The sequence below is a fragment of the Metabacillus schmidteae genome, assembly GCF_903166545.1.
Taxonomy (GTDB): Bacteria; Bacillota; Bacilli; order Bacillales; family Bacillaceae; genus Metabacillus; species Metabacillus schmidteae.
The window spans coordinates 3481763-3597105 of the sequence record NZ_CAESCH010000001.1 but is presented as its reverse complement, the minus strand read 5'-3'; the positions used below and the strand labels follow the sequence as shown (position 1 = coordinate 3597105).

Genomic DNA, 115343 nt, shown 5'->3' with positions numbered 1-115343 from the left:
GCATTAGTATTAGGGGAAGCAGCTGTTTCTGCTGGAATTGTTTCCAGTGCAATGGTGATTGTAGTAGCGGCAACAGCCATTGCAAGTTTTACAATTCCTCATTATTCAATGACAGATGCTGTTCGTTTGCTGCGTTTTATTATGATGCTTTTGGCCAGTACGTTTGGACTTTACGGTATTGGTCTAGGAGTCATTTTATTGGTTAGTCATACAGTAAGCATACGATCATTCGGTATACCATATTTAGCTCCCTTTGCTCCCTTTATTGTTGCGGACCAAAAAGATGCGATTTTGCGGCTACCAAAACCATTTATGAAAAAACGTCCCCGTCTTATTAGTCAGAAGAAATCAAATAGATTAAATACAAAAAAAGATGGACCATTTGGAGAAGGAACTGAATGATTATGAAAACTTTATTCCTACAGAAGTCATATAAGATATTTCTTTGTATTTTATCTATTCTCTTCATATCAGGATGTTGGGACAGTAATGAATTACAAGATTTTAGTATTATATCAGGCATAGGGATTGATAAGGGAGGAGATGATCCTGAAAACCGATTTCGATTAACGGTTCAAATTATTAATCCTAGTATCGTCTCAGGTGGACAACAAGGTGGTAATGTACAATCTTCACCAGTTACCACTTATTCAGAAACTGGCAGTACATTAAAGGAAGCGTTAAGGAAAATTTCAAATGAGGCACCAGCAGAACTTTTTTTTCCGCATATTCAAATCATGCTAATAGGCGAGGAACTGGCCAAAGAGGGAATTGATGAGCTATTTGATGTGATTGAACGTGATCCGAAATTCCGGGTACTCTTTCCAGTTTTAATTGTAAAAGGTCATACAGCGGAAGATGCTTTAAAAATCTCAACTTCATTAAGACCTATACCTTCAGCAAAAATTGAAGGGAGCTTACAATCTTCTAAAGAAATATGGGGAGAGTATCCAAGTACTCGTGCTGATCAGGCGATTATGAAATTAGGAGAAGGAAGTGCAGCCATTACAGGGATCGAGATTAATGGAAATGTAGAAAAGGGGAATCAAACAGCAAATATGCAGGAAATTTCCCAGAGTACGAAGTTAGAAATAAAAGGACTTGCGATTATCAGAGAAGGTAAACTGGAAAAATGGTTGGAAGGAAACCCTGCCCGTGGTGTGGTGTGGGTCAATAATGAAATGGAAGAGACAGTGATGAACCTAGATTGCCCTGATAAAAAAGATGCTGTTGCAATTGATATTGGACGTGCAGAAACTATTATAAAGGCTAAAGTCAAAAAAAATAAACCAGTAATGACTATTAAAATAAATGCAGAAGGGGCTGTGTCGGAAACGCATTGTTCATTGGAGCTTGATAAGGATGAAACTATTAAAGAGTTAGAAAAGCAGTTGAGAAATGAAATTAAAGAAGAGGTTCAATTGGCAATAAAAACTCTACAAGAGGAAAAAAGTGATGTCTTCGGATTTGGGGAATATGTCAACATTGAGAAAAAAAACTATTGGAAAAAAATAAAAGATAAATGGGAAGAAGAAATATTTCCGCAATCAATAGTTAACGTAGAAGTTAATGCAACAATCCGACGGACTGGAATGAAAGTCAAATCGTATATAAAATAAGACAATTGATGAGAAAGGAATTGCTGGAGATGGAAAAAGCCAAGGTTAGCGGAATTCAATTATTTGCCATGATGTTTATGTTTAATCTAGGGACAGCAGTGGTCGTAAGTTATGGTATAGTTGCAAAAAAAGATGCTTGGCTTGCCATCCTTTTAGGAATGTCTTTAGGAGTCGGCTTATTTTTTATTTACTATCGGTTATTTTGTTACTATCCGAAGCTACCTATTACTGGCTATGCAAGGGAAATACTAGGAAAATATTTAGGGTGGATAATCGGTTTATTTTATGTTCTCTATTTTTTGCAAATTGCAACTCGACAGGTTCGTGACTTTAGTGAATTGCTTGTTTCATCCACTATGACTGAAACACCGCTCTTAACAATTCAAATCTCATTCGTCCTCGTCATTTGTTATGTTCTCTACCAGGGAATTGAAGTGTTAGCAAGAACAGCGGAGGTTTTTATTATCATATTGTTTTTGTTAGGAGTTGCCGGGAATTTTTTTATCCTTGTTTCTGGAAATTTTGAGTTGCATAATTTGAGGCCCTTTCTAGAGAATGGGTGGAAGCCGATCTTATCAACTGCTGTTTTAGAATCAGCTCATTTTCCATTTGGGGAAATGGTTGTTTTTACCATGCTACTTCCTTATCTAAATAAGTCTGGTTCAGTAAAAAAAGTTTGGATGTCTGCCTTATTGTTAAGTGGACTTGTATTAAGCTGGACAGCTAGTTTAAATATCGCGGTTCTAGGCGTTGATGTCATGGAACGAACCACCTTTCCTACACTAGCGACAATCGGAAAGGTCAATCTGCTGGAATTTATTCAAAGACTCGATGCAATTGTTGTGTTTACGATGTTAATTACTGTATTCTTCAAAGGATCGCTTTTTATATATGGAGCTGTCATTGGAATAGTCGACTTATTTAAGTTGAAAAATCATCAGCAGATTTTGTTACCGGTCGGAGGAATTATTATCTTTTCGGCTATGACAGTAGCGACTAACTTTTCCGGATATATGGCAGAAGGGAAAGAGGGGTTACGACCGCTTGTTTTTCCAGTTTTTTTGTATTTCCCAGTACTATTGTTAATTGTATCAATGATTCGTAATCATTTAAAACAAAAAAAGAATTAAGCTTTTTGTTGATTTTTATTTTTCAGATACTGGTAGATTTGATTGCCAATAATAATGAAGACTAGAAATGTTAACATGACATATTCCCCGGCTCCAATAATATTAAATGTTTTTTGTAGAGTAGTTAATGCTTCGAACAGTGTATCACCACCAATAAGGTCAATGGTAACATTTGTCAATGTTGTTAAGAACAAAATGAAGAATGCTACAAAAAAAACTCTCAAGTTTATTCCTCCTTTTTTAACTTGTATTGATAGTATTTGTTTTAATGTTATCTTTATCCACTTAAGGGATAGCCCCCCTCTTGGTTACTTGGAAGGAAGAATATAAAGAATTTTTAAATTGTGTTATAAATGAGCAATCGCCTGAGTTATTCCAAAAAAATAACATAATGGGAGGATTTGAAACGGATTTAATTATAGCTAAAATTGAAATTTTACGATTAGGAATTTTGATTATACTTTTCAATATTATATCTAATTTGATCTAAAAATTTACTTGCTGCATTTGAGAACACTTGATGTTTTTTCCAAATAATATTTAATCCTGCTTGTAATTTAGGGTTCAGAGGTTTAAAGCAAAGTTTGCTATCTCCTGATGTGTTAATAAGTTTATCTAAACACAAGGCATATCCAAGATTTTTTTCTACCATTCGTGCAGCGTTATAAAGTAAGTTATACGTTCCAGTAATATTTAAATCTTTAACATTCTGTCCAAACCATCCGGATAGCTCGTTATCGACAGTTGTTTGACGAGAGATTATTAAAGGCTTATCTAGTAAATCCGCTGGTTGTATCGATGGTTTATTTGCCAATGAACTATCTTTACGCATTAATACTCCCCAAACATCTTTAGCTGGTAATTGTATATATTCGTATTTTTGCTTATCTGTTGGTTCGATGACGATACCAAAGTCTAACAATCCACTGTCTAACTTATCCATAATATCGTCTGCATTTCCGCTGTATAAATGAAATTGAATTGCTGGATGATCCTTCAGTAAGTCCTTTAAGGTTTCGGCAATAAAATGCATTGCTTCTGTTTCACCGCCACCGATGTATATTTCTCCGCTGATAATTTCTTCAAGTTGGTTAAAATTAGCTTCTGTTTTATCGACTAATCCCACAATTTCTTTCGCTTTTATTAGTAAGAATACCCCTTCTTCTGTTAAGGTAATTTTTCGATTCCCTCTGATGAATAAAGAGGTGCCTAATTCGGCTTCCAAGTCACTTAATTGTCTCGATAATGTGGGTTGTGATATATGTAAATATTTTGCTGCTGCAGAAATACTTTGTTGATTTGCGACAGCAATAAAGTAACGTAATATTCGAATTTCCATAACGAAACCTCCTATGCCTTTTGTGTATATTGAGCTATTTAATATAGGTATTTGTTATTTGAATTCTATCAATTTAAGATGTTCTTGAAAAGATAAAACAAATAGTGGGAGGTTTAAAATGAACAAAAAATTATTAGCAACATCTAGAATAACTGCTCTGGTCTTAATTGCCTTTGATGCTTCCTATAATGGAGAAAGTGGTTGGGAACCATGTAATATCGCCTTTCCAGAAGCAATTGTAGAAGATTTCAGTACGGCAGTAGACTTTTTAGGAACGCATGATTTGATGGTTTTTATGCAACGGTAAAAAAGTAACGTAATAATCTAACTTCCATAACAAACCTACTATGCCTTTTATGTTACCGTCTGGAGATGCATCTGAACCAAATATTCCACAAGGTCTCGATTCATAAGGTGGAAAAGTTTTAGAATAAATCTTGATGGCTCGATTCCAAGTGAAAACCCATTCCTGATTCTTATGAATATAGTTATGGACACCGAAATTCCCAAATAATTACTTGGTCGTCTGCCGGTACACGATAATACTTCCTCGTACAGTAAATATAGGGAATGATATGGAAGCAAAACAATATCTTAAGGAGTCATATATCGATAAGGAGAATGTCAATGGAAATTCGTGAATTTTTAGCACACTTGAACCGTGGTGAGACGGTTGAGGGGGGATCAGAAATACATCAAATGATGCATACAATATCACAGGAAGCCCTGAAAATGATTGCACAGATCAACGGAAGCTATCATCCCCCGGAAGAAATTCGTAAATTATTTTCTGACTTAATAGGCAGTCCAGTGGATGAGACATTTGCTTTGTTTCCCCCTTTTTATACAGACTGTGGTAAAAATATCAAAATGGGAAAGAATGTCTTTATCAATTCAGGATGTCGTTTTCAAGATCAGGGTGGCATTACAATTGGCGATGGGGCGCTCATCGGACACAATGTTGTTTTGGCTACCCTTAATCACGACATTAATCCCAACAAACGCAGTACGATGCATCCTGCGCCCATAGTGATAGGTAATAATGTATGGATTGGAGCAAACGCGACAGTTGTTCCTGGTGTGACCATTGGTGATGGTGCTATAGTCGCCGCTGGTGCTGTTGTCACCAAGGATGTACCGCCTAACGTTATTGTTGGCGGTGTACCTGCAAAAATTCTTAAAAAAATCGAAAACAGTACGTAGTAATCCTGCTGTTTTCGTGTTATCTGCAGATTACGAGGTGATTTGTATTGAATTAAAAGTACTTAATTAATTTTATAAAGAAAGGAATATCTGTAATGAAAAAAGTGCTTTTAATACTATGTATGTTTATTATCAGCTTTGGTCTGACTGCTTGTTCTACTACTGAAACAAATGAAAGAGAAGATATGAATGTAGAGGAAATGCCCAGTAGTGAAACTAACCAAGAAAGTGAAGAGACGAATGTAGAAGAAGGGCCAAGCAGTGAAACTATCCAAGGAAGGGATGAGGATGAAATGTCACCCCCACTAACTAGTGAGCTAAACATTACAATAGGCGACGAAGTATTCTTAGCAAGGCTTTATGATAACCAAACAACACATGCACTCATTGAAAAACTCCCCTTAAGCATAGATATGGAGGATCTTCATAGAAATGAAAAGTTCTATTACTTTTCAGATAAACTCCCGACAGAATCTGAGATACCCGGAAATATTAATGCGGGAGATATTATGCTTTATGGGGACAATTGCTTGGTATTATTCTATGAAAGCATCTCAAGTTCTTTTAGCTACACTCGTCTCGGTTATATCGAGGACGTGGAAAGATTTGCTCAAGCAGTCGGTGACGGTGATATACGCGTTAGTTTTGATTTAGTTGAAGATTGATATGTGGTTTTTGTATGAAGCTCAAACTGAGTATATTTCTCGATATTAAAAAATGTAGGATTTCTGTGCAGAACATAATATTGTTTCCTACAATTGAAGTGATTTCGGCCAATCAAATTGACGAAGCATACGAACGAGTATTAGCTTCAGATGTGAATTATCAATTGTTATTGATATTAGCACGATGTGAGTTGTGTAAAACATGAAGGATGTCGTGAAAGCCTAGCTTTAGGACATCCTTTCTTATTTCTCCTTTTTAGAATAGGGAAAAAGAGAAAACACAAATAGATTCTTACCCAAGGAGTTAGGGTTTCTGCATTCCTTTGCCTTTTTTCGGAACAAGAACATAGGGTTTAACTATTGATAGGTTCTCGTAATAAAATAAAAATAAGATTAAAAATCTTGAAAAGGTTTTTAATCTTATTTTTATTTCATTTATAGATAAGAAGGTATTTAGTCTTTTTAATCGAAGAGATATGAAAGAGTTGCAGATAAAAGGGGGATATCATATTAATACCCATACGAAAGAATCGTGGTAAATGTAGAGGTACCCGTATTCTTACTGATGACAACAGTCAAATACGTCGCCATGTAATAGCATGACTGAATAGAGTTTTTATTAGTGTTAAAGGGAAAGTTTACGTTTACGTTGGAAGAGAAAACTATATTTCATGAAAATAACCTCCTTCTTATTTAATAGAAATCTCTAAACCTACAAGCTTTAAATAAAATACTTAAACACTTGGTAATTATTCATTTTAATAAAATGTGGATGTTTAAAGACTATTTAAAATTATAAAACAAATGCTAAAATAATAGAAACCATTATAATTTTACCTTCAAAGATAGGAGCATATATCGATGAGACTCAAAAGTTATGAAGAATTGTTTGATGTAATTAATACTAGAACTGACATCGAAGAACATATATTGCAGACTCTTGATAATTTCCAAAAAAATAACAAACTACCACTTGCAATTCCTAATAATAAGGTAGAGGGTAAAGACAGGAAAATTATTATGGAAAATGACAAAAATGGAATTGTTACTTCTTATCCTAATAATGAGGTAAGAATAAATAAGGTTGCCATAAGGAGAAAACTAAAATATATACCTATTTTTGAACACAAACATGAATATATTGAAATCGTATATGTTTTACAAGGTAGTTTTATTCAGGAGATAAAAGGAAGGCAAATCCAAATGAATAAAGGGGACTTATGTATTTTGGACAAAAATGTCGTGCATAGTTCTTTACCTTTAGGTGAATCAGATTTGGTTGTCAATATTATCTTGACACCTGAATTTTTCGATGGTATTTTTATGTATTTATTGTCTGATGATAATAATATTTCGAATTTTATCATCAATAGTCTTTACTCTAAGAGTAAGTCACAAAATTTCTTAAAACATCATGTAAAAGAAGGTACAATGATACAGAAAATTTTAGAGAATCTCCTGCTAGAATATTATTCACCAGAACTTAAATCTTCGACAGCTATTAACGGTTATTTCCTCATTCTATTTACAGAATTATCAAGAGAAATAAGTGATAGATCTGGAGAACATATTAATGTTGAACAACATAAGGTAAAGGAAAAGATTTTAAAGTACATTAGAGAACAATATAAAGATACTACTCTTAATGAAATGGCAAATTACTTTAATTTTCATCCAAGTTACCTAAGCAGCCTTATTAAAAAAGAGTTTGGTAAAAATTTGAAAGATATACTACTTGAGGTTCGAATGACAGAAGCAAGTAAATTGCTTAAAAATACAGATATGACAGTTGAAAATATCGTTCATGAAGTTGGTTATACAAATTATAGTCATTTTTATAAAGTGTTCAAGAAGACCTATGGAATGACTCCAAACCAATATAAAACAAATGTAATAAAAAAGGAGGTTTAAAGTCTGAATGAACTAAGCTATTAAAAATTACATCCTAACTTATTATATTTTGATATATTTTTATGTGACTAAAAACCCGCAAGAATGGCGGGTTTTTTCCTGTACACAAAATTATTGGGTAATTTAATTTTATAAGATAAACCTAAAAAAACATATACTCTCCTAAATAAATAACATTACTTAAAAATTATTAAGCTTGTAAAATCATTTATTGTAAGCGTTTTAACGAAAGAGGTAAGGAGATGAAAAAACATCGTCATTTAAAGATGCTATTACAATAATGAAAAGGGGAGAGAGTGTTGTCAATATTATCAACTAATTTTAAAAAGTCCGCACTGTTTATGGTTGTTTTATTGTTTCTAGGTTCACTAGTTATACCAAGTGTGAGTGCAGACCAAGGTGGAAAGAACAATAAGAAAGTTGGAGTAGTCAATACAGGTAGAATTGTAGAAAATATTGATGAGGATTGGACATTCTACAAGGGTGTTCAAAGTGCAGATGAAAATTTTAGTGCAACAAATTTTAACGATAGTAGTTGGCAACAAATAAGCCTTCCTCATACATGGAACGCAGAGGATGGTATTGACATTGGTGAATATTATCAAGGAGATGGATGGTACAGAAAAGAATTGACTATTCCTAATAGTTATAAAGATAAAGAATTATTCTTACAATTTGAAGCTGCAAATAAAGAGGCAGAAGTTTTTGTTAATGGCAAGTCAGTGCATACTAATATAGGTGGCTATCTTGCATTTACAGTTGATATTTCAGACCATGTAAAATATGGACAAAAAAATATTGTAGCAGTAAGAGTAAACAATGAAGTAAAAGATTCAGCTCCACTATCAGGAGACTTCACCTTTTTTGGTGGTATTTACAGAAGTATAAATCTAATCGTTACGGATAAAACCCATATTGAAGTTGAAGATGATAGTTCAAGAGGTGTATACGTAACCATTCCTAACAATAAATCCATTGAGAAAAAGGCAGAAGTAAACCTTACAGTGCCAGTTAAAGTAAGCAGTGATGATGCAAATAGCAAATCTAACTCTATAGAAGTTAGAGCTGAAATAAAATCTGCAGAGGGAAAAGTTAGATCAAGAACTGAATTAAAGATTGATGGGAAAAAGTTAAAATCTGCAGAGGTGTCAGGAGATAGTGCTGAATTTACAGGGAAAATGAAAGTAAATAATCCACACCTTTGGAATGGTACAAAGGATCCTTACCAATATACTGTTGAAGTTACTGTAACAAGAAAAGGCAAAGTAATTGACCAAGTAAATGAAAAAGTAGGGTTCCGTTATTTCTCTGTGGATCCTGATAAAGGATTCATATTAAATGGTGCAAGTTACCCACTGCATGGTGTTAACATCCACCAAGATAGAAAAGGTTATGGGAATGCAGTACCAGATGAAGTCAGGGCAGAGGATTTTGAACTGATTAAGGAAATTGGTGCTAACACACTGAGGGTCGCTCATTACCCACACTCACAGTATGTTTACGATAAGGCTGATGAAATGGGATTAGTGGTTTGGGCTGAGATTCCATTAGTAAACTTTATGACACTAACAGAAGAATTTTCAAACAATGCTGAGAAGCAATTAACTGAGATGATTAAACAAAACTATAATCATCCTTCAATAGTAACATGGGGCCTTCAAAACGAATTTGGAGGAAGAGGTTATTATACTCCTGATAATAGTGTAAGTCGTGAAGAGCAGTATGCTGCGGCAACTGAATTGATTAAGCGTTTGGCTACTACTGCAGAAGAATTAGATCCTAACAGACCGACTACTCACGCTATTCAGGGTAATTCATCCCGTGATCCACAATATAAGGATATTTTGGATAGACATATAGCTTGGAATGAAAATGCAGGTATAGATATTGCCTCTTTTAATACCTATTTTGGTTGGTATTATAATAAAGCTGGAGATTTAGCTCAATATCTTGATACATTACATGAAGAAAACCCAAATGTTCCATTAGGTATATCCGAGTATGGTGGAGGAGCAAACCCATATCAGCATGATGTGATTGATGAAGACTTTATCAACAAATGGAATACCGTAAACGAGTTTTCTTCTCGTGGTCCATTCCAACCAGAAGAATATCAAAATTATCTTCATGAAAGTGCATGGAGCATCATCAGTGAGCGTCCTTGGTTATGGGCAACACATGTATGGAATATGTTTGACTTTGGAGTTTCCGGGAAAAATGAGGCCTCAACACCAGGTATTAATACTAAAGGGCTTGTATCACATGATCGCCAGACTAAGAAAGATGCATTCTATTTTTATAAGGCACAATGGAATAAAGAAGACCAATTTGTCCATATCACAAGCAAAAGATTTTCTGAAAGAGAAGATAGTACTACACCTGTAAAAGTTTATTCGAATCTAGAAGAAGTGACATTAACTGTAAACGGTATAGATTACGGTAAGGGTACAGTGCAGCAACCAGGTGTATTTGTTTGGGATAGTGTAGAACTTAATGAAAGTGGCAATGAAGTAATTGCAACAGCTGAAAAAGAAGACGGAACGAATGTTACAGATACAGTTACTACTTGGGAAATAAGTGAATAACAAAATCATTTTTTGTTTTTCATTTCCTAATCAGCTATAACTCACCATCAAATTTAAGTGGTTTAGTTAGATAAACAAAGAAATGTAAGCGATCTACAAGATGTACATTCATTCTATAGAACAAGTCGATTTTCCAAAAGAAAATTAGCTTGTTCTTTTTTTGTGGAAATTTAAAGACACTGTAAAACGATAAAACAAATGTTAATATAAGAGAAACCATTATAATCTAACCTTCAAAGATGGGAGGATATATCAATGAGACTCAAAGGTTATGACGAATTGTTTCAGAGAATTAATTCTAGAACTGACATTGAAGAAAATATATTGCAGACTCTTGATCATTTCCCAAAAGACATAAATCAAATACTTGAAATTCTTAAGAATAAGTATAATGATGGAAAAATAATTATGGAAAGAGACGAGAATGGAATTGTTACTTCTTATCCCAACGATGTGGATAAATTACATAATTTTACAATCAGGAGAAAAACAAAATTTATACCTATTTTAGAACACAAACATGAATACATTGAAATTGTGTATGTTTTACAAGGTACTTTTATTCAGGAGATAAAAGGAAGACAAATTCAAATGAATAAAGGGGACTTATGTATCCTAGATAGAAATGTTTTGCATAGCTCTTTACCTTTAGGTGAATCTGATGTGGTTGTTAATATTACCTTGACTCCTAAATTTTTCGATGGAATATTTATGTATTTATTATCCGATAAAAACTATATTTCGAATTTTGTCATCAATAGTCTTTACTCTAAGAGTAAGTCACAAAATTTTTTGAACCACCATGTAAAAGAAGGTACTTTAATTCAGAAAATTTTAGAGAACCTCCTGCTAGAATACTATTCAACAGAAGAAAGATCTACAGCAGCTATTAACGGTTATTTCCTCATATTTTTTACAGAATTATCAAGAGAAATTACGACTAGGACTGGTGAAGGTATTAAGGATGAACAACATAAGGTAAAGGGAAAGATTTTAAAGTATATTAGAGATCGATATAAAGATATTAAACTTAATGAAATGGCAGAATACTTTAATTTTCATCCAAGTTACCTAAGTAGCCTTATTAAAAAAGAATTTGGTAAAACTTTAAAAGAGTTACTAATTGAGGTTCGAATGACAGAAGCAAGTAAATTACTTAAAAATACAGATATGACAATTGATAATATCGTTCTTGAAGTCGGCTATACAAATTCTAGTCATTTTTATCATGTGTTTAAGAAAACCTATGGAATGACTCCAAATCAATATAAAACAAATGTTATAAAAAAGGATATTTAAAGTCATTTATTTGACTAAGAACCCGCTAGAATGGCGGGTTTTTTCCTGTTCACAAATAAAATAGAAGGAAAGATCTAAAAAATAAACCTAAAGAAAACATATAATCTCCTAAAGTTACAACATTACTAAATGCTATTTAGTCCTGTAAATTATAAATGTAAGCGTTATTAATTCAGTGTGAGGGAGTGAGGAAACATCGTCATGTAATCATTACATTATTGGAAATGAAACATTAGTTTGTTTGGTGAACTAATAAATGTTATAGGGGGAATTATGGTGAAAAAGAAAAAGTTATCTTTGATATCAATGTCATTGTTATTAGCGGGAAGTGTCTTAGCTGCATGTGGAAATTCCGAATCTACTTCGAATGAAGAAAGTGGAGGAAATGAAGGTAATAAAGAACCAATCGTACTAAAATTAGCGGAGAATCAACCAGATGATTATCCAACAACAATTGGTGATAAAGAATTTGCGAAATTAGTAGAGGAAAAAACAGATGGTCGTTATAAGGTTGAGGTGTACTCAGGTGGTCAACTTGGTGATGAAAAAAGTGTCATAGAACAAATGCAACTTGGAACAATGGATTTAGCGAGAACGAATGCTGTACCTCTTGCTGAGTTCTCAAAAGAGATTGGTGTGCTACAAATGCCATACATCTTTAAAGATGAAGACCACAAATGGAACGTACTTAATGGTGAAGTAGGAGAAGAAATTTTAGGAACACTAGAATCAGCTAATATTGTGGGCTTAACGTATTATGATTCTGGTAACAGAAGTTTCTATAATTCAAAACAACCTGTTGAATCACCAGAAGATATGAAAGGACTTAAAATTCGTGTTCAGCAGTCAGCTTTATTTGTAGATTTAGTCGAGGCTTTAGGGGCATCAGCAACACCGATGGCTTATGATGAAGTGTATTCAGCATTACAAACAGGTGTTATTGATGGAGCTGAGAATAACTATCCTAGTTATTATTCTTCTAACCATTACGAGGTGGCAAAGTATTTCACATTAGATAATCACTCTGGAGTACCTGAAGTATTAATGGCTTCAAAATCACTATGGGATAAATTAAGTGACGAAGATAAAGAAGCTTTTAAAGAAGCAGCAATTGAGTCCCAGACTGCACAACGTGAAGCATGGGACAAATTAACAGAGGAATCAAAGAAAGCAATTGAAGAAGCTGGTAATGAAGTTGTTGTAATTGAAGATACAACTCCATGGAGAGAAGCTGTTCAGTCTGTTTATGATAAGCACGGTGGAGATTATAGTGAGTGGATCGAAAAAATCGAAAATGAGTAATCTATTAAATTAAAAAAATAGTTCATGTTCATTAGTAGGAGTATATCTCCTATTAGTGAACATGGCAAAATATCCCTTTTAAATAGGTTAATTAGAATTACAAAAAAATCAACGTTCAAATAATAAAGCTTATGCTACAAACAACATAACCATAATTCTTTAACATAAGGCATTCATGAATAGCAAGTTTAAATAACCTCCTATTCATGAATGTCTTATAAAAGGATTGCAGGTGTTAGAGCATGAAAAGTTAGGAGGCCCTTGCATATGAAAGCTTACAAAAAAGTTAAAAATGGGTTTGACCAAGGGGTAGACACAATTGCGATGACCTTTATTGCTATCATGGCAATCATTGTTTCAGCGACAGTATTTTCTCGATATTTTTTTAGTTACACACCTCGTTGGTCTGCAGAAGTTTCCTTGCTCTTGCTAATTTGGGTGAGTTTTATTGGAATAGCTGTAGGATTTCGAGAAAAACTTCATATCGGTGTAGGAGTCTTTGTTGGAATGCTCCCAAAGAAAGCGCAAGCATTCTTGGATATCATAACAAAGATCATCGTCATTACAGTAGGAATTGTGTTCACATATTTTGGAGTGAAATTCACCATATTGATGGGAAACTCCACGATGTCAGGAACAGGATTACCTCAGAGTGTCTTATATGGCGCAATTCCTGCATCAGGTATTTTAATGGTTATATATGGGGTTGAATTGCTTTTTAAAAAAGGTATGCATCAAGAATGGGAAGAAAATACAGAGGAGTGATGAACAATGGGTGTTTTCGTTTTAATGGGGAGCTTTTTTATACTTTTACTTTTACGGGTTCCTGTTGCCCTATGTTTAGTCGTATCATCATTTCTAACCGGAATGTACTTAGATATAGACTTAGCAGCTTTAGTTCAACGAATGGTTGGTGGATTAAATTCCTTTTCTCTCTTAGCTATTCCTTTCTTTATCTTAGCAGGTGAGATCATGAATGAAGGTGGTATTTCCCGACGACTTATCAATTTATCTAATGTCATAATCGGTAAAGTACGTGGTGGGCTAGCTATGGTAAACGTGTTAGCAAGTACTTTTTTTGGAGGAATTTCAGGGTCAGCTGTTGCAGATGTTTCTTCAATAGGTTCTGTATTAATACCGATGATGAAAAAGAAAGGCTATGATTCTGATTATGCTGTTAACGTAACGATATCCAGTGCAGCCCAAGGGGTTATGATTCCACCTAGCCACAACATGATTATCTATTCAACAGCAGCTGGTGGTGTTTCAGTTGGCTCACTTTTTATGGGTGGTTTAGTACCGGGTTTGTTATTAGGTTTGGTGTTGATGATCATCACGTATATGATTGCCGTAAAGAGAAAGTATCCAAAGGGAGAACCGATTAAACGAGAAGAAGTTCCAAAGATCATTCGTGAGGGACTATTGGGCTTGTTAACTGCTGTCATTATTATTGGAGGAATAATAAGTGGTATCTTTACAGCCACTGAATCAGCTGCAATCGGAGTCCTGTATGCATTTATTATCACTTTCTTTGTTTATAGAGATATTCCTATTGCGAGAATGGGAGTTATTTTAAAAAGAACTTTCAATACGTTAGCGATGGTTATGTTTTTAATTGCTGCTTCATCAGCATTTGGGTGGCTTTTGGCTTTATTAAAAGTTCCAGCTATGGTGACAGAGGGATTAATTTCAATCTCGCCAAATGATGTTGTGACATTACTATTAATCCTTCTTATTTTATTAATACTAGGAATGTTCATGGATATGGCACCACTCATTCTTATCGCAACACCTATCTTACTACCAGTAGCAACAAGCGTCGGAATGGATCCTGTACAATTTGGAGTAGTTCTTATCTTGAGCTTAGCAATTGGTTTAGTTACTCCTCCTGTAGGAACCTGTATGTTTGTTGGATGTGCAATAGGTAAAATCCCTATCGAAAAATCAGCCAAAAATATGCTTCCATTTTATGGAGCAATGATTATCGTTTTATTACTAGTTACATTCATACCACAACTATCACTTTACTTACCGGAAATACTACTAAAATAGATTAGAAGACTGTTATGCCTAAGTAATCTTTAGGCATAACAGATCTTGGAGGATAAAACTAGTTACATTTAATCATCAACTAGAATTCTATCATTTACTCCCTATAAATATCTTGCGTGTATTAGTTTGCTAAACCAATACAATGGATAAGTTTCTTAAACTACTAAAGCTTACCACTAAACTGAAGGGGGTGGTTTAGTTTGGATTAGGAAAATGTAAGCGTGTACAAGAAGAGGGCGCTACTAGTAAGGTTGTTTTAGTAGTTTACATTTTTTAGTTTTTAGTTTTAGCCTACTATGAAAACACTTAAATAAGAGGAGGAAGAACATGGCTTCAGTATCGAAAAAAATAAATAAAATTTCAAAGTTAAGAAAAAGAGTATTGGCTAGTACACTTGCCCTATCAATAGTCGCTCCTGTATTGGGGCCACAAGCATCTCTAGCTGCAGATAGTGGCAACCTTGGACAGTTCGAAAATTCAGGACCAAGTGAATATACAGGTGTTGGTGCAATCCCAACATACAAAATACCTGCAGCAAAAAATCAGCCAGAAATTGAAGTTGGCTCTCCTGAGTTAGCTATTAAAAAGGGTGCCAAGTATTTTAGAGATGCGAACAGAAATGGAAAACTAGAAACGTATGAGGATTGGAGAAAACCAGTCAAACAACGTGTTAAAGATTTAGTAGAGCGTATGAGTCTACATCAAAAAGCAGGTTTAATGCAAATTAATGTGAATTTCGGGATCAATAATAACCCAGGGGAAGATGGAAATTTATTAACTGAGGGGGGCATTAATCAACTTTCTGAACAAGATATGCGTTATGTCATTTTCCGCTCAACACCAAATTTAGGGACTATAGCAAACTTTAACAACCAGGTTCAAAGATATGCAGAAGGCCTTGACTTAGGGATTCCAGTTACAATTATATCAAACCCTCGTAACCATGCTTCAACGGACTACACAAATATTGGTGAGGCTGAAGGACAACATACATTCTGGCCTGGAGCATTAGGATTTGCTGCAGGTGGGGATGCAGAAGCAGTGCACGAGTTTGCTGACATTGCCAGAAAAGAATGGGAAGCTGTTGGTATTCGAAAAATTTACGGTTACACAGCAGATGTCGGAACAGACCCACTTTGGGCAAGAATTGAAGACACATTTGGTGAAAATCCAGAAGTTGCCGGTGAAATGATTTATAATGCAATAAAAGGTTTTCAAGGTGATAAGCTCGGAAAAGACAGTGTTGCCATTACAGTTAAGCACTTCCCTGGTGGTGGAGCACGTGATGACGGATTAGACCCCCACTTCGAAGATGGAAAATTCAATCCATACCCTACAACTGGAAGTCTATTAAACTATCATATCCCTCCATTCGAAAAAGCAATTGAGGCAGGTGTATCTTCTGTCATGCCTTATTATGCTTACCCAAGTAACACAAGTTCAGACCAGGGGTTGGAGTGGTATAATCAAACTGAGCAATTTGAAGAAGTAGGTTTTGCTCTTAACAAAGGTATCTTAGGATTTTTGCGTGATGAACTAGGCTTCAAAGGATACGTGAACTCTGATACTGGTGCTGTAGATGATAATGCATGGGGTGCTGAAAATTTACCACTACATGAAAAGTACGCAAAAGCAATCAATGCTGGAACGGATATTGTTTCGGGATCTTCTGGTCCAGACGCTTTAATTAAAGCGGTTGAGGAAGGTTTAGTAACAGAAGAAACGATTAATGAGTCGGTTACATTATTGTTAACTGAAAAGATGAATTTAGGACTTTTTGATGATCCATATGTAGATCCACAAAAGGCTCTTGATCTGGTGGATCGTGATAAAAACCCAGAAGTATTTGCTGCTGCTGAATTAGCCCACCGTAAATCTGTTGTTCTAATGCGTAATGATGAAACTGATGGTGAAAATCTATTACCGTTAACAGAAGAAAAATTAGAAAATGTTAAATTGTATGTTGAAGGTTTTGTTGGAGCAGTCGCTGGAAGAGGAGTGACAGATCCAGCTGCAGACATTCGAAAGAAAGCTCCATTACAATCTGCTGCATTTACAGCAAGTTTAAAAGCAACTCTTGAAGAGAAGTTCCCTAACATTACACTTGTAGATCATGTTGAGGAAGCAACTCATGCTTATGTATTTGTTCAACCAATGCAATCTAACTGGGATAATAATCCACGTATTACAGTTGGGCCTGAAACGGCAATTTTCAATACAGACAAAATTGTTGAAATTCAACAAAAAGTTCCAACCATTACGGCAATCAACTTTACGAATCAGTGGCTAATTAATGAACTTGAACCAAATGCTGCAGCATTAATCGCTACTTTTGGTACTTCACAAGATGCAGTATTTGATGTTGTCACTGGAAAATTCAATCCTGTTGGAAAACTTCCATTTGGTATTCCAGCTAGTGAGGATGCAGTGGAAAGAGAAGTTGGCGATGTTCCTAGTTTTGCTGAAGAGGAAATTGAAGATTTTGTTTATGTAAATGCTGCTGGCGACAAATATGCATATAACTTTGGTCTTTCCTATAATGATGAAAACGAAGGAAAAGGCCCTGATTTGAAAAAAAATAAGAAAATTAAATAAGAGTTGTTCTGAATTTATATTAAACAAGAGAAATCATGCAGGTGAAACAAATAGAAAACCATCCAATGACGGATGGTTTTTCCATTAGTCGTGCCCCACAAAGTTATTCTAATCTGGCACGGCGAACCCTCTTTTATGTAAAGTTAATGTACGAAGAAAATAGTAAGTTTACGGGTGGGGAAATTTTATGACTAATTTTATTAACTTCTTATTTGACACATGGCGTGTAGTCCTTTTCCCATCAAGTTCCGCAGCTTCTAACGTACACCTCTATTTCTTTATGGGGTTCTTTCTCATTTTTTCAACAGAGGCACTAAATTTAAATCCAGTATTTGTTGGGTTTATCATGACAGTGATGAGATTATTGGATGGTATAACAGATCCTGTCGTAGGATCAATGATAGATAGAACACAAACAAGAATCGGTAAATTTACACCATTTTTGCTAGTAGGATCCTTCCTTCTAGCAATTAGCTTGGCTATGATAATAGTTGTTCCATTTTATATCCATCAACATTATCACTATATTTGGGTTATTAGTTGGTATGCTATTTGGATGATAGGATATACATGTATGACAACAGTTAATAAATCTGCCCTTTCGATCATAACAAGGAATCCTAAACACAGACCAATTTCGGGGATTACAGGGGGGCTATTTTCGGTTGGTATTCAATTAATCATTTTTAGTGCCATTGTTCCGATTTTACAAAACAGTGGTGGAATGAGCTCTCAAGAAGGATGGATGAAAGTCCTGTTGCTTATTTTAGGACTTCACTTGTTATTATTTATTCTCGGTCTTTTTTCTATTGTAGGCGTGGATAAACCACAATTCTATATGGATATAAAAGCATCGACGAAAATGAAGCTGAAAGATTATTTTGGAGTGATTAAAGAAAATAGAGCCTTACAAATGCTTTTGATTGCAGCATCAACTGATAAACTAGCCAGTACTGTTAATAGTGCATCAACAGTTTATTTTTACATGTATGCTGTGAAAAATTTAGATTTACTTCCTTTCGTAAAAGCAGTTTCCACTCCAGTAGCATTCTTTGGAGCATTTATTGCCGGAGGAATAGCCATTCGTTTTGGAGTGAAAAAAACATTTGTTTTAGGAGCTTGGGGGAGTGTTGTAGTAACTACCATTTTGATCATCTTCAGACCTTTTGCAAATGAAACTTCCGTGATGAACGTGTTTATTGTGTTAATGGCCTTGAATTTGTTGTTTAGGCGTTTAAATGATCAAAATGTGAATCCTATGATCGCTGATATTATTGATTATCATACCTATAAAACTGGAAGATTTATGCCTGGTACAGTTGGTGCTACTTTTACCTTTGTTGAGAAAATGATTAGTTCATTTGGAAGTACAATTGTTGGATTAGCAATGGGAGCGGCGGGTTATGCAGCTGGTGCTGAACCAACAACCGCCCTCTTTTGGACAGTAATTGGTCTTTACTTAGTTTTACCGCTGTTGAGTGACATAGCCAGCATACTTGCAATGAAATTTTATCCAATCGATAATGAAATGTATAAAAAGATGTATTCTGAACAAACAGTTAGTAAGCAGAGGTGAACTTTTATGAACTATCCTTACGAAAGTGTTGTCGTAAACGAAGAAGTGCCTGTATTTTCACTAATGACAACAGTAAAATACGTTGTGATGCATTGGCACGACCGTATTGAATTCTTGTCGGTGTTAAAAGGTAAGGTTCACGTCTATGTTGGAAGGGAGGATTATATCTTACATGAAAACGACCTTCTTCTTATTAATAGTAACGAAGTTCACGGAGTTGAATCTGACGAAGGCAATACAATTTTACTCGTACAAATCCCCATTTCTTTTATCAAAAAGTGCTACAAAAATATTGAACAAGAACGATTTCAATGCCTATCTTTTCTCCATGATAACCAGCAGCAATTTAATAAAATTCGGACACTACTGACACAGTTATGTCTAACAGTAAAAGAAAAAAAGAAAAGCTATGATTTAAAGGTTCATTCCCTTCTTTTGGACACCATCTATCATCTTGTGACCAACTTCAAAGTGAAAAATCATCATGAATTAAAACAAACTAGCAAAAAGAATATCGAAAGAATGAACAGAATTACTGACTACATAGAGAAACAGTACATGCATCCTCTTACTCTAGAAGAACTTGCAGAAACTGAACAATTAACTCCCACATACTTATCCAGATATTTTCAACAGCAAATGGGACAATCCTTTCTTAAATATTTAAATGGGATTCGCCTTAAACATGCTCTTTATTACTTATTAGAAACAGATTTACCCATCATCCAGATCGCAATGGAGTGTGGCTTTACTAACTTAAAAGCATTCCATAAATTATTCAAAGATACCTTTCATACAACCCCACATCAATATCGAAAGAATCAAACAAAATCTTTTACAACTCCTAGAAGGAAAAAGGAGGGGACTGAAGGCTATGAATTTGTAGAAGAAAATGACATTGGTTATTTATATAAATATTTAGAAAAAGATAAAAGTCATTATGATATTTCATAAAAAGAAAATGAATCAAAAGAAGTTACTAAATCGCTTGAAAGTGGTTATAGCGAGGTTGGAGAGGGAAGCGTGGAAATTAGAACAACATGTGAAACGTTCGAAGATATTAATAAATCTATAACGTAAATGGTTGATACAATTAAGGGAGCAACATCAACTTTCATCAATAGCCCAGAAAAAAGCCACAAATAAGTGATACAGTGGAAGTAATAGCATCTATCTCGGAGGAGTCTGCTGCAGGAATAGAAGATAAATCGGCAAATACACAACAATCAAGTAGTTCTATGGATGAAGAGCAAATAATTGTGAAGTCCTGTCGATGTTGGCTTATGGTTTAAATCAAACAATTATAAACTTGTCTAATTTTTTGTAAAAATGAATATAAAGGAGATTAAAAATCACTCGTTGATTTTTAATCTCTTTTTTGTATTTTAAAATATTAAAACAATTCGAATAAAGAATCAAAACAATTTGGTTAAGAAGTAGAAAGAAGTAAATATGAGAAAAGATTAAAATTTTACTAGAAGAGTTGCTCCACAAGAGTAAATAGATAAAATGTAGTGAATGTAACAAAGCAGGAAGGGGTTTTTAAATGATGCAACTTGGAATCATCGCAATACCAACTAAAGAAAGTTTTCAGAATGCAAAACAAAAGGGATTAGACTTTTTAGAGTTATGTATAAATGAAGGTCAAGATGTAGAAGAGTTTTATCAAAATAGAAAAAACATAATGAGATGGATAAATGAGTATGGAATTAAGGTTGGATCGATAGGTAGATGGAAATCGATTCGTATTGATAATCAAGGAAGTGTAATAGAAGAAGAATTAGAAAAATGTTTTAGGTTAATTGACGTAGCAAGTGAATTAGAATGTTCTAATTTTGTAAGTGGGTGTAATTATGTAGATGAACTTTCCTATTATGAAAACTGTTCTGCGGCTATTCGCTTTTTTTCACTTCTTATTGATTATGCAAAGCCAAAAGGTGTAAACATCTCCTCTTATAATTGTAGAAAAGTAAATTTCGTTCATAATCCAGAAGCATGGAAAATCATCCATGGTCATGTCAAAGAGTTAGGAATCAAATTTGACCCATCACATAGTCGTTATTTTGGAGGAGATTATTTACAAGAAACGTTAGATTGGGGAGACCGATTTAATCATGTTCACTTAAAAGGTTCCTTAATCGTTAACGGACAAAGAGTGGATGATCCTCCGGCAGGACTTGATCAAACAGATTGGAAAACGTTTTTTTCAATATTAAGAGTTAAAGGTTATACAGGTGGACTAAGTATTGAGCCTCATTCCCCCGTGTGGACTGGTGAATTGGGAGAAAAGGGTATTGATTTTACGATTGACTACATGAAGAAATTATTATTTTAAAAGACAAAGGAGGACAAGAAGATGACTAAAAGAAAACTTAGATACGGATTGATTGGTGCTGGTAGTAATGCAGTAAAAAAACACCTAAGTAACTACTCAAGCCTTTCTAATATTGAATTAGTTGCTGTCTGTGATGTGAACATTGAAAATGCAAGGAAAGCTGCTGAAACATACAAAATTCCAAATATGTACAAAAATTATCAGGATATGATTAATAAAGAGGATTTAGATATTGTCAGTGTATGTACACCAAATTCGCTTCACACGGATATTACGATTTATGCCCTACAAAATGGAGTGAATGTTCACTGTGAAAAGCCACTAGCTGTTAATGGGAAAGAGGCCCAAAGAATTGTCGAAGCGAAGAATAGATCTGGTAAAAACGTAATGATTGGGTTAAATAACCGATTTACTAACGAAGCGGTATATTTAAAGAAATGTATTGATGAAGGTTACCTAGGCGATATATATAAGGCAAAAGCTGGTTGGATTAGACGAAGTGGTATACCTGGGAGAGGGACTTGGTTTACCAATAAAGAAGTTGCTGGCGGTGGGGTAATGATTGATCTAGGTGTTCATTATCTTGATTTAGCATTATTCCTTATGGGAATGCCTGAGCCAACTTATGTGACGGGCGCTACTTATCAAAATTTTGCTCATACGGATAAAAGAAATCGAAATGGATATAAAGGCAATCCAAATGGCATCTTCAACGTGGAGGATAGTGCAAATGGATTTATTGGTCTTCAAGATGGAGCTACGGTGAATTTTGAATTCAGTTGGGCTTCAAATATTGATAAGGATCAAACATTCATTGAAATACTAGGAACAAAAGGTGGAGCGAGTATTATTAATGGAGAATTAAAAATTCATTCGGAAATTTTAGATTCCTGTGTTGATATCTCACCAATTCTTAATCCAAATATTAAGTTAAAGAATGAATTTGAACACTTTACAAACAGTATTCTTTCTTCAGAAGAGTTATTAGCACCTGCTGAACATGGTGTTTATATGATGAATATTATTGATCATTTTTATTTATCGGCTGAAAAGCAGGAACCAGTATTTTTTGAAAAAAATAACAATAGTTATAAACGATTATCATCAATTTGTTAATTTTATTTTACGAAGGGCTCTTTGGCTAATTGTCAAAGAGCCCTTCGGCTTTAAAAGACTTTTTTAGCTATGAGGTTAAAAATAACATTGTAAATTTTAACCTACAAGAATAAATCGTAATCGAAAGAAAAAATAGGACGAAAATTTATATTTTGGATGACAATTAATGAAAGGGAAAGTTGATGAATAAAAGGTAAGATAGGAATGTAAGCGAAATCAAAAATAATTATAAGAAATCATATTAGTAATGTTTTTAGAAGTAGAAGGAGTGTGAATCGATGAAACTGGGTTTTAACAGTGCCATTTTAGATGGATGTACATTTGAAGAAGTTATTGATTATGCATCTGAAAATGGTTTCAAATGTGTAGAAGTATGTGCATGGCCGAAAGGAAAGGCTGTTAGAAAGTATGCGGGTGTTACTCATATTGATGTAGAACAATTAGATGTCAATTATGTAAAAAATTATACAGAAGAAAAAGGGGTTAAAATTTCTGCCATTGCTTATTACCCAAATGCTTTAGATCCAGATGCAGATAAAAGTCATTATTATGTGGAGCATATTAAAAAATGTATCGAAGCTGCAAAAGCATTGAATGTAAATATGGTTACTACTTTTATTGGTAGAGATCAAAATAAAACAATTGATGAAAATTTGCAAATAATGACGGATGTATGGAAACCAATTGTTGATTTTGCAGAAGGATTAGGTGTAAAAATAGCAATTGAAAACTGTCCAATGTTATTTACAAATGATGAATGGCCAGGTGGTCAGAATTTAATGACAACACCAGCTATTTTCCGCAAGGTGTTTGAATTAATTCCTAATAAAAATTTCGGTTTAAATTACGATCCATCACACTTTGTTTGGCAACAGATTGATTATATTAAACCGATTTATGAATTTAAAGAAAGAATTTTCCATATTCATTTTAAAGATATTAAAGTATACAAAGATCGTTTGGATGATGTTGGAATGATGGCAACTCCACTTCAGTACATTTCGCCTAAATTGCCAGGTCTTGGTGATGTGGATTGGGGTAAATATGTGTCTGCATTAACCGATATCCGTTATTTCGGTTATTCAGTAATTGAAGTGGAAGATAAAGCTTTTGAAGAATCATTAAAATCTCGAAAGGATTCTATAATAATCAGTAAAAACTATTTAAGTCAATATTTAGTCTAATAGTTTTAAAAAAATAATCTAATATAAAAATAGGAGTGAATTAATATGTCTAAATTAAGAATTGCTATTATCGGTTGTGGTGGAATTGCAAATAATAAACATTTCCCAGCATTAGCACAATTCAAAGATGAGTGTGAAATGGTAGCTTTTTGTGACGTTATAGAAGAAAGAGCCTTAAAAGCAGCAAAAGAATTCGGATCAGAAGATGCGAAAGTATACACTGATTATAATGAATTATTAAAAGATAAAACCATTGATATCGTACATGTATGTACACCAAACGTATCGCATAGCCCAATTACAGTTGCTGCTTTTGAAGCTGGCAAACACGTTTTATGTGAGAAACCAATGGCACACAATACAGAAGCAGCACAAAAGATGATGGATGCTTGGAAAAAATCAGGAAAGAAATTCACTGTTGGTTACCAAAACCGCTTCAGGGAAGAAGTCCAAGCATTACACCAATCTTGTGAAAGAGAAGAATTAGGAGAAATCTACTTCGCAAAAGCACATGCAGTACGTCGTCGTGCCGTGCCAACTTGGGGAGTGTTTCCAGATAAATCACAACAAGGTGGAGGTCCACTAATCGATATCGGTACACATGCCCTTGATATTACATTATGGATGATGGATAACTATAAGCCAGTATCCGTATCGGGATCAGTATTCCATAAATTAGGCAGATTACCAGAAGGACCAGAAGGAAATCTATTTGGACCATGGGATCCGGAAACGTTTGAAGTAGAAGATTCAGCATTTGGATATATCAAAATGGAAGATGGCTCAACCATTTTCCTGGAATCTTCATGGGCATTAAACACATTAGATGCGAAAGAAGCAGCAACAACGCTTTGCGGAACAAAAGGTGGAGCACAAATTATCTCCGGAATGGGACAAAAAGAAAAAGAATTAATATTCAACAGAGCGCACAACAATATGTTAGTTGAACAGAAAAAATCTCCAGTAGGAAATATTGCATATTTTGAAGGTGGAGCAAATTCACCAGAAGTATTAGAAGCAAAACAATGGTTAGCGGCAGTAAAAGAAGATAAAGAACCATTAGTACAGCCGGAACAAGCCTTTGTAGTAACAAAAATTTTAGATGCAATCTATCAATCTGCAGAAACTGGTAAGGAAGTTGCATTTGAAAAAGAATTAGACGTAGTAAACGCATAATATTTTAGACTCAGCATATGGGGACTGTCCTATAAGCCGTTTTTCTTGGGAATAACGTTGACAAAGAAAAGGAGAAAAGCTGTTAAATCAACCTTTCTCCTTTTCGATTTTATATAAAACCTTCAATTAACATATCTTATTGGTACAGCCCCTAATTGATATCTTTCAATACTTAATGTGAAATTTTAAAGATAATAATTATATCGTTGTCATTTATCTGAAAGAATCTATTAATTGGAATTAAAAATTGTTTAATGATGGACAGGGTGTTACTATTTGTATAGTGAAAATTAATTGCTTACATTTATTTCTGATTATTAGAATGGGGAAATATAGTAATTGGGAATATTGAGGTGATAAGATATCTTTTTATATTAAAATGTAAGTGTTTGTAATTTGAATATTCGGTGGAGGAAATAGAATGCTACATACACAAACAATTCAGCCTTCAATAGATTCCAAATTAGTAACTATTTCAGTCATGAATGGTAAAAATGTCTTAGATCATGCACATAATGATATCGAATTAATTTATATGATTGAAGGAAATTTAGAAGTAAAGATAAAGAATAATTTATTTACATTAAATAAATCAGATTTTGTCATCGTAAATTCGAATGAACTACATTCTTTTCATTCAGAAGAAAATAATTTATTTGTTATAATCCATTTTAACTATTTTCAAATACGGTCAATTCTCCAACAGGAGAATCTATATTTTCAATGTAATTCTCTAGAAAATACGGTTTCATCTAATCAACAGATGAAAGATGTAATTGAGGAAGTACTTTTAGTATATTTAAAGGAGTCAGATATTTCGTTAGCGGGATTCTGGGAAAAGGTATTAAAATTAATTTCTTTTATTCAATTAAATTACCTGAGAGATAGAAAGCATCAAGAAATAAAACCACTTCTTTCGGAGGAAATGGCGAATGAAAGGTTAATGGAAATACTTGAATATGTTGAAAATAATTTCCGGGAAGCATTAACATTGGAGGAAGTAGCAAGAACTCAATATATAACAGTACCTTATTTATCTAAATTTTTTAAAAAACAAACTGGGAAAACATTCTCACAATATTTAAATAAAGTACGTCTCGCACATGCTGTAAATGAACTAATTAACACGAAAAAACCAATTACTCGGATTGCGCTTGATAATGGTTTCCCAAATCTAGTAGCATTTAATAGGGTATTCAATGATAAATTTAAGGTGAAGCCTGTTGATTATAGAAAAAGTAAAGTAGAAAAAATTGAAAATAATGAAAAAACAGTAAGTAATGATAAAGTGGAAAATGAAGAAGCATTATTAGAATTGCGTAATTACCTTGAATGTGTTTCACCAGTACACCCTAAAAATGAACCCATATTAATTGAAACGGATATTGTGAAAATATCGAAATTTGAAGCTTATACGAAATATTGGAACAAGGTAATTAATGTTGGATACGCAACGGACTTATTAAATTCAGATATGCAAGAGCAGTTATCTCTTATGCAATCAGATATAGGATTTACATATGCGAGGTTTTGGGGATTATTCTGTGATGAAATGCATGTTGAAGATAAATCGGATGACCAAGTAGCTTACAATTTTTCAACTATTAATAAATTACTAGATTTCTTAATAAAAAATAGATTAAAACCATTTATTGAGCTAGGACCGAAACCAAAGCTCGTTTTAAAATCCTTTGGACAAACCCTCATTTATCAGACAAATAATGAAAAATCACTTGATGAATGGAAGAAGTTACTAAGGGCTTTCTTACTGCATTGCGTCGAACGTTATGGGATTGAGGAAGTAGTAACATGGTATTTTGAAATTTGGGGTAATAATATAGACCCTATCATAGATATTGGTAATGATGAGAAGTTAAATAAGAGTAACAGACATGACCCTGCTCAATTTGAGGAATACTTCAAGGTATTTTCTTTTCTAAAGCAAATTTTGAATGATATTGTTCCAGAGGCAAAAGTGGGTGGTTGCGGATTAGCAACAGATTTAGAAACTGAAAAGCTAGATTTATTCTTGAAACAATGGAATACGCACGAAATACAACCGGATTTTCTTTCATTTTATGTCTACCCAATAGAAACGGAAAGTGATAGAAATACTAAAAAGAATGTGACCTCGACGAACCGTGACTATGTTAAAAATAAAATAAAACAGGTAAAAGAATCCATGGAGAGATCTGGATTTAATCACGTAGAATTAAATGTTACAGAGTGGAATATTTCCATTTCAAGTCGCGACTATTTAAATGATAGTTGTTTTAAAGCGTCCTATATAGCTAAAAATATTGTAGATAATTTAAATCAGCATGTGAATATGTTAGGTTATTGGATGTGTTCTGATATATTTGGTGACTTCAAGGATTCTAAGAATTTACTACATGGTGGTGTAGGGTTAATCACAAAAAGTGGTATAAAAAAACCAAGTTATCATTCATTTTCATTATTAAAACAATTAGGTGAAATATTAGTTTCAAAAGGCGAAAATTATATCATTACAAAAAAATCAGGGGAACGATATCAGATTATTTGTTTCAATTATAAACATTTTGATTATTCTTATTATCTTCAGCCAGAGGGTAGTATTGAGATAAGTGAACATTATGGAATATTTGAAAATACTGATTCATTGGACATTTCATTCAAAATCCAAGGGATATCTAATGGTAGATATCGTATTAAAGAACAAAGAATTAATCGTGAACACGGTAGTGTTTTAGATGAATGGCTAAATTTTGGTTCGGTTTATGATATGAAACCGGATGAAGTAGAATATCTAAAACAAAAATGTGTTCCTTATATGAAGGTAGACCATACTTTTGTGGATGAAAATAAAATAATAATTGAGGGTAAACTTCAACCTCATGAAGTAAGATTATATGAACTCAATTTATTATTCAGTGAGTCATAATATTTAAAAGAAGAGATGAAAAAATCGCCTCAGGTTTTTTTCATCTCTTTTTTGTATGTTTAGATTTTTGGATATGTTAATAGTGTTATTGAGATTAAATATAACAAATTGTTTTTTAATCTGCTATTAAAATATCGAAAAAATTTTTAGAGAAATTAGCCTAAAATTCAATGTACAAAAGATAATAAATAAAAGGGAAAGTATGGAGATAAAAGTTAAAATAATTTTGAAAGCGAAAACAATTTAAAGGAGAGTATTCAAATGAGTAAATTAAGAATAGCTATCATCGGTTGTGGTGGTATTGCAAATAACAAACATTTCCCAGCATTGGCACAATTCAAAGAAGAGTGTGAAATGGTAGCATTTTGTGACGTTATAGAAGAAAGAGCCTTAAAAGCAGCAAAAGAATTCGGATCAGAAGATGCGAAAGTATACACTGATTATAATGAATTATTAAAAGATAAAACCATTGATATCGTACATGTATGTACACCAAACGTATCGCATAGCCCAATTACAGTTGCTGCTTTTGAAGCTGGCAAACACGTTTTATGTGAGAAACCAATGGCACACAATACAGAAGCAGCACAAAAGATGATGGATGCTTGGAAAAAATCAGGAAAGAAATTCACTGTTGGTTACCAAAACCGCTTCAGAGAAGAAGTCCAAGCATTACACCAATCTTGTGAAAGAGAAGAATTAGGAGAAATCTACTTCGCAAAAGCACATGCAGTACGTCGTCGTGCCGTGCCAACTTGGGGAGTGTTTCCAGATAAATCACAACAAGGTGGAGGTCCACTAATCGATATCGGTACGCATGCCCTTGATATTACATTATGGATGATGGATAACTATAAGCCAGTATCCGTATCGGGATCAGTATTCCATAAATTAGGCAGATTACCAGAAGGACCAGAAGGAAATCTATTTGGACCATGGGATCCGGAAACGTTTGAAGTAGAAGATTCAGCATTTGGATATATCAAAATGGAAGATGGCTCAACCATTTTCCTGGAATCTTCATGGGCATTAAACACATTAGATGCGAAAGAAGCAGCAACAACGCTTTGCGGAACAAAGGGTGGAGCACAAATTATTTCTGGAATGGGACAAAAAGAAAAAGAATTAATTTTCAACAGAGCGCACAACAATATGTTAGTTGAACAGAAAAAATCTCCAGTAGGAAATATTGCATATTTTGAAGGTGGAGCAAATTCACCAGAAGTATTAGAAGCAAAACAATGGTTAGCGGCAGTAAAAGAAGATAAAGAGCCATTAGTACAGCCAGAACAAGCCTTTGTAGTAACAAAAATTTTAGATGCAATCTATCAATCTGCAGAAACTGGTAAGGAAGTTGTATTTGGAAAATAAAGTGAAAAAATAGTCAAAAGTAGGAGGAGAGAGAAAAAATGACATTTGTAATGAAATTACCTTTTGTTGATACAGTAGTTGACGATAGTCTTGCGAATACATTTGTAAATGGAAAGAAGTTAGGTTATGAGTTCCAAATTAGATTAAGTTATTATCGCGGACATTATTTATCTTGTATTGAAGATTTAACAATTATGGTAGATGGTGAAAAAGTAGAAGCGAATGATATCAATTTCTGCTTGAATGGTAAAGAATTTACTATAGGACAAATCCCATATCTTATTTCAGAGTTCTGGAATTGTAATGAAGCAGCGACAATTAAAGTTTATTTACCAGGTGGTTTAGAAGAGGGCAAACACCATATTGATGTAACACTATTATTACGTAACGCATATATGTTCATTCCAGGAAATACAGAGAAACATAATTATGCAGTTCTAGATTCATGTGGAAGTAAAACATTAACTTTAAGATAGTAAGAGAGGGGATAGAATTCATGAGTAATATAAAACTAGGAGTTTCGTTATTTAGTTTTTCAACAGATTATGTAAAAGGGATTCTTTCATTAGAGGATTGTATTCGTTCTGCCTCTGAAATTGGTGGTGAAGGATTTGAACTTGTTGGAGCATCAATGTTATCTACATATCCTTATGCTACTGAAAAAGTAGTTAATAATTTTAAGTCAATGAGTGATCATTATGGAATTAAGTTTGTATCGTACGGTGCAAGTGCGGATAGAGGGGTTACTGCGGACCGAGATTTAACAGATGACGAGCTCGTTCAGTCTGCAATTCTTGATATCAAAACTGCAAATAAATTAGGGTGTGAAATGATGAGAGTACAATATCATTTATCGCCAGCAGCTATTGAGAAATTAGTTCCTTATGCTGAAAACTACGGAGTTAAATTAGGAGTGGAAATTCATAATCCGGATAATCCCTCGTCTCCCAAAATCCAAAAATATGTGGAATTATTTGAAAAGTTAGGAACGGATTATGCTGGTTTTGTACAAGATTTCGGATGTTTTGCTACGAAACCTAACAAAGTATATTGGGATGAAGCACTTGAGAACGGAGCACCTCTGGAGTTATTAGAATTGGCTGCAAACTGCCGTTACGATAATGTACCGAAAGAAGAGGCTATGAAGAAATTACTAGAAGCAGGAGCAAATGGAGCTGTTATTGGTGCATTACAAGGTATGTACGGTTTTGTTCAATTTAGTCATAATCCAGATTTAGAGGGATTTAAACAAATTGTACCACATATTAAATACTGTCATGGTAAATTTCATTACATGCATGAACACCTTGAAGAAGCTAGTATTCCATATACTGACATTTTGAAAGTTCTTCATGAGGCTAACTTTAATGGATACATTATGTCTGAATACGAAGCATCACCTGACGCGGTAGAAATGACTAGAAGACATATACAAATGGAACGTAATATCCTTAATAGTTTAAAATAATGGTGCAATATATGTTGGTAATAAAAAAGATGGGATCTGTATGCACAGGTCTCATCTTTTTATTATGGGAGTTTTCAGATACTTTGTTGTTTTCAAATGCAGTTATCCATAAAATATGGTTCATTTCATTGCGCTCCAGATACATCATTCGCATGTGGAGTTTAAAGCGTCCTCAACTTCCCGCAGAATTCGATAATATCCTCTCCATTCCACTAGTGGTTTTAAATATAAGTCAAAAGCAACAAGCATTACGGCCTTTATTAACAACGTAATTGATAAGATGATGATTAAATTCATAGATTGTGAATCTTCAATAATACATAATGATTAATTGTTAGGGAGTCTATAACCTTTATATATTAAAGAATAGTAATGAAAATTAATCATTTAATTACTACAACAGAAAACAGATTAAATATCTATATCATTCAGAGTAAAAAAATAATATCAAATGTAAGTGGTTACATTTAAAATTTAAATCAGAAAGCGCTTAATAAATTTAAAAGTAAGGTACCGCTTTTAATTTATTCTTTCAATTTCAATAAAGGGGGAAAATTCATGAGTAATACAAGTGTTATTACTGAGAATATAGAAACTGAAGTTGTTGAAAAGAATGAAAAGCTGTCTACGGTAACAAAAGTTAGTTATGGATTAGGAGATTTCGCAAGTCAATTATTTTGGAGTTTCAGCGGTTCATATTTAACTATTTATTATACAGATGTTGTTGGAATTGCACCTGCAGTTATTGCAATGATTATGTTATTTTCAAGAATTTGGGATGGGATTAACGATCCAATCCTTGGTGCTATTGCAGACCGTACAAATTCAAAACACGGTAGATTTAGACCTTATATACTATATGGTACACCTTTCTTAGCTCTATTTAGTGTATTAGCATTTACTTCTCCAAGCTTTCTTGGATCTATGGATGCGAAAATCGCATGGGCCGTATTTACATATGTCGGACTAAGTATGCTATATACTGTGGTTAATATTCCGTATGGTTCATTATCCTCTGTTATGTCATCTAAACAAAGTGAAAGAACTGCACTAATGTCTTTCAGAATGACATTTACTAATTTAGGAAGTGTAGCTCTCAGTATTGCTTCTATGCCATTAATTATTTTCTTTAGTGGTGGAAATGAAGGTTCTTTAACGGGAAATGGATATACGATGACGGCTGTAGTACTAGCAGTAATTGCAATTCCTCTTTTCTATATACTTTTCTTCAATACAAAAGAAGTTGTACAACCTATTAATAAAGCAAAAATATCTTTCAAAACATCATTTGCAAGTGTTTTAACAAGTAAGTCTCTGATTTTAATTTTCTTTATGTTACTGACTTCATTAACAGCGTTCTTTGGTAGAATGGGTGTTCAAATCTACTATTATATTTACGTAATCAAAAGAATGGATTTAATAGCTATCTTTATGCCATTACCTGCGATTGGAGCGGTACTTGGAATCTTATTATTTACTCGTTTTGGAACCAAAATTGGTAAAAAGAATTTGTTATATATTTCTTACTTCTTCTCAGCTGTATTCCTATTAATCCTTTACTTTATCGATTACAGCAATATTACAATGTTATTAGTTGTAACATTCTTATACGGATTAGCTCAATTTGGAACACCTATTGTTATGGCTATGATTCCTGATGCTATCGATGAATTAGAGTATAAAAAAGGTGTGCGTGTAGATGGTACCGCTTTTGCAGCAACAAGTTTAGCGACTAAATTTGCGAGTGCACTTGGTGGTGCTGTAACAGTAGCATTATTAGGTTCTTTTGGATATGTGGCGAACGCTGAACAAACACCAGAAGCAATTGCTGGTATTAATTTGGTAGTAAACGTATTACCTGGTATTTGTTTCTTACTAGCTATGATTCCTGTGTTTCTATATAAATTAGATGATAATAAATCTAGTGAAATTAGAGAAAAATTAAATGCACAACGTTTGGTTTAATAATTAATATGTTAAAAATAGATGCACATAGCCGTTTCAATGGTTGTGTGCATTATTAAATCATGGCTCTTTTCGTAAGTATTATAGCTTTTGAATACTATTTAAAACAAATAGTGGAATGTAGCGTAAGTCAAACGACTCATGCGGAAATAGAGGAAGCTCTTAGACCCGCAGGCGAAGTAGGAGGATCAGCTTCCTCCACGGCGAAGGGTGTGACTATAGCGCAATGAAACGAATTAGATTCTTAAAGATAACTACATTGGAAAACTAGAAAGGAAGCGAAAAAGCCTTAAATTATTAATGAAAAAATTAAAGATTAAAAATAACATATGAATTATTAATCTATACGACAAAAGTTCACTGAATAGTGTGGTTAAAAAATTAAAGCAAATTGTAAAAAGATGAGAAAGCTCTTTCTTAAGTGAGAAGTTAAAATGAATTAGGGATTAATATTGACTCAATATTCAACTTAAGGAGAGAGAAGAGAATGGAAAAAGAGATCCAACAAACGAAATACAATAAAAACTTATTATTGGCATTAATTCTATTGACACTTTTTGTTGCTGTATTAAATCAAACTTTTTTAATAACAGCACTTCCTCAAATTATGATAGATTTCCAAGTTGATGCTAATAAAGCACAGTGGGTAACGACTATTTTTATGCTAACAAGTGGAATAATTGTCCCAATATCAGCATTTTTAATTGCTAGATTTTCAACAAGACAATTATTCTTAACTGCTGTGATTACTTTATTAATAGGAACAATGTTAGCCGGCATTGCATCTAGTTTTACAATTCTCTTAATAGGTCGCTTAATACAGGCAATCGGTGCAGGATTAATAATGCCGCTTGTATCAAATATAATTCTACAAATTACAACAAATGAAAATCGTGGTAGTGCAATGGGATTACTAATCCTAGTTATTTGTTTTGGCCCTGCAATTGGTCCTGCACTTGCTGGTGGAATCATTGATTATTTTTCATGGAGATACTTATTTTTTGGAACATTTCCAGTTGTTTTATGTATATTTATTGCTTCCTATTTGATTTTAAAGAATGTTACCGAAACGAATAAAAACATAAAAATTGATGTATTATCAGTAGTCTTATCTACAGTGGCCTTTACTGGAATTCTTTATGGATTAAGTCTAATAGGAACATTAGGATGGGGAGATATTACAACAATTAGTTGGATTGCAATTGGAGCTATATCATTGTATTTCTTAGTGAGAAGACAATTGAAACTTTCTGAACCGATGATTGAATTTAGAGTTTTTAAATATAAGATATTTTCAGTGTCAGCTATATTAGTTAGTATTGCCTTTGCAACGATGTTTGGCGTGGAAACAATTGTTCCTCTCTATACTCAGAATGTACAAGGAACTTCAGCGTTGGTATCTGGTTTAATTTTATTACCAGGGGCAGCATTAATGGGGGCAATGTCTCCATTTGTAGGAAAATTAACAGATAAAATGGGGATTAAAGTACTGATTTTAATCGGTTTTTCCATTGTTACACTTTCAACAATTCCTCTTGCGATAATTGGATTTGAAAAAACTATTTGGATGATTGTTATTTTTTATTCGTTACGTATGATTGGGACAGGATTTCTAATGACACCAGTACAAACGGGAGCAATGAATGCTATTCCAAAGCATTTATACAGACATGGTGTAGCTGTATATAGTACTTTAACAAATATTGCAGGTTCAATCGGTATCTCAATTATTGTAGGTTTATATACAGCTTTAGCAAAGAATACAAGTTTAAGTGGTTTAGATTCAGAAAAATATGCAATAACTATCACTTTCTTATTTGTAACAATTATTAGTGGGGTAGGGCTTTTGCTAGCCCTTAAATTAAAAGATAAATCAGTAGAAGTAACAGATAGTTCATTACAAGAAGAAGTAACACATACAGAAAAATTGAGCTCTTTTAATAAGTAGTTAAAAATGGAGGGAACAGCATGTTTGAAAAATATCTTATTTCTGAAAAAACGTTCTGCAATGTAGAAAAAAGAGGAGAAATAGTAGGATACAAAGTGGGATTAAGAATACCGTATTATCGCGGAATTACCTTATCATGTATAAATGAAATAAACTTAATAATAAATGGGAAGAGTATTTCTCATGATGATATGACTGTTGAGGTTGAAACAGGTTCATTCCCATACAGTGAAATTTCAACTGTTATTAATAATAGATGGGAAATGACCGAGGAGGCTGTTATTTTTGTACGTGCCCCTGGCGGATTGGAAGATAAGGAACATACGATTGAAGCATTTGTTAGTCTTCGAATTTCATATCAACCTCACCCAAATACAGGTGCAGACAAAAAAATATTAAAACTTGGAACGATTAGAAAAGAAGATGAGGAGGTTATGAGTTATGAAAGAAACTATTAAAACAGGTGTATCTTTATACAGTTATCAAGAAGAATTCTATACAGGTAAATTAGATTTAGAAGGTTGTATACAAGAGGTAGCTAAGTCAGGTGCAAAAGGGGTTGAAATTTTACCCGAACAAATGATTAAAGGATTCCCGCGAATTCCTGAATCTTTTTATGAAACTTGGCATGGATGGATGGAAAAGTATGATTTAACTCCAATTGCATATGATGCATTTCTAGAACTTAAATTATTCCCAAATCGTATTACAACACGTGATGAATCAGTAGAAATGATGAAAAGAGATATCGATATTGCAAATAAATTAGGTTGTAAAGTATTAAGAACTCTTGTTGCAACACCGATTGATGTAATCGATGCTTCGTTAGAATATGCAGAAGGAAAAGACGTAAAAATAGCTTTAGAAGTACATGCCCCATTTACTTTCGGTACTCCTTGGTTTGAAGAGAGGATGGAATTCATCCAGAAAACTGGAACAAAATGGTTTGGTATTATGCCTGATTTAGGTGTGTTTGTAAAACGCATGCCAAGTGTGATGGAGGATTGGCATGTTAGACATGGTGCGGATCCAAAAATTGTTGAATTTATAAGCGATAATTATGCCAATAGAGTAGATATGAAAGTAATTGAGAAAGAAGTGCAAAATATGGCTTATGCAAATGATTATGATAAATTGTTTGCTAGATTAGGTACTCATATGGTTTACACAGATCCAAATCTTTTAAAAGAGTATATTCCTTATATTATGCATGTGCATGGGAAATTTTACGAAATTAATGATCTAATGGAAGAGCCAAGTATTCCATATCAAGATATTATTACTGTGTTGAAAGATAGTGGTTATACAGGTTATGTGAATAGTGAATATGAAGGAAATCGTCATATTCAAGATTATAAAGAAGTAGATAGTATCGAACAAGTTCAAAGACATCAAAAATTATTAAACAAAATCATTCATGGTTAATATAATATTAATTCTGAGGATGAAGCGTTGGATGAAGGACTTAGATTGAACAAGCAATATTTACTAATGCAACATAAAATTTTAGGTAAATAGTTTAGAAAAATAGTACAGGAAATTTTCTGTACTATTTGTTACTTTCGATGTTAAATTCTTATAAAATGTAATTAGATAACCTGTTTTATAAAAAATGATGGACTATTAAAATATTGTTTTGGAATTTGGGGGATAATATGAAAAAACTAATTGGAATTGATTTAGGTGGTACAACGGTAAAGTTTGCAATTTTAACAGAGGAAGGAGAAATTGAACATAAATGGAGTATTCAGACCGACATTACCCATGATGGAATGAAAATTGTTCCGGATATCATTGAGTCGATTAATCACCGTCTTGACTTGTACGGGTTAACAGTTGATCACTTTTTGGGGATCGGAATGGGTTCTCCTGGATCTGTAAATATCAAAAAAGGTACAGTGATTGGTGCTTATAATCTGAATTGGAGAACATTACAGCCTGTGAAAGAACAAGTAGAGAAAGGAGTAGGAATTCCTTTTTATATTGATAATGATGCGAATGTTGCTGCTTTAGGAGAACAGTGGAAAGGTGCTGGTGAAGGAAGTGGCAATGTCGTGTTTGTTACACTAGGCACTGGTGTTGGTGGAGGAATCGTTGCTGAAGGTCGTTTAATTCATGGAGTTGGAGCGGCAGGAGAGATTGGACATATGACTGTTGACCCTACAGGTTACGAATGTACGTGTGGAAACATTGGTTGTTTAGAGACTGTAGCAAGTGCAACGGGTGTGGTTCGATTAGCAAGAGACCTTTCAGAAGGATTTACTGGAGATTCCCATTTAAAGTGGTTAATTGATGATGGACAAGAAGTAACAGCTAAAACAGTATTTGACAAGGCGAAGATTGAGGATCCACTAGCAGAAATTGTAGTGGATAAATTTTATTTTTATTTGGGGTTGGCTTGTAGTAATATCGCTAATGTTTTACATCCTGAAACAATTGTTATCGGCGGTGGAGTTTCGGCGGCTGGTGAGATGCTGGTCACAGGTGTTAATAAATACTTTAATAAGTATGCATTTCCACCGATAAAAAATAGCTCAAAGTTAAAATTGGCTCAGTTAGGAAATGATGCTGGAGTGATTGGTGCAGCGTCTTTGGTGAAAAATCAATAGGACCTACCTAAAATAATATGTAGATTAATGATCCCCAAAAGGTGTGTGAACAATCATTTGGGGTATTTTTTATATGAAGAAAATGGACTAATAGCAGAGAAACGCGGTTATCAAATACTATGTTACAACTATAAACACTTTAATTTTGCCTGTAATTTATATCCTGAGGGGAGTACCAATATTCAAGAGCAAAATGAAAGTTTTGAAGGTACTGTTATTTAAGGTAGTACCTACGAGTTACAGGTTGTAAAAAAATGAAAAATACAAGTCTTGATCACTTCTTATATATCTAATTAATAGGTAAATAGAAGATTTGCCAATGGAATGATGCTGTTGTTACAATTAATTAAATTAAAAACAACAAATTATGCAAAAATAAGAATCAATAATTATTTTGTGGGAGGAGATCATGAACTACCCATACGAAAGCGTAGTCGTAAACGAAGAAGTGCCTGTATTTTTACTAATGACAACAGTCAAATACGTCGCCATGCACTGGCACGATCGAATAGAATTTTTACTTGTGTTAAAGGGAAAAGTACAAGTCTATGTAGGAAGAGAAGATTATACCTTACATGAAAAGGATCTCCTCCTGATAAATAGTAACGAAGTTCACGGAGTTGAGTCAGATGAAGAGAATACGATTTTGATTGTTCAAATACCCGTTTCATTTATAAAGAAATGCTACAAACATATTGAACAGGAACGGTTTCAATGCCAATCTTTTCTTCATGAAAATCAGCAGAAATTTGATGAAATTCGAACTCTCCTTACACAGCTATGTTTAACAGTAAAAGAAAAAAAGGAAAGCTATGACTTAAAGGTTCATTCCTTGCTATTGGATACCATCTATCATCTTGTTACAAACTTCAAGGTAAAAAACGAACACGAATTAAAACAAACGAGCAAAAAAAATATTGAACGTATGAATAGAATTACAGATTACATAGAAAAAAATTATATGCATCCTCTTACACTTGAAGAAGTTGCAGAAACAGAAAAGCTAACACCTCCATACTTATCTAGATATTTCCAACAGCATATGGGACAAACATTTCTTAAATATGTAAATGGGGTTCGTCTTGAGCATGCCCTTTATTACTTATTGGAGACAGATTTGCCAATCATTCAGATCACGATGGAGTGCGGTTTTACCAATTTAAACACATTCCATAAATTATTTAAAGACACCTTTCACACAACACCACATCAATATCGAAAGAAGCAATTCAGGTCTTTTACAACCCCTCGAAGGAAAAAGGAGGGGACAGAAGGGTATGAGTTTGTAGAAGAAACGGACATTCGATATTTATACAAATATTTAGAAAAAGATAAAAATCGGTATGATTTTCGATAAAAAAGTAAACGTTTTCAATAATATCCTTCCTTATAATTAAGTTAAATACACAGTTTTAATAAGGCTGTACTAAAAAAACGATTATTTGGAGGGATTATTTTATGTACAAAAATCCACATTATTTCTCACATCTTGCTCATGTTGAATTAATCAGCCCAAAATTAGAAGAATCAGCAGATTTCTTTAAAAATATTATCGGTTTAGAGGAGTCAGGTCGAAAAGGTAATTCTGTTTATTTTCGCGCATGGGGTGAACATTATCACCACAGTTTAAAAATTACAGAAGGAGATGAACCTGGCCTTGGCCATATTGGTTGGCGTGCTGATAGTCCGGCTGCCCTGGAGGAAGCTGCAGCACAGATTGAAAAGCTGGGTCAAGGAATTGGTTGGATTGAAGGAGACCTAGGTCATGGTCGTGCGTATCAATTTCAATCACCTGATGGTCATTTAGAGGAAATTTTCTGGGACGTAGAAATTTATGAAGCGCCAGTAGCACTTCAAAGTAAATGGAAAAACCGTCCGCAAAAAAATCCAGGGCGCGGGATCTCTCCACGTCGTCTTGATCACATTACCCTACATAGTAATGATGTGACAAAAGATCGTGAATTCTATCAAAATATTGGATTCCGTTATAATGAAGGAATCTTTTTAGACGCAAATGAACCTGGAAGTCCGGAAATTGGTGCATGGCTTTCTGTGACAAATCTATCTCATGATATTGCTTTCTTAAAATCTCACACTGGTAAGCCAGGAGGATTCAACCACGTTTGCTATGCGGTTGAAAGTAGAGAAGAGGTCTTATTAGCAGCTGATCACATTATCGAAAGCGGTTACGAGTTAGCGATGGGAGGACCAACTCGTCATGCTCTTGCAGAAGGCTTTTTCTTCTATGTTGATGAGCCAGGCGGAAATCGTTTTGAGTTGTATGCAGGAGCACATTTAGTGTTTGCACCTGATTTTGGTCCATACAGATGGAGTCTTGAAGAAAATCCAAATGATGCTTGGGGCAGAGAAATGCCATGGGATAAATCCGGGAAAATTATTAAGTAAGTAACTAGATTAAATAACTCAGGGAGTCTAAAAAGCTTTGTGCTGAATGGGTTCCCGGAGTACCAGAGAGTTCTGCAGATTATGATTGATAGAAAGGATGTTATATAGATGTGGCACTTTTTTCCTGAAAACTACATGTGGTCTTATCAAATCGTAAGAATGATTAGCCAATCGTATTTTGGAGGCGGTGAAGTAAATGAGATTTTAGATGCTGCCAGTCGAATGAAGCTTGGTGATTTTGATAGTTTTCATAATGAATGGATGAACGCTGGTCATAAGTCATTATCAACAGCAAATGATGCAATGGACAAAGGTCATAAGGAGACTGCTCGAGCAGGTTATTTGCGTGCAGCAAACTACTTCCGTACGGCTGAATTTTTTCTACAACCAGATGATGAACGAAAACTACCAACTTACTTAAAATCTGTTGATTCCTTTAGAAAAGGCGGAGAATTGCTAGACAGTCCACCAAAGGCTGTTAATGTTCCTTTTGAACATGCATCTCTTCCAGGATATTTCTTTGAAGCACCTGGTCAAAAAAGAGGACCTTTAATGGTGATGTTCGGTGGCTTAGATTCAACAGCAGAAGAATTATACTATGGACCTGCACAGTTCTTAAATCAAAGAGGTATTTCTCTTTTAGCTCTTGATGGACCTGGTCAGGGTGGGGCATTGCGACTTCACAAAATTCATTCAAGACATGATTATAATACTGCAGGAACAGCTGCATATGAATGGGCAGTTGACAATCTTGATGTCGATCCTGAACGTATCGGTATTATGGCCGTTTCAATGGGAGGCTATATGGCAGCAAGATGTGCAGCCTTTGAACCAAGATTTAAAGCATGTGCGATCTGGGGCGCTGTTTATGATTATAACGATGTTTGGAGAAAACGTCCTGACAATCATCCTTTAGCCAAGATTTTACAACATATTTTCGGTGTGGAAGACATGCCAGCTGCAAGAGCGAAATTGGAGCATTATAACCTTCGTGGAGTGGCCGAAAAAATTCAAATGCCTACTTATATTATCCATGGTGAAGATGATCGCCAAAATACAGTAGATAATGCATACAACGTATATAATGATTTAACTTGCCCAAGATGGTTGAAAATTGTTCCGAAAAGCAGTCCAGGTTCTTCTCATTGCCAAGTGGATAATATTACAGAAACGAATGAAATGTATGATTGGCTCAAGGAACAGTTAACGAGCTAACACAGGAGGCTTGAGTATATGAAGTTTGTGACATTTTACGATTCGAAAGGAAACATGCGTGCAGGATGTCTTGAAAATAATAGAGTGATAGATCTGAACCTTGCATCTGAAGGGAACTTAACTGATTCAATTATGGAACTTATAAGAAATCAAGATAAATATCTATCTATTGTACAATCGCTAGTTAGTGAAAAAGATGTTCCTTCCTATTCATTGGAAGAGGTACGTCTTGCTCCACCTTTACCAAATCCAACTAGTTTTCGAGACTTTGTTGCTTTTGAAACACATGTTAAAAACGCAACCAAACGAAACGGTGACACAGTTGCACCTGAATGGTATGAAATGCCGATTTTCTACTTCTCCAACCCTCATTCAATGAAGGGACCAGAAGAAGAGGTAAAGCGACCTGATAAGTGTTCAAGGCTTGATTATGAACTTGAATTGGCATGTGTGATAGGAAAAGAAGGAAAAAACATAAAAGCTAGTGAAGCTGAAGATTATATTTTCGGTTATACCATCTTAAATGATTGGTCCGCACGTGATCTCCAAATGAAAGAGATGAAAGTGCTTCTAGGACCAGCAAAAGGAAAGGATTTCGCTACGTCTATTGGGCCTTATATTCTAACAAAAGATGAACTAGATTCACATAAAGTTGGGAATGTATTCGACTTGGAGATGACAGCATCAGTAAATGGTGAGGTTCTTTCTAGAGGGAATTTTAAAGATGTTTTCTATAGCTTTGGCGAAATGATTGAAAGAGCTTCTGAAGAAGTGACCTTATATCCAGGCGATATCATTGGATCAGGTACAGTTGGTTTCGGTTGCCTAATGGAGCTTGGAACAGAAGTGCATCCTTGGTTAGAGCCTGGAGATGAAGTGGAATTGACGATTACTAGTCTCGGCTCTCTTAAAAATAAAATTATCTAAATAGAAGGGATTAGACTAGCATGAAAATTGTGGACCTTAGTGTATCAATTGAAGAGGATTTAAAAGATCCTCTTCCTTTTTCTATCCGCTATGAAACACATGAAGAAGGAGCGGAATTTGGAGCAAAGCTTGTCGGAGTGACTCCTGATGACTTTCCAGAGAGAAAAGGGCTGGCTGGTGAATTCCTAACTTTAACTAGTCATGCTGGAACTCATGTTGATGCCCCTTGGCATTATTGGCCAACAGCAGAAGGAAAGCCTGCTCGTACGATTGATGAAATGCCGCTCGAATGGTTTTTTAATGATGGTGTTGTGCTCGATTTTACTGACAGACCAGCAGGATATGCGATCACAGTTCAAGATGTGAAAGAAAAACTAGAGAGCATCAATTACAAATTAAAGGCATTTGATATCGTCATGATCCGATGTGATGCAGATAAAAAGAGATATGAATCTAATTATAGTGAAATACATGTAGGTGTCTCAGCTGAAGCTACACTTTGGTTAATTGACCAAGGAATCAGAGTGATGGGAACGGACGGTTGGGGTTGGGATACACCACTCGCCATCCAAGCTGCTGATTACAAGCAAAATCCACGTGAAGGTGTTCTTTGGGCAGCTCATTACGCAGGAAAAGAAAAGGAATATTGCCAAATTGAAAAACTAGCAAACTTAGATCAATTGCCACCCTATGGCTTTAAAGTATCTGTGCTTCCAGTGAAAATAAAGGGAGCGAGTGCAGGTTGGACCAGAGCAGTTGCAATCATTGATTAAAATATGAAATCTAGTATTAGCGTTTTGCAAGCACTTCAAAAAATAGGAGGAGGTACTAGCATGACAAATCAATATGTAAAAAAAGTACTGGTTATTGGTGGAGGAATTAGCGGCTTATCAGCAGCGATTGCTTTAAATAAAATTGGGATTGAAGTTGAAATAGCTGAAAAAGAATTAGACTGGAACGTGTATGGGGTTGGGATTATTCAGCCACCTAATGCTTTAAGAGCACTTAATGAAATTGGCTTAGCAGACGCTTGTATGGAACAAGGCACGTCATATGCAGGTTTTGATTATTATACAGGTCAAGGCCATTTCTTGTTTCATACAGCATCACCAACAATTGAAGGCTACCCAGGTGTAAACGGAATCTCGAGAAGAAAGCTGCACAATATCTTGTTTGATGCCGTTAAATTAATTGGAACTAAGATCTATATGGGAACAACCGTTAATACCATTGAAGATCAAGGAAATGGCGTAAAAGTCGAATTGAATAATGGAATAACTTGCACTTACGATTTAGTGATAGGTTCAGATGGTGCTAACTCAAAGGTTAGAACATTACTGTTTGGTGAAATCGAACAACGTTATAGCGGTCAGGGAGTTTGGAGATATAATCTACCACGACCAAAAGAAATTGAAAATGGTCTTTTTTACTATGGAAAAGATGCAAAAGCAGGATTAGTTCCAATGTCTGACGATTTAATGTACTTACTTGTTACAACAAATGAACCTGGAAATCCAAGGTTTCCTAATGATCAATTACATGTTTTATTAAAGGAAAGAATGACAGAATTTGGAGGGATTATTGCTGATATGGCTAAGCAAATCGATGATCCTTCTGAAGTCGTTTACCGCCCAATATTTACGCATCTTATGCCAAGCCCATGGTATAAAGGAAATGTTTTACTAGTAGGTGATGCGGCACATGGTACAGCTCCACATCTAGGTCAAGGTGCTTCAATTGCGATTGAAGATGTTGTTGTTTTAGCTGATATTTTAAAACATAACCTTACTGTTCAAGAAACAATGGAATCATTTATGGAAAAACGTTTTGAACGCTGCAAAATGATTGTAGAGAATTCCGACCAATTAGTGGAATGGGAATTATTAACCGCTGCTGGAAAAATGACAGAAAAAGTAAACGTTGGAGAGTTCGTGAAAACGACCCTTGAAAAAATGAATGAGCCTTTCTTAACTGAGTTAAACGTCTAACAAAATAATAGTTTTTGTATACGCCTTCAGTAAAAATATTAAAAAAGGGGTAAGGGGGCATTTGAATGAATGGATTAAGCAAGAGTAAACGTTATGAGAATTTCCTTGTCATCATTATGTTTTTCGTTGTTGGGCTTGTGTTTTTAGATCGATTAAGTTTAGGGTTTGTTTTTCCAATTATGGGGCCGGATTTAAATCTTTCAAATACACAGCTTGGTTTAACAGTTGGGATTACAAGTTTATTCTTCGGAATCTCTACTCTAATTTTCGCTAGTCTTTCTGATTTTATAGGGAAAAAGAAGGTCATGCTCGTTATCTTTGTTTTTGTTTTTTCAATTGCTACCTTACTAACCGGACTTGTCGGTTCATTTATTGCTTTAATCATGACGAGAATCATAATGGGATTAGCTGAAGGGCCAGTAATGCCGTTAGTTCAATCTATTGTCATGGCAGAATCCTCGGAGAAAAGAAGAGGATTTAATATGGGGGTTATTCAAAGCGCTTCCTCCTTGATTGGAGGAACAATGGCGCCTGTTTTGACTGTTTCTCTAGCAGTTGCTTTAGGCTGGAGATCAGCGTTTTATATCATCGCCATTCCAGGGATCATAGTAGGTCTTATCTTATGGAAGTATTTAAAAGAACCTAAAGTTGTTGAAGAACATGACGAAAAACAACAAAGGGTAAAACCAACGAAGGCAGATTATCTTAAAGTATTTAAAACAAGAAACGTATGGCTATGCACAATTATCGGAACCTGTAATATGGTCTTCATCTTGACTCTTACTGCCTTTCTTCCAACGATGTTAGCGAACTCAACAAATTACAAAGAAGCTCAGATTGGTATGCTTCTTGGAGCCATGGGGCTTATGATGTTTGTTGGGCAAATGGGTGCACCTGCATTATCTGACCGTATAGGAAGACTACCTATTCTTAAAATCTTTTCATTTATTGCCATTTTCCTTCCAATCATGATCGCATTATATTATCAAAACTTTATTGTTTTACTTATCTCGATGCTTATCCTCTCAATTGGTAATGGATATCAACCACTTGTCATGAATATCGTGCCTGCTGAATCTGTATCTCGAAAGTTTACTGCAACTGCCATAAGTGTCGTTATTTTAACAGGGGAAATTATTGGAGGATTTGCTGGTCCGATGATGGCTGGTGTATTAGCTGATAAATATAGCCTAACTGCACCATTATGGATTACAGCAATTGCTGCTTTTATCGCGTTTATATGTACTTTTGGAATTAAGGAAACAGCACCTATTAAAGTAGAGCAGTCTAAAGATATAGATTTGACGATGTAATATTTTCTCGATATTTCACTGAGAAATAAGGTTAATTAATATTTAATAATCCCTTAAAAAAGTGGGGTAGATCTAAACAATGAAAAAAAATTATTTAGTTATAATCAGTTTCATATTGGTGTTTGCCTATGGTTGTAGTAATGCTTCAACATCTGGAAGTGAGGGAGAATCTGCAAATCAAGGGAAAGTACAACAAGAAGAAAATAAAAATAAAACGGAAAGTAGTAACGATATAGAAAATATCTCCGAGGAGAAAGTAAAGAGTGTTTTTGAAAAAGTTCCAGAAGGCTTTCGTGTCATGACTGTAGGATCAGGCAGTCCAAAATTTGATATTCATCGTGGTGGAAGTAGTACATTAATTCAGTATAAAGAAAAGTATTTCTTAGTTGATAGTGGACCAAAGACAACGTATACATTATTAGAGAATGGTTTGTCTACAGAAAAAATCACAAATATGTTATTTACGCATCAACATGTAGATCATAATGGTGACTTTTGGAATTTCTTTATAGGTGGATGGGGATCGGCAACTGGAAGACGTAGCTTAAATTTAATTGGACCAGGCGTGCAAGAACTTTATGATGTAACGGTTGATTTCTTTAGAACAGATATAGAGTATCGATCTAGTATAGGGTTTCCAACAGATGGAATTTTATCAAATGTTCATATTAAGAACTTTACGGAAGATGAGTATAGTTTCGAACTTGATGGCGTGAAAATTAAAGCAATTCCTGTACCACATTCCATTGAGACATATGCATATCGCTTTGAAGCTGATGGGAAAAGTATAGTTGTTTCTGGAGATTTAACTTATACCGATGTTATGGGTCCTTTTGCGAAAGATGCAGATATACTTGTTATTGATGCTATGTTAATAAGTGATTTCTCAGATTTACCTGAAGTAGCTAGAGAGGGTATGAAAAATAGCCTTATGAAATCCCACATATCTAGTGAAGAAATAGCTCAAGTTGCTGCAGATTCAGGTGTAAAAAAGCTTGTCCTAACCCATCTTGGTGGGGGTGAAGTAGATATGGAAAATATAAAAAGCCAATATGCAAAAGAAGGGTTTAAGGGGGAAATAATACTTGCTGAAGATGGACTTATCATTAATCCATAACAAAATATTGTCACAGGACATTTTTTTTCAAGTAGATTAAAAAAATCACCATGTTGTTCCACATATAAGAAAGTGGTGTTTTATACGGTGTGCTTTTATACTATGCTAAACATACAGAAAATAAATAAACATAAAATTGAGGAGGGAAATGGAAGCGGTTACTATAACGCTGGTATTGGTGATCGGTTCTATTTAGTGGTCTATTAAAAAATTAATTCGAATGAAACAAAGGAGCTTTTGATATGAAAACGAAAGTAGGGATTATCGGAGCCGGTCCAGCCGGTTTAATGTTATCACATCTCTTGCACCTTGCAGGTATTGAATCAGTGATCCTAGAAAAACGCTCCCGAGAGGATATTGAGGAAACGATTCGTGCAGGTGTTTTAGAACAGGGGACAGTCGATCTTCTAAATGCTTCTGGTGTAGGCGAAAGAATGACGCGGGAAGGACATACCCATCACGGAATTGAGCTTCAATTTAATGGAGTCCGACATAGAGTCAACATGCATGAGTTTACGGAAGGGAAAAGTATTATGGTTTATCCCCAACATGAGGTCATAAAAGACCTTGTAGCTGCTCGATTAAAGGCAGGTGGAGAGATCCTCTTTAATGTAAGCGATGTTAGTTTGCATGATGTCGACAAACAATCACCAAAAATTAGATTTCAATATAATGAAAGTGATCATGAGCTTAGCTGTGATTTTATTATCGGCTGTGATGGCTTTCACGGTCCAAGTCGAAAAGAAATACCTGATACAATTCGAAAGGAAAAACAACAAAATTATCCTTTTGGCTGGTTAGGTATATTAGCAGAAACACCTATTGCAAACCCAGAACTTATTTATTCTAACCATGATAGAGGATTTGCGCTAATTAGTACACGGACACCTGAAATTCAACGACATTACATTCAAGTGGATCCAAATGATGATATCAACAATTGGTCAGACGATCGAATTTGGACAGAACTAAAAGCAAGAGTTGAAACAAGCGATGGATGGACACTTCCAGATGGTCCAATCCTTCAAAAAAACATTGTGTCGATGCGAAGTTTTGTTTGTGAGCCAATGCAATACGGACGTCTTTTTATCGCAGGTGATGCAGCCCATATTGTTCCTCCAACTGGGGCAAAAGGAATGAATTTAGCGATGACAGATGTTCAGGTTTTACAGCGTGGAATTGAGTGTTTCTATCAGACAGGTAGTGAAGATCTGTTAGAGCGTTATTCGGAAATCGCTCTACGTAGAGTGTGGAAAGCACAGCGTTTTTCAAATTATATGACAACAATGTTACACCGTAATTTTAATCATAGTCCATTTGAGCGAGGTATACAACTTAGTGAGTTAGATTATGTTACGTCATCTCGTGCAGCTTTAACTAGCTTATCAGAAAATTATATTGGCTTACCATTAGTGTGGGAAGTTGAAAGAACGGTATTTTCCTAATAATAAAAAGAGGCTGACGACAGAGGGACGTCCCCAGGGATCGGGGTATCTCTCAAGTCAGCCTATTTTATTAACAGATAACTAGATAAATGGCAGTAAAGATTCCGTCCCTTTAGCCAGTTGCTTTGCTGGGGGCCTTTCGCAAAGGTCAAATGGAAAATCGGAACCTGGCACAATTCTTTCTTCACCAACTGTATTAGCTAAGTATTCAAGCGAGGTTGAATTCCATAAGACGCTATCATACCAAAAGTCTTTTAAGTACTCGATTGGCTCTTTCTGTAAATTTTTTGAAACAAGTGGCCACATTTCATAGCCTTTGTTCAAACGGCCGATTTGATAAGGAAGGAATCCACCACCATGTGCCAAGAGAATTTTTACATCGTTATATGTATCTAATAGGCCACTTAGTAAGAAATCTGTGGCTGTAATGGTCGTTTCCCATGGGACACCAATTAAATTTGGCATCATGCGCTGGTTTAATCGTTGATCTTCACATAATAAAGGATGGATGAAAATGATGGATTTCTGCTTATTCGCTTCTTCCCAAAATGGAGTGAAAAAAAGGTCTGATAATAATTTGCCATTTAATCCTGGCCCAATAATGGCACCTTTTAATCCCATATTCATAGCATCTCTTAAATCTTGTGCAGCAGTTTCAGGGTGATTAAGAGATACGGTGGCAAGTGCTGATATTTGTTGTGAGTGGTTTTGTGACCATTTTGCAAGAGATGTGTTGTATACAGATACTAATTCTCTCGTAATCTCTGAAGGAAAATCATATAAAAATAGCTGAGGAATGGGGGAAACAACTGAATGATCCACACCTATGTTTTGTTGTTCTTTTAGATAAAGAGATTTATTAGTAAACTCTTGTTTTAGTTCAAATGCCCATTTATTGTCAATGGATAAAAAATCCTCTTTGTCTTTATTTTTTTTCTCCCAGCTGGCATTGATGATGCTTCTTTGATCTTTTATCCAATCAATGACTTCTTCCGGAATAAAATGAGTATGAAAATCATACATGAACATTCAGCTCCTTTTACGTATTAATAATGATTAAATCGATAACCTAATCGCCTGGAAATTTCTTTACCTGCTTCTACAACTCTTTTAATATGTGTTGGGATTGTTTGATCGTTTACTCGTTGAATAGGTCCAACGATATTGACAGCGGCAATGACTTGTCCTGTGTAGTCCTTGACTGGAGCTGCAATTGAGACAACACCTTCAGATATTTCTTCCGTACTTACGGCATAACCTTGTTCGCGAATATCTGTAAGGGTTTCCATTAATATGTTCTGATCTGTAATGGTATGTTGTGTAAATGGTTCTAATCCGTTTTCAATTGTTTTTTCTACTCTTTTTTCATTGTTAAATGCTAAAAGGACCTTTCCAGAGCTTGTTGCATAGGCGGGATTTCTTTTACCGATATGAGTGAAAGCTCGTACATGGTGCTTACTTTCTACCTTGTGTAAATAAATAACATCTAGCTCATCAAGGATTGCTAGATGGGATGTTTCACCTGTTTTTTCAACAAGTTCATGTAAGACAGGCATAGCTTCCTTATGTATCTCAAAAGTTGATGTACAAACAGTTGCGAGAGAAAGGATAGATAATCCTAATCGATAACGCTGTGTTTCTGGATCTTTTTCAACAAAGCCTTCACTTGCTAATGTTGACATCAGCCTGCTCACTGTACTTTTACCAAGGTCTAACTCCCGAGCAAGCTCAGTAATTTTTAATTCAGGTTGATCCATTGTAAATTTCCGTAAGATGCGAAGTGCATTTTTTACAGATGAAAGTGTGTAATCTTTTTTAGCCGTTTGCGTCATGGTTACTCTCCTTTATGTTGTTTATAGAGGAACGCTATTCTTTTATGAGGTTTATTTTCACTATATCACATAGAGTGAAAAAAAAGAATAATCTAAATATTTTTTAAAAAAATTTCCTTTTGTTCCATATATAAGAACTATGATGTTTTATAAGGGACGAATTTGTACTATTCTAACCATACAAAGAAATTAAAACAAGTAATGGAGGAATGGTTATGGAAGCGATTACTACAGCAACTGGAATTGATTGTAGACATTTTATTAATGGGCAATACATGGATTCGATGAATAACAAAACATTTATGAATACGAATCCAGCAAATGAAGAGATATTAGGATCTGTAGCTGAAGGTGGGGAAGAGGAAATTAACTTAGCAGTTTCAGCCGCTAGAAGAGCACTAAACGGTCGTTGGAAAACAATGCCTTTAACAGAACGTTCTAAAGTATTGCGTAAAATTGGAGATTTAATTTTAGAAAGAAAAGAAGAGTTAGCGCGATTAGAATCTCTTGATACAGGAAAGCCAATTTGGTTATCAAGTACGATAGATATCCCGAGAGCAGCCTATAACTTCCATTTCTTCGCTGACTATATGACAACAATGGGAACTGAGGCTTATCAGCATGATGATGTGGCAATCAACTATTCAGTACGTAAGCCAGTAGGTGTTGTAGGGTTAATCAATCCTTGGAACCTCCCATTACTTCTATTAACATGGAAACTCGCTCCATGTTTAGCTGCAGGAAATACAGCTGTATTGAAACCAGCAGAATGGACACCAATGACGGCAACAGTTTTAGCGGAAATTTGTAAAGAAGCTGGAGTACCAGATGGAGTTGTGAACGTTGTACATGGATTTGGACCTGACTCTGCAGGATCAGCTTTAACCGAACATCCTGATGTAGATGCTATTACATTCACAGGTGAAACATCCACTGGTACGGCAATCATGAAGGCAGCTGCCAATTCACTAAAAAAACTTTCATATGAACTAGGCGGGAAAAACCCAAATATCATCTTTGCAGATTCTGATCTTGATGAAGTACTAGAAACGACTATTAAATCTAGCTTTATCAATCAAGGTGAAGTTTGTTTATGTGGATCAAGAATTTATGTTGAACGTCCAGTTTATGAAGAATTTATTGAAAAGTTTGTAGCTAAAACAAAAGAGCTTGTTGTTGGCGATCCATTTGATGAAAAAACAAAAATTGGGGCAATGATTGGAAAAGAACATTATGAGCGCGTTTTAGGATATATTGAGCTTGCAAAGGAAGAAGGAGGAACTATCCGTATTGGTGGAGGTCGTCCTGAAGGTATAGGAAAAGGGTACTTTATTGAACCAACGATCATTACAGACTTAGATCGAAATGCGAGATGTGTTCGTGAAGAAATCTTTGGACCTGTTGTCACTGTGATTCCATTTGATTTAGAGGATGAGGTGATTGCTCAAGTAAATGATTCTCATTATGGACTAAGTGCTTCCATTTGGACGAATGATCTTCGTAGAGCTCATAGAGTGGCAAATGAAGTAGAAGCTGGGATCATTTGGGTAAATACTTGGTTTTTAAGAGATTTACGTACTCCGTTTGGTGGGATGAAGCAAAGTGGAATCGGCCGTGAAGGCGGTATGCACAGCTTTGAGTTTTATAGCGAGTTGAAAAACATTTGTATCAAACTTTAAAAAAGGAGGTCAATCATGATGGAATCAACCATGTTATTTGCAAATCAATTATTACAAGCAGAAAAAGAAAGAGTCGGAATTCCGGCTTTAACTGAACAAAACACAACTTTTACAACTCAAGATGCTTATGCTGTCCAATTAGAAATTATTAAACACAAACTTGCACAAGGTCAAACAATTGTTGGGAAGAAAATTGGCTTAACATCTCTTGCGATGCAACAATTACTTGGTGTGGATGAACCTGACTATGGCCACTTACTAGATGAAATGGTTGTTGAAAATGGAACTGAGCTATCATTTGAACGTGTAATGCAACCTAAAGTAGAGGCAGAGATTGCGTTTGTTCTTAAAAAGGATTTAAGAGGGCCAAATGTAACGGCACTGGATGTACTTCAAGCAACAGATTATCTTTTACCTTCAATAGAGATTGTTGATAGTCGTGTGAAGGATTGGAAAATCAAACTACAAGATACAATAGCAGATAATGCTTCAAGCAGTCATTATGTTTTAGGTGGAAAACCTGTTCGAGTGGAGTTTGTAGACCTTGAACAAATTGGCATGGTTTTATCAAAAAATGGTGAGATCGTTAATACGGGAGTTGGAGCAGCCGTAATGGGGCATCCGGCAAATTGTGTAGCATGGCTTGCCAATAAATTAAGTGAATTTGATATAGCTTTAAAAGCTGGAGAAGTGATTCTCTCTGGTGCACTTTCTGCAGCTGTAGAAGCAAAACCAGGAGATATTTTTTCAGCAAGAATTGCTCATTTAGGAGAAGTTTCAGTCCGTTTTTCTTCATAATCACTCAAGGGAAAGGAGATTCATATGGGAAAAATAAAAGTAGCAATCATAGGTACTGGGAACATCGGAACAGATTTAATGCTGAAGCTAGAAAGATCAGAGACACTCGAGTTAACGTCATTGATCGGAATTGATCCTCAATCTGATGGAGTGTTTAGGGCAAGAGATCGAGGTTATCAAACTTATACGAATGGATTAGAGGAATTTTTAGAAACAAATAGTGATGATGCAGATATTTTTTTTGATGCAACATCGGCAAAAGCACATATTCGACATGCGAAACTTTTAAAAGAAGCTGGAAAACAAGTCCTTGACTTAACTCCAGCGGCAAGAGGACCTTTTGTTGTCCCTCCAGTAAATCTGGGGGAAAACTTAAACGTTCCTAACATCAATTTAATTACTTGTGGAGGTCAGGCGACGATTCCAATTGTTCATGCCGTAAATCGGATATGCCCTGTTGATTATGCCGAAATTGTTGCAACCATTTCAAGTAAAAGTGCAGGTCCTGGAACAAGAGCGAATATAGATGAATTTACCCAAACGACGAAACGTGGGATAGAGGAGGTTGGTGGAGCTAAGAACGGAAAAGCCATTATTATTCTTAATCCAGCAGAACCCCCTATATTAATGAGAGATACTGTTTATGCTGTTGTCGAGCCAGGGCAAATCGATGAAGAAAGCATTACTTCTTCTATTAAAGAGATGGTCAAACAAGTTCAAGCTTATGTACCAGGTTATCGACTCCGAACAGAACCAATCTATGATGGAAACCGTGTAACGATATTCATCGAAGTGGAAGGAGCAGGGGATTACTTACCGAAATACTCTGGAAATCTAGATATCATGACAGCCTCAGCAGTAAAAGTAGCAGAAGAACTGGCTAAAAATAAACTGAATTCTGTCGTTTCTTAAACAAGAAGTTCTAACGGAAAGGAATGGTTTGGAATGAACGATAACCGAGATGTTCTCATTACTGAAGTAGCTTTACGAGACGGTAGTCATGCGATCGGTCATCAATATACAGTTGACCAAGTTCGAGATATAGCGCGTGGATTAAATGATGCCGGAGTGCCTTATATGGAAGTAGCTCATGGAGATGGGTTGGGGGGGTCTTCCCAACAATATGGTCTTTCTTTAACAGACGAAATGAAACTAATTGAAGCAGCTGTATCGGTTTGTGACAGAGCAAAGGTTGCTGTTTTATTAATACCTGGAATCGGAACGATGAATGAACTGAAGCAAGCAGCTAGTATTGGAGCAAAAATGGCTCGAATTGCTACTCATGTAACAGAAGCAGATGTTGCCCCTCAACACATTACTCTAGCAAAAGAACTTGGTATGGAGACGGTAGGTTTCTTAATGATGTCTCATATGGCACCAGTTGATAAGTTAGTAGAACAAGCAAAACTAATGGAAAGTTATGGAGCAGATAATGTTTATGTCGTCGATTCAGCAGGCGCTATGCTTCCAAATGAAGTTCGTGAAAAAATTCGATCCCTTCGTCAAAGCCTCACTATTAATATTGGTTTTCATGCTCATAATAATCTATCGCTTGCAATGGCTAATACACTTGTTGCTATTGAGGAAGGTGCAACAAGAATAGATGGCAGTGTTCGCTGCTTAGGAGCTGGCGCTGGGAATACGCAGACAGAAGTTTTAGTGGCTGTATTAGAAAGACTAGGATTAAACAGTGGAGTCGATTTATATAAGATGATGGATTTAGCTGAAAATATTATAGCTCATATATTAAAACAACCTCAAGAGATAACAAGAGATAGTCTTGTGATGGGATATGCGGGTGTGTATTCTAGCTTTTTGTTACATGCACAGCGTGCAGCTAAACAATTTAAGATTGATCCTCGTGATATTTTAATAGAATTGGGGAAACGTAAGGTTGTCGGTGGTCAAGAAGATATGATTATTGATGTGGCTGCTGAAATAGCTAATAAAAAACAATGTAGTCTTAGAGTTTGATAGGAGGAATTACAATGAATATGTCAAATAAAGAAATAGCTAAATATTTATTAGAAGCTGAATCAAATCGAACGGATATAAAAAGAATCACATTGGATAAATCTCCTAACTTAACTGTAGAAGAAGCCTATCTTATTCAAGAAGAACTTGTCAACATGAAGCTGGAACAAGGGCACTCCATTATTGGGCCAAAAATGGGACTTACAAGTCGTGCAAAAATGGTTCAAATGAATGTAGAAGAACCGATCTATGGGTATATTTTTAACAATATGGTGATCCAAGATGGAGCAGAAATTTCATTATCTGACTATATTCATCCAAAAGTAGAAGCGGAAATTGCGTTTATTTTAGGTAAGGATATTGAAGGTCCTGGTATAACAGGAGCTCAAGTTTTAGCGGCAACAGATTATGTCTGCGGAGCACTTGAGATTATTGATAGCCGTTATGAAAACTTTAATTTTACGTTGCCAGACGTTATTGCAGATAACGCTTCATCTTCAAGGGTTATTTTGGGAAATAGAATTCGAAAACCAGAAGAATTAGAGTTAGATTTAGTTGGTACTGTTTTAAAGATTAATGGAGTAGTGAAGGACCTTGGTGCAGGAGCGGCTGTTTTAGGACACCCGGCGAATTCCGTTGCCATGCTTGCGAACATGCTGCATCGAAAAGGAGAAATGTTAAAGACTGGTCAAGTCATTTTGACAGGCGGAATTACTGGAGCTGTCCAACTTTCGTATGGTGATCATGTAACAGCTAAGCTAGATGGACTAGGGGAAGTCAGCTTTTCTGTAGGGGAATAAAACGTCAATGCAGTCAGAAAAAGATTAGAAAGGAGATTCTATCATGCCGATTATAAACGTTAACATCATGGAGGGACGCCCTAAGGAGAAAATTGAAAGAGTGATCGCTGATATTACGAAAACAATCACAACTACATTAGAGGTTCCAAAAGAGAATGTTAGAGTGATAGTAACCGAAATCCCTAAAAGTCATTGGGGAATTGCTGGCGAATCAGTTGAAAAACGGGATGCATCAAATTAAGTTTATTAAAGCTATGGAGGTCTAAAATGACAATTGAATTGGGTGTTTTAGCTGCACATGTTCCAAGTATTTGTCATCGGGAAAATGTACCTGACTATCAACAAGATATTGTAGTGAAGATGGATGCTATTTCCGAGAAAATCGAAATAATAAAACCAGATGCTGTGATTCTTGTTTCATGTCATTGGCAATCAACATTTCATCATTATGTAGATGTATCACCAACTCATAAAGGGACGTTAACTGCATTCGAATGTCCTGACATTATTTCTGATGTGAAATATGAGTATCCTGGAGCCCATTGTTTAGGAGAAAAATTAGTGATGGCTGGTAAACGAGCGAAAATTCCTGTTATTGCTGTAAATGACCCAACATACGTATGGGATTATGGTACCGTTGTTCCTCTTCGCTATCTTGTACCAAATGAAGACATTCCAGTTGTCAATTTATCTATTACTCTTGCAGCAGGATTAGACGAAACATTTAAATGGGGTCAAGAAATTGGCAATGTGCTAAATGGAGACGACAAAAGGTACGTTTTTATATTTAGTGGTGCCCTTGCTCACAATTTAGTAAGAGGACGTCACCATATGCCGACGGTTTCAGAACAAGCTTTAGATATGCAGTTTATTGAATTTTTAATGAAGAAGAAGTGGGGTCTTGCTAAAGATATGCTACCACAATATGCTAAAGTTGCAGGCGTAGAAGGAGGAGGGCGACATCTCGCTATGATGCTTGGTGTGTTAGCAGATAGTTTCAAGCCTGCATTCCACACCTATGCTCAATCATCCGGAAGCGGCAATGCAATTATGACGTTTGAGATTGAAAAGGCATTACAAGGTAGTAATTAATTTAGATTGCTTTTAAAAAGTAGAGTGTAAAATTGTATCTGAGTGAAGCTTCAGTTCCTTGGTATGTGAGGATTGGAGCTTTTTTGTTTTGTATCGTTTAATTTCTTCAGTATTATATTTTATTTTGACATGAAACCTCTGTGAAGTAGACAAATAACTCTTTCTTTTACCTAATAAGTTTTAGAGTAGAAATTTATAGTCGTCTATTAATCTCATTACAGGTAAGTTACTTAAAAGATAATTTGTTTTGTCTAGATATACGAATGGAAAACTGCAAGTTGTTCCCATATGAAACTTTGATCTTCGATCTTTTTGGTAAAATAAGGAGAAAATTTATTGTGTGAATTTTTTTAGATACCTACAAAAACTTTGCTTACTATATAATATTTACTCAATTTTGAGGAGTCTTCCCCCAATTATTCACTATATTGAGGAAAGAGTAAGTTTAAATTTATAGATTTTAAAGGAGTTTAAATATAAATACAGAATAAGATTTTAAATGGTTAGAAATAATTTGATCTTAGAAATATAAACAGTTAGAGTGATTAGTTACTTGTTGACTTAAATGAAAAAGGAGAAGATATGATGAGTCAAACTATTTTAACAAACCCTATTTTTTGGTCAGATGTTCCGGACATAGATGTTATAAGAGTTGAAGAAACATACTATATGATTAGTACAAGTATGCATACCATGCCTGGCTGTCCTATCATGAAGTCTGAAAATTTAGTGGATTGGGAGATTGTTGGATATGTTTTTGAGACATTAGAAGACAATGAAAGTCATAACTTGTTAAACGGAAAGGGAATTTATGGTCAAGGATCATGGGCGGCTAGTTTGCGCTATCATAATGGACTATTTTATGTTTGTTTTTCAAGTAATGATATGAATCGCTTTTACATATATCAAACAGAGAATATTGAAAGAGGTAAATGGAAGCGCTCTACTATCGAGGGAATATATCATGATCCTGCTTTGCTATTTGATGACAACAGGGTGTTTGTTATCTATGGGTGTGCAGATATTTATATTACAGAATTAACAGAGGATACTGCAGCACTAAAGAAAGGTGGAGTTAATAAATTACTATTGGAAACTGAAAAAGAGGGAATTGGATTACGATGTGAAGGGTGCCATGCATATAAGATAAATGGACACTATTATTTACTATTTATTGAATGGCCGAAGGTTGGGAACAAACGGAGAAGACAAATATGTTATCGTTCTAATGAACTTTTAGGAAAGTATGAGCGCAAAGTGATTTTTGATGATGATATGAGTTATCATAATAAAGGGATTGCTCAAGGTGCTATTTTCGATACTCAAGAAAATGAATGGTATGCCATGTTGTTTCAAGACCATGATGCTGTTGGTAGAATTCCTTATGTGTTGCCGGTTAACTGGACAGATGGTTGGCCAATTATTGGGATTGATGGCAGGGCACCAAAAGAATTAGAACTGAACTTACCAAATTCATCCCACCAACCTTTGGTTATCAGCGATGAATTTGATTATACAGAAAATATACTAGAGCTTAATTGGCAATGGAATCATAATCCGGACAATAGTCTTTGGTCTTTTGTGAAAAGGCCAGGATATTTGCGTTTGGAAACTGGATATTTAACAAATAGTGTATTATATGCTCGTAATACGTTAACACAAAGAACTGAAGGACCAACCTGTACGGGAATTACCTTAATGGATATCACGCAGATGAAGCCGGGAGATCATGCAGGATTAATAGCTTTGCAAAATAGCTTTGGGACTATTGGTATTCAACTGGAAGAGAATGGTGATCGATACATAACTATGACGAAAAATCGTGGCGATGGTCACGAAATAACAGTGGAAAAAATACCATTTCAAGAGAACCTTATATATGTAAAGATAGATTTCAATTTTGAAGATAGCTGTGACTTAGCAAAGTTCTATTACTCGACTGATGGGGAGAACTGGTTTGAAGTTGGGGAGGTATTGGAAATGAAATATACGTTAGATCATTTCATGGGCTATCGTATTGGTTTATTTAATTATGCAAAAACACAAATCGGTGGTCATGTTGATTTTGCTTACTTTAAGTATATGAAAGATAATAAGGTTGTTAAAAAAACAGAAATGTAGTATTAAAGAATCGTTAGTTTCATCATCAATATATCTTTGAAAAACTGGCACATCTAAAATGGGGTGTGCTTTTTCACTATCAATAAGTATATTAGTAAAACCAGAATAGAAACTTATAATCCTTACTTTAAAATAGTATAGCAACTAAATACGTTTTAACTAGAGCAATAATTTTTCAGTAGTTGTTATGAATTCAATGAAAACGTATACTTTTAATGTGAATCCTGTCAGGTTACTTAAGGACAAATTTCAAAATGATAGGATACGTATAAAATATGGGACTTATACATATAGCATTTTCTTAAAGGAGGATAACAAAATGGAACATAGAAAAGTTGTAGTGATAACAGGTGCAACAAGAGGAATTGGTCGAAATATGGCTCTGTTTTTTGCTGAAAAAGGATATATAGTCATTGGAACTGGAAGAGATTCTGAAAGGTTAAACGCAGTAAAAGCTGAACTAGATACATATTCTTCTGAACATTCAATGATATCAATGGATATAACACAACCTAAAGAAATTAAAAATGTAGTCGAATCTATCATGAAACAGTATGGGAAGATTGACGTTTGGATTAATAATGCCGGTGTATTCAAAGCAATAGGTCCTACTTGGGAGGTGAAAAGTTCGGATTGGATAAATGATGTCACCACGAATTTATTTGGTACTTTTCATTGTGTTCAAGCTATTGTTCCAGTAATGATTAGCCAAGGTTTTGGAAGTATGATAAATATTGTCGGAGGTGGTACTGTAGGAGCATTTAAATATGGCAACGGATATGGAACATCCAAAACAGCTGTTGCTAGATTAACAGAGAATCTATCTGAGGAGCTAGATGATACACCTATTAAAGTATTTGCATTAGATCCAGGCTTAAATGATACAGATATGACACGTTATCAAAGAAACACAGAAGTTGGTCAACGTTATTTAAGTGATATAGAGGATTTATTTGAACAGGAAATAGATGTCTCCCCATTTCAAGCACCACAATTCGCATACTATATGGCAAATGGAGAGCTGGATCTCTATAAGGGAAGAGTGGTTTCTGTATATGATCAGGTAGAGGTTTTGAAAGAGAATGCTAACTCCATGGATCAAGACTTTTATAAACTTCGCTTAAAAAAGTAGGCTGTTTTTGAAAAGGTTATGGCTTTTAAAACACTATTTTAACTCTTCAGCGGAATGGAACGGACTTATTTTCAACCTTCTTTTCGATGTGAAATTAATCTTGAGAAATGATCAACAGGTATCGGATCTGATAAATTCATATTTTGGATGTGGAAAATTAATACTAATAATGGAATGATCTATGATTTAATAAATAAATGTATCATCCTTCGACTAACAGGGCCAATAATTAATTAGGTTCTTTTAGTCGAAGGGTTTTTTATTCCAACAAAATGCAAGTATGTGAAATATAATGTGAATCAAGATGTAAAAAATATGTAGAAAAATCCAATAAATTGACAATGAAATATATGTTAAGAATTCAAATAAACGGGAAAAACATAAAAAACAGAAAATTATCACTAGTTACTACAGAAATTAGTGTAAAATCACTTTTTTACCAAACAATTATCGATTGGAGGACTTGGAAATGAGAATTAATAAACCTGAATGGCTTTTGCTTAGCAAGGAAATAAAGGTGAAACTTATTCGCTTAGCAGTTTTGGAAAACGAAATGAAGTCCTCTAAAAAGATTATAAACTCAGGGGGATAGGCATTTAAAGTTGAATTTCCCACTTCTTTATGGACTTATTAAACAGGATAGCAAAATGAATAATTGCAGTCTATTATAAAAAAAGTGAACTTTTCCCTAAGAAGTAAAAAAGATGATTAGCCTACTATTATTGGCTTACAATGCAGTTAACCCTATAGTGGCTTTTTAATGAAATTTAGTAATTAGAAAACTAATTGATGATAAATATAAGAGAGTATTTCTATACTTCTAATTAGGAATTTAAAAGTATTGTTTTAATTTCTTTTAAAATACCACCGTCAAGTAATCCCCTGTCAAGTGTTTAGTTACATCGTCTTCGTTAACGCTGTAGAGGTGATATATCGCATATTTGGATATATCGTAACTGTACTTCTTTTATTAATCGTGCAATTTCCCCGCCACCTATAAACATCAACACTTATTGTTTTTCCATGGAATGAAATACTGCTTCTAATCTATCAACCATTTCAACGATTGCTTCTGCTCACTTTCGAAAAAGCATTCCATTATCTGAGAGTATGATATTGTGACTACTATGAATAAATAATTTTTTCCGTAACTGTTGTTCTAGGTCTTTTCATTGTCTTGATAAGGTCTGCTGTGCAAAAAAATTAGCTGTACCTGTAATGCTTCCTTCTTTGCAACGGTAAGAAAATATCGCAACACTCTTAATACCAAACCCTCTTTTATATTGTTTTAGTATAAATGCAGAAATGCTCATTAAGCATAACTTGATATGTAATATAGGTATTTGTTATATAGAAAAGGCACAGGTAGAATAGATAACAAAGTTTGAAAACAGCAGTATAAAGGGGATGTTATATTTCATGTCTACTATTCAAGATAAAGTAGTTATTATTATGGGGGCATCAAGTGGAATTGGAGAAGCAACCACCAAGAAATTGGCACAAGAAGGGGCAAAATTAGTCATTGCAGCCCGTCGTAAAGAACGCTTGAAAGAACTTGTTGAATTCTTACCGAAAGCTGATATTTCATATGCTGTTGCAGATGTAACAAATAAAGATGACGTCCAAGCTGTTGTTGATTTGGCAGTCGAAAAATATGGACGTGTGGATGTACTTTTCAATAACGCTGGAATCATGCCTCAGGCGCTACTTTCTGACTTGCGCATGAATGAATGGCGTGAAATGTTAGATATCAACGTTATGGGTGTTTTAAATGGAATTGCTTCGGTGCTGCCTATCATGCAAAAACAACAATCAGGTCAAATTGTTACAACTGCTTCGGAAGCTGGACATGTCGTTTTTCAACAAGGTGCTGTTTATAGTGGTACGAAGTTTGCTGTTCGTGCAATTATGGAAACATTGCGTCAAGAGGAAAGTAAAAATAATATTCGCAGCACGCTGATCTCTCCTGGAACAGTAGATACGGAGCTTCATACAACGATTACAGACCCTGAAAGACGTAATTGGATAGAGGAACTTCAGCATAAAATTGGCTTAAAATCAAGTGATGTAGCAGACGCTGTAGCTTATGCTATTGGTACACCTGATACGGTGAATGTAAGTGAAATTCTTTTGGTACCATCAAAGCAAGTTGAATAATGAGTAATCAAACTAAGGTATTTTCTTCTTAACATACCCTCATAATTCCTTGGAGTAATTTATTTAATTGTACAAAATTGAAGATAGGAGTTGTGATTGTTGGCTAAACGAAATAATTTACTTATATTTATTTTAACCATAGGAGTTTTCGGTATCTTAAATACCGAAATGGGGGTTATTGGGTTAATGCCTTCCATTGCTGATCAATTTAATGTCAGCATATCAACAGCAGGGTTAACGGTGAGTCTTTTTGCAATTGCAATTGCTATATCTGGTCCAACGATGCCGTTATTGTTTTCCAGGATAAATCGTAAGAAGGTAATGTTACTTGTATTAGGAATTTTCATTCTAGGGAACATCGTATCCATATTTATAACTAACTTTACCGTTCTATTAATTGTTCGTATCATTCTAGGCTTTTTTCATCCAATTTATTGTTCTATGGCATTTACAGTTGCTGCTTCCTCAGTAAGTAAAGAAGAAGCTCCAAAAGCTGTTTCTAAAGTATTTATAGGAGTATCTGCAGGTATGGTAGCTGGAGTGCCGATCGCAAGTTTTATTGATAGTGCCGTTTCATATGAATTGGCGATGGCATTCTTTGCAATTGTTAATGCTTTTATGTTTATTGCAACATTGATTTTTATACCATCTATGCCTGTTGAAGAAAAACAATCTTATGGTGAACAACTATCCATAATTAAAAAACCTATTTTATGGCTTTCCATTGTAGCTGTTATTTTATTAAATTCATCGGTATTTGGAGTTTATAGTTATCTTGCAGGATACTTGGAAACTGTTACGAATATGTCTCCGAATTTCATTAGTTTAACATTATTCATCTTCGGAGGAGCCAACATAATTGGAAACATTGTCTCTGGGAAGTTACTTACTCAGAGTCCCGTTAAATCTATACTATCTTTCCCGATGATAATGAGTGCGGTTTACATTATTTTATTCTTCACAGGACAATTTGCTGTACCAATGATAATTTTAACGATTATTTGGGGAATCGTGGCTGGAGGAATAATGGCAAATATTAATCAATATTTGATTGCTTCTGCAGCTCCTGAAGCGCCTGATTTTGCCAATGGTTTATTTATATCAGCATGTAACGTAGGAACCACGGTGGGTGCTGCTGTAGGCGGGTTATTTATATCAAAAATGGGTACACAATATGTTGTATTAGTAGGAATCCTCTCATTAATTCTGAGCTTAATAGCAATTTCACTAAGAAACTATGTGTTTAGTCCAACAAAACACATTTCTAAATCTGCTATAGCACATGATTAAATTAACATAAATAATGGAGAATTCAGAGATCAGTAAAAGTAATTCCTGGCCTCTGATCCATTTTTAAATCATCTAAAAAATAAGTTATTAAATTTTCAGATGAGGAGTGAAAAAATGAATAAAGTATCAATTGCAGGCAGGGAAGTTTTTCCTATAGGCTTAGGTACTTGGAATATGGGAGACGAAGCAGATAAATTCGAACAAGAAGCAGAAGCAATAAGAGCTGGTCTTGATTATGGTGTTCAAGTTATAGATACAGCTGAAATGTATGGAGATGGAAAAACAGAGAGATTAGTTGCACATGCTATAAAACCTTATAACCGTGAAAATTTATTTCTCATTTCAAAAGTTCTTCCTTCAAATGCCTCAAAAAAGCAAATACCGATTTGTTTAGATAATAGTTTAAAAAGATTAAATACCGATTATTTAGATCTATACTTACTCCATTGGAAAGGGAATATTCCGATTGAAGAAACGATTGAAGCCTTAGAGAAGGCGAAAAGTCATGGGAAAATCAAGTCATGGGGTGTTTCTAATTTAGATGTTGATGATATAGAAAAAATAATAAAATTGCCTAATGGAATAAAATGTACATCAAATCAAGTACGTTATAATTTGGGAGATCGAGGGATTGAATTCGATTTAGTACCTTTGATGAACAAACTTGAAATGCCATTAATCGCCTATGCTCCAGTTGCACGAGGTGATAGCCTGGGTACTAATCTAACGAAACAAAAAGTTTTAAAGAAAATTGCTGAAAAATATCATGCCAATATTTTTCAAATTTTATTGGCATGGTGTATTCGAAATGGGCAAACTATTGCTATACCTCAATCTAGTAAAACTGCTCATGTAATAGATAATGTGAAAGCAGCTAGGATTCAATTAGCACATCAGGATTTGAAACAAATAGACTCAGTCTATCCGAAGCCTAAGATAAAACAGCCACTTGCTTTATGGTAGGAAGAGAATGTTGTGTATGAATGTACTTAAAGTAAGGAAATTAAACGATTTACGGAAAATATATTTTTAAAAGAGAATCGTCTTCATATGATTCTCTTTTTGCGTGGTAAATTTATTTTGTTCTAATTAAAGATTATAAAAAGTAGATTTGACCTAGAGTTCACTCTAAGTAGTATTGTACTGTATGTGGGCTATCCGAAACATTGAAAGCATTAAATCTCATCAATGAATTATACCTAAAAGATAAGAATTGGAGGAATTATTAATGGCAATACATGAAGATGTAAAAAATGGCGTTATTTTTCCAGTGGGTGAAAAAAATGAAGCGTTTGCCCAATATTTTGTGGGACAAAGCTATCTTAAATCATTAGTTTCTGACCCTAACGTGAATGTTGGTGTTGGGAATGTAACCTTTGAACGAGGGTTCAGATATAATTGGCATATTCACCATAATGGGTTCCAAATTTTATTAGTAACTGGTGGCGAAGGTTGGTATCAAGAGGAAGGAAAACCTGCTCAATTTTTAAAAGTTGGGGATGTTATTGTGACCCATGATGGCGTAAAACACTGGCATGGTGCTGCTAAAGACAGCTGGTCTGAACACATTGCCATCACTGCAGGTACTCCGGAATGGTTGGAACCTGTCGATGATGAAACTTATAACGAATTATTAAAGGGCTTTGCATTTCTAAAATAGCCTTTGATAATTGAATATAGCCTACAAACGCGTATTAGCTTCCGTTGTTAAATATAGTTTTTAATCGACTCCAGCACAATACAAGATGGGTAATGATAAGATTTAACTTTTTTCAATGTTAGTACCAAAAGCAGCGAAAAATGCTTAACCTAATCCCCTAAAATGGGAGAAACAGAGAGTTTAAACGGCACAGAAAATTGCTCTTGGATACATCAGTTAGAGAATTTCGCCTGAATTGCTTTTAAAAACATATCAGTAGCTGAGGAAAAAACCTGATGCTTTTTCCAAACAATGTTTAAGCTGGATTCAAGTCTAGGCTCTAGCGGCCTAAAACATAGGGTACTATCACTGGAGGTATTTACTATTTTATCAAGGGTTATTGCATAACCAAGACCTTCTTCAACCATGATTGCAGCATTATATGCAAGATTATATGTAGTCACGACGTTTAATTTATCGAAATCTTCACCAAACCAATCCGCAAATTCATTCTTATTCAATGTTTGTTTCATAGCCTGTCGAGAACAGATTAATGGTACGTTTAATAGATCCACTGCTTGAATAGTATCATTAAAAGCGAGAGGACTGTCTTTCCTCATAATAACTCCCCAAACATCTTTTGCCGGGATATTGACATAATTGTACTTTGATAAATCCGCTGGTTGAATTAAGATTCCAAAATCAAGCAAGCCCTTGTCAAGTCGTTCAGTAACATCGTCTGAGTTCCCACTGTACAGGTGATAACGTATATTTGGATAATTTATCTGTAATTCTTTTGCTACACTTGCAATCTGTCTCATAGCGTCCGTTTCCCCACCGCCTATGTAAATTTCGCCACTTATCGTTTCCTCCTTGGAACTAAATTCTGCTTCCAACTTTCCGACCATATCAACGATTTCTTCTGCTCTCTTTCTTAGTAGCATACCTTCATCTGTGAGAATGACACTGTGACTACTGCGAATAAATAATTTTTTCCCTAACTCTTGTTCCAGGTCTTTTAATTGTCTAGACAAAGTGGGCTGTGTCACATGTAAGATATTTGCTGCACCAGTGATACTTCCTTCCCTTGCAACAGTAAGAAAGTATCGCAAAACTCTAAGTTCCATTTAACATTCCTCCTTATATATGTTTTAGTGTACAACTCTAAGAAATGTCTTTCAAGCATATCTCGATATAAGATATGAGTATTAGTTATATAACTTAAACACGCTAAAATAAAAAAGGAGGTAATGTGTTGACTTAGAGAGTAATAATATAGAAGTCTTGAAGGGAATGCCGCAGTTCAACCGGTCATAGATCTCTAGTTAGTATAAAGGCTGAAGGTAGCAACGAAGTAAAGGAACTAACATATATCGAAAGTTATTTAAGAGAGAACAAAATGATAAAGTAGTTCTAATGGAATTCTAATCTTCCTTTTAATCGAATTTTAATCTTTGTGACTTACTGTAAAGATAGTAAACCGTATAGATGAAGGATAGGAGGAAATAGACTTGAAAAAAGTTTTACAAATAGGAGCATTGGTTTTATTAAGTGGCATTCTCGCTCAAAATCCTGGTTATGTTCAGAAGGAAAATCAATCTATGAGTCAGATTGAAAAGACTGTAACAAGCGATCAGAAACTGGAGCGAACAGAAAACGGTAAAAAGCGGGTGGTATTCATTGATGATAAAAAAATCTAGTATCTTTATAGTTGTAGCTCTTTTACTTGTAGGATGCTCTCAAAATGAACAGAATTCAATTGATAGCGATCAAAATGATTCGGATGTACAGGAGAATGAAGTACATGAAGTTATCGCGGAAAATCTCGAGTCACCTTGGTCAATAGTAAAATATGAAAATACATTTTATGTTACGGAAAGGGAAGGAGCTATTGTAAGAATTGAAAAAGGAGAATTAGAGAGACAAAAGGTAGAACTTAAGGAAGAACTTTCGACTGCCTCGGAAGCAGGATTATTAGGGTTTGTTCTTGCTCCTGACTTTAATGAAACTAACATGGCATCTGCTTACTATACGTATGAAGACAGCTCAGGACAATTTAACCGTATTGTAACACTGCGATTGGAAAATAACGTTTGGATAGAAGAAACATTGCTACTTGATCAAATTCCTAGCGGCTCTTATCACCATGGAGGTAGAATCAAAATAGGCCCGGATGGAACACTTTATGCAACGGTTGGTGATGCTAGTGAAGCATTAATAGCTCAAGATCCAAATTCATTAGGTGGGAAAATACTTAGAATGAATCTTGATGGGTCAATTCCCAGTGATAATCCTTTCTAAAATTCTTATATCTATAGTTACGGTCATCGAAATCCCCAAGGAATTACCTGGACGTCTGAAGGTAATTTAATTGCCAGTGAACACGGAAACGATGCAAATGATGAGATTAATAGGATAGAAATTGGTCAAAATTATGGTTGGCCAATTATTGAGGGTCATGAAGAACAGGAAGGAATGGTTTCACCCTTATTCACTTCCGGTGAAGATGCAACCTGGGCACCGTCCGGCATGGATGTTTATAACAATAAAAGTGTATGTTGCAGCATTACGAGGAACTGCAATACTGGAATTTGATTTAGAAACAAATGAATACCATGAAGTCATAACAGGACTCGGCAGGATGCGTGATGTGCTTATTGAAGAAGATTTCCTTTATTTCATTGGTAATAATACGGATGGACGTGGTGCCCCGCAGGGCAAGGATGATAAATTTTACCGAATTGCGCTTTCGGAAATAGATTAAATGAATGTGTTATATAAACTGCTTTTCTTCTAAACTACTTATGAATTGAATTAGAGAGATTCTTAAAAGGATGGTAGCGCCGTAGCTCCATTCTTTTTTTGTGCGTACATTAGGAGTTAGTGAATCAGGAATATTTCTGTTAACTCCTTTGTTTAGTAAACTTAATATACTTTTTACTCAAAAAGTATGTTTTTTTCTAATTTATTAATGTTTATTTATGAAACAGCTAAAAAATATTGTATGTATGCGTTATATTTAGTAAACTAATGATAGTAAAAATAAAAGTTTACTAGTAAAACTATGAAAACGTTTTACTGTAATTAGAGAATGAGGGAGATCAACATGTTAAAAAATCTTAGTAAGAATTATTGGCTGTTTGGAGTATTCTTTTTTCTTTATTTCTTTATCTGGGCTGCAAGTACGATGTTTCTATCTTTATGGTTAGCGGAAGTTGGCGGTTTAAGTGCAACGAAAACTGGAATCATTTTCTCAGCCATTAGTATCGCTGCTATCTGTTACCAGCCATTTTTTGGTATTCTTGCAGATAAGTTAGGGTTAAAAAAGAATTTGCTTTGGGTGTTTATCTTTTTATTAATGTTTATTGGACCGTTTTTTGTTTATGTATTTCCACCGTTGTTACATTCGAATATTATCCTTGCAGCTATTATTGGTGGCGCTTACCTCGGTGCGATTTTTAACGGCGGGGTAGGAGTAATTGAAGCGTATATTGAGAAAGTCAGTCATGCTGATCATTTTGAGTATGGACGTGTTAGGGTGTTTGGGAATATTGGTGCTGCAACAAGTACGTTTGTTACAGGGCATTTATTTAATACAGATCCCAATTTAATCTACTGGATTTGTACTATTGCCGCTATTTTATTAGCCGTTGCTTTTAGCTTTGCAAAGATGGAGCATTCAGATGTTCATATAACAAAAGCTGAATCAGTCGTACCGAAAGGATCCACTCTAGCTCTTTTCAAAAACAGCAAGTTTTGGTTTTTTACCTTATATGTTGTAGGTGTTGGTTGTGTCTATGACGTATTCGATCAACAATTTCCTGTATATTTTACACAATTCTTTACTACACCAGAAGAAGGCACAGCTGTATTTGGGAACTTAGTTACCTTACAAATTTTCCTCGAAGCAATTGTAATGATTTCTGCACCATTTATTATTAGAAAAGTCGGTGCGAAAAATGCTCTTATCTATGCAGGGTTTATCATGTCATTTAGAATTCTGGGATCCAGCTTTGCAGAAGGAGCTGTCGTTATTAGTCTATTAAAACTACTGCATGCTGCAGAAGTACCGATTTTGTTAGTAGCGGTATTTAAATACATTTCAGCAAATTTTGATATGAGATTATCAGCTACTATCTATTTAATTGGATTCCAGTTTTCAAAGCAAGTCGGCTCGATTTTTTTATCAACGATTGCAGGTAATATGTATGATACAGTTGGGTTTGATAAAGCTTATTTATTACTAGGTGCTGTAGCATTAATCTTTACGATTATCTCAATATTTACACTTAGTGAAAAAAATAAAAGTAGTAAATTAAATGTAAACGCTATTAATGTAGCTTAATTTAGTTTAATAAACAATATTGAAAATAATATTGATTTAATATATCGAGTTTGAATTAAATTTACTGATCGAGCTAATAAAATAAAGCTTATAAAAGATAGATTGATCGCTTTTGTTTAGTAAATATAAATAAGTGTTTAAACTAATATTTACTACCTTTATTTAGTGTGGTAAATAATAAAAAATCCAATTCTCCTTATGGAAAATTGGATTTTTTTGTTTTCCTGTACTCTGTATTTAATAAAGGAACCTTATATAATAGGGCATTTTATGATGAAAACCAGTGTAAAGGAAATTACTAAAAATAGTAATTGTAATAATTTTTTTAGAAATAGCACTTGAATGTAAGCGTTTATCTTGTTATATTTATATTACTATTTAAGTAAAATTTACTAAAAAAGGAGGGTGATGAGATGGCGACGATAAAGGATGTTGCTCAATTAGCTAAAGTCTCAACAGCTACTGTATCGAGATTATTAAATAGTGACCCAACACTGTCTGTTTCTGATAATACTCGCAAAAGAGTAATGGAGATAGTTGGTGAATTAAACTATAAATCATCAAGAAAAAATCGAGAAAAGTCTGATAGAAAAAGAGAGATTCATAATATTGGTCTGATTCTCACTAATACAGAAGAAGACGAAGTGAACGATCCATATTTCATGTCACTGAGAATGGGGATTGAGAGAGCTTGTGAACAATATGGAATGAGAATAACTTCTATTCAAACAATTGGAAATAATGTTCTTGTAGGAAAAGTATTAAGATCCTTAGATGGCCTAATCGTAGTAGGGACAGTTGATGTGAAAGAACTAAGAGGTATTTACTATGAAAATAACAATATCGTTTTTGTTGATTATGAGCCGGAAGACAAAAACGTAGATATTGTGATTTCAAATTTAGAAACAGCGACAAATCAAATCTTGGAACATCTCTTTTATCATGGTCATGAACAAATTGTTTATTTGGGTGGGAGGACTGTTGTAAAAGGGATACACAACAAAGAAACAGGTGAAAAAGAAGATGTACGAAAAACAGTTTTTGAGAAAGTGATGAGAGAAAATAATCTCTATAAAAATGATTGTGTGTTAGTTGGGGAATGGGGCCCAAATGGCGGTTATAAATTAATGCAGGAATTAATCAGAAGAGGACAATTGCCAAGTGCTATTGTTGTTGCAAGTGATCCGATGGCATTAGGTGCTTTTCGTGCATTGCATCAGGCTGGTATTAAAGTCCCGGAAGATATATCGGTGTTTAGCTTTGATGATATCGACTCAGCTGCTTATCTTACTCCGGCTCTATCATCCGTAAAAATCCATTCATTTGAAATGGGGAAAACAGCTGTGAAGCTTATGTATGATCGATTGAAAGGCAGAGAGCTTCCTTTAAAAATTGTTCTTCCTACCGAGCTTGTATATAGGGAGAGTGTTACTAGTAAAAAGGAGTAGTACTTAAAATTTAAGGAGGCGGATCGTTTTACAGAGAATATGAAATCGGTACGACTTTTTAATAAATAAATAATTTTATATAAACGAAACGGGGGAATTCAAATGAAAAAAACATTGTCATTACTAGCGGTAGGTGCTTTATCCATTTCGCTCCTTGCAGGTTGCGGCGGCGGAGAGGGAAGTTCAGGTGGAGACCAAGTGAAAATTGAGTTTTTCCATCATAAGCGTGAAGGAATGCAAACAATTGATAAGTTAATTGCAAAATTTGAAAAAGAAAATCCAAACATTGATGTTGAACAGGCAAGTCCACCTGAACCATCAACTGTATTGCGTACAAGAGTATCAAAAAGTGATATACCGGATATCATCGGTGTTGGCGGTGATGTAACGTATAGTGATTTAGCAAACGCTGGAGTCTTTACAGATGTTACGGAAGATAAATTTCTTGAAAACATTCAGCCTGCATATGTACAAATGCTGAAAGATGTATCAGGAATTGAAGAAGTTTTCGCCGTTCCGTATGTGGCAAACGCTGTTGGTGTTATATACAATAAAGCCATTTTTGCCGAACTAGGACTGGAAGTTCCAAAAACATGGGATGAATTTATTTCAGTTGCTGAGAAAGTAAAAGAAGCGGGTAAGACACCGTTCTTCCATACGTATAAGGACGCTTGGACTACACTTCCGGCTTTTAATGCCCTTGCAGCTAATACGCAAGGAGATGATTTCTACAGTGAATTAAATAAAGGAAATATTCTTGCTGAGGAACGTTACAAAGAAGCTGCAGAAAAACTATTACAATTATCTGAATATGGTCATAAAAATCAACAAGGTGTAGGCTACAATGACGGAAATACTGCATTTGCCAATGGAGAGTCAGCTATGTATCTTCAAGGAATTTGGGCACTTCCGGAAATCAAGAAAGCAAATCCCGATATTGAATTAGGGGTATTTCCATTCCCTGCTACAAACAACACGGATGAAACCAAAGTCATATCGGGTGTTGATTTAATTCTTGGTGTGGCAGCGTCTTCAAAACATCCTGAAGAGGCGAAGAAATTTGTTGAATTCCTACTGAAAGAGGAAAATGCAAAACAATATATAGATGAACAAAATGCATTCTCGGCTATTCAAGGAATTACTCAAGACGATCCAACAGTTGATGACCTTAAAGCAAGTTTTGAAAAAGGTTCATTGACAGACTTTCCAGATCATTATATTCCAACAGGGGTTATGCCGGAAAAAACACTACAGTCATTGGTAATTAATAAAGACGTTGATGAGTTCCTAACAAAATTACAAGCTGATTGGGAAAAAGTACAAGATAGAAAATAACCTATTAAGGGAGAAATTGGGCTCATCCCAATTTCTCTACCTAAATAAGGACGTGAAAACATGAAAAAAGATAATGTTGCTGTTAATAATCCGCATATTTCTTCTACTAAATCGGAAGTGAAAACAAAAAGGAAAATAAGTTCAAGAACAATTGCCTTCTATATGATGGTTCTTCCGGCTTTTCTTCTTTTTGCTACTTTTCATACTTTTCCAGCTCTTCAAGGAATCTACTATTCTTTTACCAATTGGAATGGAATTAGTTTAGATTATGACTTTGTAGGATTTAAAAACTATATCAATCTTTTTAAAGATACAGTTGTAAAAGATTCTTATATTTTTACATTTAAATTTGCAGTGTTTGCCTCGATTCTTGTTAATATCTTTAGCCTTTTAATTGCAGTTGGATTAAATGCAAAAATTAAAGGAAGGAATTTTTTTCGGGCAATTTACTTTCTGCCAAATGTTTTAAGTGTTTTAATAGTGGGCTTTATTTTTAATTTCTTTTTTACAAATATTCTTCCGGATATCGGTGAAAAATACAATATTGAATTTCTAACATCGAATATACTTGGAAATGCTGATCTTGCCTGGATTGGAATTTTGCTGGTTTTTATTTGGCAAGCGTGTGCGTTCAATATCATTTTATATTTATCAGGTCTTCAAACTGTTCCAACAGAATTGTATGAAGCATCAAGCCTTGATGGGGCTAATACATGGCAACAATTCTGGAAAATTACCTTCCCGATCATTGCACCGTTCTTCACCATTAACATGGTGTTATCAATGAAAAACTCACTTATGGTATTTGATCACATTGTTGCCATGACAGGAGGAGGTCCGGGATATGAGACAACCTCTATCTCTCTATTAATTTATAATGGAGGATTTAGCGGAGGAGAATTTGCTTATCAATCTGCTAATGCCGTGATCTACTTTATCCTAATCTTTGTTATTTCTGTATTCCAGTTAAAAATACTTCAAAAAAGGGAGATGGATATGTAATGAAACAAGGAACAAACTTGCCAGTCACAATCTTAATATCCTTGGGAGCACTTCTTATCCTCATCCCTTTGTATATGGCTGTTTCTATTGCGTTAAAAACACCGCAGGAACTTGCTCAATCAGCACTTTCCTTCCCGGTTGGATTTCATTGGGAAAACTTTACGAGAGCTATTGAAGCGACGAATTTCTTTAATGCACTCAAAAACAGCGCGATCATTACAATTTTCACGCTTCTGTTTACGATTCTATCAAACTCTATGGTTGCTTATGCGATTGCAAGAAATATGCACCGGAAATTTTTTAAAGGCTTGTACTTCTATTTCGTCAGTGCGTTGTTTATTCCGTTTCCGATTATAATGCTTCCTATTGTAAAGCAGACTTCCGCACTAGGGCTAAATAATCCTGCTGGTCTTATCTTGCTGTATGTCGTATATGGAATGGCTATGAATATCTTTATCTATGTTGGATACATTCGTTCCATACCGAAAGAACTTGAAGAAGCGGCGATTGTAGATGGATGTAGTACGTGGGGTGTGTTTTGGAAGGTTATTTTCCCATTGTTAACACCTATTAATGCAACAGTCGGAATCTTAACTTGTCTGTGGGCATGGAATGATTTCTTACTGCCATTAGTCATTTTAAGTGATTCAGAACATGCAACATTACCACTTGTACAATATGTGTTCCAAACGGAATTTGGAGCAGATTATAACCTTGCATTTGCTTCATATTTATTAGCCCTTGCCCCGATGGTCATCGTTTATCTATTTGCACAAAGATGGATTATTGGTGGAGTTGTGAAAGGAGCAATTAAATAAAGAAAGGCAGAATTTAAGGGCAGTTTAGTAAACTGCCTGTAAAACTTCGATCAACACTACGCTTTGAGGAGTTGTTTAAAATTGGGAATTCATTATCAAGAGGAAAATAAAGTCTTTCATATAAAAGCCAAAGATACAAGTTATGTCATGCAAATCGTTCGGGATGGTTATTTACTCCATCTATATTGGGGGAAAAAGGTAAACGAATATCGCCATTCAAATCATATCCAGCAGGTCGATCGTGGATTTTCCGGTAATCCATACGAACAGAGGCATGATCGGACATTTTCTTTAGACACATTGCCTCAGGAGTATCCGCAATATGGGAATACCGATTTTCGAAAGCCGGCTTATCAAGTACAGTTGGAAAATGGTTCAACCGTGACAGATCTACGATATGATTCACATACTATTTATAAAGGAAAACGTGCTCTTGAAGGGCTGCCGTCAACATATGTTGAAAACGATCAGGAGTCAGAAACACTTGAAATAACGATGAAGGATTCATTAACAGGCTTAATGGTTGTGTTAAGTTATACAGCTTATGAAAACTTCAATGTTATTACAAGGTCTGCACGCTTAATCAATCAAGGTTCAGAATCATTAAAAGTACTGTCTGCACATAGTCTTTCTGTTGATTTTAGAGATGCGGACTTTGATTTTCTGCATTTGCATGGAGCACATGTAAAAGAACGGTTTATTGAAAAACAACCTCTTCGCCATGGAATTCAGTCCATTGAAAGCACACGCGGTGCAAGTTCTCACCAGCATAATCCGTTTATTGCTTTGTTAAGAAAAGGGACTACTGAGGAGACAGGCGAAGTATATGCCTTTAACTTTGTCTATAGCGGAAACTTTCTTGCCCAGGCTGAAGTTGATCAATTTAAAACAACACGGGTGACAATGGGAATTAATCCATTTGACTTTAGTTGGAAACTAGAACAAGGTGAAGAATTTCAAACACCAGAGGCAGTAATGGTCTACTCTTCCTTGGGACTTGGTGGTATGTCAAGAACCTACCATGAGTTATATAGAACACGACTTGTAAGGGGAACTTATCGGGATAAAGAACGTCCGGTCTTAGTAAATAACTGGGAAGCAACGTACTTTGATTTTAACGCAGAGAAAATCATGGATATTGCTAGAGAAGGAAAAGAAGTAGGAATTGAATTGTTTGTCCTGGACGATGGCTGGTTTGGAAAAAGGAATGATGATACCACGTCATTAGGTGATTGGTTTGTAGACAATGAAAAGCTTCCTAAAGGACTGGATCAACTGGCAAAGCAAATTAATGAAATAGATATGCAATTCGGATTGTGGTTTGAACCGGAGATGATTTCTGTTGAAAGTGACCTTTATCGCGAACATCCAGATTGGTGTTTACATGTTCCTGGGCGAGAGCGATCTGAAAGTAGAAGACAATTGATTCTTGATTTCTCAAGAGAAGATGTATGTAAAGAGATAACGAAAAGAGTAAGTGATATTTTATCGAGTGTACCAATCTCCTATGTAAAATGGGATATGAACCGTCATATGACAGAAATCGGCTCTGCAATTCTTCCGGCCGACCGACAAAGAGAAACAGCACACCGTTATATGCTTGGATTGTATAAGGTGATGGAAGATATCACAACATCATTCCCGGATATTTTATTTGAGAGCTGTTCAGGCGGTGGTGGAAGATTTGATCCAGGTATGCTTTATTATATGCCGCAGACATGGACAAGTGATAATACAGACGCCGTTTCCCGATTGAAAATTCAATATGGAACAAGTCTGGTTTATCCAATTATTTCAATGGGTTCACATGTATCTGCTGTACCAAATCATCAAGTTAACCGGATTACTTCAATGAAAATGCGCGGCGATGTCGCTATGTCCGGGAACTTAGGATATGAGTTAGACTTAACAAAACTAAAAGATGAAGAAAAAGAAGCTGTAAAAACACAAGTAGAGAAATATAAGGAAATTAGAAAGTTAATTCAATTTGGTGATTTCTATCGTCTGCAAAGTCCGTTTGAAGGCAATGAAACATCATGGTTATTTGTAAATAAAGACAAAACAGAAGCCTATGTATTTTATTTTTCCATTTTAGCTGAACCTGCAGCACCATTAAAATATGTGAAAGTAACAGGTATTGATCCAGACAAAACATATCAGGTAGCAGGAACTGATCAGGTGTATGGCGGTGATGAACTAAGCTATGTCGGTTTAAGTATCCCTGCGGAAATACGCGGTGATTTCCAAAGTTATGTTTGGCATTTGAAGGAAATATAAAAACTAAGATAAACAAGTTTACGATGAAAAATTAGTTTGGGGGTTTTCCGAAATGTTAACACATTCTCCACATCCTAATTTTCCATCGTTTTCTTTTGTCTTATTTTTGAGAGGAGAAAATTATGACAGATCATCGAACACGACTTGAGCAAGCTCAAAAAGCAGTAGAAAAGGCAAGTGAAAAGGTAAAAGACACCCCTTATCGGTTAGGCTTTCATATCATGGCTCCTGCACACTGGATTAATGATCCGAACGGATTAATTCAGTGGAATGGTGAGTACCATGTTTTCTATCAGCACCACCCATTCAGTCCAAAAGGTGGTCCGATTCACTGGGGCCATATGAAAAGTAAGGATTTAGTGTGTTGGGAACATCTCCCTATCGCCCTTGCACCTGGAGAGGATTATGACAAAAGCGGCTGCTTCTCAGGAAGTGCAGTAGATCATAATGGAAAGTTGACGCTTATTTATACTGGGCATGTTAATACAGATAGTGAAAAAGATGAGTTTATTGAGTACCAATGTATTGCAGAAAGCACGGATGGTATTCACTTTGAAAAACATCCAAACAATCCTGTCATATCAGAGCCTCCTGAAAATGGATCCCCGCATTTTCGTGACCCAAAGGTATGGCGGCATGATGGAAAATGGTATATGGTATTAGGCAATCGGGTCGATCAATTAGGAAATGTTATTCTTTATGAATCTACCAATCTAGTTGACTGGGAATATAAAGGGGATATTGCTAGAAGTACCGGAAAAATGGGTTATATGTTTGAATGCCCGGATTTCTTTGAGCTGGATGGAAAACACATTCTTTTATTTTCACCACAAGGAATTGAGCCGGAAGGAGATCTCTATCAAAATCTCTACCAAAACGGATATTATGTTGGTGAATTTAGTTATGATACAAAAAAATTCGAATATGGCGATTTTATTGAGTTAGATAAGGGCTTTGACTTTTATGCAGGTCAATCTTTTCTCGATGATAAAGGAAGACGAATTGTCCTAGGCTGGATGAGCATGTGGGAATCTCAAATGCCTGAGCAAGAGCATGGCTGGGCTGGTGCTATGACAATTCCCCGTGAAATTAAGCTAAATGAACACAACAAACTTGTGATGACTCCTATCGAAGAATTAAAAAAACTAAGAGGTGAACACCAATCATTGAACAGAATGGTGATTTCTGAAATTCATCGATTAGCAACTATTAAAGGACAATGTTTGGAGATTATTGCTGAGTTCTCATTAAAAGGATGTTCCGCTAAAAGGTTTGGTATGAATATTCGCACGTCTGAAGACCGTCAAGAAAAAACAACCATTTACTATGATCAAGATTCACAAAAAGTAACAGTAGACCGTAATCACTCTGGAAAGGGAGAATGCGGTATTAGAAGATGTCTGCTTGATCTAAAGGAACGGGAAACGATTATATTTCATATTTTTATAGATCGTTCTTCAGTAGAAGTATTTATCAATGATGGCGAAACCGTGATGACTGCCCGAATCTATCCAGATCCATCAAGTGTTTTTGTGGTATTATTCTCAGAAGAAGGAGAGGTTCAATTATTGAACCTTGATGCCTGGGAGTTAGCAGATATCTGGGGATAATGAGAAAAAAACAATTCAGAACTAAGAAAAAAAGGGGAACCAAATAAATATTTGGATCTTCGTTTTTTTGGAATTTATAAAGTTCTTTAATTGGGTGTCTTCAGGAATTCTTATTGTTTTATTATTTTTCCTAATATGGAATACTTCGAGAGTAATTTTTTGTTCTTTTCAACCATGTTAGCGAGTGAAGAAGCTACATATTTTCGTAGCAGGTTCCTGAGGTTTAATATTGAAGAGTTCAAGAATGATGTCGACATTACGAAAGGGAAAGATTTGGTCAAAATGAAGATGTAATTGTCCAATTCGTTGCAAATGCGTATGTTGGAGTTGTTGAATGGTGGCAGAGAAGGTAGAGGATTTATTAGAGAGGATTGTATAGATTTATAATATGAATAATCTCTCCTCTGCCTATAATTATATAGAATTAGAGCTAACTGTAGGATCCATTTTATCGATAATCAGAAGACGTGCTCTTTACCGTATTAGGTCTAGGACTGCTCAGAAGCCAGATGCTCCTTTTGTTAAACCAGTAGTAAACTTAAAGCAGTGGTTGCAAATCATTGAGCAGCCTTCACCAGAGGAGCTTGAGTATTATAACTAATGGAATATTGTGAATATCAACAATAACAAATAAAGTTTCATTTGAATCAATCTAATAGATCGTCATATATGTAATTTTCTAGATTATAGAAACAAGCCGACCTCCTATAATAAAAGGTAGTCGGCTTGTTTCTAAATTTTATGATACATTAAGAATAAAAAAATAAGAAAAATTGAATACAATTGACATTTATCCAGACTAAGTTTAACTTGTTTCAGATGAAAGAGTATTAGATTTTCGAGGGGGTAGCTTGTTTGTTTTCAAGGTAGTTTTTACAAAAAAGGTGAACATGAGTAATGAAAACAAAACTGACAAGGCACTAACAGTGAACAGCATTTGATAACTCGAGTATTGGGAAACCCAACCTAATATGATCGCACCTAGACCAATGCCAAGGTCAGCTCCTGTGGAGAAAGACGCATTGGCTACACCTGTACGTTCTGGGTTAACAAGACGGAGTGTTGCTGCTTGAAGTGCAGGTTGTGCAGAGCCAAATCCAATACCGTATAAACAAGCCGAAATGATTACTCCAAGTAAATTGACTGAGTAACTTAAAACAATTAGGGAAGTAATGGTAATAACCATTCCCGGAATGATGACAAACGCCTCACTATATCTGTCGGAAAGCTTTCCGGCAAGGGGACGGATAAGGACGAGAGTGGCTGCATATACCAAAAAGAATGTCCCCGAGTTGACCTTTATCGAGTCAGTAAACAGTGGTATAAAGCTAGTTATGCCACCATATGCGATAAACAGCAAAAAGACAGATATTGTAATGGGTAGGACTGATTTTTCGAACAGTTCTATTTTGTTCACTTCTGTTGGACGTGTAAACGTTGTTTTTGCACAGAATGATAAAACTAGTGCTAAGACGGAAATAATGACTGCAATAAGAAATAGAGAATGGTAGGATAAATTTTGAGTGATCCAAAGTCCGAACATGGGACCAATTGCCATAGCTAATGTCATAGCCATGCCAGACCATCCCATCCCCTCTCCGCGCCGACCGGACGGAATTAAATCTGTAACAGCGGTGATGATGGAGGTCGTGGAAACTGCCCAGGTCATTCCGTGCAAGATTCTTAGAATCATTAAAATCATAATTCCGCCCATCCAATTGTACATGTACATAGCTGCTGCAAAGGAAAGGACTCCCCAAATAATAAAGGGACGTCTACCAAATCTATCTAACAATGCGCCTACAAAAGGTCGAAAGATAACGGAAGACAACATAAAGGCACCCATGGCTAGGCCTACCTGTGATTCACTTCCACCTCTTTCGTTTATGTAGAGTGGCAGTGTTGGATACAGCATATAAAACGCAGTAAATAAGAAAAACATCCCTAAAACCATAAAGATAAATGACTTCGACCATAGGCGTTCCAAATCGCATGCCTCCTTTAGTATGATTAAGTCTTTTTGACAAAACCCAATCTACCTATCAAGTAAATTGGGTTTGCTTCTAAACATATTCAAATTAACTATGTCCTACTATTCTATGAGGGACATATGGCTCTTCAAGAAACTCAATTTCTTCAGGTATAAGCTTTACTTGTAAAGCACCTACAGCATCTTCAAGATGCGATACTTTTGTCGCCCCAATAATTGGCGCTGTTATTGTTTCTTTTTGTAATAACCAAGCAAGTGCAATATGTGTTAGAGGAACACCGTGTTTTTTTGCAATAAATGCTACTCGTTCAACTACTAGTCTGTCAGCATCAGCAGTCGCATCGTATTTTGATTTTTGGATTTGATCTGTCTCAGAACGATGTGTGGTAACAGACCAGTCCCGTGTTAATCTCCCTGAAGCAAGAGGGCTATATGGAGTGACACCAATTTTCTCTTCCTTACAAAAAGGCAGCATTTCTCTTTCTTCTTCACGGTAGATTAGGTTGAGGTGGTTCTGCATGGAAACGAACTTCGTCCAGCCATTTTTTTCAGCCACGTATAATGCTTTTTGAAACTGCCAAGCGTACATGGCAGATGCACCTATGTATCTTGCTTTTCCTGACTTCACTATATCATGCAATGCTTCCATTGTTTCTTCAATAGGAGTAGTGTAATCCCAGCGATGGATGATATAAAGATCTACATAATCAGTTTCCAATCTCTTAAGACTTTTATCAATTTCACTCATAATTGCTTTTCTAGAGAGACCAGAACCATTTGGACCTTTATGCATTTGTCCATGTACTTTAGTTGCTATCACAACTTCATCACGATTTGAATAATCTTTCAAAGCTCGACCAAGATACTCCTCACTGGTACCAAGTGAGTACACGTTTGCTGTATCAAAAAAATTAACCCCTAACTCTAGGGCTTTTTTTATGACAGTACGAGATTCTTCTTCATTAATTACCCATTGATGAAGCCATTTGTCAGCGTCCCCAAAACCCATACATCCAAGACAAAATCGAGATACATCTAAGCCTGTATTACCAAGTTTCACATACTCCATTTGATCGTTCCTCTCTTTGTATACTTGTCACATTTATCATAATTACCTACAATTCATTATGTCATAAATAATAATGAAACCGTTATTATATTCCTATCAAGTTTTTGCCTAATCCTCTCAATCATTCTTCCTCATTCAATAAATATCAGATATAATAACCCAAGTTGAAGAAAAGGAGAATATAAGATATGTCTGAAAAAACCCACAAACAAAATAATGAACTTGTTAACCTTATTATGCGCAATTCAAAACAGGATGGTGTCCATTCTACAACAGTACCCTCTTTATTTCTTATCCGCGAATCCATGATTACTGAACCCATTTCTAGAGTTAACGAGCCGTCTTTTTGTATAATCCTCCAAGGAGAGAAGGAGGTCTTATTGGGAAAGGAACGCTTTTTGTACGGTTCCGGTCACTATATTGTGGCATCCGTTGACTTGCCGGTTACAGGACAAGTGGTTAAAGCCTCAAAAGAATCACCCTATCTAGCTCTCAAACTTGAATTTACACCAGGCCAAATTTTGAACGTACTAAATGAAACAAATATTAAATTTATACAGGAAAAGAACACTAAAAGAGCTATGTTTGTTAGCGAAGTAGAACCGTTTTTGATAGATGCAGTTCTAAGATTAGCTCGTTTAATAGACAATCCAAAGCATATTCCTGTCCTTGCTCCATTAATAAAAAAAGAAATTATCTATTGGATCTTACAAGGTCCACATAGTGGATCTCTTGAGCAAATAGCAGTAGAAGGTAGCAATGCGTCTAGAATAAGAGAAGTTATAGACTATCTTATAAAAAATGTAGAAAAGTCTCTTCGAATTGAGGAGCTTGCCGAAATTGCCAATATGAGTGTTTCATCGTTACACAGACATTTTAAAGATGTAACCGCATTGAGTCCCATTCAGTTTCAAAAACAATTGAGATTGCAGGAAGCTAGGCGTTTGTTATTGGATGATCCAACAGATGTAGCAAACGTTGCATTTAAGGTGGGGTACGAGAGTCAATCGCAATTCAGTCGAGAATACTCCCGGATGTTCGGATTGCCACCTAGAGAAGATATAAAACGAATGAGAGATAATTACATTTAATGGAAAAAGACTACGTGTGGGAAGGTTGACTTAATGTCTTTAATAACGATCTTCAGTAATAGAAACGCGATTGCTACTGTTTAAGATTCTATATCATGTGAAATAAAAAGAATTATTAAATTAATTAAGTTTTATTAGATATATTAAAATTATATTCCCATCAAATTTTAACAGGGCAGGGGTATGATATAAAGTCTAAAGTCAACTAACCTCTCAAGTCGGAGAGGTTTTTATTTTTGGATAAATTTAGCTTCTTTGGAAAAAGTAAAGTAAGTAAATACATTTTGATGATATTACTGCTTGAAGAATAATGAGGTGAAGTGACTTTGGCCTATATCTTATCGGTAGGAAAATCTATTCCTCAATATGAATTGACTCAAGATTCAACTATAGAATTTGCAAAAGAAATATTTGAGGATTCATTTAAAGATTTTGATCGCCTTTTACCCGTTTTTAAAAATGGTGAAATAGAAAAACGGCAATTTGCACAGCCTGTTGAATGGTACAAAAAGCCCCGATCGTTTGAAGAGAAAAATAATCTTTATATTAAAACAGCAGTGAAACATGGTATTGAAGCGGTGGAAAATTGCCTTTCTAATAAAGCGTTATTACATAGCAATATCAAGTATGAAGAGGTTGATGCACTCTTTTTTGTAAGCACAACTGGATTATCAACTCCAAGTATAGAGGCAAAAATAATGAATGCCTTGCCTTTTAAAGAAACGACAAAGCGAATTCCAATCTGGGGATTGGGATGTGCTGGAGGGGCTTCAGGCTTGTCTCGTGCTTATGAATATTGTAAGGCCTATCCAGACTCGACGGTTCTTGTTATTTCAGTGGAATTATGCAGCTTAACTTTTCAACATGATGATAGGTCAAAAAGTAATTTAATTGGTACATCCCTTTTTGCAGATGGTGTTGCATGTACTTGTGTGGCGGGAAAAAATGTTGATTGGAAATCAAAATCCAAATTACATTCTGTCCCTAAAATACTTGATACAAGATCAACAATGATGCGCAATTCCGAGGATGTAATGGGGTGGGAAATTAAAAATAATGGGCTGTATGTTATTTTTTCACGAGATATTCCTTCGATTATTAAAAAGTGGCTTCGACCACAAGTTATTGATTTCTTGGAAGAAAATAAAATGAAATTAGACGATATAAACCACTTCATTGCCCATCCGGGAGGAAAAAAAGTAATCGATGCTTATAAAGAAGGTCTTGGTTTTTCAGAAGAACAATTACAAATTTCAAAAGAAGTATTAATAAACCATGGAAATATGTCATCTGTAACGGTTATGTATGTTTTAGAATTATATCTCCAAAGGGAACTAGGTAAAGCGAAAGAGTATGGTTTAATTGGTGCTCTCGGACCTGGATTTAGCTCTGAAATGTTACTTGTTCAATGGGAGGAATGATAAGGTATGTTTTACATTGTCTTTTTCTTTTTAATCGCACAAAGAATAACTGAGCTGTTTATTGCAAGAAAAAATGAAAAGTGGATGAAGAATAGAGGTGGAATTGAGCATGGAAGTGACCATTATCCTTATATTGTGTCCTTACATCTGCTCTTTTTAATCTCCTTTTTTATAGAAGTGCAAGTTTTTCAAAGAGGGTTAACAGACATATGGATTGTTATGTTTCCAATCCTGTTTTTGACACAGGTTTTACGGTATTGGGCAGTATTTTCACTAGGGAATTATTGGAACACGAAAATAATGATTGTTCCAGGTGATGTGGTCATTTCACGGGGACCGTACAAATTTGTAAAACATCCGAATTATATTGTTGTAGCGGTTGAAATTTTATTACTACCTTTATTATTTCATGCGTATATAACTGCAATTCTGTTTACGATCATGAATGTAGTGATGATGACGATAAGAATTCCTGCTGAAGAATCCGCTCTTCAAACATATACGAATTATCATGAAGTCTTTCCGGTTAAGTCCAGATTTTCACCGAAAAGGTAACTAAGAAAGATTTTTCTAAAAATATCAAAAGTTCCATTGAAAATGATTATCATTGATGATAGAATATGATTGTGTTGAAAATCATTCTCATAAATATGGAGGTCTGCTGCGAATATGACGATGTTATTTGTCGGTTGTACCGTTGTTACGTATAGTCTGTTAATTGGCTACATACTAAAAAATATTGATACCCAAAAAGCATAATAATTTTGAACATTTTATATAGTAGTTTTTAGGCTCACAGCTTGTTGTTGTGAGCCTTTATTCTTTTTTCTACAAAACGATAATAGCAAATTTGCATATAATTCTGTAAAATGTAGTTATCAAATTGAAAGTGCCATTAGTGAAGGGGATAAACATGACAACTGTTGTAAAATCAAAACATTTGATGCAAACCATTATTAATCTTCATGAAATGATCGATGAAAAAGATCATGAAAATGCGATTAAATTAGTCGAAATGGCTCATAAGCTTGAACAAGAAAAATTGTATATTGCTTTTGCCGGCCATTTTTCGGCAGGAAAGTCATCTATGATAAACAAACTTTTAGATGAGCAAATTTTACCGACAAGTCCAATTCCTACAAGTGCTAACCTTGTTATGTTGGAAAATGGGATAGAGCAGGTAACTTTATATTCTGCAGCAAAAGAAAGTATTGAATTATCAGGTGACTACTCAATAGAACAAATCAAGGAATATTGTAAACAAGGGGACGATATTGAGAGGATCCGTATTAAGAAACCTTATGACAACTTAGCAGAAGATGTTGTCATTATGGATTCACCTGGGATTGATTCCACAGATGCAGCACATAAATTGTCAACAGAATCAATGCTTCATTTAGCTGATATTATTTTTTATGTAACCGACTACAATCATGTTCAATCAGAAGAGAATCTTTCATTTATCCAAGAAATGAAGAGTCGAAATAAAATGATTTTCTTGATTGTCAATCAAATTGATAAACATGAGGAAAAAGAAATTCGTTTCCAAGACTTTAGACAGAACATTGAGGGATCATTTGCAGAAGTAGGACTACATCCGCAAGACGTGTTCTTTACTACCTTAAGAAACGATCAACATCCTTATAATGATTTAGAAAAAGTGAAAGAGTTAATTAGAGTTGTCATTCAGGATAAAAATAGATTTCTGGATCAAAATATTTCTCAATCAATTACACAAGTTGTGTCGGAACATATTGACAAATATGAGGAACAGCTTGATCTAACAGAGCAAAACGAGGATGAGATTCGAGAGAGATTAGAGGATTATACAAACAAATTGAATCGTTTACTTGCGCAGATACAGCAGAAAGAAGAGAAGATGGAAAAGCTTGTCTTAGATACAGAAGAAAAAGTATCAGCAATATTAAAAAGTGCTAACTTAATTCCATTTGAAACAAGGGATAAGGCTTCAGCGTTTATTGAGGCTGCAGATCCTTCTTTTAAGGTTGGTTTACTTTTTTCGAAGTCTAAAACCGAACAAGAACGTGAAAAAAGAAAAAAAGAATTATATGACAGTCTGATGAAAAATACAGAAACGCAAATTTCATGGCACTTTATAACATTACTTAAAGAATTTATTCAAACATATGAAATTCATGATCCAAAGCGTATTCAAGAAGCTCAATCGTTTTCCATCAACGTTCCAGAGCAACTAGTATCTGATGCAATAAAAACAGGTGCTTCGTTTAATAATCAGTATATTTTAACGTATTCCTCCGATGTTAGTGAATTAATCAAAAAGCAAAGTAAGCATCAAGTTATGGACTTATTTAAAAAGATGATGGATGGTATAAATAAAGAAATTCAAGAGCAAATCGATGAAATAAATGTAAGTGTAAAGAGCGAAAAAGAAAGAATTGGCCATTATAAAGAGATTTTATTCAAGTTCGAGACACTTGAGCAATATCGACATTCACTGCAGGAAATAAATAATGGAATATTTGATTCAACTCATAATGAAGAAAAATGGTTAAATGAGCATCAGACATATAAGAAAGTAACAAAAGACATCCGATTACAAGAAAAGGTAGTGGCTGCTGAAGAATCAAGAGAGGATCAATTATCAAAGCCTCAATACAATACTCGTTACAGTAAGAGGGATGAGTTTATAAAGAGTGCAGAGCAGGCTGTCAAACGTCTTGACAATATCCAAGGGTTTAAGCAATTTACAGAGTCACTTGAAGGGAAGATTAACAGTTTTAAAAACCGCTCCTTTACTGTTGCATTATTCGGTGCCTTCAGTGCAGGAAAATCTTCCTTTGCTAACGCACTTATAGGAGAAAGACTGTTACCTTCATCTCCTAATCCGACGACAGCGACGATAAATAAAATAGCTCCGCCAACACCTGAAAAGGCACATGGGTTAGTTGAAGTGAAATTGAAATCAAAAGAGATGTTAATGAAGGAAATAATGATTAGTATCCCTTCTTTGAATAATAAGAACTTTACGATTGAGAGCTTGGCAGAAATTCTTCAGAACTATCAAGGCCAAAATAAAAACGAAACTGAACAGATAGCAAAGTATCATAAAGCGATAGTGGATTATCAAACGTTAACAAGTGTAGGACTTACCGTACAATCGGATACGAATTCATTTAAGGACTTTGTTGCTAAGGAAGAAAAGGCATGTTTAGTGGAAGAGGTCATTGTTTATTTTGACTGCTCGATTACAAGGGCAGGTATAACATTGGTGGATACGCCAGGAGCAGATTCTTTGCATAAAAGACATACAGATGTAGCGTTTCAATATATTAAAAAGGCAGATGCTATTCTTTATGTCACTTATTACAACCACCCATTCTCAAAAGGTGATCGGGAATTTTTAAGACAATTAGGAAGGGTTAAGGATTCTTTTACACTAGATAAAATGTTCTTCATTATCAACGCAGTCGATTTAGCTAAAGATGAAGAAGAAGTGAATGTTGTTAAGTCTTATATTAAAGATCAGTTTTTAAAACATGAGATAAGAAATGTACGTCTATTTGGAGTATCTAGTTTAAATGTTTTATCAGGCCAAGTAGATGAAGAAAAAGACTATTTTGAATTTCAAAAACAGTTCAATACATTTATTAAAGAGGAATTAACGAATACAACTCTTTTATCAATTAAGGAAGATTTAAATCGTTGCAAGGAAAGGATTCAATCTCTTATTCATGCTGCCGAGTTGAGTGGCAAGGAAAAAGAGGAGAGAAGAGAAAGCCTTCTGCAAGAGCAAATGAATGTCAACGATGAAATAGCAAATTTATCTCATGACCATATTGTTACATCTATTTCTAAAGAAATAGAAGAGCTGATTTTTTACGTGAAGCAGCGTCTATTTTTCCGATTTAATGACTTTTTTAAGGAGAGCTTCCATCCGAGCATATTTAACCAAAATGCTGACATTCAACAAGCGTTAAAAATTTGTTTAGAAGAGCTTGTCAGAACGGTAGAATTTGAATTAATTCAAGAACTGCAAGCTACATCATTAAGAATAGAAAAAGTTATTAACAAAACCTTAGATGGTGAGTTCAGCCGGATTGTACAGCTCATAAAGAAAAAGTCTAAAAATGTTACACTTGCTACAATTGAGTTTCCCGAAATTCAAACACCAACAATTGCTGTTGAATTTTCATCAAGTATGCTGGCAACTATTCAGCCGGCTTTGAAGTTATTTAAGAATACAAAATCTTTCTTTGAGCGCAATGAGAAAAAGATCATGTCTGATGACTTATCTACAAAAATGGATACACCTATTTCAAGTATATTAAATGAATATATTGAAAAATTTTCAAAATATTATAGTGATGCAATTGGATCATCTCATCACCTCCTAATACAAGAGGTAAAAAAACAAACTGAGGAAGGCTTTTCAGCTTTGTTGGATATCCGTCATGAAGACACAGATCACTTAAAAACAGAGTTAGCTGTCATTACAGAAAGTGTTCAATTAATAGAAGAGAATAATCTTCAACATCATTAATTTTATGATACAATTTACTGATAAAACTCATTTAATGTGCAGGGGGAAAAAGGTTGGATTCAAAAGCGTATCAAGTTTGTGCAACGTGTATACATTTTAAGGCGATTCGAAAAGATAAAAAAATGATCTATTATTGTAGTCGTTTAAAATACGAAACGAAGCCAACTTATTCGTTTAATTGCTGGAACCCTAAAGAACACGTTAAAAGGTTAATGGAAAAACGAGGTGGAACGACATGAGTAACGTACATGAAGCAATAAGTCAGCACAGTAATAATCAGCATCAACACATTCAATCTTTCTTAAAATTAGAAGCGAAAAGAGAAGCATTAATAGAAGAAGCTATTTTTCGCTGTGTAAATTCGAAACCATTTGAAGTTGAACCTATTAATCAGGTAACGTCTGAGATGAACAGGCTAGCATCAGAAGGGATTGTGCCGATGCGTAAAAAAGTTACAAAGGAAATGGTACAGGAATTTGTGGAAAGAAAATATGGTAAATAATTATTCTTAAATGAATAGTGATTGTTAGACATTACCATGGCCATCTTCGATTCAAAAAAGCTCTCCTGAGAAAAACTATAAATGTTTTTCTTAACTTAAGTGAAAGGTGAGGATCTTATGGGCCGAACAAAATTAGGTAATGCAAATGCACAACGAAACAATAATAAGAAAAAGAAAAATGATTTTAATACCGAATTTGCTTCATATGCACAAAATGAAGCACTTAAATTAAGCAGTAAAAATAAAGAGTAAACAATTTCTTAAAAACCTGTCGAGACTACATCTCAACAGGTTTTTTCTATATATTGAATTGACTTGAAGTACCAAGTACAAGCCCTCATCATTTATGTTATACTAATCCTTGGTTAAAAGAATGCAGGTTCGGAAAGTATCGTACCGATTGTGAGGGATATAAAATGGAAAAAGATCAACACTTATTAATAGTTGATGGAATGGCATTGCTTTTTCGTTCATTCTTTTCAACATCAGTTTATGGTCAATTTATGATCAATAGCAAAGGAATTCCGACGAATGCAGTAACAGGATTAGTAAAGCATTTATTTGCTGTTATAGAATATACAAAGCCAACGCATATTGTTTGCTGCTGGGATATGGGAAGTAAAACTTATCGAAATGATCTATTTACTGATTACAAAGCCAATAGACCTGAAGCACCGATTGAATTACAGCCTCAATTCGATTTGGCTAAAGAAGTGGTAGAAGCACTTAATATTACGAATATTGGTATTGAAGGCTTTGAAGCTGACGATTGCATTGGAACTTTAACGAAGAAGTTTGAAAATGAAATGAAAATTTCCATCATAACAGGGGATAAGGATATACTCCAATTATTAAATGATAGTGTAGATGTATTAATTTTACAAAAAGGCATAGGAAATTATAAACATTATACAAAAGAATCATATGTTGAAGAATTTTTAATTGAACCCCGTATGCTCATTGATGTAAAGGCATTAATGGGAGATTCAAGTGATAACTATCCGGGAGTAAAGGGAATTGGAGAAAAAACAGCATTTAAATTGATTTCTCAATATAAATCGATAGACCAACTACTTCTTTGTCTTTCAGAACTTACAAAGGGGCAAAAAACGAAAATTGAAAATGATATAGAGATGCTTCACCTTTCAAGAAAATTAGCTGAAATTAATTGTGAAGCCCCATTAGAATGTTTATTAAACGAGTCAGTTCTCCTTATAGAAGAAGAAAAAGCACTTTCTATTATTAAGGAACATGAATTAAGAGGGATCCAGTCTCTGCTTAAAAATATTATGTTTACTCAAGAAGAAGCAATCTAATGCATAACTAGGCTAAATTATATAGCATGCATGGACGAAGTATGGGATAACGTCAACATGCATGCTATATATACTATTTTGTGTTTTTTTTCTTAGCTGCATTTTCTAGTTTACTTTTAGGTTCCATAGAGAATTCAACATCAGCTGCATGTCCCTGTGGATTAACACTAGGTGCTTTTCTTCCTCGATTATTTCCTCTTTTTTCACTACTCATATGATATCCACCTCCATTTGTATTATCACCTATTGCTTAAAAAATACGTAATAATTTATAGAGAAAAAAGTCGGATAGATTGGTAATGAATTGAAAAAAATGATGGAATTTGTCGACATTTTTAGATAAGATCAAAATAGACCAACAGGTAAAAGGATGAATCTAAATATGTTTGGAACGGTTAGTGATTATGTTGATTATTTAATAAGTAAGGGGTTTGTATTAGGAGATGACGCAAATGGATTTATAGAATTTGGTCAACACTACACGGATACTCAAGATGAAGTTGTCATTATTGCGATAGAATTAACCTTAAAAATTCAAAAGGAATTTGATGGTTCATTTTTTATTTCTCTATTAGAGAATTTTAAATCAGAGGAGATAACCAATCGTAAAGAAGCACTTCTTTTCATGGAATCATTACACTTAATTTGAAGTTTAAGGTTTAATAAGGGATGGAAAATTTTAATTTTATCATCTCATCCCATTTATAATCGCACGTTTATATATTTGTTTGCTTTATTTCTCGTTTTAACGGAAACAGCTTTGGTATTTCTGTCGTTATCATTGCTGTAAAAATGAAAAAGCACCCAATTAATCCGTAAATTGACAGGCGTTCATTAATAACCATAAATGCTGTTAGTGCAGCAAAAACAGGTTCCATTGCAAAAATAATGGCAACTCTTGCTGCACTTGTGAATTGTTGGAATTTTGTTTGGACATAAAAGGCGATAGCCGTTGCAAAAATTGATGTTATGAGTAATGCAAAGATAACGTCTTGATGTAAAATCTGCTCAAGTGAAACTGTTTGGTTCTCAAATAGATAAGAGCTAAGAAAGCTTAGTAAAGACACGGTTACTAATTGGATAATCGTTAAAGGAAGCGCAGGGTGTTGCTCAGAGTATTTACTTGTAAACACAATGTGAAATGCGAAGCCGATTGCACAAATAAAGACCAGGAAATCACCAAAGCTAATCTTTGATATACCAGCTAATGTTAAAAAGTAAAGACCAACAGTTCCAATTCCAGCACTTATGAAAACAATAAGTTTTGGTTTCTCTTTTAAAAAGAATACAGCAAGAATGGGAACAATCATTACGCTTAAACCTGTAATAAATCCAGCTTTTGAAGATGTTGTGTAAATAAGACCCACAGTCTGAAACGCGTATCCTATAAATAAAAAGAAACCTAAAAAAGTACCTGCTTTAATTATTTTCATTGAAATGATTTGCTTTCCTTTTCTTTGTACAAACAATGATAAGATGATAGCAGCTAAAAGAAATCGTATTCCATTAAATAAATGTGGTGGTAAAAATTGAATAGCATTTTGTACTACAACAAAAGTAGCTCCCCATATAAAAGCAACAAATAATAAACTTCCATCTGCAAATAATTTTTTCATTCATTTCACTCTTTCAACTACTTTAATTTATTTCATCACGATTGGTTATGAATAGCATTTCTTGCAAGTTGATCAGCCACGTTGTTTTCCTTACTTGGAATCCATTTAATGAAAAATAAGTCAAATTGCTTTGATAGTTCTAAAATTTTTTCTAAGAGTGGTGAATATTGGTTGTTTTTCACGAATTGCTTTTCAATTGCACGATCTACCAATTGCGAATCTGTACGAAAGGAAACAACTCTGTATTCCTTTTGAATGCAAATTTCCATACCTTTAATGACCGCATGATATTCTGCTTCATGATTTGTCATTAAGCCAAGTGGAATAGAGAATTCTTCCGCTTTTCCATGACCCTTAATAAAAACTCCCGCACCAGATCGACCAGGATCACCAGCACTGGCTCCATCAACATAAACTTCTATCAATATTTTTCCTCCTTATGACATAATCTTTAATTAATTAATAAACGATGGTAAAATAAATACTATTGTTCTATACAAGAATCATGACGCCATCTTTATGTAAATCGAATATGATTATAGCATATTGATTACATTAAATAATATTAAGATTACTTTTAGATTACTTTATAATTATAATTCAGGTTCAGGAGTGAATGTAATTGAACTATCGAATTGAATGGACTTATCAAACAAAGAAAAAACTGCAAACAGAATTAACATCTGATTTTCTATCGTTAAATGAAATAATTATGATTACAGAAGATATACTTCAAACGGGAAGGGTAAAGGAAATTTCTTTTACATCAGAAGACGGACAGTCTTGGACCCTTAAAGAGTTGAAGAAATTAAAGGATATTGTAAAAGATGAACCACACGATGTAGTGGCATATTTTGATGGAGGTTATCATAAAAATACTAAGCTTGCTGGCTTTGGGGCGGTCATTTATTTTACCCAGAATGGAAATCGACATAGAATAAGAATGAATGAAAGAGCAGATGAAATTGAGTCTAACAATGAAGCTGAGTATGCTGCATTTGCATACCTGGTTAAGGTTCTTGAAGAATACGGAATCACACGGCAGAAAGTATTATTTAAAGGTGACTCGCAAGTTGTTTTGAACCAACTCTCTGGTGAATGGCCATGCTATGAACCAGAGTTTAATGTTTGGCTTGATCGAATTGAAGATAAATTAAAGAAGTTAAAAATTACTCCACAATATGAAGCTGTCTCAAGAAAAGAAAATACAGAGGCAGATAAACTAGCGACTCAAGCGTTAGAGGGTATAGAAATTAATAGTAAAATGACAATGGATGAGGGCGTTGAGTTGGATGAATAAAAAACAAACATTACAAGAATTAAGTGAGATCATTGACACATACTGTGCAAATTGTTTGTTAAAAAAGCATTTTAGAGAAGAATATGGAAAAACATATGCTCATACCTTTTGTATAAAAAGCTGTACTGTTGGAGAAAAGATAAAAAATGTTGGCAAGAAATTGATCTAAACAAAAAATCCGCTATTGCGGATTTTTTTAGTGTTTTGCTTCTGACAACTGATGTTGACACTGGTCCAGAAGTTGTTGCTGCTGTGTTAAAAAGTCCTGGTCAAATCCTGTTGATGAAGTTTGATTCATTAGTGCTTTAGCATCATTTATCGCTTTCTCCGCATTATTCATTGCTTCAGGGTCCATTTGCATTGTTGCTGCACCCACCATCTTTTGTGCGGCTTTAACAGATACTTCTATTTGTGCAATTTCATTCATACCACTAATTAATCCAGTATGATTTATTTGGTCCATTTTAACCACCTCCAAAGTTAGTTTTTGTTTATCAAACTAAAATATTCGTTAAAAAAAACATTCCATTTTTTTATATCCCATTTTTAAATGTCGTGTTAAAATGAAAATAGTTAAATCTTGAAAAAATTAGAACATTTATAAAACATATTTACTAGATTTTGTCGATTTTCTAACGAATTTAGAGGAGGAGAAGGACTTGAAGAATAGTCCATTGGATTCATCAATTAAAGAAGCGTTTCAGGAGATATATAAGGATATTGATAAATTGGTCTTTATATCGAACAATGCGAATGTGTTTAATCATAATGAAATAACTCGGATCGAGAAAAGCATCAAGCAAAATGTAAAAGCAATAGAGTATATACTCATAAGCCAAAAGTTATTATAAGAAAAGAAAAAAGAGGTGGAAATGATTCCAGCCTCTTTTTGGTTTAAGTTTTGTGTATGTTAAATCACAATTAATCTAGTGATTATAACTTTGTAACGTTAGCAGCTTGTGGTCCGCGGTTACCTTCAACGATTTCAAAAGAAACCTCTTGACCTTCTTCTAATGATTTGTATCCGTCACCTTGGATAGCAGTGAAGTGTACGAATACATCATCTCCACCTTCAACTTCGATGAATCCGAAACCTTTTTCGTTATTGAACCATTTTACTTTACCGTTTTGCATAGTACTGAATCCTCCTAATACTGTAGCACAGGCGGTGCTAAAAAAAATTTTATCATTTAAGAATAGGATATGTAAGGTTTAGCATGTTGTGTCAATCATAGGGTGTAACCAATATATACTCATCTTAATGATAATTTCACTATACACTACTCCAAAGATATACGTCAAGGTTAAGTAGCATATTTTAACATAACTTTCTGAAACTTTATAATAGATTCATATATACAAGCATATACTGGTTAAAACTTGTGGGGTGATTGCATTTGTGAGGAAAATAAAAATCGAGGATATGGATATATTTGTAACTTGCAATCGGAAAATAGATCACATGAAATTCAATAAAATATGTTATTTACTGCTACAGGTAGGTCATGATGTTACTTTTGTAGAAAAATCGGCAGTTATTTTAATTCAAGGTAATGAAGAGAATTATGTAATTGAAAGAATGAATACAGATACGTATACATTGCATGTCCATTTTGTAATTCCTAGACAAAACGCATATAAAATAACTGAAAATCAGACAATAAGTTAAAGTAAAACTAGTTCACTTTTTCGAAAAAAAGTTTATAATAGTGATAATACCATATGTAGCATTTAGAAGCTGCAACTTAGATGAATTATACATAATCATCTCATTAAATCAAAAGCTATATTGGCTATCTTGAAAGGGGTAAAAATTAAATGGTAGAAAAAACTTTTACAATTACAAGTGAAGCAGGCCTTCACGCAAGACCAGCAACTGCTTTAGTAAATGCGGTTAATTCATTTACTGCAGATGTGAACTTAGAAGCAAATGGTCGTACAGTTAATCTAAAATCTATTATGGGTGTCATGTCACTTGGAATTTCTAAAGGAACTCAAGTGAAAATTTCCGCTAGTGGAAGTGATGAGGAAGCAGCATTGGAAGCTGTGGAAAGAGCAATCACAACTGAAGGTTTAGGAGAGTAACCTAAAAAAGAGCGACATATTATTCATGTCTGCTCTTTTTTTATGCCTTAATACGTATACGTCGTTCAACATTTTTTAGAAGCACTATCCGAATTTTTATTCCTCTCGTGTTTTGTCTCTTTGGTCTTTATTGCGTTTATTTCCTTTACTATTGTCACCAGCAACATGTTCCTCTGCTAGTTCCATTTGATGTGCACCGTTTTTAGGTGAATTTTGATTACGACTTCCTTTGTTAACTTTTTTTGTCATTGTTAATCCTCCTTGACAATGAAACCTTTTTATTGCTTATATATTTTTTTCTTCCGGAAAAAAAATATGCATATAAGTGTGAAGTTTTTTAAGGAAATAAATTTCAATGGGTATATGTGAAAAAGCCCGAAAGCACAATAATGAGTACATACTCTTTTGTGCTTTCGGGCTCACTTTAGTTTAGAGTTCGACCTTCCTATCATACGTTAAAAGTTTTTTTTCGGTGTTTTTTGATGGATAGATCCAACCTGTAGAGGATGAAACAATTTGTAATTGTTGATCTAAGATCACTATTGCCATATATGGATAATGGTGATGCTGTCTAAAGCGAAGGTCGACCCAACGAACTTCAAATCCTTTTTGCCTTAAGAAGTAAAGTGCATGAACATGCTTAGAGTTTGCAAGAAAATGTCTTACATTCCGATCATTTAATGATGCCTGTATATAGGGGCAGGATTGATCATGTTTTTTGAATGAATGATGCCAGGTAATTTCTCGTTTATTTACACGGCCTGTTTTAAAAAGATGCTCTGTTTCAATAACAAAATCCCATTTTTTAATTGATAATGTTGGAATGATTGTTGGAGCTGTTTGTGAATTAGTCCATTTTGCCAAGATTGATCTTATACGAAGAGAAATAATATAACGATAAACAAGATATAAAAAAATTAGCACATAGCAGATTGAAAATATTAAACCAGGTTGATACTGATATATCCAGAATATAAAGCCTGTTAAGTGAATGAGAATGATAAAGGGATCAAATAGCGGGATGAAATTTAAAGATAACCATTTCTTGGTGAAAGGCCGTCCTGCTTGGGTACCATATGCATTAAAGATGTCGAATAGTACATGTAATATAACGGCAATAAATGTCCAAAACAGCAAAGGTAGAAAGGGTATTTGATCAAATAAAATGAATAAGATACAAGAGATGAATATGGTCCAAATTAGCAAAGCGGGTAGAGAATGGGACAGTCCTCTATGATGCTCGGTATACATGCCATTCCCTTTTAGAATTTTTACTCCATAATCAAAATCAGGTGCATTTGAACCGATGACTGTCCCTATCATTACAGCAGTAGCTAACTCTGGATTTGTTGCTACATTTGGATCTAAATAAGCAAGACCAGCTAACCCAAATCCCATTGTAATATGAGTACTTGTATCCATTTTTTGCCCCCAAGGTAATAGTAAAACCCATACATCCGGAATGGTTATTCTTTCTCTAATAAATTCGTAGACGTGCAGTGGAGGTCGATAACTAGTTATTTTGCTGTTAATTAATAATTAACAGATCCAACCATCACTTGTTTATCTTTAATATAAGCTGATTCCTTAATCATATCGTCAACGATGACATCAGCTGAGTGAGGAATATTTAATTTCTTTATATTGGTTTTCATGTCTTGAAGTTTTTGATCATTCATTAATAGATTAAGAACTTCCTCACATATATCTTCTACCTGATTAATAATAAGTGCAGAATGATTGTTTTCAAAAAAATGGGCATTTTCTTTCTCTTGACCAGGAACTGGTTTAAATAAAACAACAGGTACACCAATTGCTGTTGCTTCTGTCAATGTAATGCCGCCAGGTTTTGTAATCATACAGGACGCAATTCGATAGAGCTCATCGACACGTTCTACATAGCTTAAAACCTTAAATTGTTGAGGATAGTTCTTACTTAATGAATCAAGTGATTCTTTAAGTAGGTGATTATTTCCGCACACAACAACAATTTGTAACTTTTTAGATTTTGATAAGAAAGCTTGACATAATTCTTTTACATTCTTTAATACTCCATGAGCACCTGCCATAATTAGCAGTGTTTTTTTTGAAGGATCTAAACCATATTTATGATATATGGGTTTTAAATCCATTTTTGCTTCAAATTGTTTTCGAATTGGAATTCCTGTTACTTTTATTCGATTCGGGTGAATTCCTAATTGTAATAATTTTTCCTTTACATCGTTTGTAGCGACATAATATTTATCAATATTTTTATGAACCCAAATTCTGTGTAAGCAAAAATCTGTTAATACGTTAAAGGTTGGAATGACTGTACCTGTTTTTCTTCTATATTCAGGAACAACAATCATTGGAAATGTATTGATGATCATATCAGGCTGTTCAGAAGTCACAATTTGATGTAATCGTTTATGTCCCATTATAAAATAAAGATTCATTAATCTTTTATTATATATTTTATCAACTCCATAATAGAAAAGACGATAAAATTGTTTTCCAATAGAGAAGCTCTTTAAGTATAAATATTGAGTAATCTCTGAGAATACCGGAAATGATTCAGAATAAAGATTACAGACAATCACTTCTTTAAATCCAAGCTCCTTGCACTTTTCTTCTAATGTTTTGGCAACTTGAACATGACCATTTCCATATTTTGCAGTTAATATTAACACCTTTGAATTTGGCTTCAACATTTTCACCTCAATCTAGTCAGAAACAGTTTCATATACATTAAAAACAGTTCATATTCAAAGTATATGGAAATATGAACTGAATTTGTCTTTTAGGTTACCATATAAATGTTACTAATTTATAAAGCAATTATTAAGTATTTCTTAAGATACTAAGTTTTTAAGAATGGATGTAAAAAAGAATACCTTTTTTATATCAGTCCCAATGATAAGGAGTTTCTTGATAAACATAATAATTGAGCCAATTGACAAAAAGGAGGTTCGCGTGAGATCTCCAGCATTGAATAGGTTTATTCTTTGGGTCATTGTTTCGGAAATAATTTTCTGGAATATCAATTTCTAATCCTTTTGCTAGATCTCTTTCGTATTCATCACGAAGCGAAGTTAATTCATACTCAGGATGTCCTGTTAAAAAAATCTGTTTTTCATCTTTAGACATAACAAGGCAGACTCCTGCTTTTTCTGAAAAAGATAGAATCTGTAACTCAGAAATTTGATCAATTTCTTCCTTTAATACATCCGTATGTCTGGAATGTGGAACATAGTACAAATCATCAAATCCTCTTAACAGTTTTACAGTCGGATCAATAACTTCATGTTCAAAAATACCAAAGCACTTTTTTTCCAGTTTATATTTATTTACGCCATAGTGATGATAAAGTCCTGCCTGTGCACCCCAACAAATATGTAAAGTTGAAGTTACATTTGTTTTCGTCCAATCCATAATTGTTTGCATTTCCGGCCAGTAAGAAACTTCTTCATATTCTAGATGTTCAATTGGAGCACCTGTAATAATCATCCCATCAAAACGTTTATGTTGAATGTGTTGAAACGTAGTGTAAAATTCTTTAAGATGTTCAATTGCTGTAGTTTTTGATGTGTGAGTTTCCGGTCGTAAAAAGGTAATATTTAGTTGCAAAGGTGAATTTCCTAATAAGCGTAATAATTGTGTTTCCGCTTTTTCTTTTTCAGGCATAATGTTCAGAATAATAATATTTAAAGGACGTATATCCTGAGAGTAGGCACGTTTTTCATCCATTATAAAAATATTTTCTTTTTCGAGAATTTCTTTTGCTGGTAAATGACTTGGAATATTAATTGGCAATTTAACTACACCCCCGATTACAAAATTAAGCATTAAGACTATTCAAAAGTAAGATAACCTGACAGTCACTGATTCTTTATTATAGAAAGTTTAGAAAAATAATTCAATTTATATATTTCAATAAATAACCATTTTCCTATGATAAATAGTAATATAAGCGTAAATATATGTTGCGTATGACTTATTTTATAAGTTAATAATATGATAAAGTAAATTTTATACGATTGTTAGGTAATAGAAATGGCTGAAAAATTTTTTGTGTCACCGGGAGGAAGAATGTTCGATCCAACAGTATTCGATAATTTAAAGGTTGTAATTGAAGGATATATTTATGATATGGACATGGATCACCAAATATCTGTAACAGATCGAAGTGATATCATTGATTTAGCATCGATGTCTAGACGTTATTCAATCTCTTATAAAGGAATAAAGAATAAGAGAAAAACAGCAAAACTACAAATCGAAATGTCACATCATGAACTATCCGGTGAGCTTCTACAAACAAAACGAAAACCGGGATGTATAGTAACACTTATTTTTTTGGAATCACAAGATTCTAAGGAATATGATGAAATTTTATATAAAAAATTAAAAAAAAGTTGGGGACATCATTTTGTTACATTGTTTTTAACGAAAGAACTTACAATGACATCATGCAATTATCATCACAAATATATGGTTGAATTTCAAACATCTTTTGGTGAGGATGATTTAGAGGAGTTACAAAAAATCGTGGATCATTCGATTGAGCTGCTTGGTTTGCCTTCAAAAAAATATTAAGGCTCATCCATCTTATGTTCTTTAATGAAATGGACAAGCTGTACCATTTTGCATTCAATCTCCATATCACTAAAGAACTAACATGTACTGTATTTTGTTTCCTGAGAGTGATGTAACGTGGTATACCGTATACCCAATGCTAATAAGCTGTGACAAAGTCTCAGCACAGTTTTGTCGTGGTGGCTCAATAGGGGCATGGAAGCTTGTAAACAGTTGATGAAATGTATTATTCTGATAGCAATGTAATAGTAGGACATGTCTTCCTGTCCATGCCTGACCGATTATAGGTCGATTCATTCCATTATTCATCTGTAATGCTCCTTTACAATTGATGGAATAGTATATGATCGGCAGCTAGTCAGACGTTCTTCACTTTAAAAAAAGCAAGCCATTATCTGAGGAAAGGCACCGATTCAATGAATTCAAAAGACATTATTGAAAGAATTAAGGTTTATGTATACAAACAGCTGGAACACGAGGAAACTGGGCATGATAAATGGCATATTGAAAGAGTTAGAAAACTAGCTGTTTTTATAGCTGAAAAAGAAAATGCAAATTTATTTATTGTTGAATTGGCAGCTATTTTGCATGATCTCATTGATGATAAAGTAAATGAATCGATAAGAATTGATATTCAAGATGTTGAACTTTTGTTAAAAATGCAAGAAGTAAATGAAGAAGATAGAAATAAAGTGTTAACGATTATCGATTCTATAAGCTTCAGGAAGAAAATCGATCAGAAAGAGTTGAGCCTTGAAGGGAAAATTGTTCAAGATGCAGATCGACTGGATGCAATAGGGGCTATTGGAATTGCCAGAACATTTTCCTTTTCTGGATCACGCGGTCAGATTATTTATGATCCTGAACAGAAGAACGAACATCATGCAATTCAGCATTTTTATGATAAATTACTAAAGTTAAAAGACTTAATGAATACAGAGACTGCGAGACATATAGCTGAGGAAAGACATTTGTTTTTACAAAATTACTTAAAACAGTTTTATTCTGAGTGGAATGGAACTCTAGACTAGAAGGAACAAGTTTTAATTATGCTTGTTCCTTCTTTTTTAACTGTTGTACAGGTAGCGAGCCTTCACAAGAAAAAAATCCAACAGCTACGGCTGCTATCACAATGGATTTCTTTGCAAGACTTGAAGACATTCACCTTATCCCTAAAGTGAAAATACTGGAAAAATAGGGTTGCGAATATTCCCCCTAAAAAAATAATATGCCACACAAGAGGTCATTCTCAATCTAGTATGTAGGTGAAATCCTTTGAATAGCATGTGTGAATAAGGCTATGTTACAATATCATTACGAAAATAATAAAGGAGTGCGCATAATGAAGATTAAGTCTATTGAACCTACTCCTAGTCCTAATACGATGAAGGTTCTTTTAACAGAGGAGCTTCCTTCTGGAAAAAGCAATAATTACAAAAAAGATTCAGCGGCAGATGCACCGCAAATCATTAAAGATATTCTTGCTATAGAAGGTGTTAAAGGAGTTTATCATGTTGCAGATTTCCTTGCTGTTGAAAGAAATGCAAAATATGATTGGAAAGATTTGTTAGCACAGGTGCGCCAGGCATTCGGGGAAAACGTGGAAGAAGGTACAGCAGGAAATGAAAATAATGAAGAAGCATTCGGGGAAGTTAAAGTATTTATCCAAATGTTTAATCAAATTCCAATGCAAGTGAAATTAACAGATGGAATGACAGAACAACGATTTGGATTGCCAGATCGTTTTAAAGAAGCAGTATTTACAGCTCAGCAATCAAATGAAAATGTCGTTTTAGATCGCCAGTGGAAAGAACATGGAGTTCGGTATGGAGATCTAGTAGATGTTGGAAAAGAGGTTGTAGATGAGATCAATGCTGCATATTCTAATGAACGTCTTAACAATTTACTAAAAGCTTTATCGGAAAATAAAGAAAAGGCGAAAATACAGCCTCGAAACTCGTATAAAGTAACAACTGAGATGCTGGACTCTGATGATTGGACAGAACGTTTTGCTCATTTAGATCAAATGGACCCTACTGAAGAAGATATACCTGTTTTAGAAAAAGCACTAAATGATGAGAAAACTTCGATAAGAAGGTTAGCAACTGTTTATTTAGGAATGATTGAAAAACCGGATGTTTTACCATTGCTTTACAAAGCTCTTAAGGATAAATCAGTTACGGTAAGAAGAACAGCTGGCGATTGCCTCTCAGATATTGGTGACCCTGCAGCAATAGAAGAAATGATGAATGCATTAAAAGACAAAAATAAATTAGTAAGATGGAGAGCAGCGATGTTTCTTTATGAAGTTGGAGATGAAAAAGCATTACCTGCATTAAAAGAGGCTGAACAGGACCCTGAATTTGAGGTTAGTATGCAGATTAAAATGGCTATTGAACGTATTGAGGGTGGCGAAGAAGCGAAAGGCTCTGTTTGGAAGCAGATGACAGAAAGTAGAAAAGACTAATTTTTATTAAATTGTTAGAACAACCAACCATTACAAGTGGTTGGTTGTTTTAAAAAGTAATTGAGACTTGCGCTGTTTAAGTATAGAATTTTGTACTAAGTTTTGGTGTCTAGCTCCAGGCGCCATCGGCGAAGCACAGGACGTGCAAGTGCAGTCAATGCGACAGGACGTCGCGTCTTTGACTGCCTCGAGTTCATAAGTCAAATAGGAATTGAAGGCAAAGAGACACCTTCTATTCCTATTCGCCTTATGCTTGTCGCCGAATGCTAAGCACCTTTCGCTTTTCTTATTTGCAATGAGAAATAGGCTATAGTATTCTAAAAATACATGTGAAGTACTTGGAGGGATTAATGATGTCAATGGCATACGAAGAATATATGAGACAAATGGTCAAACCTATGAGAGCAGAATTAACAAATGCCGGGTTTGAAGAATTGACAAGTGAAGAAGCTGTAGAACAATTTATGAACGAAGAGAATGGGACTGTTCTAGTTGTTGTAAATTCTGTTTGTGGATGTGCAGCTGGCTTAGCTAGACCTGCTGCTACACAATCTGTCCTAAATGCAGATAAAAAACCTAATAGGCTAGTTACAGTGTTTGCCGGTCAGGATAAAGAGGCAACATCTAAGATGAGAGAATATTTTGAAGGATATGAGCCTTCTTCACCATCAATGGCCCTTTTGAAGGAAGGAAAAGTGGTTCATTTCATCCCTCGTCATGAAATTGAAGGGAATTCAATTGAAGCGATCATGCAAAATCTGGAAGGTTCATTTGAAAAGTATTGTTAAAAGGATGCTATGGCATCCTTTTTCTTATATTATCAAACATACATAAGGTGCTAAAAATAGTATCTTGGTGAAAACAAAGATTGTTATTCAAATAGGAGAAAAATATGATTATTACAACATCTGGAAGACCTGATGATAAGCTCGATTTATATGCGATGCAAATTGCTGATGCACTGGATGCTTCCTATCAAAAACGAAACAAAAGATCAGTATTAGATATAAAAAGGAGTGCTTCAGATCATGTTATAGTAGTGGGGAAAAACAGGATGGAATTACATTTTTTAGAAGAAGAGAGTCCGTTGTTTTTCCATCCTAATTCAGCGATGTTCAGGACAAAAAGGATAATGAAAGGTGAAAGGGATCCATTCATTGATGCATGCAATATGCAACCGGGTGACAAGGTTTTAGACTGCACATTAGGTCTTGCTTCTGATAGTATAGTTGCCAGTTATGTTCTGGGAGAAAAAGGGTTAATAGTTGGAATTGAAGGAAGCAGTTTTCTATCTTATCTCGTTGAAAAAGGTCTTAAACAATGGGAATCAGGGTTACCGATTATTGATGAAGCTATGAGGAGAATTGTGGTAAATGAGCAGGATCATTTAGAATTTCTCAAAAGCTGTGAAGATCATTCATTCGATGTTGTCTATTTTGATCCCATGTTTGAAGAATCCATTGAAGGCTCTGTTGGAATAGAGCCCTTAAAAAAAATAGCTACCTATTCACCACTGCAGATTGAGGCCATCACTGAAGCCAAACGTGTAGCCAAAAAAAGAGTTGTCTTAAAAGATCACTATAAAAGCTCAAGGTTCAAGCAATTTCATTTTGAAGTGAATGTTCGTAAATCTGCAAAATTCCATTATGGAGTTATAGAATTACCCTAATAGCAAATGATAAGAACATGGAGGTGTATTACTTTGGCAAAAAGAAAAGTTGACCCATCAAAAGCAGGACTTAGCTCTCCAAATGTTGAAGGGCAGGGAACAACCACTAATGAAACTGGTCGTCATCAGATGGATTCTGCTCGGAAGAAAACAAAAAGAACTTAACTAGAAAAGGGTGCTATTATTAAAATAAGCACCCTTTTCATATGTATTAATCTGTAATCTCAACGTAAATGAAGTATGCAAGTGTTATAAACGAAATGATGACAAATAAAGTATCGTAGCTCATTTTAAAGCCCCTCCTATTTATTATACTTACTATTTACCTGTACCCACTATTTTAAACGTTTTCTTACAACAATAAAAGAAGATAATTGTAATATTCTTCAATACAAATGATTTATAAAATTTGTCATGAAATTGATATATTATAACGTCCAACTCTATGGTAATATATTCATATAATCTTAAAGTTGGAGGAACGCTGCTATGAACAAATGGTTACGTAAATCTCTTGTTATACTTTTTTCAATTGCGACATTTGGTCTTGTTACACCACCTGCATCTTTAGCAGCTGTTCAGGATAAACCAACAGAAGATTCAGTATCAAATTCCAACGTATCCAACGAAACGACAAATCAATTAGCTGATTCAAATATTGATATTGAAGAAGAGAAAGAACTCTCAAATGAGGAACTTTTATCCAGTATTCTTTTAGAAGCAGAGCAAAAGTCATTTGTGAAATTTGGCGATAAAATTGGTCATGTCATTGAAGATGAATTTAAACAAATCATTTTTCCAAAAATGGAAGAAGTTATTACATATTATCTAAATGTGGAAGATGATGATCTTTTTCAACATATCGAAATTTCAAAACCTTCTGGTGGAACAGGAGAAAAGATTTTTCACATTTATCATTCCCAAACAGGTGAAGATTTACTTCGATTTCATGTGAGAAGAGAAAATCGGCCTCTAGATGGTTACTGGTTCAATTTCCATTATCATACTTATCATGATTCTTTTCAGTCTCATAAAGATTTAGGAAGTATTTATTGGGATAAGAATACTCCTCCAAATTGGATGAGTTATCATTGATATAGTTATTTAAAGCTTAGAGTATGCATACTGATGTATACTCTTTTTTGTGGTCTTTGCCTGTAGAAGCGAACCAATTCAAAAGCGCTTTGTTTGTGCTTAAAAGGAAAAGAATTCATCCATCATTATTCTAGTAGAATCAACTAAGATATGATAATATTTTAATATAATGTTTATGATAGAAACTCCTAATATATAAAATACCTCATATTGAATAATTCTTCTGCAAAGCCTTATTGAACAAAGAAAGGATGCACAACATGAAAAAGACAGGTATCGGACTTTTCATCATCCTTATTTGTATTCCTTTTTATCATCTTGCTAAAGCTTTCCCAGAAGGTAAGCCTCTTTCCAACTACCAATTTGTTACTACAGGTTATACTCTCTCTAAACCTGTAGTAAACGAATTAATTTTATTGCCAGGTAATGAGTTTTCTGAGAAAGAAGCCTTGAAGATGATAAATAATATTCAAAAAGTAGATGAAAATATTTTGTTGTTAGCAGTTGAGGAAAGTATACAGGTCCAATTATTTACAGGATCTTTAACAAATCTGAATGGACTAAGTGAATTAAAAAATGTAAAACCAAAAGGATACGGAGAAAATGACCCAAATTGGGAGTTGGTTCCGGGTATGAGTGATGATCGTGTAGTTTATGCGAAAATTGGCCATAGTGAATTTGGAAAAGGACATGGTTCCATTTGCTTAGAACTTCATGAATTAGCACATGCAATTGACCGTTATGTATTTCATTATGTTCGGTTTGACCCGATCTTTATTAACATTTGGAAACAAGAGGTTGATCAACTCTTTCCATTGAACAATTACTTTCTACAGTTCCCGGAAGAATACTTCGCAGAAACCTTTGCCATGTATTACTATGACGAAAAAAGTAAGAAAGCTCTTAATGAAAAGGCTCCACTAACCTATAAATATATGAATTCATTAGAACAAAAGGCAATAGAGCAGCAGAACAATTTATATGTAAATTCCCAATATTAAATGGTAAAATACATGAAGGAATAAAAATAAGGGAAGTGTCTTAATGAAGCAATACTTAGATTTATGTAAGCATGTTCTTGAAAATGGTGTAAAGAAGGAAGACCGTACTGGTACGGGAACAATTAGTACATTTGGTTATCAAATGAGATTCAATCTCCAAGAGGGATTTCCGCTTATCACAACGAAAAAGCTTCATACTAAATCAATCATTCATGAATTATTATGGTTTTTAAAAGGAGATACAAACGTAAAATACTTGCAGGAAAATGGTGTTAGAATTTGGAATGAGTGGGCTGATGAGAACGGTGAGTTAGGTCCTGTTTATGGACATCAATGGAGAGCATGGCCTGCAAGAGATGGATCGACAATTGATCAAATTACGAAAGTAGTAGACCAAATTAAAAATAATCCTGATTCAAGAAGGTTAATTGTTTCTGCCTGGAATGTTGCAGATGTAGATAATATGGCATTGCCGCCTTGTCATTGCTTTTTTCAGTTTTATGTTGCGGATGGAAAGCTTTCATGTCAACTATACCAAAGATCCGCTGATGTATTCCTAGGAGTCCCTTTTAATATTGCATCCTATGCATTATTAGTTTATATGATGGCAAAAGTAACCAACTTAGAGGTAGGGGAATTTGTTCATACATTTGGTGATGTTCACATTTATTCAAATCATATTGAGCAGGTAAAAGAACAATTACAAAGAGATCCTCGACAATTACCAACTCTAACAATTAAAAGAGACGTAACATCCATTTTTGATTTTTCATTTGATGATTTTGTATTTGAAAATTACGATCCACATCCTCATATAAAAGGAGTTGTCAGTGTTTGATATCATTACTTGTTGCAATGGATAAACATCGCCTTATTGGCAGAGATAATCAATTGCCGTGGCATCTTCCGCAAGACTTGGCATACTTTAAAAAAGTAACAATGAATCATAAAATTGTTATGGGAAGAAAAACATTTGAATCGATTGGAAGGCCTCTTCCAGGGCGAGAAAATATAATAGTAACAAGGGATAAAGCATATACTCAAAAAGGGTGTACAATTCTACATTCTATTGAAGAAATTATAGAGCTGTCTTCACATTCAAAAGATGAATTATTTGTAATCGGTGGAGCAGAAATTTTTAAAGAAATATTACCGGTTAGTGATCGGTTATATATTACAGAGATTGACCATGAGTTTGAAGGAGATACTTATTTTCCAGACAGAAAACATTCTGAATGGAAGAAAGTATCAGATGAAAAGGGGATTAAGGACGAAAAAAATCCTTATGACTATCATTTTGTGGTTTATGAGAGAGTAGCTATCTAACAATAAGAAAAGCAGGGCTAGCCAGTTTACTGGCATGGCCCTGCTTTTGTTTTAAGGTAAAAGATATAGTAAAACAGAAAAAAAGTGAAGAACAGTTCCTGCTAGGACAAATAGATGCCAGACAGCATGATGGTATTTAAACCCTCGCCATACATAAAAGATAGCTCCGATTGTATATAATACACCGCCAATTACAAGAAGTATGACACCATTTAACGGTACATTTGTAATAATATGATTCCAGGCAAAAACAATTAACCAGCCCATTATGACGTACATAATAGTTGAAAAGAATAGATATTTCTTTACAAAAAATGATTTGAAGATTGTCCCGCCAATTGCGAGTCCCCAAACAATTCCAAATAATGTCCAACCAATCCAGCCCTTTACGGCAATGAAAAGGAATGGAGTGTATGTGCCGGCAATAAAAAAATAAATTGCAGAGTGGTCCAAAATCTCAAAGAAATCTTTCGCTTTACCAGCAGGGAAGCTGTGGACAAGAGTAGATGCTGTATATAATAAAACCATAGTGGCTCCAAATAAGGTAAAGCTTACGATATGCCAAGCGGTACCATGTAAAGAAGAAAAAACAATTAAGATGACCAAGCCCGCTATGCTTAATAAGCCACCAATACCATGTGTTATGGAGTTTGCAATTTCTTCCCCTTTTGAAAAGGTATGTGTATTTGCCATTTTCTTCTCCTTTCAGTCTTTCAAAACTACCGTAAAATTATCAGGTAATTTGTCTATTATATCACTAGATCATAGTAAGACACCAATGTTATATATGATATAATGAGACACAAATTTTAATTTTGTACGATTTGTTGTAAGGATGAAAGAATCTCATTGAACAATTCTTTGTCTTCAAATTCTTGTTTCGACCAATTATTGTATTTCCAAAAATTCATTTCACTGGAGCTGTTAAAAACTACTCCACTTATATCTGCTTCCCGGATCATAAAACGTCCATTCTCTGGGTCTGCACATTCGTTACATCTTTTAATTTCATACTCCATTATTTTATCACTTCAGCAGCTTTTATTGTGTAAATTTTAATTGACAGAACTTGTAATTCTAAAAATAATATGAAATTTTATAATATTTCATTTATATTTTGAATATTCATGATATAATTTCAAATTAACAAGAAGTTGAAAGGACCGTGACAATGAAACAAGCTATCAATGATACGCACAATGTATATGTAGAAGATATCTTAAAAGCACATCACCTTCTAAAGGATGTTGTGACACATACACCATTACAAAAAAATGAACAACTTTCTGAAAGATACGAATGTAACGTATACTTAAAACGTGAGGATTTACAGGTTGTTCGTTCGTTTAAAATCCGTGGTGCTTTTAATAAAATTAAACAATTAGAGACTGAAGCAACTGTAAATGGCATTGTTTGTGCAAGTGCCGGAAATCATGCACAAGGTGTGGCCTATTCGTGTAGACAATTAAAAATACATGGGAAAATTTTTATGCCTTCTACCACTCCTAGACAAAAAGTGTCACAAGTTGAATTATTTGGAAAAGAATTCGTTGAGATCATTTTAACCGGAGATACGTTTGATGATGCATATCAAAAAGCTGTTGTTTGTTGTGAAGAAGAAAAACGTACTTTTATCCATCCATTTGATGACACAGATGTCATAGCTGGTCAAGGAACTGTTGCAGTTGAAATCTTAAATGATGTTGACGTCGAAATTGATTTTGTTTTAGCCAGCGTTGGTGGTGGTGGTCTAATTTCCGGAATAGGTACTTATTTTAATGCTATCTCTCCAACAACGAAAGTCATTGGTGTTGAACCAGCAGGTGCGCCGGCTTTATATCAATCTAGGGTTGAAAACAAAGTAGTTTCTCTTGATAAAATCGATAAATTTGTTGATGGTGCTGCAGTTAAGAAAGTTGGAGACAAAACATTTTTGATCTGTAATGATGTTGTGGAAGATGTGTTATTAGTACCTGAAGGTAAGATTTGTACAACCATTTTAAATTTATATAATGAAAATGCCATTGTCGCTGAACCAGCAGGGGCTTTGTCCATAGCTGCACTTGATTTTTTACAAGATCAAATTAAAGGAAAAAATGTTGTTTGTGTTGTTAGCGGCGGGAATAATGATATTGGAAGAATGCAGGAAATTAAAGAGCGCTCTATGATGTATGAAGGACTACAGCATTATTTTATTGTGAATTTCCCACAACGTGCAGGTGCACTTAGAGAATTTCTAGATGAAGTTTTAGGTCCAAATGATGATATCAATCGTTTTGAATATACAAAGAAAAATAATAAAGATAAAGGTCCAGCTCTCGTAGGAATTGAGCTGAAACAAAAAGAGGATTATGATCCACTTCTTCAACGGATGAAAAATAAGGGCTTTTTCTTTAAAGAAGTTAATAAAGACAGCACTCTTTTTCATTTACTAATATAATTGTTTATTACTCTAAAAAAAATATTTCATTAGACAAAATTAGACAGACTTCCATTTGGAATTGGGTTATAATATAGGAAACGGGTAAAAAAGAGGATTGATAACTTGTTATTCAAAAGCCTAGAGTTCAAGTTAATGAGTGGACATAAGGTAAAGATTACTGATATTCCAGTATTGGAGGAAGATAACAGATACGGTTTCATGCTTCAAATCCGTTTACAAAAACTTATAACCTTTATTCATGCGCAAAAGAATCCAAAGTCTATTTACTCTTTTAAAGATTATTTAAAAAAACGGCTGAAATGGCCCGATTATGAGGCGATATTCGGTAGCAGTGTACTAAAAAATAATGCTTAGGAAGAAAGGGAGCCATTCATCTTTGGCTCCTTTTCTTATTAATATTTAATAATTATTGATTATGTAGCAATTGACAGTATAATGAAGGTAGTATTTTTAGGGATGTGAATTGGTTGACCAAAATAAAGATTGTAACAGACTCTACAATTGATTTGAATAAAGATGTATTAAAAGAATATGACATTACAATTGTACCTTTATCAATAACAATTGATTCAAAAAATTATATTGATGGTGTTGATATTACTCCGGATGTTTTTATTGAAATGATGAGTCAAGCAAAGGAACTACCCAAAAGCTCCCAACCGCCTGTTGGTGAATTTTTGGAAATATATGATGAACTCGGTAAAGATGGAAGTGCCATTATTTCAATTCATATGGCAAAAGGATTAAGCGGAACAGTATCATCAGCCGACGCTGCAGCCAAAATGTCAGCATCAGACGTAACTGTCATCGATTCTATGTTTATTTCAAAAGCACTAGGTTTTCAAGTAATTGAATCTGCAAAAATGGCTAAAAACGGTGCATCAAAAGAAGAAATCCTTAATAGAATCGAAGAGATCCGTTCTAATACAACGCTGTATATAAGTGTTGATACACTTGAGAACCTTGTTAAGGGCGGTCGGATTGGCCGTGGAAAAGCACTTATAGGCTCTTTGCTTAACATAAAACCAATAGCAAAGCTGCAGGATGGTCTATACACTCCTGTAGGGAAAGTAAGGAGTCAATCACAGGCTGTTAAATATTTAGCAAAGCAATTCGCTGAGGAAGTAAAAGGTAAAACAGTCAAAGCAGTAGGGATTGCACATGCCGATGCGTTTGGATTTGCAAACGATTTAAAAAAAGCGGTAGTTGAATTGAGTTCAATTAAACATGTTGATATATCTTTTACAACTCCGATTATTTCTACACATACAGGCAAAGGTGCAATTGGATTTATGTTTTATGCAGAATAATAAATAAAAGGGCGACTTTGTATGATCTTTCTTAATTGTAGAAAGATTAATACAAGGTCGCTTTTTATTGGAATTAAAAGAAAAGGCAACGAACATACTATTAATTTAGCATATTATGAGAAATGGATAGGCACTCAATTGAGTCAATTATCATAAAAATATCATAAGTTAGAAGAAATGTAATCTACTCTTCCAAAAAATCTGTATCCATAAAATTATATACTGAACAGAATTTGAAGGTGGTGTCTAGAATCGCTAAAAAAGTATTGTTCATCGGAGATTTTGGAATTGATGATATTGTTGCATTATTATATGCTTTTTATAGTGAAGATATTGATATTGTTGGGGTTGTAGTTGATTATGGGAATATTTCAAAAGACAATGCAACAAGAACAGCCACATATTTAAGTGAATTGACAGGTTTAACAAATATCCCAATTATCGGTGGGGCAGTTAGACCTCTAACCGGAGAAGACCCAACTTATTTTCCTGAAATTCATGGAGAATATGGTTTAGGTCCCATTACACCTGATTTAAAAGAACCTATTCCGGAATTTGAGAATTTCCATGAAATTGTTAACGTAATTGAGTCATATCAGAATGAAGTCGTGATTGTGAATGTAGGGAGATTAACCTCTCTAGCAACTGCAGTTGTCCTCTATCCAACTCTTCTCTCACAAGTAAAAGAGCTTTTTATTATGGGGGGAGCATTTCTATATCCGGGAAATGCTACACCTATAGCGGAAGCGAACTTTCATAGTGATCATTATGCTGCCAATTTAGTTTTAAGTAAAGCACAAAAGGCTAAAATTTTCCCATTGAATGTCACTAGTTATGCAATTATTCCGGACAATTATCTGAATGATTTAGACAAACATTTTTCCCGTCTGGGAGATCAAGCAGGAATGTTATTAAAGCCTATTATCGATTATTATACAAAATGGTATAAAGAGAGAGATCCTTCCATATTGGGTGGACCACTGCATGATTTGTTAACAATATGGGCTGTAGCAAATAGTCAGTATTTTGAGTTCATTGAAAAACCTGTCAAAATAAGTACAGAAAGTGATGATGCACGCGGTCAAAGTATTGGAGACTTTAGGCCTTTTAAAAATCTTGCTGATTATCCTACGCATTTTATTGCGAGTAAATTTGATCTAGCATATTTTTTAGAGGATATCTATTTTACCTTTAAAAAATAAAAAGATGATAAGGTAGTCATAAAATCTTCACACTATATAACTTTAACTTTTCAGACAACTTTGATAAAATTCTTTTTGTTGAAGTGAAAGAAGGTGAAGATATTATGTTGGAACAAAAGAAATTATTAGTTGTTATGTTGGGTATTTTCCTGTTGATTTTAACTGGGTGTGGAAATCAAACACCAATTGAAGACCCCTTAAATTATGAAGTGCAATCATTTAGTTATACAAATCAGAATGGTGAGGCTGTATCATTGGATGATCTTAAAGGGAATGTATGGGTAGCAAATTTTATTTTTACAAATTGTGAGACTGTATGTCCTCCAATGACTGCACATATGAGTGAATTGCAAGAGAAGATGAAAAGCAAAGGTGTAAATGCCAGAATTATTTCGTTTAGTGTTGATCCTGAAGTTGATACACCCGAAAAAATTAAAGAGTTTACAGCACCTTATTCCATTTCATTTGAAAATTGGGATTTCCTAACTGGTTATTCGCAAAAAGAAATCGAAGAGTTTGCAAGAGAGAGCTTTAAAACAATCGTTCAAAAGCCCAAAACGGGTGATCAAGTCGTGCATGGAACATCTTTTTATGTCATTGACCAAAATGGAGTCGTCATGAAGGACTATAACGGTGTGGAAAATCCACCATATGATCAAATAATCCAAGATATTAATGCGCTTAATAAGTAAATTGTAATGAGGTCAGATCTCACAAAAACACGCCACTATAGCTTTTTTTTTATGATGTCAGCTGTAAATTGCGTTTGTGATATCTGACCTTTTTATTTGAACAAGACCTTTTGGTTTTGGAAAACAAATATTCCAATATATAGGCTAGTTATAAAACAAAAAATGAATCCATGTTATAATAGGCTTTTATATTAAATGACAGGGTGATTCTATGATTCAAAAGATCATTACCATCAGTATATTAAGCTTGGTTCTTACGGGGTGTATGTCTGAATCAATATCAACACTTGCAACCAAACCAGTTTCTCTGACACAAAAAGAGGAACCAACAGATGAGTTCATCCCCAGATCAATAAATCTTGTTGCTCTTGGAGATTCGTTAACAAAGGGAGTAGGAGATGGATCTGATCAAGGTGGATATGTTGGTAGAATAACAGAAATGTTAGAGGGTGAAAAAGGTATCAAAGAAGTTCAAGTTAAAAACTTCGGTATGAAAGGTCATAAAACAACGAATCTGGAAAAGAGATTAAAAGAAGAGGAAGTTATTCAATCGTTGCAACAAGCAGACATGATTGTTATGACAATTGGTGGAAATGATATTATGAATGTAGTTCGTCAAAATATATTTTCTTTGGACTTTGAACCTTTTCGTGCAGAACAACTTAACTTTGAAAGAAGATTAACTGATATTTTCGGAATGATTCGTGATTACAATTCTGACGCCCTTATTGTATTTGTAGGACTATATAACCCATTTAAATTTATGTTGCCGAATTTAACTGAGATTGATCAAATTATTGAGGAATGGAACAATGGATCAAAACAAATAATAACTAATGATAAATATGGAGTGTTTGTACCTGTTGAAGATATTTTCTCATCTCAAATGGATCAAAAATTACTTTATAAAGATGAGTTTCATCCAAATGAGAGAGGGTATACATTAATGGCAGACCGAATTTATCAAGTTTTGACTGGTGAAGATATTACAATGAAGTTTAGTGGTAGAAATGAGTGATTTAATGAAAAAATGGAAGATGTTGTTTCTTGTACTTGCTGGTATTAATTTGCTTTTTTTGATTTTTATTATCTCCCTTTTATTTATGCCAGTTGAACAACCTCCAGAAAATAATAAAACATCACAACTTGATGGACAAGGAACAGTCCCTTTCTTAATTCGTACTGAAAAAAGTACGTTGACTAAATTAGTGAATCATTATCTGGAGCAAGAAACTGACCAAGAAAACTTAAAGTATTATGTAGAATTAGAAGATAATGTAAATGTCTATGGTGTTATTAAGGCTTTTAACAAGGAAATTGATATGAAACTAATTCTTGAACCGAAAGTTAAAGAAGATGGAAATGTGCAATTGCTTGTAAATGAATTAGCTATAGGCCAATTAAAACTCCCGGTATCATATGTATTAAAGTATATGAGTACTAACTATGATCTTCCGGAATATGTTGTCATAGACTCAAGTGAAAAACTTATAGATATTCACTTAAATGAACTGAATTTGAAAAATGGCTTAAGTGCCCGAGCGGAATCATTCAATCTTGCGAAAGATGATATAACCTTCACATTATATGTTCCATTACCTTAAGGTCTAACATATGTTAGACCTTTGCTTTTTACAAAAAATGGTTCAAATTACCCTGCTGTGTAAGTCTAGAATGATCACAGTGAAACATGTATACTATTAGGGATAGAATGTCGAAGTTAATTGATAGAGTTTTAGATTAAAAGTCTCTACAATTAAAAAAGAGGCTCTGTTCCCTTATTTAATAGAGAGGAGGAGCGTAATGTTCTGTACTAACTGTGGAGCGAATATTGTCGTAAAGACTGCGAATTATTGTTCAAATTGTGGAAAAGAACTGGAAGAACAACTTCATCCATCTTCATATAAAAAAAAGAAAATACTTGTTTATTTAACCCCATGTTTAAGTGTACTACTTGTTTCCTCAGGGTTATTTTTGACACATACATATGAGTCAAAGGTAAATGCCAAAGTTTTAAATTTCCAAGAGAAAGCTGAAAATGCTGCATTAAGTGGAGAATATAATAAGGCCTTATCATTGATTAATACCGGCCTTTCATACCGTAGTGATTACAGTGTTCTGAAGAAAGAAAAAGAAATCGTTGAATCTGTTATCGACTTAAATCAAGATCTAAATGATGTTGAACAAAAAATATTAAATGAACAGTTTGAAGACGCTCAAAAAGAACTTAACACAATTAAAAGACAAGTTGATACAACAACTTCACCATTGTTTGTGAAACTGACCTATGAAATTGACCAGGTTGAAACGAGTGTTAAGGTCGGTGCTATGAAAGAAGAAATTAATCAATTAACGACAATTGACGAACTAGCAGCTAAGCTGTCTACACTTTATTCTTTGGAAGTCCAGGAAGCTTCAGAAATAAAACAGCAAATTTATAAAAAAATGGTTAGTATAAGTGCTTCTGAAGCAGAAAGTTATCTGGAACAAAAGCACTTTAATAAGGCAATAAATTCTGTTGAGGACGCACTGCAATATGTAGTTAATAATGAAAAATTATTATCTTTAAAGGATCGAATTAACGGCGAAAAGACAGCATTTGAGGTAGCAGAGCAAGAGAGAATTAACAAGGCAATACAAGTTGCCAAAAAGGAAGAACAGATGAACCTCACTAAAGCTGTAGAATTAGTAGAGACAAAAGTTAACGTTGATAAATATGGTGATGCCTATATTAAAGGATCTGTAAAAAACAATGGTACGCAAAGTGTTCATTCAATAGTAATTGAATTTCGAGTTTTAAGTGAAAAAGGTTCTGTACTAGAAGAAGGCAAGACAAATGTTTTTCCAAATAAGTTACAGCCTGGTCAAGCAGGTGAATTTGAGCATATTTCATATTCAACGAAAGAAAAGGTAATGGTTGAGGTTACGAATATATCATGGCTTTTAGAAGAGAAGAAAGGATAATTTATGAAGAAAAGAATAATAGGTAGTATCATAGTATCCCTTCTAGTTTGGATTGCGGGTGGTGTAGGCTTTTTTTACATTAAGGAATTTACCGCAAAACAAGTTTACTCAGATTCAATGATTTTAAAACAAAACAATGATGTAAATAAGTACCACCCCCCACTTGAGTTAAAAGAAATCATTCGAGAAGCACAAAAAAAAGTCGTGATGGTTGAATTAGAGGATGGAACAGTCGGTTCTGGCTTTCTTTATAATAACAAAGGAGACATTATCACAAACGCACATGTAATAAGTGGTGCAAAACAGGTGAAAATTCGGACAACTGATGCGATGGGATATGATGGAGAAATTATTGGGATTAGTACTGAAACAGATGTTGCTGTTGTAAGAGTTAAAGGCTTAGAGAATATTGAACCATTAAAGCTGTCACCAAATACAACACTCGAATTAGGTGATGAAATTTTAGCTTTGGGAAGTCCCTTAGGATTTCAAAATACTGTAACAACTGGAATTATTAGTGGGACCGACAGAGAACTGGACGTAGAACCGTATA

Annotated in this window: 114 protein-coding genes and 3 pseudogenes (2 of these 117 running past the window's edge); 98 read left to right on the top strand and 19 right to left on the bottom strand. The window is 34.5% G+C overall.

Annotated elements, in window-relative coordinates:
- The 3 genes in view from HWV59_RS17470 to HWV59_RS17460 are tightly spaced (at most 29 nt apart) and all read left to right on the top strand, a layout consistent with a single transcriptional unit that may run on beyond the window.
- Positions 1-402, top strand: partial view of a spore germination protein gene (locus HWV59_RS17470; RefSeq protein WP_175639647.1) — the final stretch only. 1194 nt of this gene lie to the left of the window's left edge; only the last 402 of its 1596 coding nucleotides appear in the window; the start codon falls outside the window, past its left edge; the stop codon is at positions 400-402.
- Entirely contained in the window at positions 399-1619 is a 1221-nt protein-coding gene (locus tag HWV59_RS17465) for a Ger(x)C family spore germination protein (protein ID WP_175639646.1), read from the top strand. The genes HWV59_RS17470 and HWV59_RS17465 overlap by 4 nt, the downstream gene beginning before the upstream one ends.
- Positions 1620-1648: 29 nt before the next feature.
- Positions 1649-2749: a GerAB/ArcD/ProY family transporter gene (locus tag HWV59_RS17460; protein ID WP_175639645.1), complete on the top strand. Its 1101-nt coding sequence runs from the start codon at positions 1649-1651 to the stop codon at positions 2747-2749.
- Here HWV59_RS17460 and HWV59_RS17455 read toward each other — a convergent pair.
- Together HWV59_RS17455 and HWV59_RS17450 are read right to left on the bottom strand one after the other, a co-directional pair.
- A complete protein-coding gene (locus tag HWV59_RS17455; protein WP_175639644.1) occupies positions 2746-2973 on the bottom strand; it encodes a hypothetical protein in 228 nt (75 codons plus the stop codon). The two genes, HWV59_RS17460 and HWV59_RS17455, sit on opposite strands and share 4 nt — an antisense overlap.
- A 218-nt stretch (positions 2974-3191) precedes the next feature.
- The gene (locus HWV59_RS17450; RefSeq protein WP_175639643.1) at positions 3192-4088 is read right to left on the bottom strand and encodes a LysR family transcriptional regulator; all 897 of its coding nucleotides are present in this window, start codon (positions 4086-4088) and stop codon (positions 3192-3194) included.
- 118 nt (positions 4089-4206) lie between these two features.
- Between HWV59_RS17450 and HWV59_RS17445 the strand changes: the two genes are divergently transcribed.
- From HWV59_RS17445 to pobA, 36 genes and pseudogenes are all read left to right on the top strand, one after another.
- Positions 4207-4395, top strand: a complete 189-nt coding sequence (locus HWV59_RS17445; RefSeq protein ID WP_175637772.1) for a hypothetical protein — start codon at positions 4207-4209, stop codon at positions 4393-4395.
- Between the two features lie 320 nt (positions 4396-4715).
- Positions 4716-5291 carry a DapH/DapD/GlmU-related protein gene (locus HWV59_RS17440; RefSeq protein WP_175639642.1) on the top strand — a complete coding sequence of 192 codons (576 nt, stop codon included), beginning with the start codon at positions 4716-4718 and terminating at the stop codon, positions 5289-5291.
- A 95-nt stretch (positions 5292-5386) separates the two neighbouring features.
- Complete coding sequence (locus HWV59_RS17435; protein WP_217708473.1) at positions 5387-5956, top strand: cyclophilin-like fold protein; 570 nt, start codon at positions 5387-5389, stop codon at positions 5954-5956.
- A 58-nt stretch (positions 5957-6014) separates the two neighbouring features.
- A pseudogene (locus HWV59_RS27560) lies at positions 6015-6146 on the top strand (alcohol dehydrogenase); the annotation flags it as partial.
- Between the two features lie 671 nt (positions 6147-6817).
- Positions 6818-7867 (top strand): AraC family transcriptional regulator, encoded by a 1050-nt coding sequence (locus HWV59_RS17425; RefSeq protein ID WP_175639641.1) that lies wholly within the window; start codon positions 6818-6820, stop codon positions 7865-7867.
- A gap of 299 nt (positions 7868-8166) precedes the next feature.
- Entirely contained in the window at positions 8167-10452 is a 2286-nt protein-coding gene (locus HWV59_RS17420; protein ID WP_175639640.1) for a glycoside hydrolase family 2 protein, read from the top strand.
- Between the two features lie 255 nt (positions 10453-10707).
- Positions 10708-11751, top strand: coding sequence for an AraC family transcriptional regulator (locus HWV59_RS17415; protein WP_175639639.1), 1044 nt, complete (start codon positions 10708-10710; stop codon positions 11749-11751).
- Positions 11752-12024: 273 nt separating this feature from the next.
- Positions 12025-13053 (top strand): TRAP transporter substrate-binding protein, encoded by a 1029-nt coding sequence (locus HWV59_RS17410; RefSeq protein ID WP_175639638.1) that lies wholly within the window; start codon positions 12025-12027, stop codon positions 13051-13053.
- A 267-nt stretch (positions 13054-13320) separates the two neighbouring features.
- Positions 13321-13818: a TRAP transporter small permease gene (locus HWV59_RS17405; RefSeq protein ID WP_175639637.1), complete on the top strand. Its 498-nt coding sequence runs from the start codon at positions 13321-13323 to the stop codon at positions 13816-13818.
- A gap of 6 nt (positions 13819-13824) precedes the next feature.
- Complete coding sequence (locus tag HWV59_RS17400; protein WP_175639636.1) at positions 13825-15105, top strand: TRAP transporter large permease; 1281 nt, start codon at positions 13825-13827, stop codon at positions 15103-15105.
- Between the two features lie 327 nt (positions 15106-15432).
- A complete protein-coding gene (locus HWV59_RS17395; RefSeq protein ID WP_175639635.1) occupies positions 15433-17700 on the top strand; it encodes a glycoside hydrolase family 3 protein in 2268 nt (755 codons plus the stop codon).
- Positions 17701-17887: 187 nt separating this feature from the next.
- Positions 17888-19276: an MFS transporter gene (locus HWV59_RS17390; protein WP_175639634.1), complete on the top strand. Its 1389-nt coding sequence runs from the start codon at positions 17888-17890 to the stop codon at positions 19274-19276.
- A gap of 6 nt (positions 19277-19282) precedes the next feature.
- Complete coding sequence (locus tag HWV59_RS17385; protein ID WP_175639633.1) at positions 19283-20230, top strand: AraC family transcriptional regulator; 948 nt, start codon at positions 19283-19285, stop codon at positions 20228-20230.
- A gap of 592 nt (positions 20231-20822) precedes the next feature.
- The gene (locus tag HWV59_RS17380; protein WP_175639632.1) at positions 20823-21611 is read left to right on the top strand and encodes a sugar phosphate isomerase/epimerase family protein; all 789 of its coding nucleotides are present in this window, start codon (positions 20823-20825) and stop codon (positions 21609-21611) included.
- A gap of 21 nt (positions 21612-21632) precedes the next feature.
- Positions 21633-22727 (top strand): Gfo/Idh/MocA family protein, encoded by a 1095-nt coding sequence (locus HWV59_RS17375; protein ID WP_175639631.1) that lies wholly within the window; start codon positions 21633-21635, stop codon positions 22725-22727.
- A 278-nt stretch (positions 22728-23005) separates the two neighbouring features.
- On the top strand, positions 23006-23911 hold the full coding sequence (locus HWV59_RS17370; protein WP_175639630.1) for a sugar phosphate isomerase/epimerase family protein: 906 nt from the start codon (positions 23006-23008) through the stop codon (positions 23909-23911).
- Positions 23912-23956: 45 nt separating this feature from the next.
- The gene (locus HWV59_RS17365) at positions 23957-25087 is read left to right on the top strand and encodes a Gfo/Idh/MocA family protein (protein WP_175639629.1); all 1131 of its coding nucleotides are present in this window, start codon (positions 23957-23959) and stop codon (positions 25085-25087) included.
- A 421-nt stretch (positions 25088-25508) separates the two neighbouring features.
- Complete coding sequence (locus tag HWV59_RS17360; RefSeq protein ID WP_175639628.1) at positions 25509-28010, top strand: GH39 family glycosyl hydrolase; 2502 nt, start codon at positions 25509-25511, stop codon at positions 28008-28010.
- 261 nt (positions 28011-28271) lie between these two features.
- Positions 28272-29381 carry a Gfo/Idh/MocA family protein gene (locus HWV59_RS17355; RefSeq protein ID WP_175639627.1) on the top strand — a complete coding sequence of 370 codons (1110 nt, stop codon included), beginning with the start codon at positions 28272-28274 and terminating at the stop codon, positions 29379-29381.
- A gap of 38 nt (positions 29382-29419) precedes the next feature.
- A complete protein-coding gene (locus HWV59_RS17350; protein ID WP_175639626.1) occupies positions 29420-29857 on the top strand; it encodes a C-glycoside deglycosidase beta subunit domain-containing protein in 438 nt (145 codons plus the stop codon).
- Positions 29858-29877: 20 nt separating this feature from the next.
- Positions 29878-30849 carry a sugar phosphate isomerase/epimerase family protein gene (locus HWV59_RS17345; protein WP_175639625.1) on the top strand — a complete coding sequence of 324 codons (972 nt, stop codon included), beginning with the start codon at positions 29878-29880 and terminating at the stop codon, positions 30847-30849.
- Between the two features lie 11 nt (positions 30850-30860).
- Positions 30861-31121, top strand: coding sequence for a hypothetical protein (locus HWV59_RS17340; protein ID WP_175639624.1), 261 nt, complete (start codon positions 30861-30863; stop codon positions 31119-31121).
- Between the two features lie 286 nt (positions 31122-31407).
- Positions 31408-32814, top strand: coding sequence for an MFS transporter (locus tag HWV59_RS17335; RefSeq protein WP_175639623.1), 1407 nt, complete (start codon positions 31408-31410; stop codon positions 32812-32814).
- Positions 32815-33301: 487 nt separating this feature from the next.
- Positions 33302-34762 carry a DHA2 family efflux MFS transporter permease subunit gene (locus HWV59_RS17330; RefSeq protein ID WP_175639622.1) on the top strand — a complete coding sequence of 487 codons (1461 nt, stop codon included), beginning with the start codon at positions 33302-33304 and terminating at the stop codon, positions 34760-34762.
- Between the two features lie 20 nt (positions 34763-34782).
- On the top strand, positions 34783-35220 hold the full coding sequence (locus HWV59_RS17325; protein ID WP_175639621.1) for a C-glycoside deglycosidase beta subunit domain-containing protein: 438 nt from the start codon (positions 34783-34785) through the stop codon (positions 35218-35220).
- On the top strand, positions 35204-36187 hold the full coding sequence (locus HWV59_RS17320) for a sugar phosphate isomerase/epimerase family protein (protein WP_175639620.1): 984 nt from the start codon (positions 35204-35206) through the stop codon (positions 36185-36187). Before HWV59_RS17325 ends, HWV59_RS17320 begins: the two co-directional genes overlap by 17 nt.
- Positions 36188-36417: 230 nt before the next feature.
- Positions 36418-37371 (top strand): ROK family glucokinase, encoded by a 954-nt coding sequence (locus HWV59_RS17315; protein ID WP_175639619.1) that lies wholly within the window; start codon positions 36418-36420, stop codon positions 37369-37371.
- A gap of 409 nt (positions 37372-37780) precedes the next feature.
- Positions 37781-38728 (top strand): AraC family transcriptional regulator, encoded by a 948-nt coding sequence (locus tag HWV59_RS17310; protein ID WP_175639618.1) that lies wholly within the window; start codon positions 37781-37783, stop codon positions 38726-38728.
- Between the two features lie 101 nt (positions 38729-38829).
- The gene (locus HWV59_RS17305) at positions 38830-39777 is read left to right on the top strand and encodes a VOC family protein (RefSeq protein ID WP_175639617.1); all 948 of its coding nucleotides are present in this window, start codon (positions 38830-38832) and stop codon (positions 39775-39777) included.
- Between the two features lie 108 nt (positions 39778-39885).
- Entirely contained in the window at positions 39886-40992 is a 1107-nt protein-coding gene (locus HWV59_RS17300; RefSeq protein WP_175639616.1) for an alpha/beta hydrolase family protein, read from the top strand.
- Between the two features lie 18 nt (positions 40993-41010).
- Complete coding sequence (locus tag HWV59_RS17295; RefSeq protein ID WP_175639615.1) at positions 41011-41919, top strand: fumarylacetoacetate hydrolase family protein; 909 nt, start codon at positions 41011-41013, stop codon at positions 41917-41919.
- A 20-nt stretch (positions 41920-41939) separates the two neighbouring features.
- Complete coding sequence (locus tag HWV59_RS17290) at positions 41940-42692, top strand: cyclase family protein (RefSeq protein ID WP_175639614.1); 753 nt, start codon at positions 41940-41942, stop codon at positions 42690-42692.
- Between the two features lie 60 nt (positions 42693-42752).
- Positions 42753-43907, top strand: coding sequence for an FAD-dependent oxidoreductase (locus HWV59_RS17285; RefSeq protein ID WP_175639613.1), 1155 nt, complete (start codon positions 42753-42755; stop codon positions 43905-43907).
- A 65-nt stretch (positions 43908-43972) separates the two neighbouring features.
- Complete coding sequence (locus HWV59_RS17280) at positions 43973-45220, top strand: MFS transporter (RefSeq protein WP_175639612.1); 1248 nt, start codon at positions 43973-43975, stop codon at positions 45218-45220.
- 79 nt (positions 45221-45299) lie between these two features.
- Entirely contained in the window at positions 45300-46337 is a 1038-nt protein-coding gene (locus HWV59_RS17275) for an MBL fold metallo-hydrolase (RefSeq protein WP_175639611.1), read from the top strand.
- Positions 46338-46579: 242 nt separating this feature from the next.
- Entirely contained in the window at positions 46580-47782 is a 1203-nt protein-coding gene (pobA, locus tag HWV59_RS17270) for a 4-hydroxybenzoate 3-monooxygenase (RefSeq protein ID WP_175639610.1), read from the top strand.
- 81 nt (positions 47783-47863) lie between these two features.
- On the opposite strand, the gene HWV59_RS17265 is transcribed toward pobA, so the two are convergent.
- The gene (locus tag HWV59_RS17265) at positions 47864-48805 is read right to left on the bottom strand and encodes an amidohydrolase family protein (RefSeq protein WP_175639609.1); all 942 of its coding nucleotides are present in this window, start codon (positions 48803-48805) and stop codon (positions 47864-47866) included.
- Between the two features lie 23 nt (positions 48806-48828).
- The gene (locus tag HWV59_RS17260; RefSeq protein WP_102229096.1) at positions 48829-49614 is read right to left on the bottom strand and encodes an IclR family transcriptional regulator; all 786 of its coding nucleotides are present in this window, start codon (positions 49612-49614) and stop codon (positions 48829-48831) included.
- 215 nt (positions 49615-49829) lie between these two features.
- Here HWV59_RS17260 and HWV59_RS17255 point away from each other — a divergent pair, with 215 nt between their 5' ends.
- The 14 genes from HWV59_RS17255 to HWV59_RS17195 all read left to right on the top strand — a co-directional run bounded on the left by HWV59_RS17255 (position 49830) and on the right by HWV59_RS17195 (position 64317).
- A complete protein-coding gene (locus HWV59_RS17255) occupies positions 49830-51293 on the top strand; it encodes an aldehyde dehydrogenase (protein ID WP_175639608.1) in 1464 nt (487 codons plus the stop codon).
- A gap of 18 nt (positions 51294-51311) precedes the next feature.
- On the top strand, positions 51312-52091 hold the full coding sequence (locus HWV59_RS17250) for a 2-keto-4-pentenoate hydratase (RefSeq protein ID WP_175639607.1): 780 nt from the start codon (positions 51312-51314) through the stop codon (positions 52089-52091).
- A gap of 24 nt (positions 52092-52115) precedes the next feature.
- The gene (locus tag HWV59_RS17245) at positions 52116-53003 is read left to right on the top strand and encodes an acetaldehyde dehydrogenase (acetylating) (protein WP_102229094.1); all 888 of its coding nucleotides are present in this window, start codon (positions 52116-52118) and stop codon (positions 53001-53003) included.
- 33 nt (positions 53004-53036) lie between these two features.
- A complete protein-coding gene (gene dmpG, locus HWV59_RS17240; protein ID WP_175639606.1) occupies positions 53037-54065 on the top strand; it encodes a 4-hydroxy-2-oxovalerate aldolase in 1029 nt (342 codons plus the stop codon).
- A 14-nt stretch (positions 54066-54079) separates the two neighbouring features.
- The gene (locus HWV59_RS17235; protein WP_407941586.1) at positions 54080-54865 is read left to right on the top strand and encodes a 2-keto-4-pentenoate hydratase; all 786 of its coding nucleotides are present in this window, start codon (positions 54080-54082) and stop codon (positions 54863-54865) included.
- Between the two features lie 43 nt (positions 54866-54908).
- Positions 54909-55106 (top strand): 4-oxalocrotonate tautomerase, encoded by a 198-nt coding sequence (locus HWV59_RS17230; protein ID WP_175639605.1) that lies wholly within the window; start codon positions 54909-54911, stop codon positions 55104-55106.
- 26 nt (positions 55107-55132) lie between these two features.
- Complete coding sequence (locus tag HWV59_RS17225; protein ID WP_175639604.1) at positions 55133-55957, top strand: DODA-type extradiol aromatic ring-opening family dioxygenase; 825 nt, start codon at positions 55133-55135, stop codon at positions 55955-55957.
- Between the two features lie 585 nt (positions 55958-56542).
- Positions 56543-58078, top strand: a complete 1536-nt coding sequence (locus tag HWV59_RS17220; RefSeq protein WP_175639603.1) for a glycoside hydrolase family 43 protein — start codon at positions 56543-56545, stop codon at positions 58076-58078.
- A gap of 319 nt (positions 58079-58397) precedes the next feature.
- The gene (locus tag HWV59_RS17215) at positions 58398-59210 is read left to right on the top strand and encodes an SDR family oxidoreductase (RefSeq protein ID WP_175639602.1); all 813 of its coding nucleotides are present in this window, start codon (positions 58398-58400) and stop codon (positions 59208-59210) included.
- Positions 59211-59679: 469 nt separating this feature from the next.
- Positions 59680-59802 (top strand): hypothetical protein, encoded by a 123-nt coding sequence (locus HWV59_RS27330; protein ID WP_268921771.1) that lies wholly within the window; start codon positions 59680-59682, stop codon positions 59800-59802.
- An 827-nt stretch (positions 59803-60629) separates the two neighbouring features.
- The gene (locus HWV59_RS17210) at positions 60630-61367 is read left to right on the top strand and encodes an SDR family oxidoreductase (RefSeq protein ID WP_102229087.1); all 738 of its coding nucleotides are present in this window, start codon (positions 60630-60632) and stop codon (positions 61365-61367) included.
- A gap of 99 nt (positions 61368-61466) precedes the next feature.
- A complete protein-coding gene (locus HWV59_RS17205; RefSeq protein WP_175639601.1) occupies positions 61467-62657 on the top strand; it encodes an MFS transporter in 1191 nt (396 codons plus the stop codon).
- Between the two features lie 114 nt (positions 62658-62771).
- The gene (locus tag HWV59_RS17200) at positions 62772-63620 is read left to right on the top strand and encodes an aldo/keto reductase (RefSeq protein ID WP_102229085.1); all 849 of its coding nucleotides are present in this window, start codon (positions 62772-62774) and stop codon (positions 63618-63620) included.
- Positions 63621-63885: 265 nt separating this feature from the next.
- Complete coding sequence (locus HWV59_RS17195) at positions 63886-64317, top strand: cupin domain-containing protein (RefSeq protein ID WP_175639600.1); 432 nt, start codon at positions 63886-63888, stop codon at positions 64315-64317.
- Between the two features lie 212 nt (positions 64318-64529).
- On the opposite strand, the gene HWV59_RS17190 is transcribed toward HWV59_RS17195, so the two are convergent.
- A complete protein-coding gene (locus tag HWV59_RS17190; protein WP_175639599.1) occupies positions 64530-65423 on the bottom strand; it encodes a LysR family transcriptional regulator in 894 nt (297 codons plus the stop codon).
- A gap of 384 nt (positions 65424-65807) precedes the next feature.
- On the opposite strand from HWV59_RS17190, the gene HWV59_RS17185 reads away from it, so the two are divergent.
- From HWV59_RS17185 to HWV59_RS17140, 11 genes and pseudogenes are all read left to right on the top strand, one after another.
- Positions 65808-65996, top strand: coding sequence for a hypothetical protein (locus tag HWV59_RS17185; protein ID WP_102229082.1), 189 nt, complete (start codon positions 65808-65810; stop codon positions 65994-65996).
- Positions 65980-67060, top strand: a pseudogene (locus HWV59_RS17180) (PQQ-dependent sugar dehydrogenase). The gene HWV59_RS17185 and the pseudogene HWV59_RS17180 overlap by 17 nt, the downstream one beginning before the upstream one ends.
- Before the next feature lie 342 nt (positions 67061-67402).
- Positions 67403-68641 carry an MFS transporter gene (locus HWV59_RS17175; RefSeq protein WP_235991769.1) on the top strand — a complete coding sequence of 413 codons (1239 nt, stop codon included), beginning with the start codon at positions 67403-67405 and terminating at the stop codon, positions 68639-68641.
- Positions 68642-69054: 413 nt separating this feature from the next.
- Positions 69055-70089, top strand: a complete 1035-nt coding sequence (locus tag HWV59_RS17170) for a LacI family DNA-binding transcriptional regulator (protein ID WP_175639598.1) — start codon at positions 69055-69057, stop codon at positions 70087-70089.
- Positions 70090-70191: 102 nt separating this feature from the next.
- Positions 70192-71424: an ABC transporter substrate-binding protein gene (locus HWV59_RS17165; protein ID WP_175639597.1), complete on the top strand. Its 1233-nt coding sequence runs from the start codon at positions 70192-70194 to the stop codon at positions 71422-71424.
- Between the two features lie 162 nt (positions 71425-71586).
- On the top strand, positions 71587-72426 hold the full coding sequence (locus HWV59_RS17160) for a carbohydrate ABC transporter permease (protein ID WP_235991842.1): 840 nt from the start codon (positions 71587-71589) through the stop codon (positions 72424-72426).
- Positions 72426-73244, top strand: coding sequence for a carbohydrate ABC transporter permease (locus HWV59_RS17155; protein WP_175639595.1), 819 nt, complete (start codon positions 72426-72428; stop codon positions 73242-73244). The genes HWV59_RS17160 and HWV59_RS17155 overlap by 1 nt, the downstream gene beginning before the upstream one ends.
- An 81-nt stretch (positions 73245-73325) precedes the next feature.
- Positions 73326-75521 (top strand): alpha-galactosidase, encoded by a 2196-nt coding sequence (locus HWV59_RS17150; protein WP_235991768.1) that lies wholly within the window; start codon positions 73326-73328, stop codon positions 75519-75521.
- A 122-nt stretch (positions 75522-75643) separates the two neighbouring features.
- A complete protein-coding gene (locus HWV59_RS17145; RefSeq protein WP_175639594.1) occupies positions 75644-77131 on the top strand; it encodes a glycoside hydrolase family 32 protein in 1488 nt (495 codons plus the stop codon).
- A gap of 135 nt (positions 77132-77266) precedes the next feature.
- Positions 77267-77472: pseudogene (locus HWV59_RS27110) on the top strand (TetR-like C-terminal domain-containing protein); the annotation flags it as partial.
- A 47-nt stretch (positions 77473-77519) separates the two neighbouring features.
- On the top strand, positions 77520-77732 hold the full coding sequence (locus tag HWV59_RS17140; RefSeq protein ID WP_175639593.1) for a hypothetical protein: 213 nt from the start codon (positions 77520-77522) through the stop codon (positions 77730-77732).
- A gap of 204 nt (positions 77733-77936) precedes the next feature.
- Here the strand turns inward: HWV59_RS17140 and HWV59_RS17135 are convergent, their stop codons facing one another.
- Together HWV59_RS17135 and HWV59_RS17130 are read right to left on the bottom strand one after the other, a co-directional pair.
- The gene (locus HWV59_RS17135) at positions 77937-79118 is read right to left on the bottom strand and encodes an MFS transporter (protein ID WP_175639592.1); all 1182 of its coding nucleotides are present in this window, start codon (positions 79116-79118) and stop codon (positions 77937-77939) included.
- Between the two features lie 91 nt (positions 79119-79209).
- The gene (locus HWV59_RS17130) at positions 79210-80190 is read right to left on the bottom strand and encodes an aldo/keto reductase (protein WP_102229073.1); all 981 of its coding nucleotides are present in this window, start codon (positions 80188-80190) and stop codon (positions 79210-79212) included.
- A gap of 188 nt (positions 80191-80378) precedes the next feature.
- On the opposite strand from HWV59_RS17130, the gene HWV59_RS17125 reads away from it, so the two are divergent.
- From HWV59_RS17125 to HWV59_RS17090, 9 genes are all read left to right on the top strand, one after another.
- Positions 80379-81281, top strand: coding sequence for an AraC family transcriptional regulator (locus HWV59_RS17125; protein ID WP_102229072.1), 903 nt, complete (start codon positions 80379-80381; stop codon positions 81279-81281).
- A gap of 326 nt (positions 81282-81607) precedes the next feature.
- The gene (locus tag HWV59_RS17120) at positions 81608-82702 is read left to right on the top strand and encodes a type III polyketide synthase (protein WP_175639591.1); all 1095 of its coding nucleotides are present in this window, start codon (positions 81608-81610) and stop codon (positions 82700-82702) included.
- Positions 82703-82708: 6 nt separating this feature from the next.
- On the top strand, positions 82709-83257 hold the full coding sequence (locus tag HWV59_RS17115) for an isoprenylcysteine carboxyl methyltransferase family protein (protein ID WP_102229070.1): 549 nt from the start codon (positions 82709-82711) through the stop codon (positions 83255-83257).
- A gap of 114 nt (positions 83258-83371) precedes the next feature.
- Positions 83372-83461, top strand: coding sequence for a Fur-regulated basic protein FbpC (locus HWV59_RS17110; protein ID WP_102229069.1), 90 nt, complete (start codon positions 83372-83374; stop codon positions 83459-83461).
- Between the two features lie 154 nt (positions 83462-83615).
- On the top strand, positions 83616-87224 hold the full coding sequence (locus HWV59_RS17105) for a dynamin family protein (protein ID WP_102229068.1): 3609 nt from the start codon (positions 83616-83618) through the stop codon (positions 87222-87224).
- 53 nt (positions 87225-87277) lie between these two features.
- Complete coding sequence (locus HWV59_RS17100; protein WP_102229067.1) at positions 87278-87463, top strand: hypothetical protein; 186 nt, start codon at positions 87278-87280, stop codon at positions 87461-87463.
- On the top strand, positions 87460-87726 hold the full coding sequence (locus tag HWV59_RS17095) for a DUF2533 family protein (RefSeq protein ID WP_102229066.1): 267 nt from the start codon (positions 87460-87462) through the stop codon (positions 87724-87726). The genes HWV59_RS17100 and HWV59_RS17095 overlap by 4 nt, the downstream gene beginning before the upstream one ends.
- A 117-nt stretch (positions 87727-87843) precedes the next feature.
- Positions 87844-87978: a hypothetical protein gene (locus tag HWV59_RS27325; protein ID WP_264144522.1), complete on the top strand. Its 135-nt coding sequence runs from the start codon at positions 87844-87846 to the stop codon at positions 87976-87978.
- Between the two features lie 164 nt (positions 87979-88142).
- Entirely contained in the window at positions 88143-89042 is a 900-nt protein-coding gene (locus HWV59_RS17090; RefSeq protein ID WP_102229065.1) for a 5'-3' exonuclease, read from the top strand.
- 73 nt (positions 89043-89115) lie between these two features.
- Here the strand turns inward: HWV59_RS17090 and sspL are convergent, their stop codons facing one another.
- Entirely contained in the window at positions 89116-89256 is a 141-nt protein-coding gene (sspL, locus tag HWV59_RS17085) for a small, acid-soluble spore protein L (protein WP_026562594.1), read from the bottom strand.
- 168 nt (positions 89257-89424) lie between these two features.
- Between sspL and HWV59_RS17080 the strand changes: the two genes are divergently transcribed.
- Positions 89425-89691, top strand: a complete 267-nt coding sequence (locus HWV59_RS17080; protein ID WP_175639590.1) for a DUF6123 family protein — start codon at positions 89425-89427, stop codon at positions 89689-89691.
- Positions 89692-89758: 67 nt separating this feature from the next.
- Here HWV59_RS17080 and HWV59_RS17075 read toward each other — a convergent pair whose 3' ends face one another.
- Together HWV59_RS17075 and HWV59_RS17070 are read right to left on the bottom strand one after the other, a co-directional pair.
- Positions 89759-90658 carry a DMT family transporter gene (locus HWV59_RS17075; protein ID WP_175639589.1) on the bottom strand — a complete coding sequence of 300 codons (900 nt, stop codon included), beginning with the start codon at positions 90656-90658 and terminating at the stop codon, positions 89759-89761.
- Between the two features lie 35 nt (positions 90659-90693).
- Positions 90694-91083, bottom strand: a complete 390-nt coding sequence (locus HWV59_RS17070; protein ID WP_175639588.1) for a reverse transcriptase-like protein — start codon at positions 91081-91083, stop codon at positions 90694-90696.
- Between the two features lie 197 nt (positions 91084-91280).
- On the opposite strand from HWV59_RS17070, the gene HWV59_RS17065 reads away from it, so the two are divergent.
- Both HWV59_RS17065 and HWV59_RS17060 read left to right on the top strand, forming a co-directional pair.
- Positions 91281-91958, top strand: coding sequence for a ribonuclease H family protein (locus HWV59_RS17065; RefSeq protein ID WP_175639587.1), 678 nt, complete (start codon positions 91281-91283; stop codon positions 91956-91958).
- A complete protein-coding gene (locus HWV59_RS17060) occupies positions 91951-92127 on the top strand; it encodes a zinc-finger domain-containing protein (RefSeq protein WP_175639586.1) in 177 nt (58 codons plus the stop codon). Before HWV59_RS17065 ends, HWV59_RS17060 begins: the two co-directional genes overlap by 8 nt.
- A 27-nt stretch (positions 92128-92154) precedes the next feature.
- Here HWV59_RS17060 and HWV59_RS17055 read toward each other — a convergent pair whose 3' ends face one another.
- Complete coding sequence (locus tag HWV59_RS17055) at positions 92155-92421, bottom strand: DUF2564 family protein (protein ID WP_175639585.1); 267 nt, start codon at positions 92419-92421, stop codon at positions 92155-92157.
- Positions 92422-92617: 196 nt separating this feature from the next.
- Here HWV59_RS17055 and HWV59_RS17050 point away from each other — a divergent pair, with 196 nt between their 5' ends.
- Positions 92618-92809 (top strand): hypothetical protein, encoded by a 192-nt coding sequence (locus HWV59_RS17050; RefSeq protein WP_102229058.1) that lies wholly within the window; start codon positions 92618-92620, stop codon positions 92807-92809.
- 82 nt (positions 92810-92891) lie between these two features.
- Here the strand turns inward: HWV59_RS17050 and cspD are convergent, their stop codons facing one another.
- Positions 92892-93092, bottom strand: a complete 201-nt coding sequence (cspD, locus tag HWV59_RS17045; protein ID WP_046590248.1) for a cold-shock protein CspD — start codon at positions 93090-93092, stop codon at positions 92892-92894.
- A 265-nt stretch (positions 93093-93357) separates the two neighbouring features.
- On the opposite strand from cspD, the gene HWV59_RS17040 reads away from it, so the two are divergent.
- Both HWV59_RS17040 and HWV59_RS17035 read left to right on the top strand, forming a co-directional pair.
- Positions 93358-93627: a hypothetical protein gene (locus tag HWV59_RS17040; protein ID WP_175639584.1), complete on the top strand. Its 270-nt coding sequence runs from the start codon at positions 93358-93360 to the stop codon at positions 93625-93627.
- A gap of 149 nt (positions 93628-93776) precedes the next feature.
- The gene (locus HWV59_RS17035; protein ID WP_026562603.1) at positions 93777-94043 is read left to right on the top strand and encodes a phosphocarrier protein HPr; all 267 of its coding nucleotides are present in this window, start codon (positions 93777-93779) and stop codon (positions 94041-94043) included.
- A gap of 96 nt (positions 94044-94139) precedes the next feature.
- Here HWV59_RS17035 and HWV59_RS17030 read toward each other — a convergent pair whose 3' ends face one another.
- From HWV59_RS17030 to metA, 4 genes are all read right to left on the bottom strand, one after another.
- On the bottom strand, positions 94140-94292 hold the full coding sequence (locus HWV59_RS17030; protein ID WP_175639583.1) for a hypothetical protein: 153 nt from the start codon (positions 94290-94292) through the stop codon (positions 94140-94142).
- A 180-nt stretch (positions 94293-94472) separates the two neighbouring features.
- On the bottom strand, positions 94473-95465 hold the full coding sequence (locus HWV59_RS17025) for a metal-dependent hydrolase (protein ID WP_175639582.1): 993 nt from the start codon (positions 95463-95465) through the stop codon (positions 94473-94475).
- 110 nt (positions 95466-95575) lie between these two features.
- A complete protein-coding gene (locus HWV59_RS17020) occupies positions 95576-96733 on the bottom strand; it encodes a diglucosyl diacylglycerol synthase (protein WP_175639581.1) in 1158 nt (385 codons plus the stop codon).
- Between the two features lie 196 nt (positions 96734-96929).
- Positions 96930-97838, bottom strand: coding sequence for a homoserine O-acetyltransferase MetA (gene metA, locus HWV59_RS17015; RefSeq protein ID WP_175639580.1), 909 nt, complete (start codon positions 97836-97838; stop codon positions 96930-96932).
- 276 nt (positions 97839-98114) lie between these two features.
- On the opposite strand from metA, the gene HWV59_RS17010 reads away from it, so the two are divergent.
- Positions 98115-98621: a hypothetical protein gene (locus HWV59_RS17010; protein ID WP_175639579.1), complete on the top strand. Its 507-nt coding sequence runs from the start codon at positions 98115-98117 to the stop codon at positions 98619-98621.
- 69 nt (positions 98622-98690) lie between these two features.
- Here HWV59_RS17010 and HWV59_RS17005 read toward each other — a convergent pair whose 3' ends face one another.
- A complete protein-coding gene (locus HWV59_RS17005; RefSeq protein ID WP_102229052.1) occupies positions 98691-98930 on the bottom strand; it encodes a hypothetical protein in 240 nt (79 codons plus the stop codon).
- A 107-nt stretch (positions 98931-99037) separates the two neighbouring features.
- On the opposite strand from HWV59_RS17005, the gene HWV59_RS17000 reads away from it, so the two are divergent.
- The 9 genes from HWV59_RS17000 to HWV59_RS16960 all read left to right on the top strand — a co-directional run bounded on the left by HWV59_RS17000 (position 99038) and on the right by HWV59_RS16960 (position 106179).
- Complete coding sequence (locus HWV59_RS17000) at positions 99038-99652, top strand: HD domain-containing protein (protein ID WP_102229051.1); 615 nt, start codon at positions 99038-99040, stop codon at positions 99650-99652.
- A gap of 311 nt (positions 99653-99963) precedes the next feature.
- Complete coding sequence (locus HWV59_RS16995) at positions 99964-101088, top strand: conserved virulence factor C family protein (RefSeq protein ID WP_175639578.1); 1125 nt, start codon at positions 99964-99966, stop codon at positions 101086-101088.
- 353 nt (positions 101089-101441) lie between these two features.
- Positions 101442-101876, top strand: coding sequence for a BrxA/BrxB family bacilliredoxin (locus tag HWV59_RS16990; protein WP_102229049.1), 435 nt, complete (start codon positions 101442-101444; stop codon positions 101874-101876).
- A gap of 104 nt (positions 101877-101980) precedes the next feature.
- Positions 101981-102757 (top strand): class I SAM-dependent methyltransferase, encoded by a 777-nt coding sequence (locus HWV59_RS16985; protein WP_175639577.1) that lies wholly within the window; start codon positions 101981-101983, stop codon positions 102755-102757.
- A gap of 33 nt (positions 102758-102790) precedes the next feature.
- Positions 102791-102922 carry a YuzL family protein gene (locus HWV59_RS16980; RefSeq protein ID WP_175639576.1) on the top strand — a complete coding sequence of 44 codons (132 nt, stop codon included), beginning with the start codon at positions 102791-102793 and terminating at the stop codon, positions 102920-102922.
- 324 nt (positions 102923-103246) lie between these two features.
- Positions 103247-103852 carry a YpjP family protein gene (locus HWV59_RS16975; protein WP_175639575.1) on the top strand — a complete coding sequence of 202 codons (606 nt, stop codon included), beginning with the start codon at positions 103247-103249 and terminating at the stop codon, positions 103850-103852.
- Positions 103853-104112: 260 nt separating this feature from the next.
- Positions 104113-104853 carry an anthrax toxin lethal factor-related metalloendopeptidase gene (locus tag HWV59_RS16970; RefSeq protein WP_175639574.1) on the top strand — a complete coding sequence of 247 codons (741 nt, stop codon included), beginning with the start codon at positions 104113-104115 and terminating at the stop codon, positions 104851-104853.
- A 43-nt stretch (positions 104854-104896) separates the two neighbouring features.
- A complete protein-coding gene (locus HWV59_RS16965; protein WP_175639573.1) occupies positions 104897-105691 on the top strand; it encodes a thymidylate synthase in 795 nt (264 codons plus the stop codon).
- The gene (locus HWV59_RS16960) at positions 105688-106179 is read left to right on the top strand and encodes a dihydrofolate reductase (RefSeq protein ID WP_175639572.1); all 492 of its coding nucleotides are present in this window, start codon (positions 105688-105690) and stop codon (positions 106177-106179) included. Before HWV59_RS16965 ends, HWV59_RS16960 begins: the two co-directional genes overlap by 4 nt.
- A gap of 51 nt (positions 106180-106230) precedes the next feature.
- On the opposite strand, the gene trhA is transcribed toward HWV59_RS16960, so the two are convergent.
- Both trhA and HWV59_RS16950 read right to left on the bottom strand, forming a co-directional pair.
- Positions 106231-106872, bottom strand: a complete 642-nt coding sequence (trhA, locus tag HWV59_RS16955; RefSeq protein ID WP_175639571.1) for a PAQR family membrane homeostasis protein TrhA — start codon at positions 106870-106872, stop codon at positions 106231-106233.
- 116 nt (positions 106873-106988) lie between these two features.
- Complete coding sequence (locus HWV59_RS16950) at positions 106989-107198, bottom strand: hypothetical protein (protein WP_175639570.1); 210 nt, start codon at positions 107196-107198, stop codon at positions 106989-106991.
- A gap of 152 nt (positions 107199-107350) precedes the next feature.
- Here HWV59_RS16950 and ilvA point away from each other — a divergent pair, with 152 nt between their 5' ends.
- The 9 genes from ilvA to HWV59_RS16905 all read left to right on the top strand — a co-directional run.
- Positions 107351-108619 (top strand): threonine ammonia-lyase IlvA, encoded by a 1269-nt coding sequence (gene ilvA, locus HWV59_RS16945; protein ID WP_175639569.1) that lies wholly within the window; start codon positions 107351-107353, stop codon positions 108617-108619.
- Positions 108620-108724: 105 nt separating this feature from the next.
- A complete protein-coding gene (locus tag HWV59_RS16940; protein WP_102229041.1) occupies positions 108725-108976 on the top strand; it encodes a DUF2535 family protein in 252 nt (83 codons plus the stop codon).
- Between the two features lie 113 nt (positions 108977-109089).
- A complete protein-coding gene (locus tag HWV59_RS16935) occupies positions 109090-109932 on the top strand; it encodes a DegV family protein (protein ID WP_175639568.1) in 843 nt (280 codons plus the stop codon).
- 242 nt (positions 109933-110174) lie between these two features.
- Positions 110175-111134 carry a nucleoside hydrolase gene (locus HWV59_RS16930; RefSeq protein WP_235991767.1) on the top strand — a complete coding sequence of 320 codons (960 nt, stop codon included), beginning with the start codon at positions 110175-110177 and terminating at the stop codon, positions 111132-111134.
- A gap of 104 nt (positions 111135-111238) precedes the next feature.
- On the top strand, positions 111239-111826 hold the full coding sequence (locus HWV59_RS16925) for an SCO family protein (RefSeq protein ID WP_102229039.1): 588 nt from the start codon (positions 111239-111241) through the stop codon (positions 111824-111826).
- Between the two features lie 211 nt (positions 111827-112037).
- Complete coding sequence (locus tag HWV59_RS16920; RefSeq protein WP_102229038.1) at positions 112038-112844, top strand: SGNH/GDSL hydrolase family protein; 807 nt, start codon at positions 112038-112040, stop codon at positions 112842-112844.
- 4 nt (positions 112845-112848) lie between these two features.
- Positions 112849-113430: a YpmS family protein gene (locus tag HWV59_RS16915; protein WP_175639567.1), complete on the top strand. Its 582-nt coding sequence runs from the start codon at positions 112849-112851 to the stop codon at positions 113428-113430.
- Positions 113431-113629: 199 nt separating this feature from the next.
- Positions 113630-114790 carry an FxLYD domain-containing protein gene (locus tag HWV59_RS16910; protein ID WP_175639566.1) on the top strand — a complete coding sequence of 387 codons (1161 nt, stop codon included), beginning with the start codon at positions 113630-113632 and terminating at the stop codon, positions 114788-114790.
- Positions 114791-114793: 3 nt separating this feature from the next.
- Positions 114794-115343: the start of a S1C family serine protease gene (locus HWV59_RS16905; RefSeq protein WP_175639565.1), read on the top strand. Its footprint extends 572 nt past the window's final position; 550 of the gene's 1122 nt are visible here — the first part of the coding sequence; the start codon lies at positions 114794-114796; the stop codon falls past the right edge of the window.

Coding starts and splice junctions, on each gene's coding strand:
- HWV59_RS17465 (WP_175639646.1), top strand. CDS start 399: ATGATTATGAAAACTTTATTCCTACAGAAGTCATATAAGATATTTCTT.
- HWV59_RS17460 (WP_175639645.1), top strand. CDS start 1,649: ATGGAAAAAGCCAAGGTTAGCGGAATTCAATTATTTGCCATGATGTTT.
- HWV59_RS17450 (WP_175639643.1), bottom strand. CDS start 4,088: ATGGAAATTCGAATATTACGTTACTTTATTGCTGTCGCAAATCAACAA.
- HWV59_RS17445 (WP_175637772.1), top strand. CDS start 4,207: ATGAACAAAAAATTATTAGCAACATCTAGAATAACTGCTCTGGTCTTA.
- HWV59_RS17440 (WP_175639642.1), top strand. CDS start 4,716: ATGGAAATTCGTGAATTTTTAGCACACTTGAACCGTGGTGAGACGGTT.
- HWV59_RS17435 (WP_217708473.1), top strand. CDS start 5,387: ATGAAAAAAGTGCTTTTAATACTATGTATGTTTATTATCAGCTTTGGT.
- HWV59_RS17425 (WP_175639641.1), top strand. CDS start 6,818: ATGAGACTCAAAAGTTATGAAGAATTGTTTGATGTAATTAATACTAGA.
- HWV59_RS17415 (WP_175639639.1), top strand. CDS start 10,708: ATGAGACTCAAAGGTTATGACGAATTGTTTCAGAGAATTAATTCTAGA.
- HWV59_RS17410 (WP_175639638.1), top strand. CDS start 12,025: ATGGTGAAAAAGAAAAAGTTATCTTTGATATCAATGTCATTGTTATTA.
- HWV59_RS17405 (WP_175639637.1), top strand. CDS start 13,321: ATGAAAGCTTACAAAAAAGTTAAAAATGGGTTTGACCAAGGGGTAGAC.
- HWV59_RS17400 (WP_175639636.1), top strand. CDS start 13,825: ATGGGTGTTTTCGTTTTAATGGGGAGCTTTTTTATACTTTTACTTTTA.
- HWV59_RS17395 (WP_175639635.1), top strand. CDS start 15,433: ATGGCTTCAGTATCGAAAAAAATAAATAAAATTTCAAAGTTAAGAAAA.
- HWV59_RS17390 (WP_175639634.1), top strand. CDS start 17,888: ATGACTAATTTTATTAACTTCTTATTTGACACATGGCGTGTAGTCCTT.
- HWV59_RS17385 (WP_175639633.1), top strand. CDS start 19,283: ATGAACTATCCTTACGAAAGTGTTGTCGTAAACGAAGAAGTGCCTGTA.
- HWV59_RS17380 (WP_175639632.1), top strand. CDS start 20,823: ATGATGCAACTTGGAATCATCGCAATACCAACTAAAGAAAGTTTTCAG.
- HWV59_RS17375 (WP_175639631.1), top strand. CDS start 21,633: ATGACTAAAAGAAAACTTAGATACGGATTGATTGGTGCTGGTAGTAAT.
- HWV59_RS17370 (WP_175639630.1), top strand. CDS start 23,006: ATGAAACTGGGTTTTAACAGTGCCATTTTAGATGGATGTACATTTGAA.
- HWV59_RS17365 (WP_175639629.1), top strand. CDS start 23,957: ATGTCTAAATTAAGAATTGCTATTATCGGTTGTGGTGGAATTGCAAAT.
- HWV59_RS17360 (WP_175639628.1), top strand. CDS start 25,509: ATGCTACATACACAAACAATTCAGCCTTCAATAGATTCCAAATTAGTA.
- HWV59_RS17355 (WP_175639627.1), top strand. CDS start 28,272: ATGAGTAAATTAAGAATAGCTATCATCGGTTGTGGTGGTATTGCAAAT.
- HWV59_RS17350 (WP_175639626.1), top strand. CDS start 29,420: ATGACATTTGTAATGAAATTACCTTTTGTTGATACAGTAGTTGACGAT.
- HWV59_RS17345 (WP_175639625.1), top strand. CDS start 29,878: ATGAGTAATATAAAACTAGGAGTTTCGTTATTTAGTTTTTCAACAGAT.
- HWV59_RS17340 (WP_175639624.1), top strand. CDS start 30,861: ATGTTGGTAATAAAAAAGATGGGATCTGTATGCACAGGTCTCATCTTT.
- HWV59_RS17335 (WP_175639623.1), top strand. CDS start 31,408: ATGAGTAATACAAGTGTTATTACTGAGAATATAGAAACTGAAGTTGTT.
- HWV59_RS17330 (WP_175639622.1), top strand. CDS start 33,302: ATGGAAAAAGAGATCCAACAAACGAAATACAATAAAAACTTATTATTG.
- HWV59_RS17325 (WP_175639621.1), top strand. CDS start 34,783: ATGTTTGAAAAATATCTTATTTCTGAAAAAACGTTCTGCAATGTAGAA.
- HWV59_RS17320 (WP_175639620.1), top strand. CDS start 35,204: ATGAAAGAAACTATTAAAACAGGTGTATCTTTATACAGTTATCAAGAA.
- HWV59_RS17315 (WP_175639619.1), top strand. CDS start 36,418: ATGAAAAAACTAATTGGAATTGATTTAGGTGGTACAACGGTAAAGTTT.
- HWV59_RS17310 (WP_175639618.1), top strand. CDS start 37,781: ATGAACTACCCATACGAAAGCGTAGTCGTAAACGAAGAAGTGCCTGTA.
- HWV59_RS17305 (WP_175639617.1), top strand. CDS start 38,830: ATGTACAAAAATCCACATTATTTCTCACATCTTGCTCATGTTGAATTA.
- HWV59_RS17300 (WP_175639616.1), top strand. CDS start 39,886: ATGTGGCACTTTTTTCCTGAAAACTACATGTGGTCTTATCAAATCGTA.
- HWV59_RS17295 (WP_175639615.1), top strand. CDS start 41,011: ATGAAGTTTGTGACATTTTACGATTCGAAAGGAAACATGCGTGCAGGA.
- HWV59_RS17290 (WP_175639614.1), top strand. CDS start 41,940: ATGAAAATTGTGGACCTTAGTGTATCAATTGAAGAGGATTTAAAAGAT.
- HWV59_RS17285 (WP_175639613.1), top strand. CDS start 42,753: ATGACAAATCAATATGTAAAAAAAGTACTGGTTATTGGTGGAGGAATT.
- HWV59_RS17280 (WP_175639612.1), top strand. CDS start 43,973: ATGAATGGATTAAGCAAGAGTAAACGTTATGAGAATTTCCTTGTCATC.
- HWV59_RS17275 (WP_175639611.1), top strand. CDS start 45,300: ATGAAAAAAAATTATTTAGTTATAATCAGTTTCATATTGGTGTTTGCC.
- pobA (WP_175639610.1), top strand. CDS start 46,580: ATGAAAACGAAAGTAGGGATTATCGGAGCCGGTCCAGCCGGTTTAATG.
- HWV59_RS17265 (WP_175639609.1), bottom strand. CDS start 48,805: ATGTATGATTTTCATACTCATTTTATTCCGGAAGAAGTCATTGATTGG.
- HWV59_RS17260 (WP_102229096.1), bottom strand. CDS start 49,614: ATGACGCAAACGGCTAAAAAAGATTACACACTTTCATCTGTAAAAAAT.
- HWV59_RS17255 (WP_175639608.1), top strand. CDS start 49,830: ATGGAAGCGATTACTACAGCAACTGGAATTGATTGTAGACATTTTATT.
- HWV59_RS17250 (WP_175639607.1), top strand. CDS start 51,312: ATGGAATCAACCATGTTATTTGCAAATCAATTATTACAAGCAGAAAAA.
- HWV59_RS17245 (WP_102229094.1), top strand. CDS start 52,116: ATGGGAAAAATAAAAGTAGCAATCATAGGTACTGGGAACATCGGAACA.
- dmpG (WP_175639606.1), top strand. CDS start 53,037: ATGAACGATAACCGAGATGTTCTCATTACTGAAGTAGCTTTACGAGAC.
- HWV59_RS17235 (WP_407941586.1), top strand. CDS start 54,080: ATGAATATGTCAAATAAAGAAATAGCTAAATATTTATTAGAAGCTGAA.
- HWV59_RS17230 (WP_175639605.1), top strand. CDS start 54,909: ATGCCGATTATAAACGTTAACATCATGGAGGGACGCCCTAAGGAGAAA.
- HWV59_RS17225 (WP_175639604.1), top strand. CDS start 55,133: ATGACAATTGAATTGGGTGTTTTAGCTGCACATGTTCCAAGTATTTGT.
- HWV59_RS17220 (WP_175639603.1), top strand. CDS start 56,543: ATGAGTCAAACTATTTTAACAAACCCTATTTTTTGGTCAGATGTTCCG.
- HWV59_RS17215 (WP_175639602.1), top strand. CDS start 58,398: ATGGAACATAGAAAAGTTGTAGTGATAACAGGTGCAACAAGAGGAATT.
- HWV59_RS27330 (WP_268921771.1), top strand. CDS start 59,680: ATGAGAATTAATAAACCTGAATGGCTTTTGCTTAGCAAGGAAATAAAG.
- HWV59_RS17210 (WP_102229087.1), top strand. CDS start 60,630: ATGTCTACTATTCAAGATAAAGTAGTTATTATTATGGGGGCATCAAGT.
- HWV59_RS17200 (WP_102229085.1), top strand. CDS start 62,772: ATGAATAAAGTATCAATTGCAGGCAGGGAAGTTTTTCCTATAGGCTTA.
- HWV59_RS17195 (WP_175639600.1), top strand. CDS start 63,886: ATGGCAATACATGAAGATGTAAAAAATGGCGTTATTTTTCCAGTGGGT.
- HWV59_RS17190 (WP_175639599.1), bottom strand. CDS start 65,423: ATGGAACTTAGAGTTTTGCGATACTTTCTTACTGTTGCAAGGGAAGGA.
- HWV59_RS17175 (WP_235991769.1), top strand. CDS start 67,403: ATGTTAAAAAATCTTAGTAAGAATTATTGGCTGTTTGGAGTATTCTTT.
- HWV59_RS17170 (WP_175639598.1), top strand. CDS start 69,055: ATGGCGACGATAAAGGATGTTGCTCAATTAGCTAAAGTCTCAACAGCT.
- HWV59_RS17165 (WP_175639597.1), top strand. CDS start 70,192: ATGAAAAAAACATTGTCATTACTAGCGGTAGGTGCTTTATCCATTTCG.
- HWV59_RS17160 (WP_235991842.1), top strand. CDS start 71,587: ATGATGGTTCTTCCGGCTTTTCTTCTTTTTGCTACTTTTCATACTTTT.
- HWV59_RS17155 (WP_175639595.1), top strand. CDS start 72,426: ATGAAACAAGGAACAAACTTGCCAGTCACAATCTTAATATCCTTGGGA.
- HWV59_RS17145 (WP_175639594.1), top strand. CDS start 75,644: ATGACAGATCATCGAACACGACTTGAGCAAGCTCAAAAAGCAGTAGAA.
- HWV59_RS17140 (WP_175639593.1), top strand. CDS start 77,520: ATGAATAATCTCTCCTCTGCCTATAATTATATAGAATTAGAGCTAACT.
- HWV59_RS17130 (WP_102229073.1), bottom strand. CDS start 80,190: ATGGAGTATGTGAAACTTGGTAATACAGGCTTAGATGTATCTCGATTT.
- HWV59_RS17125 (WP_102229072.1), top strand. CDS start 80,379: ATGTCTGAAAAAACCCACAAACAAAATAATGAACTTGTTAACCTTATT.
- HWV59_RS17115 (WP_102229070.1), top strand. CDS start 82,709: ATGTTTTACATTGTCTTTTTCTTTTTAATCGCACAAAGAATAACTGAG.
- HWV59_RS17110 (WP_102229069.1), top strand. CDS start 83,372: ATGACGATGTTATTTGTCGGTTGTACCGTTGTTACGTATAGTCTGTTA.
- HWV59_RS17105 (WP_102229068.1), top strand. CDS start 83,616: ATGACAACTGTTGTAAAATCAAAACATTTGATGCAAACCATTATTAAT.
- HWV59_RS17095 (WP_102229066.1), top strand. CDS start 87,460: ATGAGTAACGTACATGAAGCAATAAGTCAGCACAGTAATAATCAGCAT.
- HWV59_RS27325 (WP_264144522.1), top strand. CDS start 87,844: ATGGGCCGAACAAAATTAGGTAATGCAAATGCACAACGAAACAATAAT.
- HWV59_RS17090 (WP_102229065.1), top strand. CDS start 88,143: ATGGAAAAAGATCAACACTTATTAATAGTTGATGGAATGGCATTGCTT.
- sspL (WP_026562594.1), bottom strand. CDS start 89,256: ATGAGTAGTGAAAAAAGAGGAAATAATCGAGGAAGAAAAGCACCTAGT.
- HWV59_RS17080 (WP_175639590.1), top strand. CDS start 89,425: ATGTTTGGAACGGTTAGTGATTATGTTGATTATTTAATAAGTAAGGGG.
- HWV59_RS17075 (WP_175639589.1), bottom strand. CDS start 90,658: ATGAAAAAATTATTTGCAGATGGAAGTTTATTATTTGTTGCTTTTATA.
- HWV59_RS17060 (WP_175639586.1), top strand. CDS start 91,951: ATGAATAAAAAACAAACATTACAAGAATTAAGTGAGATCATTGACACA.
- HWV59_RS17055 (WP_175639585.1), bottom strand. CDS start 92,421: ATGGACCAAATAAATCATACTGGATTAATTAGTGGTATGAATGAAATT.
- cspD (WP_046590248.1), bottom strand. CDS start 93,092: ATGCAAAACGGTAAAGTAAAATGGTTCAATAACGAAAAAGGTTTCGGA.
- HWV59_RS17035 (WP_026562603.1), top strand. CDS start 93,777: ATGGTAGAAAAAACTTTTACAATTACAAGTGAAGCAGGCCTTCACGCA.
- HWV59_RS17030 (WP_175639583.1), bottom strand. CDS start 94,292: ATGACAAAAAAAGTTAACAAAGGAAGTCGTAATCAAAATTCACCTAAA.
- HWV59_RS17025 (WP_175639582.1), bottom strand. CDS start 95,465: ATGGATACAAGTACTCATATTACAATGGGATTTGGGTTAGCTGGTCTT.
- HWV59_RS17010 (WP_175639579.1), top strand. CDS start 98,115: ATGTTCGATCCAACAGTATTCGATAATTTAAAGGTTGTAATTGAAGGA.
- HWV59_RS17005 (WP_102229052.1), bottom strand. CDS start 98,930: ATGAATAATGGAATGAATCGACCTATAATCGGTCAGGCATGGACAGGA.
- HWV59_RS17000 (WP_102229051.1), top strand. CDS start 99,038: ATGAATTCAAAAGACATTATTGAAAGAATTAAGGTTTATGTATACAAA.
- HWV59_RS16995 (WP_175639578.1), top strand. CDS start 99,964: ATGAAGATTAAGTCTATTGAACCTACTCCTAGTCCTAATACGATGAAG.
- HWV59_RS16990 (WP_102229049.1), top strand. CDS start 101,442: ATGTCAATGGCATACGAAGAATATATGAGACAAATGGTCAAACCTATG.
- HWV59_RS16985 (WP_175639577.1), top strand. CDS start 101,981: ATGATTATTACAACATCTGGAAGACCTGATGATAAGCTCGATTTATAT.
- HWV59_RS16975 (WP_175639575.1), top strand. CDS start 103,247: ATGAACAAATGGTTACGTAAATCTCTTGTTATACTTTTTTCAATTGCG.
- HWV59_RS16970 (WP_175639574.1), top strand. CDS start 104,113: ATGAAAAAGACAGGTATCGGACTTTTCATCATCCTTATTTGTATTCCT.
- HWV59_RS16965 (WP_175639573.1), top strand. CDS start 104,897: ATGAAGCAATACTTAGATTTATGTAAGCATGTTCTTGAAAATGGTGTA.
- trhA (WP_175639571.1), bottom strand. CDS start 106,872: ATGGCAAATACACATACCTTTTCAAAAGGGGAAGAAATTGCAAACTCC.
- HWV59_RS16950 (WP_175639570.1), bottom strand. CDS start 107,198: ATGGAGTATGAAATTAAAAGATGTAACGAATGTGCAGACCCAGAGAAT.
- ilvA (WP_175639569.1), top strand. CDS start 107,351: ATGAAACAAGCTATCAATGATACGCACAATGTATATGTAGAAGATATC.
- HWV59_RS16925 (WP_102229039.1), top strand. CDS start 111,239: ATGTTGGAACAAAAGAAATTATTAGTTGTTATGTTGGGTATTTTCCTG.
- HWV59_RS16920 (WP_102229038.1), top strand. CDS start 112,038: ATGATTCAAAAGATCATTACCATCAGTATATTAAGCTTGGTTCTTACG.
- HWV59_RS16915 (WP_175639567.1), top strand. CDS start 112,849: ATGAAAAAATGGAAGATGTTGTTTCTTGTACTTGCTGGTATTAATTTG.
- HWV59_RS16910 (WP_175639566.1), top strand. CDS start 113,630: ATGTTCTGTACTAACTGTGGAGCGAATATTGTCGTAAAGACTGCGAAT.